The following is a 115,343-nucleotide window of genomic DNA, read 5'->3' on the forward strand; positions in this document are numbered from 1 at the left end:
CTATTTTACTTAAATCTGTTCCGTTTTGGAGCAGTTTAATATACACAAAACCAAAAATTGCTCCAGCCAAATGAGATACATGTCCGCCAGTATTATCTAATCTAAACTGCATTAAATCAAGCACCAGAATTACTGCTGTAATATGCCAAAGTTTAACATTACCAAAAAACATCAAACGCACACCCATCAAAGGCTGATATGTTGTTACAGCAACCAGAATTGCCATAATCGCTGCTGAAGCCCCAACAATTGGAGCCGAAATATTAAAAAAGTAAAAACTCAGGGCAAACGCAACACCCGCAAAGATGGCTCCTAAAATATACAATCCTAAATATTGCTTTTGAGTAAAAAAGGTAAGAAACAAATTGCTCGCAAAGTTTAAAACCATCATATTAAACAGCAAATGCAGAAATGACGCGTGAAAAAAAGCATAGGTTAAAAATGTCCACGGTTTAAACAAAAAAATGCTTGGATCTGATGACAAAGCCAACCAGGTTGGATAATTAAAACCTCCTCCTGAATATGAATAAAAGAACACTAAAGAGATCAGGAAACAAGCAATGTTCCAATAAATAACACGCATTGCTATACCACCCAATCTGTACTGTAATTTTAAATCATCAAGAATATTCATAAAAGCTTTTTTTAGTTTTTATTTACGATATTAAAGTTAAAAATTAATTCCAACGATTACTATTAAATTGATTTTTTTTCCAGTACCACATAATTAAAAATCCTGTCAAAGCGCCACCAACGTGAGCAAAATGCGCAATTCCTGTTCCTCCGCTTCCAAATAAAGAGCTTCCTCTAAATCCTAAAAACAAATCGACAGCCAAAATTCCCGGCACAAAATATTTCGCTTTAATAGGCACAGGAATAAACATAAGAGCCAACTCAGCATTAGGAAACATAAAAGCAAAAGCTGTTAGTAAACCATAAATAGCTCCAGAAGCCCCTACAACTGTACCGATATAAGAATCTGTAAAACTTGAAAACTGAGAAACAGAAACTAAATCCTGCCATCTTGTGTCTATTTTTCCTTCACTTAAAAGCTTCATGACCTCCGCTTTTTGATATCCGTTAGCCATTAAAACATTCATCGTATCCTGAAAAGAATAATAATTTACTGCCGTATGTAATAATGCAGCACCTAATCCGCAGGAAATATAAAAGAACAAAAACTTCTTTCCTCCCCAAAAATGTTCTAATGCCGATCCGAACGAAACCATTGCAATCATATTAAAAGCAATATGCATAATCCCGCCGTGCATAAACATATGCGTTATAGGTTGCCAAGCTCTGAAATTTGGATTTTCAGGAAAAAACATAGCAAAATATTCATAAGAAACTGGCACTAATTGAGAACCAATAAAAAAGATAATATTAATTATCAATAATTGTTTTACTACGGGAGTCATATTCATCATAAGGCAAACTTTTTATCTATATCTTCAACACGCATGGTAATGAAGGTAGGTTTTTGAAAAGGTGAAATATTTGGATCTTTACAAGCAAACAAACCGTTTACTAAATTATCTTGTTCTTTCTCGGTTAAATAAGATCCTGTTTTAACCGCTAAACTTTTAGCCATAGATTTGGCTATGGTATCATTCTGACTATAACTATTTGCCGGGATTCCGTCTTGCAAATCACTTAACAATTGCTCAATTACAAGAGAAACTTCACTTTCTGTAATATTTACCGGAATTCCGGAAATTACAATATGGTCCGTTTGCGCATCTTCAAAAACAAAACCAGTTGTTTCTAAGGAAGGTTTTAATTCTTCGATTAAGGTCATTTCATCAGAAGAATAAAACAAATTCAAAGGAAACAACAATTGCTGACTTGAGGCTTGATTCACAGTCATATTAAGCAAAAATTGCTCATATAAAATACGTTGGTGCGCACGTTGCTGATCAACGATTACCATTCCGGATTTTATTGGCGAAACAATGTATTTTTTATGAATTTGATACGTTCCCTGACTCGCCTGCTCTATTTCATTATCATTGAATAATGATGACGTTACTTCTTCATTTTCGAATGTAAAAGGAGAACTTTCTATAGTTTCAGGACTTCCTGTATCTAAACCAACATATAAACTTTCCCAAGTTGCTGTTGGCTCAACTCTTTTATTATATCCAGAGTACGATCCGGAACCTGATCCAGATCCTGAACTAAAACTCGAACCAGAACTATAACTTGACCCTGAACCAGATCCGGAATTTGCCTTAGAATAATGCTGATTGGTTTTATCATCCGTAAACGGATTAAAAGTTCCATCCACCTGAATTGTAGGCGTTTCTGCTTCTAAATCTTTATAATGATATGGTGTATCTAAATTGGCATCGCGATCAAAATCAAGAACAGGCGCAACATTAAATTGTCCTAAACTATGTTTTATCGACGCTCTTAAAATAGCATACAAAGCTTGTTCATCATCAAACTTAATTTCTGTTTTAGTAGGATGAATATTGATATCGATTGTATTGGGCGGAACTTGCAAAAACAAGAAATAACTTGGTTGCGAACCATCTTTCAAAAGTCCGTCATAAGCCGCCATTACTGCATGATGCAAATAACCACTTTTTATGAAACGATCGTTTACAAAAAAGAATTGTTCTCCCCTGTTTTTCTTCGCAAATTCAGGTTTACAAACAAATCCCTGAACGTTTATGATCTCTGTATCTTCGTTAACTGGAACCAGCTTTTCATTGGTTTTACCCGACATAATCCCCACAATACGCTGACGATAACCTGCAGCGGGCAAATTATACATTTCGCTGCCGTTATGATAAAACGTAAAATGAATATTAGGGTGCGCCAGAGCTACACGTTGAAACTCATCCATAACATGACGAAATTCAACCGTATCTGATTTTAAGAAATTACGACGCGCCGGAATATTAAAAAATAAATTTTTAACGGCAAATGAAGTCCCTTTTGGTAAAACAGCCACTTCCTGCGAAACAAATTTACTTCCTTCGATTATAATATGCGTTCCCAGTTCGTCCTGATCTTGCTTGGTTTTCATTTCCATATGAGCAATCGCGGCAATAGAAGCCAATGCTTCACCACGAAAACCTTTTGTACATAATGAAAATAAATCCTCTGCCTGACGAATTTTAGAAGTAGCATGACGCTCAAAACACAAACGAGCATCGGTCACACTCATTCCTGAACCATTATCAATAACCTGAACTAATGATTTTCCTGCATCTTTAATGATTAATTTAATGTCGGTTGCCTTAGCATCAACAGCATTTTCTAACAGCTCTTTTACGACTGAAGCAGGTCTTTGAACCACTTCTCCAGCGGCAATTTGGTTAGCAACGTGATCAGGAAGTAATTGAATGATACTCGACATTAAGAAAAAATAATTAAAAAGTTAAGGTTAAAATTTTTGAACCAAGAAGCACAAATTTAATGAATTTCTCTTGGCTTTTAGAATAAGTGCTGTCATAAAAAAAACAAAAAACCTGTACTATTTTACACAGCACAGGTTTTTAATATTTTAGAAGAAAAATATTGCTATTCTTTCTCGATTTTTATTGGAGTTTCTTCTATTTGTAGTGCTCCTGAAGACAACAATGGTTGGTTAAACGGGTGCGACATCGAAGCTTGTTGACGAATATATGCCATTTTGATTGCAGCAATTGCAGCTTCGGTTCCTTTGTTTCCGTGAATTCCTCCACTTCTATCAATCGACTGCTGAATATTGTTGTCTGTCAAAACGCAAAAAATAACCGGAATATCAGTTTGAACATTCAAATCTTTAATTCCCTGCGTTACTCCTTCGCATACAAAATCAAAATGTTTGGTTTGTCCCTGAATTACACATCCAATTACAATTACCGCATCTACATTTTGCGTCTGCAACATTTTTTTCGCACCATAAATCAACTCAAAACTTCCTGGAACATTCCAGCGAATAATTTGTTGAGCCGGAACTTCATTATCAATTAGCGCTTCAAAAGCACCATTGTAAAGCCCTTCGGTTATAGTTTCATTCCACTCAGAAACAACAATCCCAAATCGAAAATCTTTCGCATTTGGGATCGTGTTTTTATCGTATTCTGATAAGTTTTTATTTTCGGTAGCCATCTGTATATTTTAAATTTTTAAATTCTCAAATACAAATCTACAATCTTAAATCTTAAATCTAAAATTATTATTGTGCTAATCCAATCAATACATCTACAGAAGCTGCTTCCGGAGTTGCATCGTAATTCTCTTTAATATCTGTTAAATACTTCAAAGCGTCTTCTTTTTGACCTAAAGCCAATGCAGTTTTACCAGCTTTTAATAAGAAACGAGGAGTTGTAAAATCGTTTTTGTTAGACTCAGCAGCTTTTACATAATACTCTAAAGCTTCTTTTTGTTGGTTCTTTTGAGAATAAGCATCTCCAATTCCACCAATTGCCAGAGCATTAATGATAGCTTCTTTAGATTTAAAGTTACCTAAGTATTTAATAGCCTCATCAAATTTACCTGTATTCAAGTATGCCATACCAGCATAATAGTTCGCTAAATTTCCAGCATCAGTTCCAGAATATTCGTCAGCAATTTTTACGAATCCAAATTTACCTTCAGAACCGTTCAATGCTAATTTATATAATGAATCACTTGCAACACCATTAGTTGCTTTATCAAAATTTTGTTGAGCAACAAACATTTCGCTTGCAGCTTCGTCTTGTTTAGGAGCTTCGATGAATTTTTGGTAAGCCAAATATCCAATAGTAGCCACAGCAATACCGGCAACTAAACCAATAATGATTTTTTGATTTTTAGCAACCCAATCCTCAGTTTTTGAAGCAGTTTCATCTAATTTAGAAAAAACCTCAGCTGTTTTGCTGTTTTTTCCATCAAGAATTACTTGTTGTTCTTCATTGACAACTTCTTCTTTAACTTCCTTTTCTTTTGGTGCTTTATATCCTCTTTTATTGTAAGTAGCCATTTAAAATTAATTTAGTGAACGGCAAAAATAAAATTTTTATTGAAACTAACGTAAAAAAAAGTAAATTTATATCTATTTAAAAAAAATAATTCACTAAACAGCTTGTTCTTTCTGTTTATCACCGAAATAATCGGGCTTTAAATCCCTTAAAACCCTAATTATTTGGACATTTCTCAACAGTTCTCATCCGCTTATTTTCTTCATAACAGAAGTAAGCAATCTGCAAAAAGTAATTTTTAGTCACAGATTTTACAGATTCTCACAGATTAAGCATTTATTGAATTAAATTTGCAGAACAAAATCCTTTTTAATCATTTAATCAGTCGCAGAAAAACCTAATCTGCAGGATAAAGTCATAATCTGGAAACGTTAATTTTTATCATTACAGTTTCAAAAAAAATGTATTTAAACAAAATTTCATTATTCAATTATAAAAATTTCTCCGAAGTCAGTTTTGATTTTGACCGCAAGATCAATTGTTTTGTGGGCAAAAACGGAATTGGAAAAACAAATGTACTTGATGCCATTTATCATTTGGCTTACGGGAAAAGTTATTTTAATCCCCTGGCCGTACAAAACATCAAACACGGCGAAGAGTTTTTTGTTATTGATGCCGAACTGGAAAAGAATGACAGAACCGAACAAATCGTTTGCAGCTTAAAGAAAGGACAAAAGAAAATCTTAAAAAGAAACGGAAAAGCTTACGACAAATTCTCCGATCATATTGGGTTTATTCCGTTGGTAATTATTTCCCCGGCCGATCGTGATTTAATTGTCGAAGGAAGCGAAACGCGCCGTAAATTTATGGATAGTGTCATCTCGCAACTCGATTCGACTTATTTACATCAGCTTATTCAATATCAAAAAGTAATTGTACAACGAAACGCTTTATTAAAGTATTTTGCATTAAACCATACTTTCGACAACGATACCTTATCTATATATAATGAGCAACTAAATAGTTTTGGACAATCGATTTTCGAAAAACGAAAAGATTTCCTCGAACAATTTATACCTATATTTAATACACATCATCAAGCCATAACCGGATCTGAAGAAACCGTACAACTCGTTTACGAAAGCAATTTGTTCGAAAAAGATCTACTCACATTATTAAAGGAGAACATTAATAAAGACCGAGCGCTGCAATATACAAGCGTAGGAGTTCACAAAGACGATCTATCTTTCGAGATTGATTCTCATCCTATAAAGAAATTTGGATCGCAAGGTCAGCAAAAATCATTTTTGATTGCTTTGAAACTGGCTCAGTTCGAATTTCTAAAAAAACAAAGTGGCGTAAAACCATTATTGCTTTTTGATGATATTTTCGACAAGCTCGACGAAACCCGCGTTGGTAAAATCATCGAAATGGTCAATACCGAAACTTTCGGGCAGCTTTTTATTTCAGATACCCATCCGGAACGAACTGAAACCATTGTAAAATCGACACATCAGAGTTACAAGATATTTAATTTGTAAGGAGTTTTTTTTTTGCCACGAATTGCACGAATACCACTAATTCTTTGTCTAAAATAATTTAGCCACAGATTATAAGATTAAACAGATTCTGAAGTTTCGACAAGGTTTTAAAACAAAGTTACCACAATCATTGTCATCCCGAGGAACGAGGGATCTCCACAAGAAACTCCGCAATAAAAATCATCAATCTTTGTCGAGCTACTTATGGAGATCCCTCGTTCCTCGGGATGACAAAAATACGCAGACTAACCTTGAACTTTGTCAAAGCTAAGCGACTAAAAGATTTTTTTAATAATTCATGCTGATTCATAAAATTCGTGATCAACGTTTTTATTTCACTTTCTATTAAGAATTCAAAATCGAAAAATCACTATTTTAGCGATACCATTTTTAAAATTTAATCTCATGAAATTCCACAAAATTGTATTTCTAATTGTTTCAATTGTATTTATTTCCTGTAACGAAAAAAAAGCCAGTTCTTTTGAATCATTACATCCGAAAGAATTTGCAGAAAAAATTAAAACAACAGATCATCCTCAAATTTTAGACGTTCGAACTCCAGACGAATTCGAATCTGATCATATAGAAAATGCCAAAAATGTAAATTGGAATGCCGACGATTTTGAAACAAAAGCAGCAGCTTTCGACAAATCAAAACCTGTTTTTGTGTATTGCCTTAGCGGAGGAAGAAGTAAAAAAGCAGCAACAAAACTAAACGAATTAGGTTTTACCAATGTTTACGAACTAGATGGCGGTTTCCTGAACTGGAACGAAGAAGGATTTGGAATCCCTGCAGAAGTAGCAGCCGGAATGTCTATGAATGATTTTAATGATTTATTAAATTCAGACAAAAAAGTTTTGGTCGATTTTTATGCGGTTTGGTGCGGACCATGCAAGCAAATGGAACCATTTCTTTTAACCATGCAAAAAGAACTGGCAGACAAAGTAACTATTATTAGAATTGATGTTGACAAAAACAAAACATTGGCAACTCAGCTAAAAATTGATCAATTACCAACAATTGTATTATACGAAAACAAAGCCGTACAATGGAAAACAACCGGCTTTATCAGCGAAAAAGACTTAAGAAAACAACTGCAATAAAACAAAGAAGATTATGCTAACGAAAGAATCATTGCAATTTTTAGACGATTTAAAAAAGAACAATAACAGAGATTGGTTTCAGGACAATAAAAAACGATACGAGGTTTTCAAAAAAGATTATCACCAATTGGTCAGTGATTTTCTGGATGCAATGAAACCACTTGATCCGTCATTAGAATTATTAGAAGTTAAAAATTGTACCTTCAGAATCAATCGCGATATTCGATTCTCTAAAGATAAATCTCCTTATAAAGCACATCTTGGCGTTTGGCTTTCATCAGGCGCAAAAGGACAAAATCGTTCCGGATATTATGTGCACATCGAAAAAGGCGCCAGTTTTATTGCCGGAGGATTTTATTCGCCAGAACCTGATCAGTTAAAAAAAGTGCGTAAAGAAATTGCGTTTTTCCACGATGATCTTGAAGCTATTCTTAACGATAAAAACTTCAAAAAAGAATTTGGAAGTTTAGATACCAACGAAGGAAATTCACTTAAAAACCCGCCAAGAGGTTACGAAAAAGACCATCCTGCCATTGAGTTTTTAAAATTAAAAAGTTTTACAGCAACTCAAAAATATGATATTGCCGAAGTCACTCAAAAAGACTTCGTTGCTAAAATGAGTAAAAAACTTATCGCTTTAAAACCACTAAACGAGTTTATTAATCGCGCCTTAGAAACAGAGGAAGAATTTTAATAAATTAGATAATTTTTGCCACAGATTTCACAGATTAACACAGATTAAAAAAATCATTTTAAATCTTTTAATCTGTGGCAAAAAAAATAAATAGGTAAAAAAATTACCACGAAGTAATTAGTGAAAATTCGTGAAATTCGTGGCTAAAATTAAAACGAATGCTATTAATGCTTAAGCACAATGAATTAAAAGTTAGCTACAGATTTCGCAGATTCACACAGATTAGAAATCCTTTAAAATCTTTTAATCTGTGGCAAAAAAAATCAGACGAACTAATTAGTAAAAATTAGTGAATTCGTGGCTAAAATTAAAACCAATTCTATTAATGCTTAAGCATAATGAATTAAAAGTTAGCCACAAATTTCGCAGATTCACACAGATTAAAAATCTTTTAAAATCTTTTAATCTGTGGCAAAAAAAATAAACAGGTAAAAATTACCACGAACTAATTAGTGAAAATTCGTGAAATTCGTGGCAAAAAAACTACTCCCCACATGACAAAAAGAAAAATACTTTTTCTTGGAGAATCTTATCGCGCTGACGCCATAACCTGGATAAATGGTTTGAAAGAATTTGGAGATTTTGAAATTTGCACCTGGGAACTTCAAACACCAAACAATTCTAAACTCAACCGGTTCAGGCGTATTTTAGAATATGTCTTCTCTCCCATTTCTATTCGCAAAACAATCCGAAAAGAAAAACCGGATATGATTATTGCCGAAAGAACGACCAGTTACGGTTTTCTGGCAGCAATTTCAGGAATGCATCCTATTGCAATTGCGCAACAAGGCCGAACTGATTTATGGCCGGAAGGATCTGTTTTATTACCCTTAAAAAAAATCATTCAGAAACATGCTTTCAAAAAAGCCGATTTAATTCACGCCTGGGGTCCGGTTATGACCATTTCAATGAAAGCAATTGGCGTTGATATGAATAAAGTTTTGGTTATTCCAAAAGGAATCGATTTATCGCTTTTTTCTTCTTCTATCAATAATTCAAACAAAATTGAAGCTATTGTAACGCGGTCTTTACAACCCGAATATCGTCATGATTCCATATTGAAAGCGTTCGCTATTTTACATCAAAAAGGAATCGATTTTTCCCTGACGATTGTTGGCAACGGAACAAGATTGCAATTTTTAAAAGATTTAGCTCAGGATTTACAAATCGAAAATAAAGTAATTTTCACAGGAAGAATCCCAAATACTGAACTTCCTAAATTATTACAACAATCAAATCTATATATAAGTATGCCCATCACCGAGGGAGTTTCGGCTTCTTTATTCGAGGCAATGGCGTGCAGTTGCTACCCTGTAGTTTCGGATATTCCCGGAAATCAAAGCTGGATCAAACATCGCGAAAACGGACAATTGATAGCAATTGATAATATTGAAATGTTGGCCGAAGAACTCATTTGGTCTTTTGAGAATACAGAATCCCGAAATAATGTAATTATCCAGAATAGAAAATTTGTCGAAGAAAATGCAAATTATGATATTAACATGAAGATTATCGCAGATAAATATCATCAGTTACTGGATTCTCGAAAGTAGTTTAACCGCAATCCCGATAGCTATCGGGAGCTAAGATTTTATCTCACCAAACTAAAAAAAACACAAAGTTCGCAAATCTTTATCAATACAAAGCTTTGTGAACTTTGTGTTTTACAAAACTACTCTCACACAAACTTTGTGAACTTTGCGTAAATCCTTGCGAACTTTGCGGTTAAAAAAAAATTATAATCCTTACTTTTGAACTCAGATTATAAAAGCCTTTTATTTATGGAAATTCAATCCAATTTTTCTTTAAAAAACTACAATACATTTGGCATTGAAGCCAAAGCAAAACAATTCGTTGCCGTTCATTCTGTTGATGAATTAAAATCTGTTTTAGAAGAAAACAAAAACGAGAAAAAATTTATTCTAGGCGGAGGAAGCAATATGCTTTTAACCCAGGATATCGATGCTTTGGTAATTCATATTGATTTAAAAGGTAAAAAAATCATCAAAGAAGATGATGATTTTGTTTGGGTTGAAAGTCAGGCGGGAGAAACCTGGCACGATTTCGTTCTCTGGACAATCGACAACAATTTTGGAGGTTTAGAAAATATGTCGCTGATCCCGGGAAATGTAGGTACAACTCCGGTTCAGAACATTGGCGCTTACGGAACCGAAATAAAAGACACTTTTGTTTCGTGCGAAGCCATGAATATTGAAACTCAGGAAATAAAAACTTTCACTAATAACGAATGCAATTTTGGCTACCGAGAAAGCATCTTTAAAAATGAAGTGAAAGATCAATATATTATTACGTCTGTAATTTATAAACTCACTAAGCGCAATCATAAAATCAATATTTCTTACGGAGATATTACAGCCGAATTGGCTAAAAACAATATTACTACACCCACTTTAAAAGATGTAAGTAATGCTGTAATTGCGATTAGACAAAGTAAATTACCAGATCCGAAAGAATTAGGAAATAGCGGAAGTTTCTTCAAAAACCCTATTCTTTTAAAATCTGATTTCGAAAAAATTCATCAAAACTTCCCTGAAATGAAATTCTATGAAGTTTCTGAAACCGAAGTAAAAGTTCCGGCAGGCTGGCTAATTGAACAAGCAGGTTTTAAAGGAAAACGTTTTGGAGATGCCGGAGTTCATAAAAATCAGGCTTTGGTTTTAGTAAATTACGGAAACGCAACCGGACAGGAAATTTTAGCCGTTTCGCGAGACGTTCAAAAAACAGTTTTCGATAAATTCGGAATTCATATTGAAGCTGAAGTTAATGTGATCTAAAACACAAATTTCACTAATTGGCACAAATTTGAAATTATTGTCAGACTGAGCGAAGTCGAAGTCCTTTTTATATCGACATTCCTCCCGAAAACTCAGGATCTCACAATGTGGCAAATCGAACCTAAAAAAAAAAAATGTATACACCAGACTTATACAAAGACGAAGATCCGGAATCGATCAGAACTTTTTTGAAAGAAAATAGTTTTGGTATTCTGATCAATCAAACTCACGGAAAATTATGTGCAACACACATTCCGATAGAACTTGAAATTAATGCCGACGGAAAAGAAATTTTGCAGGGACATCTCTCAAAATTAAATCCGCAAGCAGAAGGTTTTGCAGAAAACGATCAGGTTTTAGCCGTATTTACAGGACCACATAGTTATATTTCTTCTTCATGGTATGATCACGAAAATGTACCCACATGGAATTATATAGCCGTACATGTTTATGGCCGAATTAAAATTGTAGACGAAGCCACCTCTATAGAACAACTAAAAAAATTGGTTGACAAATACGAAGCTGGTTCTGAAAATCCGATTCGTGTCGAGAATTTATCTACTAAAACAATGCGCGAAGCAAGAGGAATTTTTGGTTTTGAAATTGAAATTGATGAAATTCAGGCTACCAAAAAACTATCACAAAACCGAGATGATCACAATTATAAAAACATAATTTCAGAATTAGAAAAAACAGAAAACCCTCAGGCTATTGCTGTTGCGAAAGAAATGTTGAAATGCCGAAAGTAAATCGGCTTTAGCCATTGAAATCTAGGAATTCATAAGTACATTTGCACTCGCAAGATTCAGAAATTAAAAGACATTAAAATCAGATGCTTATAACTTTATTTTACTTCTTTATTGCTATCGTTTTTATCCAGATTTTCTATTACTTAGGAATTTTTGGAAAGTTCGCTTTTAGTAAACCACAAGAAATTACATCAAAAAAGTTACCTGTTTCGGTAATTGTGTGTGCTAAAAATGAAGAAGAAAACGTTAAAAAATTCATTCCGTTATTAGCAGAACAAGATTATCCTGATTTCGAAATTGTTTTAATAGATGATGCTTCAAGCGACGAAACCTTAGAAGTTTTTGAAGAATTTGAGCAACAATATCCTAATATTCGCTTAGTAAAAGTACAAAACAACGAAGCTTTCTGGGGAAACAAAAAATATGCTTTAACCTTAGGAATCAAAGCTTCTAAAAAAGAATATCTATTATTTACAGATGCTGATTGTTACCCAACATCAAAAAACTGGATTACAGCCATGACTTCTCAATTTACCATGAACAAAACGATTGTTTTAGGATATGGAGGATACGAGAAAATAGAGCGTTCTTTATTGAACAAAATTATTCGTTTTGAAACTGTTCTAACAGCTGTACAATATTTTTCTTGGGCAAAACTTGGAGTTCCGTACATGGGAGTTGGAAGAAATTTAGCCTATAAAAAAGAAGAGTTTTTTAATGTAAATGGTTTTATCGAACATATCCAGATTCGTTCTGGCGACGATGATTTATTTATCAATCAGGCAGCAAACAAAAACAATACGACCATTTCATACAATCCGGAAAGTTTTACATATTCTAAACCAAAGGAAACTTACAGAGAATGGTTTACTCAAAAAAGAAGACATATTTCGACTGCACAGTATTATAAATTCTTTGATAAAATGCAATTGGGTCTGTTTTTCATCTCACAATTATTCTTCTTTATATCAGTTATAGTATTATTGGCATTTCAATTTCAGTGGATTGCTGTGTTGGCTATTTTAGCGACTCGTTATACTATTGCCTGGATCGTAATTGGATTTTCGGCAGGAAAATTAAAAGAAAATGACTTAAAAGTTTGGTTTCCTATTGTAGAAATCATGCTTATATTCACGCAAATTAATATCTTTATAACTAATATCTTTTCAAAACCTGTATATTGGAAATAAATTCTAAAATAGAAAAAGCAAAAAAAGGCGATCAAATTGCCTTTACTTTTTTATTAGATTATTTCTGGAACGAAGTGTACGGCTTTATGCTAAAGCGTACTGAAAACGAAACTACTGCTGAAGATATCACTATTGAGACCTTCTCTAAAGCTTTTGACAAAATAGGATCATACAATCCTGAATTTCAATTCAACACCTGGTTAATTGCTATTGCAAAAAACGTTTATATAGATTTGTTACGTAAAAAGAAAACCAGTCTTTTTATAGAAATCACCGACAACGAAGACCAACAAGCCTACAATATTGCTGACCCTACTCCATCAGCAGAAGATGCTTTAATTAAGGAGCAAAATCTTTCCCGTCTATTACAATGCATCAAAGAACTGAAACCACACTATCAGGAGGTAATTCAGTTGCGTTATTTTCAGGAAATGACGTATCAGGAAATCGCACTTAAAATCGATGAACCTCTGAGCAATGTAAAAGTAAAATTACTTCGAGCTAAAAAATTATTGGCAGAAATCATCGAACGTAATAGATAATTTATTATCTTTAGGTAAAGAATAGAATATAATTCATTTTATTCTTAAAAAAGTAAATTATCCACACATTAAAACAACAACACTTTCGTTGTTTGCTAAACCCAAAACCTTACCGCTTATGATTTAAATGTTACTTAACCTTAAAATCCATAAATCATGTCTAAATCAAGTATCTACGAAGCAAGCTGGACCAATCTTGTTTTCGAAAACAAAAACAAAGAGTACGGTGCGTATCAATTACGCCAGGAGAATTCAAAAACCACTATTACTGCTCTTTTTATGGGTTTGCTTTTATTAGCCGCTTTGGGAAGTGTATCAGTGTTAATTAACAAATTCAGGACAGTAGAACCTGTAGAAGATCCAATTCCTTATGATCCTATTACACCTGTCGACCTGACTCCTATTCCTGTTCAACCAGTAGCACCGGAGCCTATTGCGCCTCCACAACAAAGCCCCGCTGCTTCGACCCCACCTGTTGGTGTTCAGTTGTCGCACCCAGTTGTAGCTACAGTCGATCAGTCAATTCCGGAAATTGCTACTAATGTAAATAATACTGTCGCAGTAGAAAATCCTGCTGGAACAGGACCTGCTGCTACTACTAATGTATTACCAACTACTGGCGGCGGCGGTGAAGTTGTGCCTGTTACCAACGAACCTGTTATTCCGGCGCTTTTAGACAAAATGCCAGAATTTCCGGGAGGAATGGCTAAGTTTTATACTTATGTAGGTAACAATTTCAACAGACCGGAAATAGATGCTGAAAGAGTATTAAAAGTATATGTTTCATTCGTAATCGAAAGAGATGGTTCTATTACTGATATTATGGTAAAAAACGATCCTGGTTACGGCATTGGTAAAGAAGCTGTAAGAGTTTTAAAATCAATAAAAACAAAATGGATTCCGGGAGTTTTAAACGGAAAACCAGTTCGTACTGCCTATAACCTTCCAATTACAATTAAGGGAGAATAATAATAATAAAAACAGAAAAGCAGAACTTAGGTTCTGCTTTTTTTTGCTTCTATAATTTATCATTAAGAGATTAGGGAAATTTAAGTACACTTCTTGACTTAATTTTTCTTAATCTCTTAATGATAGAAAATCAATATTATTTTTTATTTTAATTACTTTTGCTACACCTTAAAAGGAAAATCAAATCTATCAAAATTAAAAACTAAAAAATGGGAATATTTTCAGCTATTCTAGGCAACGCTGGTTCAGTAAGTCAGGAAGATTTACTTAAAAAATACGGACAACTTTTAACTGATAACGAAGAAATCGAAATGGGTTTTAAACTTATCCGTGATACTTTTATCTTTACCAACAAGCGATTAATTCTTGTAGATGTACAAGGAATTACCGGAAGCAAAACAGAATACAAATCTATCGCTTACAAAAGCATCACTCGTTTTAGCGTAGAAACTGCAGGAACTTTTGATCTTGATGCTGAGTTGAAAATTTGGGTTGCCAGCGAATTACAACCAAGTATTGTAAAACAATTCAACAAATCTGTAAACGTGTACGATGTACAAAAAGTATTAGCTTTTCACGTTTTAGGTTAATCTTAAAATAAAAAGCCCGATAAATTTCTAAGAAACTTATCGGGTTTTATTTTTCTATCAAAAAGTATTATTTCTTTTTAGCAGTTGTTTTTTTCGTAGTTGTAGCTTTTTTTGTTGTCGTTTTTGTCGCTACAGGTGCAGTATTTACAATTTTTTGTTGCACATACGGCTTATACAAACCATCTTTTTCTGCTCTTTTCTTAGCATCTTCAGCTCTTTGTTGAGAATCCGGGTGCGAACTCATCATCTGATCGATAAAGGACGCTTGTGATCCTTCACTCATTTTAGCCAAAATTCTAAAAGCAGATTCTTCAGCATTTACATCATAACCATTCTTTTTCAGAAAATTGTATGAATATAAATCAGCCTCAGCTTCTTGTTTACGGCTAAATTTACTATCAATAATAGAACTTCCTATTTTCCCTAACTGACTATCTGTAACAGCTGCAACCTTTGTAGATTGCGATGCCGCAGCATCCATTAAAGCTTCTTTTTTATAAGCCGCTTTTATTGCATCTCTTGAATCATTATTAGCAACGTGACCAATTTCGTGTCCGATTACCGCAAGAAGCTCATTATCATCCATAATATCCATTAAACCTGAATATACACGAACGCTTCCGTCAGCGGTTGCAAAAGCATTAACTTCTTTTAATTTATAAACTTTATAATTTAAAGTGTATCCGTCGCCAGCAGTATATTTTCCAAAAACTCTGTTTAATCTTAAAGTGTAAGGATCTGTTGCACTCGCTACTTCATTTTCAGTATCCATTTTATCTACTGCAGCTTTAGAAAGTGCAGCTGCATCGGCATTACTAAAAGTAAAACCAGTAACTCCTTTTTGAACAGCCCCAATCGCTTTATCGCCAAAATTAATCTGCGCATTCATTTTAGTAAAACCAAAAGTGGCAAACAAAACTCCCAATACAATAAATTTCTTTTTCATGTTTTATATTATTACAATTTAACAACAAATGTATTACAATGTTTAGGTTTTTCTATTTCAATTAAGCTCATTTTATAACAAATAAAGATATAAATATTAAACGATTAAAAATCAAGGTTGTGCTATAATTATTCTTCAAATTCAAATAAACAAACAAAAAGTAGTCAATTGTGTCAGCATCATGATTTAAACACAATAATTTAACATGGGCATGAAATTATCATCAAAATCAATTTTTCAAACTAAAAAAAGATCAATACCAAATTAAATCTTAAACGAATCATCAAATAAACTACATTCATTATCTTTGTACTTTGAATTTTGATATATGGAAACAGTCATTGAAAATATACCAACTGGAAAACCTAAGTGGTTAAAAGTAAAACTTCCAATTGGACAAAAATACACTGAACTTCGCGGTTTGGTAGATAAATACAGCTTAAACACCATTTGTACCTCAGGAAGTTGCCCAAATATGGGTGAATGCTGGGGCGAAGGAACAGCTACATTTATGATTTTAGGAAATGTTTGTACGCGTTCGTGCGGATTTTGCGGTGTAAAAACCGGAAGACCTGAAACGGTAGATTGGGATGAGCCTGAAAAAGTTGCCCGTTCTATAAAAATTATGAACATTAAACACGCCGTAATTACAAGTGTTGACAGAGATGATTTAAAAGATGGTGGTTCTATTATCTGGATTGAAACCGTAAAGGCCATTCGCAGAATGAACCCAAATACTACTCTGGAAACTTTAATTCCTGATTTTCAAGGAATGGAAAGAAACTTAGACCGAATTGTAGAAGCAAATCCTGAAGTGGTATCTCACAACGTTGAAACGGTTCGTCGTTTGACTCGTGAAGTACGTATTCAGGCAAAATACGATCGTAGTTTAGAAGTTTTACGTTACTTAAAAGAAAAGGGGATCAACAGAACCAAATCCGGAATCATGTTAGGTCTTGGTGAAACTGAAGAAGAAGTTTTTCAAACCATGACAGATTTACGCAATGCAAATGTTGATGTAGTTACAATTGGTCAGTATTTACAACCAAGTAAAAAACATTTACCTGTAAAAGAATTTATTACGCCTGAACAATTCGCACGATACGAAAAATTTGGTCTTGAATTAGGTTTCCGTCATGTAGAAAGCGGCCCCCTTGTTCGCTCTTCATACAAAGCACAAAAACATATTTTATAAAAAAAGATTATTCGTTTAACCGGTTAATCGTTTAATTATATCAATAAACTAAACGATTAACCGGTTAAACGATTAAACAAATAAACCAAAAGATTGAAAACAAGAATTGCTATTAATGGTTTCGGAAGAATTGGTAGAAATTTATTCCGTTTACTTTTAAACCATCCTGATATTGAAGTCGTTGCTATCAACGATATTGCTGATAACAAAACCATGTCTCATTTGATAAAATACGATAGTATTCATGGAGTTTTACCCTTTATCGTTAGTCATGACGAAACAGGAATAATCGTTAATGAAAAACATTATTTGTTTTTTCACGAAAAAAGCATTTCAAAATTAGACTGGAAAAGCCATAATATTGATTTCGTAATAGAATCTACAGGAAAATATAAAACTCACGAAGAGTTAAATGCTCATCTTGAAGCAGGAGCTAAAAAAGTAATACTATCGGCTCCGTCAGAAGTTGACACAATCAAAACTGTTGTTTTGGGTGTTAATGAAAATATTCTTGACGGAAGCGAAGATATTATTTCTAACGCAAGTTGTACTACAAATAACGCTGCCCCGATGATAAAAATCATCGACGAATTGTGCGGAATCGAGCAAGCGTACATCACAACGATACATTCTTACACTACAGATCAAAGTCTTCACGACCAGCCACATAAGGATTTACGCCGTGCGAGAGGCGCAAGTCAGTCAATTGTTCCAACAACTACAGGTGCAGCTAAGGCATTAACAAAAATTTTTCCTAAATTGCATGAAAAAATCGGAGGTTGTGGAATTCGCGTTCCCGTTCCCGATGGTTCATTGACCGATATTACGTTTAATGTAAAACGTGCTGTTACGATTGAAGAAATAAATAAAGCATTTCAAGAAGCCTCAAAAACAAATTTAAAAGGAATATTAGATTACACAGAAGATCCTATCGTTTCTGTTGATGTAATTGGCAACACACATTCGTGTTTATTTGATGCACAACTAACCTCTGTTATTGACAAAATGGTAAAGGTTGTGGGTTGGTATGATAACGAAATTGGCTATTCATCAAGATTAATTGATTTGATTTTGCGTACAAGAAAAATATAAGATTCATTGTAAAAGCATTGCATTACATGAAATACCACTTTTTTATTCTTTTTTGTTTTTTTAATTCATTTTTGTATTCTCAATCCAAAAAGAATACAGATAGTGTCTCCTATTACAACAACTTAGTAAATAAAAATCTGGGCAATAAAAAATACAAAGAAGCTGTTTTTTATACTCAAAAATCAATCAATTTCTGCGAATCGAATCACCAACACGAAGGTTTAGGCAATCAAACTTTTAAGCTTGGCAAAATTTACTACAAACAGCATCGATATGATGAAGCCTTAAAAAGCTTTCACAAAAGTGTCGCCTCATTTGACAGCGTAAAACCAACTTGTACCAAAGTTTTGGCGCTGCATTATATTGGCGTAGCGAATACTGCAAAAGGCGATTATGAAACTGCTGCTATTTATTACAAAAAAGCCGAATCGCTTTTGAATCAGTTAAAAATGACTGATCATGCCGAAGTTTTGAAGTATCAAAAGGCATTGGCATTAAAAGCAAACCAAAATCTGCCTTTAGCCGCAAAAATATTTCAGGAAATAACAAAAAAGCCTGACAATCCGCATATTCTAAAAACAAAGACGGATGCGTATTATCAACTTGGCTTAATCGAAACGCAGCTAAAACGAAATGATTCTGCTATAATTTATCTCGACAATGCTTTAGAATACAATTCAAAAAGCAATAATCTGGCTCAGAAATCAAAAATCATTTTAGCGATAAGCCAATATTATAAAAAGAACAAAAATTTTGACCTCGCCTATTCTTATCTGGACGAACATTATCAGTTAGAAAATTATATTTTAAAAATAAAAAATGCCAAACTTGATCTTAACGAGTTTGAGAAATTCAAAAAGAATCAATCATTAAACAATACAATTAAACGCGAAAGCGAAGAAAAAATTCAGCTAAAAACCTATCGTTATTCTAAATTGGTCAGTATTTTGGCCATTGCACTTATTTCGATTTTATCACTTTTAAGCCTTGCATTGTACAAAAACAATATCATAAGAAATCAGAATAATTTACTTTTAAGAGAAAAAAACAAAGAACTTATTTTAGCCAAAAACAAAGCTGAAAAAGCATCAAAGGCCAGATCTGAATTTTTATCAACGGTAAGTCACGAACTCCGGACGCCATTAAACGCCATTAACGGAATTACGCATTTACTTCTTGAAGACAATCCAAAAAAAACACAATTAAAATATTTAGAATCTTTAAAATTTTCAGGAAATTATCTCACGACATTTATCAATGAAATTCTGGAAATTAATAAAATCGATTCTACAAAAGTCGAAATAGAAAATATTAGTTTTAATTTAAAAGAACTGTTATTCAATATTCAAAGCTCATTAAAAGAACTGGCAACTGCCAATAAAAATTATTTCAACCTGGAAATAGACGAGGCTATTCCGGATAATTTAATTGGTGATCCTACTAAGATTTCTCAGATAATTTTAAACCTGATTAACAATGCTTTAAAATTTACGCAAAACGGTAATGTAAATGTAATTGCAAAATTATATACGAAAGACGAAGATAGCGCTACAGTTTATTTTGAAATTGTAGACACGGGAATTGGTATTCCTGAAGACAAGCTGCAAACTGTTTTTGAAAGCTTTTCGCAAGGTTCAATCGAAGTCAATCGCAAATATGGCGGCACTGGCTTAGGACTTACAATTGTTAAGAAACTGATTGAACTTTTAGGAGGTGAAATAAAACTAAAAAGCGAAGTTGGTAAAGGTTCTACTTTTACCTTTAAATTGAAATTTAAGATTAACAATGAACCTTTGGAAGTGGTAGAAGAAGCAAAACCTTATAACGACAAACAATTAAAACACAAGTCGATTTTATTGATTGAAGACAACAAAATCAATCAGATGATTACGCGAAAAATGCTTGAAAACAAAGCCATTACCTGCGAAATAATCGACAATGGTGAAGATGCCGTTGAACTTTTAAAAGTAAAACGATTCGATATGATTTTAATGGATGTGCATTTGCCTGGAATCAACGGAACAACAGCTACAAAATTAATCAGGGAATTTGACAAAACGACTCCAATTATTGCATTAACGGCTATTTCGCTTGACGAAAACAGAGACATGCTTTTATCTTTCGGAATGAACGATGTGATCACAAAACCTTTTGTTCCGGATGAGTTTTACAGTATTATTGCAAAGTTTTTTGATTAGTTTCTACTCTAAGATTCTAAGTTTATTTTGACATACTCTAAAATCGTTGCGTCAAAATTTTGCTGATGATTAATAAACGTACTTTTTATTGGTAAATAATACAATTGCAAAGCCAGTTTAGAATCTTTTAAGCGTACATAATCTTTTTCTGTTGTAATGATTCTTTTATTTTGAGCCTTAGACTGAATCAATTCTAAATCGGCATCAGAGAAATTATGATGATCCGGAAAAGTCAGGCATTCATCTTTTTCATTTTTTAAGTAATCAAAAAACGGCGTTGGTTTTGCAATTCCTGCGAGAAGTAATTTCGATTCTTCTTTAATTTCATTAACTGCAACTTTTTCATTTTCTCCATAAATACAATCATCGTAATCTATAAAAGTAAAATAAATTTGTTGTGAGCAAGTAAGTTTCAACTTCAAGCGAATTTCTGCTTGTTCTTTATCTGATAAATCTTTTGGACATTTCGTGATAATCACAACATTGGCTCTATTGGCTCCGCTTCTGCTTTCGCGCAAATTTCCGGCAGGCAGCATAAAATCATCTGCATATAAATCTCCGTAAGAACTCAATAAAATATAAAATCCCGCTTTTACTTTTCGGTGTTGATAGGCATCATCCAACAAAACAACCTGCGGCTTTTGATTCTGCGAAAGCAATTGTATAATTCCGTTTGTTCTGTCTGCATCAACCGCAACCTGAATGTTTGGAAATTTTTGATAAAACTGAAAAGGCTCATCTCCCAAAATTTCGGCATTAGAACCTGAACTTGCCAAAACAAAACCTTCAGATTTTCGTTTATAACCGCGGCTTAACGTAGCGACTTTATATCGATCCGATAATAACCGTATTAAATATTCGATTTGAGGAGTTTTTCCGGTTCCGCCCACGCTTAAATTTCCAACAGCAATAACAGGAATATCAAAAGATGTTGATTTCAGAATTCCTTTATCAAAAAGAAAATTCCTGATTGAAGTAATGAATCCGTATAGAATAGCAAACGGAAAAAGTATTTTTCGAAGTAAGTTCATTTTACGAAAGTATGATATTTAAATTTCCACCACAAAAGTACTGATTACTTCAATTTATCTAATGCTTTAGTATTAATAAGAGACTTCATTTGAACAATTGCAATTTCATTCAATTTCAACAATCTATCGACTTGCTTTATTTCCTGTTGTATAAACATAGCATTAATACTTTCAAGATTTGACAATACAACTAACTGTTCAATTGACGCAATATCTCTGATATTACCCTTTTGATCTGGATTTTCAGCTCGCCATTCTTTTGCAGTTTTTCCAAAAATAGCCACATTTAGCGTATCAGCTTCATCGGCATAAATAAAATTCTTTTGCGCAGCGGTTAAACTTAGTGGAATCAAATTTTCCTTTATCGCATCAGTATGTATTTTATAATTAATTTTAGAGATTGTCCTTTGCAAATTCCAATCTAGATTTTTTGTTTTGTTTTCATCTTCTTTTAAACGCTGAAACTCTTTAATGATATAGAGTTTAAATTCAATAGAAATCCAAGATGCAAATTCAAATGCAATATCTTTATGTGCATAAGTACCACCATACCTTCCTGATTTAGAAATTATACCAATAGCATTAGTTGCTTCAATCCATTTTTTTGCAGTCATAGTAAAACTATTCAAACCTGCCTGTTTTTTAAACCCGTCGAATTCGACGGGTTTAAAATCGGGATTATTTAAAATTTCCCAAAAACCCAAAAGTTCAATTGTGTTTCTATTTCGTAACCAGTTTTTTATAATATCATCAATATGCTCCGGATCTTTATAACGAGCAATATCCGTAATACAAATGTAATCTTGTTCTAAGTTTGAAAGTAATGAAATTGCATTCCCGTTTACCTCTATTTTATTCAATTTAGCCATATCTTCTGTTTGTTTTTTAATTCCATCTGATTCGATGGAATTAAATTATAGTCTTTAACCTCTTTCCTTAAAAGAAAATTACAATCTTGCAAAATATCGAAAACGGAAAAAAGCTTCGTAAAGTACATTCCTTTTATCAAAGTATAATATTTTTCGTTAATTTGTTTTATAAATTTATTTCAGGTGTCAAGTTTCAGGTTTTCCCCAACAACATGAAACCTGAGACAAATAAAACCTGAAATCTGAAACAAAAGAATAATGAAAATCAAAGAAATACTAGCAGTTCTCGAAGAAATGGCACCTTTGGCTTACGCCGAAGATTTTGACAATGTTGGCCTTTTGGTAGGTGATGCTGAAACAGAAAGTACAGGAGTTTTAGTTTGTCACGATGCGCTAGAAAATGTAATCGAAGAAGCTATTGCTAAAAACTGTAATCTGGTGGTTTGCTTTCACCCGATTTTATTCTCCGGAATTAAAAAAATTACAGGCAAAAATTATGTAGAACGTGCTATTCTAAAAGCCATTAAAAATGATATTGCGATTTATGCTGTTCATACTGCTCTGGACAATCATTCGGCTGGAGTGAATAAAATATTTTGCGATGCTTTAGGTTTAACGAATACCAAAGTTTTAATTCCGAAACAGAGTTTTATTAAAAAATTAGTGACTTATACCACTCCGGATAATTCGGAGAAAGTTCGAAATGCACTTTTTGAAGCCGGCGCAGGAACTATTGGCAACTATGACAATTGCAGTTTTAATACCGAAGGCTTTTTTACCTTTAAAGGAAACGAAGACAGTAATCCTGTTATAGGAGAAAAAGGAAAACTACATACCGGAACTGAAATAAAAATTGAAGTTGTTTTCGAAAAACATTTACAATCTAAAATCCTGAAAGCGCTTTTTGCGAATCATATTTACGAAGAAGTAGCTTATGAAGTTTACGATTTACAAAACTCACATCAGAATATTGGTTTAGGAATGATTGGTGAATTTGAAACTGAAATGAATGAGAAAGATTTTCTGTTTTTTGTAAAAGATAAAATGATCGCTGACGGAATTCGTCATTCAGCCTTTACAGGAAAAAAAATCAAGAAAGTTGCGGTTTTGGGCGGATCAGGAAGTTTTGCCATAAAAAATGCCATCATGGCTGGAGCCGATGCTTTTTTGACCGCAGATTTAAAATACCACCAATTTTATGAAGCCGAAAATCGACTACTTTTAGCCGATATTGGTCATTTTGAGAGCGAACGCTATACAAAAAACTATATTGTTGATTATCTTCGAAAAAAAATCCTTAATTTTGCCATCATTTTATCAGAAGAAAATACAAATCCAGTTAAGTACTTATAGAATATGGCGAATACGAAAGAATTAAGTGTTGAGGACAAGTTAAGAGCAATATACGATTTACAGCTTATTGACTCTAGAATTGACGAAATCAGAAACGTGAGAGGTGAACTTCCTTTAGAAGTGGAAGACTTAGAAGATGAAGTTGCAGGTTTAAGCACGCGTTCAGAGAAACTGAAAAGTGAACTTGAGGTTATTGAAGATCTTATCAAAGCAAAGAAAAATGCAATTGATGAGCACAAAGAGGTTATCAAAAAATACACAAAACAACAAGAATCAGTTCGCAATAACAGAGAATTTAATTCTTTGACTAAAGAGGTTGAATTTCAAGAATTAGAAATTCAATTAGCTGAAAAGCAAATCAAAGAAATGAAAGCTTCTATCGAGCATAAGAAAGAAGTTACTTCTAATCTAAAAGAAAAACTTGACGCTAAAAGTTCGCACTTAAAACATAAAAAATCTGAATTAGACGCTATCATGGCTGAAACTCAAAAAGAAGAAATCTTCTTGTCTGAGAAATCAGCTGAGTATTCTGCTCAGATCGAAGAAAGATTATTAGCTGCTTACACTAGAATCAGAACTAGTGTTCGTAACGGTTTAGCTGTTGTATCTATCGAAAGAGGTGCATCTGCAGGATCATTCTTTACAATTCCGCCTCAAACACAGGTAGAAATTGCTTCTAGAAAGAAAATCATTACTGATGAGCACTCTGGAAGAATTTTAGTTGACAGTGCATTAGCTGAAGAAGAAAAAGAAAAAATGGAACAATTGTTCTCTAAATTCTAAATACGAGTCCCGATTTTATCGGGACTTTTTTTTTGCATTTTTTTTCTGCCACAGATTAAAAGGATTAACACAGATTAAATTATTCTTACGCTGAATAAAATCTTTTTAATCCTTTTAATCTGTGGCAAAACATTTTTTACCTTTAGAAAAAATTTAAGTTTTGGGAATTAAAAAAGGAATTCGTTTCATTACATTAAAATCAGTTGGGTCATATATTAACCTTTTAAGCTATGTTCGCCCGCAAAAAGCTGTTGAACTTTCTTATGCTCTTTTTAGCCAGCCCAGAGTTGGTCGATTTCCAAAAGAAGGTTTACCCAAAATATTAAAAAATACTGAAACTGAAACGTTTCATCATAACGAACATCATTTTCAGACGTATATCTGGAAAGGGAATGAAACCAAAATTCTTCTTGTTCACGGTTGGGAAAGCAATGCTTCACGCTGGAAAAAAACATTACCACATCTTCAAAAATCCGGAAGTACTATTATTGCTATTGATGCTCCGGCTCACGGACAAAGCAGCGGTAAGGAATTTAATATTCCGCTTTATGCTGAATTCATCAACAAAGCGGTAGAAAAATACCAGCCTACTATTATTATTGGCCATTCGATTGGTGGCGCGGCTTGCGTATACCATCAATATTTATTCCCGAATACAAGTATTAATAAAATGGTGATTCTTGGAGCTCCATCAGATTTAAAAACCCTGATTGACAACTATATCGCCATGTTGAGTTTGAACACCAAAATGTTTTCTCTTCTTGAAACTAAATTCATTAATCGTTTCAATTTTAAAATTAGTGATTTCTCCGGACAAAAATTTGCCTCACAATTTAATGTTGCCGGCTTTATCGCTCACGATACTTCTGATAAGATAGTTGCTTTTGAAGAAGGTAAAAAAATTGCCAGTAACTGGAAAAATAGTCAGTTTATCGAAACCAAAGGTTTAGGCCACGGAATGCATGATGATGAATTGTATGAAAAGGTAATTGAGTTTTTGTTTTCTGAAGGTTCTGAGACGCTAAGTAGCTAAGGTACTAAGGCACTACGTTTTTTTCTTAAAAACGGTAGTATTGTCATTTCGACGAAGGAGAAATCTTCGCAAGTAACTCCTTAACGAAAACCCAATCTTTGTCGAGTTTCTCACGAAGATTTCTCCTTCGTCGAAATGACAAGATTGCGTGAAATCTATTAATCTGAAGTCTAAAATCTGCAATCTAAAATTACCTAAACAACAATCTTAAAATATTTTAATAATTCCTTTTCTCCTTGTCCTGTTATTATAATTGCTCTAGAATCTTTGGTTCTTCTGATCCAGTCTTGCTCCAGCATTTTATTCAATAATAAAGTCCCTACTGATCCTGCGATATGATTTCGTCTTTCGCTCCAGTCAAGGCAGGGTTTTAAGAATATTCGTTTTTGCTTTTGGGCTTCTTCTAAATTAATTCCGAAATCTGAAAACCATTTTTCTCCTTCAGGGCTAATTTCGAAAGAATTATTCTTTTCGATTATTATTTTTTGATCTACTAAACTATCGGCTAGAGCCACTCCTATTTTACCTGCCAAATGATCATAACAAGTTCGGCAATATTTTATTGGAGGATAATTTTCGGTTTTCTTTTTTAATGAAATCTCCGGCTTCGGAATAAGGTTTGCCATTGCTTCAACAACGTAAGCCACTTCTTTGCTAAAAAATCTGTAGTATTTATGTCGGCCTTGTTTTTCGACAGTCAGTAAATTTGCTTCAAGAAGTTTACCCAAATGCATACTCATATTTTGCGGCGATGTATTTACAGCAACCGAAAGTTCTGTGGCTGTAAAAGCCCTTCCGTCTAGCAATTTCCACATAATGGCTGCACGCGTGGCGTCTCCAATTAATCCTGCCGCTTTTATAAATTGATCTTCCATTTTAAGTTTTCATAGTTAAATACAGAATGAAGTATTCTTTTGTAAAGTTAAATAACTTTGCTTTATTCCATCAGCCTAGTAAAGTTTTATGATTTTTATTTCATGAATATAAAACAATCACGCTTTTAGAAAATAATATAAAATACGAACCCTTGATTAATACCAGATTACCAAAACATATCTGGATTTCGATAAAATAAAAAACAAAATATGATAGCTGTAATTTTCGAAGTAATCCCTAACGAAGGAAAAAAAGAAGAATATCTGAACATCGCTGCAAGCCTTCGACCAGAATTAGACCATATCGACGGATTTATTTCGATAGAACGTTTTCAGAGTTTTAGCGATCCTGACAAAGTTTTATCATTGTCTTTCTGGAGAGATGAAGAAAGTATCCAGCAATGGCGAAATCTCGAAATGCACCGTCACGCTCAGGCAAAAGGAAGAAATGAAGTTTTTAAAGATTATCATTTAAGGATTGCAACTGTGGTTCGCGACTACGGAATGTTTGAACGTAAAGAAACTCCAGAGGATAGTTCGGAATTTCATCAATAAAGGTTTTCTTTTTAGTTGCTAAGGTTCTGAGTCGCTAAGTTGCTAAGTTTTTATTTAAGAAGTTGATGTTTTCAAAATAATCCAACAATCTAAAATCAGAAATCTAAACTCTAAAATCGATTTTTTACCTACTTTTGCAGTATGGAAGAGAATTTAAAACGTCTGAATAAATTTATTGGTGAAACAGGTTATTGTTCTCGCCGTGAAGCTGATAAACTTATTGAAGAAGGACGCGTAACAATAAATGGTGTTGTGCCTGAAATGGGAACTAAAGTTTCGCCAAATGACGAAGTACGTATTGACGGAAAACTGATCGTTGAAAAACACGAGAAATTAGTTTACCTGGCTTTTAACAAACCGGTTGGAATTGAATGTACAACGAATCTTGAGGTACGTAATAATATTGTAGATTATATTAATTATCCTAAACGTATTTTCCCAATTGGAAGATTGGATAAGGCGAGTGAAGGATTAATTTTTATGACGAATGATGGTGATATCGTAAACAAGATTTTACGCGCCAGAAACAATCACGAAAAAGAATATACGGTTACGGTAAACAAACCTATCACAGAACGTTTTATACAACGTATGGGAAATGGGATTCCGATTCTGGATACTGTGACTAAAAAATGTAAAGTAGAGCAAATTAGCCAATTCACTTTTAAGATCATTTTAACGCAGGGTTTAAACCGCCAAATTCGTAGAATGACCGAATACCTGGGTTATGACGTAACGGCGCTTAAACGCATCAGAATCATCAATATTTCGCTTGATGTTCCGGTGGGTCGTTATCGTGATTTGACTGATGATGAAATTAAAGAATTAAATCTCTTAATTGAACCATCAAGTAAAACCGAAGAAGCAAGTTTACCAAAACCTGAAGCTCCAAGACGAAGAACTGATTTTTTATCTAAAGATGATGTTCCTAAACGACGAACAAACTTTATATCAAAGGATGATCCGAGATTTAAGAAAAAAGGAGACTATTAAACTGATCTTATAAAAAAATCCCCTTTCGCTGAAACGAAAGGGGATTTTTCTTTTATATAATGTTTTAAAAAATCATTTTATCAAAACCATCTTCTTCTTTTAAACAGAAAAACTCCAAAAGATGATAAGATAACGGACACTAAAAGAAGGATCCAAATTCCGTATTTACTTTCTTCTAAACCGTTTGGTACGTTCATTCCGTACAAACTGGCAATCAATGTCGGGATCATTAAAATAATAGAAATTGAAGTCATTTGCTTCATAATATTATTCATATTGTTTGAAATTACCGAAGCATACGCATCCATCATTCCGGTAAGGATGTTGCTGTAAATATTTGCGGTGTCTTGTGCCTGACTTAACTCGATATCAACGTCTTCTAATAAATCCTGATCAAAATGTTCTCTTTTTGCTTTTAAATTTTTTATTCTGTGAAACAAAACATCGTTTCCTTTTAAAGAGGTGATAAAGAATACAAGACATTTTTCTATTTGCAAAAGCGCTTGTAATTCTTCATTTTTGATTGATTTCTCTAAATTATCTTCGGCCAGTTTTATCTTTTGATTGATTTGTTTCAGATACTTTAAATACCAAACACTTGAGGACAATAATAATCGTAAAACGAGATCGAAATTGTCTTTTATATGAATGTTTTTTCGGTTGGTATATTGCACAAAATCAGAAATGATTTCTGTTTCGTAAAAACTAATGGTAACGCAAACATCTTCTTTAAATATTAATCCTAAAGGGATGGTTTGAAAAGGCAGTTTAACATCATTACTTTTTACAGGAATACGCATGATGAATAAAGTCCAGCCATCTTCAGATTCCATACGAGGTCTTTCGTCGATATCTTCAATATCATTATAAAAGGCTTCGGGAATATTAAGTTCTTCGAGTAAGTATTTTTTTTCTGTTTCTGAAGGAGATTCAATGTTGATCCAGCAGTTTGGAGTCCATTCCTGAGTCTCGATTAATCCGTTGTTGTTTTTGTAAAAGGCTTTCATTTCAAAATTGCAGGGTTTTATCATAGCATTTTGAAATAATTCAAAAGCTATTTTAATTTAATACTAACGAATAATAATCGTCCATTGGAGAAGTTTTTTTTAAGTGGTGCAAAAGTATCCTTTATTTTTTAGAACCAAAAGTTTAAAGGTATAATTAAATACTAAAAAACCGTCTTTACTATATTTCTAAGACGGTTTTTAAAATTGTTGTTATTTCTTTAAAAACTCATAATACAAAGCTTTTGATAAAAATCCTGCACTCTGATAATTCTGAATCATTTCTTCTCGTACAATTTCAGCATTTCCACCGTCTAAATTATTCTTAGAAAAATATTCTCTTCGGGCTTCATCATTAAAATTCAAACTACTCAAGAATATAGGCTCCGCACATTTATTTACTGAAATATTATAATTCGTTATCAAATTTCCCCAATTTACAAAACTGCACAATAAAACTGTTCCGTAAAAATACCATACCATCTGATTTGCCAAATACGCATTTGTTTTTTGTTTGGTAATTTTTAGAAAAACAAAAACTAACCCTATAATAGCTAAAATCAGAAAAGCATAAACCCCTAATCGTTTATAGGTTAATCCCTGAACTGCAATATACTCAGAGTTTTTAATGAATGTACTTACGATTAAAAGTCCGTTTAAGACGATCCAAATTTTGGCTAATTTTTTAAGATTAGCTGCATTTTTATCAAAATTGAATCCTCCTTTAAAATAGAATAATATCAAACCTACTGCCATAATAATCGAGAAGATTACTGAATTTACTCTTTCGTGGGTATCAGCACTTAAATTTGGGTTCTTTACGACTTCAAAAAATTGTTCGTAGTTGTAGGTTGCAATAAATACCAAAAGCATAATGTTTAATAATACCAGCGTAATCTCGCCGCTTTTTCGCTCGAAATCAATATCTAAAAACGAAAATGTACTTTGATTTTTGATTTCGGCTATATTATCGAAATCATTATCCAGCATTGCGTTTTTCTCGTATGAAAGATCCGGTACCCAATAATTCCAGAAACTAAAAGAAATATAGAATCCCAAAATACTTATTAATAACAATTGAACAATATCTATATCTAAAGTATAATCTGTAAATAAAGAAGAGAAATGGTTACTTCCAAAAGAATATACGATAAAAAATAACCCAATAAAAATTGCCGGAATAACAAAGAAGGCAACAAATTTTTTAGCAAAATCATTATGAATTTTCTTTTCCGGAAGCCATTGGTTAAACATAAAAATACGACCTACAGAAGCAAATGCATTCAAGAATACCAATGGAAACATCTGTATAATTTTAAGTTTAGATTCCTGGGTTTTAAACTGTAAAAAGAGAATTGACATTGCCAAAGCCAGAAAAGAAGCAAAATCTCCGTACCAGGCAAAGGCAAGACATGACAAAACCGAAGTTACGACCAAAATCAAATGTGATCTGTCTGTAAAGCGATCCTGAAAAAAATAGCAGATAAAACCAGTTAATACTAGTCCGAAAATAGCGAGGTTTACTCCTACTGACTCATTGTAAAAAAGCAGTGCAAATATCAAACTGCTGGCTAAAATAATTTGGTGTTTTTTCATGATTTTAATTTTTAAAAGTACTTTGTATTTCAAAGCGTTTAGGTAAAAAAATATAGTTATTACGATTTCATTAATTTTTCAAGGTAAGAAAGGTGTTCTTTGAAGGCCGCACGTCCTCTAGGAGTCACCTGATAAGAGGTTTTAGGCTTTTTGCCCACGAATTCTTTTTTTACTTCGATGTATTCTGATTTTTCAAGCGCTGAGGAATGACTCGCCAAATTACCATCGGTGATATTGAGAAGATTTTTCATCTCAGTAAAATCAACCCATTCATTGACCATCAGAATGGACATAATACCCAGTCTGACACGGCTTTCAAAATCTTTATTTAGTTTATCAATGATTCCCATTGCGTGGATTTATTTGTATTTTTTGAACATTATTAATCCGTACAAGATATGCAAAATACCAAATCCTACGATCCAAAAAACTAAACCATAACCGATATAAAAAAGAGAAATAAATCCTAAAATTAATTCACAGAATCCTAAGTACTTAACATCTGAAAATGTATATTTCTCAGCATTCACAAGTGCTAAACCGTAGAAAATTAAAGTAGCCGGAGCGACTAAACCATAAATTTCGTGGTATATAAGTGCCAGACAAAATAGGCCTCCTGCCAAAAGAGGAACGGCTAAATTGAAAAGCATATTTTTTGTGGCCGATGTCCAGATTGGGAGATCGTATTTTTTGCTTTTTCTGATTGTAAAAAATATGCCAAAAGCAAAAGCGCAAACTAAAATTGCAACTCCAACCCAGAATAATTCTGAAACCAAGTTACTTGTCAACAATATATGCTGGTCAGTAAAATATTCGATCCCGTTTACTTTGAACAATTGATAAACGTACAAGCCGCCAATTAAAGCAGACAAGCCCGCGAAAACTCCTGAGAGTCCGCTTAAGGATATAAATCTTGAAGAGCGCTCCATCATGGAACGAATGTGTGCTAAATCTTCTTGGTGCTTCTGATTCATAAATAAAGTACTTTGTACTGCAAAGTTATGTTTTATTTTGAATTGACAAGTATAAAAATTGGATTTTTTTATTGGGATTTTTTTTCGATGCGTTTAGATAGATTTACATTATCTAAAATGTGTAATCCCTACGGGATATTTGTGGGTTTCGAATGTTTTTTTTCTACCAACCATTAGCTACCAACCTGTAACTCCTAGCGGAGTTATTTTTGTTGATGAATAATTTATTTATTGTGTGCGATTTTTTTCAACCAACCATTGACTACCCACCTGTAACTCCTGGCGGAGTAAAATCTCGTCCCGTTGAGCAATTATTAATTTAAGTTTTTTTTAACGCAATCTTGTCAGGTCGAGCGGAGTCGAAGTCCCGTACGTAACTCGACACATAAAATTTTACCGCAAAGTTCGCAAAGGATTACGCAAAGTCCTCAAAGTTTTGTGAATTGCTCTCTGCTTTGAGATCGCAAAAGGATTGTGTTTAAGGCTTTACTTAATGACATTGCCCGCTGGGACTGCTGCATCACGCAAAGTTGCGTGAGGGATAGGAGCTGGCTACCGAAGTAGCGCGGATAGCCCGACTGTATCCCGACAAGAGGGCGAATAACCGTAAAGTAAGTTTGCCCTCTTGTCGGGATACGGTCACGCCCAAAGTATATAAAACAACAAAGCCTACTCAATTGAATAGGCTTTGTTTATACTTATTTGAAGTGAATTATTTTTTGGCACTTCTCATTTTTCTTGCTAAAAGTGTATTTTTAAGCAACATTGCAATTGTCATTGGTCCTACTCCACCAGGAACTGGCGTAATGAATGATGATTTTTTGCTTACACCGTCAAAATCTACGTCACCTTTGATAACGTATCCTTTTGGGTTTGATGCATCTTCTACACGAGTGATTCCAACATCTACGATTACAACTCCGTCTTTAACCATATCTGCTTTTAAGAATTCAGGAACTCCTAAAGCTGTGATAATAATATCTGCATTTTTAGTGAATTCGCCTAAGTTTTTAGTTCTGCTGTGCGTTAAAGTTACTGTAGAATCTCCAGGATTTCCTTTACGGCTCATTAAGATACTCATTGGGCGACCTACGATGTGGCTTCTACCAATAACAACGGTGTGTTTTCCGGCAGTTTCTACGTTGTAACGCTCTAATAACTGCATGATTCCGAATGGTGTCGCAGGAATGAAACTTTCCATTTCCAGAGCCATTCTACCAAAGTTTGTTGGGTGAAAACCATCGACATCTTTATCCGGATCGATTGCCAGTAAGATTTTTTGTTCGTCGATATGTTTTGGTAATGGTAACTGAACGATGAATCCGTCAAGATCGTCATCTTCGTTTAGTTCTTTGATTTTTGCCAGTAAAGCTTCTTCCGTAATATCTTCCGGTAAACTTACTAAAGTTGAATCAAAGCCAATTTGCTGGCAAGATTTTACTTTACTTCCTACGTAAGTTAAACTTGCTCCGTTTGTTCCTACGATTACGGCTGCCAAATGAGGTACTTTTCCTCCGGCATCTTTTATCGATTGAACTTCGGCTGCGATTTCGTTTTTAATGTCTTCAGCTGTTTTTTTACCGTCTAGTAGTTGCATTATTGTGTAGTTAAAATGTTTTAAGTTTAATTTTTTAGTTTCAGGTTTAAAGTTTCAGGTTCTTCCTTAAAACGAAACTATAATTTATTTAATCAAAAAAGTTTCAAGTTTTAGTCTCTGAACTTGAAACTTTAAACTTGAAACTTTTTGTATTTTATTATCTCGGCATTCCGCCTGGCATTCCTTTCATGCCTCCCATCATTTTCATCAGGTTTTTTCCGCCCGGACCTTGCATCATCTTCATCATTTTGCTCATTTGGTCGAATTGCTTCATTAACTGATTTACTTGCTCGACTTTGGTTCCGGAACCTTTAGCGATTCTGGCTTTCCTTTTTACGTCGATTATGGCAGGTTTGCTTCTTTCGATTGGCGTCATCGAGTGAATGATTGCTTCTATATGTTTAAAAGCATCATCTTCGATCTCTACATCTTTCATGGCTTTTGAAGCTCCCGGTATCATCCCAACCAGGTCTTTCATATTACCCATTTTCTTTACTTGTTGAATTTGAGTTAAGAAATCATCAAAACCAAATTCGTTTTTAGCGATTTTCTTTTGAAGTTTTCTTGCTTCTTCTTCGTCAAATTGTTCTTGTGCTCTTTCTACAAGAGACACAACGTCTCCCATACCTAAGATACGCTCAGCCATACGATCCGGATAGAAAACATCAATTGCTTCCATCTTCTCGCCTGTACCTACAAATTTGATTGGTTTGTTTACAACCGATTTAATCGAAATTGCAGCTCCACCACGTGTATCACCATCTAATTTCGTTAAAATAACTCCATCGAAGTTTAAGATATCGTTGAAGGCTTTTGCTGTATTTACAGCATCTTGTCCTGTCATGGCATCAACAACAAACAAAGTTTCTTGTGGTTGAATTGCTTTATGAACACGAGCAATTTCATCCATCATTTCCTGATCTACTGCAAGACGTCCGGCGGTATCGACAATAACTACATTGAAACCGTTTGCTTTTGCATGTTTGATTGCGTTTTGAGCAATCTCTACAGGGTTTTTGTTTTCCGGCTCTGAGTAAACCTCAACACCTATTTGATCTCCAACAACGTGCAACTGATTGATCGCCGCAGGACGGTAGATATCACACGCTACAAGAAGTGGTTTTTTATTTTTCTTAGTTTTTAAAAAGTTGGCAAGTTTTCCTGAGAATGTTGTTTTACCAGAACCTTGAAGTCCTGACATCAAAATAACACTAGGTGTTCCCGAAAGATTGATTCCTGCAACATCACCACCCATTAATTCTGTTAGTTCGTCTTTTACTAACTTCACCAATAATTGTCCCGGCTGAAGTGTTGTTAAAACGTCCTGACCAATTGCTTTTTCTTTTACTTTGGCAGTAAAATCTTTAGCAATTTTAAAGTTAACATCGGCATCAAGTAAGGCACGACGAACTTCTTTTAAGGTTTCGGCAACGTTTACTTCTGTAATTTTACCGTGCCCTTTTAATATATGGAAGGCTTTATCTAACTTATCACTTAAATTATCAAACATAATTTTTTCTTTATTTGAAGTGCAAAGATAATCTAATTAGATATTTCAGGCAATTTTTATTTAGCTACAAAGTGCGTTTTGATTTTACCGCAAAGTGCGCAAGGTTTTTTGCTCGCAAAGACGCAAAGTCGCAAAGTTTTTTTTTGTTTCACGCAGATTTAGCAGATTTTAAAAATCTTTTTAATCCTTTAATCTGTGGCTATAAATATGAAAGGCGCAAAAGAAAAACCTTTGCGCCTTTGTAACTTTGCTCCTTTGAACCTCTCTATTAAAATTGGAAATAAATAAAAGGCTGTGAACCAGCAACGGCTGTTGCGTACACTATCCAATATACGAAACCAAGGATAATTGCTTTTCCGATTAAAGGGGTTTTATCGAAAACGAATTTCATTTTTGATGTAATCGCTTCTGGTAAAAAGTGCCAAACGTATCCGAAAAGCATTAATCCAAACACATTTTTATATCCTAAAATAATGGCTTGCCAATGTTCTGGTTCGAAAGTTAACTGACCAATGTTGTTGATTACTTGCAGGGCTGTTTCGAAATCTCTGGCACGGAAAAAGATCCAGCAGAAAACTACGAAATGGAATGTTATTATAATAGAGAATAATGTCCATAAGAAATTTGAACCTTTGCCTTCTTTTTTGGAAGGAAAAAATTCCATGAAAATTTTATGAACGGCTAATGCTAATCCGTGTAATGCTCCCCACACGATAAATTGTGCTCCGGCTCCATGCCATAATCCTCCTAGAAGCATTGTGGTAAACAAATTGAAATTGGTTACCAATGTTTGATGCTTTTTCTTTGAAAGTAAAAATGTCAAAGAGAATAGTATGATGGCTCCAATTGCAATTCCTAACGGAATAAAACTCTCGTTTACATTTGAAATTCCCCAAAGCAATAATCCGAAGAAGAATAAACTTGGGAATAAAAATCCTGCGAATGTTCCTTCTCTGTTTCCTCCAATAGAGATATATAAGAAATCTTTTAACCAGGTTGATAATGAAATATGCCATCTTCTCCAGAAATCAGTAATCGATGTTGATTTATATGGTGTTCTAAAGTTGGCTGGCAATTTAAATCCTAACAACAATGCAATACCAATTGCCATATCTGAATATCCTGAAAAGTCGCAATAAATTTGAATGGCGTATCCGTAAGATGCCATTAAATTTTCAAACGAGGTATAATTCATTGGCGTATCAAAAACACGGTCAACGAAGTTTATTGAGATATAATTTGAGATTACGGTTTTCTTGATTAAACCTCCAATGATTAAAAACAAAGCGTTGTTTACATCTTGTTTTGTCAGGTTTAATTTTTGGTAAATCTGTGGCAAGAAGTCTTTTGCCCTAACGATTGGCCCGGCCACTAACTGCGGGAAAAACGACACGAAAAACAAATATTCGATGTAGTTTTTTGTTGGCTTAATTTCTTCACGATAAATCTCGATAATGTAGCTCATCGATTGAAAGGTGTAGAACGAAATACCAACAGGCAGAAAAATATCATGAAGCTTATAATTACCATGAAACATATCATTGAATGTTACGATCATGAAGTTCATGTATTTAAAATACCCCAATAATCCTAAATTCAGGATCACACTTATGACAAGGTAAATTTTCTTTCGGCTGTCTTTTGCTTCTTTATAGATAATTTGGCTTAAGCCATAATCTACCACCGAAGAAAGTAATAAGAGTAAGAAGTAAATTCCGCTCGACTTATAGTAAAAGAAAAGCGAGAAAAGAATCACGTACGTTAATCTCAAATAAAATGTCTTGCGTAAAAATGCGTACACAAAATAAAATACGAGAAACAATCCTAAGAATAAACCGGTATTGAATAGTAGTTTTTCTTCGGGATTGTATATAAACCAGCTTTTAGCCTGTTCTAAAGTAACTGGTCCAAAATTTTGAACAAACCAATTATTGATGCTATCTATTGTAATCAACTTAATTTTTTAATTTAAAATTATCGTATGCTTTTAAAAATGCCTCTGTAAACAAGTCTCCTTGTTTTTCGTATCCTTTTTTAGAATAATGAACCCAATCCGGGCCAATTAATCCTTGAGATTTTAATTGTTGGATTCCATGCATTCCACCAAACTCATCGTATAAATCCCAAACAGCAACATTGTCCGTTTCGGCCATTTTAATTATACTTCTCGCATAATCGAATATGTAAGTATTAGTTCTTCTTCCTTTAAGCAAAGAAGGTGCTGGCGTACTAATAATTATTGGGACATTTATATTCTGGTCTCTCACTTTTTTAATAAACAGACGAACCTGTTCAATATAAGCCGAAGCTTCCATGTGATCATAACTTTCATTTGTTCCTAAAGAAAGAACCAACATATCAGGATGTAAAGCTTTTAATTGCTCAAAGAACAAAGGATATTTATTATAATCTGAGAACTTTGCTCCGTTTACTCCTATCCCGCTATACATGATTCCGGGAGCATCTTTTTCGAGAACAATTCCGTTAAGTACGTATTTGTCTGCATTTTTATTCGGAATCAGGAAGATTTTATCTAATGGCTTATCAGAATGATACGAATGAGAAAATGAATCAGATTCAAGATCTAAAGAAACAAACTCAGAACTTGTAATGTTTTTAGGTTTTGTTTCATTCGTTAAAATTCTTAAGGTTCTGCCTGCACGAATATTATTTGATTTTAGATGATTTTCTCTTTTAATTTCGGCAATCGAGATATTATATTTATCTGCAATTGTAGAGATAGCTTCACCTTTTTTTATTTTATGAGTAATAACTTTTCGCTCCGTTGACTGAATTGTTTTGACTTGGGATGATGTTGCCAAATCAAACATTTTCTCATTTTTTGGCGTAATAACATGAATGGTATTAAACCTGAAATTGGCTTCTTTAATATTCAATTCGACTGCAAAACCTCCGTTATCTCTCCATAACGCAATTCCGCTTAAACCTACAGGAACATTTTTGAATGGATGAATGTTTCGATAACTTTCCCATGTTCTGTTCGAATGAAAACGCTCGTTATAAGAACCATTTGTTTTTGCCAATTGATAAGGAAAAACTAATCCTCTGCCGGCATTACCAAACTTTCGCTGAAGATTAAGTCTGATTTCATTGGTCATTAAATCACTCTGAATGTGAGAATCACCAATGTGCACAATACTTATCTTCTGATTATTATGAAGCTCGTTTTCCTTTAACTTCGCAAAAAAACGCTCTAATACTTTTGCATTATAGATTCTATCCTCTGAAAAAGAATCGACTGCTGCTGTATCTACTTTATGAATCATGTTTTTTGTTATTGGAATTGGATCTGGCTTTTGCATTCTATCGTTTGTTGAGAAAAAAAGACAACAAAGGAAAATCATTAGTCTAGTCATTTACGCTATCATTTTTTACAGAAACGGAATCTGTATTTGTTTTTCTGACGGCCTTCCGCTTATTAACGTCAGTTTCTCTATTTTCTCGCAATGCTTTATATTGCTCGTAACCTTTATTTAATTGATCGTATAATAATTTACCTATAGCTTTTGCTCCACGCTGGTTAAAGTGTGTATAATCTTTATTGGCTTTTGCCGGCGATTCGTCTACCCATTTTACCATCGATCCGTCACCTCCCATTAAAGTATACAGATTCACAAAACCGGATTCGGTTTCGAGAGCATATCTTTTTTGAGCTTTCATCAAAGGAACTACAGCAGAATCTGTTTTCATTTCCATATCATATTTGGTAGATTTATCAGCCGTTGAAATAATCAAAATAGAAACTCCCGGAAAAGATTCTTTGATTTTATTCACTGCTTTTGTCATTCCTCTTTGATACCATGAATAATTCTTGGTTCCGTAGTTTAAAACGTTGGTTCCGTAATGCAAAATTACCAAATCGTATTTTAAGCTATTATTGAATCCCTGCATTACACTGGCATTAAACATAGAAATTGGCAATCCTGAATTTCCTCTTTGCGAAAAATTATCAACATGAACTCCTATCCCGTTATCAAAATTAAAGCCATAAATAGGAATTGAATCGGCATGAATGAAATTAGCCTTAAATGCTTTTATACTTCCTGAACTTACTTTTAAAGTATTGATCAGGTTGTTAGGCACAAGACTTTTTCGTAAAGTATCTTTTCCGATAATAAAATTCACGTTTCCTTTTTTAGATGATCTTCCGTAAAACAATGTCGGGTTATCTAAAGTTGTAGCGTATTTATTTAATCCTGCTTCGTATTGAACCCAGGTTGTATTCGATTTATCATTTGCAAAAAACACGTGACCATTTACTCCAAAAGGACTAATTGGATTTTTGATATTTAAATACGATAATGTTTTCCAGTTTTTAGAATAGGTAGATTTTACAGATCCTCTTGAAGCTGCAGATTCTGAAGTAATAGAAACAAAACCTACACCATTACCACCAAAACGTTCCTGATAATTAGATCGAACATCCTGCACGATCAAATCACCATCTGTCATAGAATCTCCATAATAAGCGATCCTAACTTTGGCTTGCGGATTCTTTTCGAGCTGATATAATTTTTCATAAAAAGAAATCAGATATTGATATCCTTTATAATTATCAAAAGTTTCAGATGGAAATTCGATTCCTTCAGCAGCATTAAAAGTAATTTTCTCTCCTGCTTCCTTCTTTTCACTTTCAGAAATACTGTCGCCTTTTAGCGCCAAAGAGTCGTTCGCGACAGATTCCAGAAGCAAACTATCAATAAGGACATTTTTAGAATCTACTTTACTATCCGGAAAAATTTTATCAGGTAAGATTTGTTTAAATCCAATGAAAGCTACGAATGCCAATGCTACAATTGCAAAAGACTGAAAAAAATAAGATTTTGTGTTCACTAGTAATTATAAATTTGAAGAAAGGATATGTTAAAATTTCTATTCAAAATTCCTGTTAATTCCCTATAAAAAAGTATCTGCAAAGATAGAATTAAACATTAATTTACGAATTATTTTTAGCATTAAAATAAAAACAAAAAAAGAGGCTAGATTTATCTAACCTCTTTATCAAAAAAAAAATAAAAAAAACAAAGCTAATGATTCACTAATTTTAATGCTTTGGCATTTATTAGCAGGGTAAAACAATCTTTAATTTTTTTAGATTTATAAATCAATTATTTTAAGATCGCATACTCTAAAGTAACATAACCTCTTTCTCCAGCATCATTTGTCATGGTAAGGAATTTAACTTTATAGTAGTTTCCTGCTGCATCTTTTACTACATAAAAACGATCTGTTCTGATACTTGGTAATGAACCATTTTGTCCTCCACCATTTCTCCAGTTAGCACCAATCATTCTTTGATCAGTAAGAGAAGCTTTAAAACTATCCTCAACCACTTTTGCTTTAGTAAAATCTGCATAAGATCCTCCTGCAGAAACTAAAACCTGATACACTTGTGTTCCTCCTTTTGAATTTGAAGTAATAAAATCAGAGTAACCATATGTAACATCTCCACTCCCCATATTTAAATAATTTGTAAACACAGTAAAGTTAAGATCCCATTTTACTTTTGCTGGTTCAACTGAAACAGTATTTCCTGAAGTCAAACTAAAAAATGAAAAATTAAAATCGGCATCTTTTGCAACTATCTTTTCTGTAAAAGTTTTAGAATCTAAATCTGCATATTGAATTTTATATCCATTTCCACTTCTTAAAATTCTAACTTTTTTCCATCCTCTAGCAGCTCCATCAACTTCTACACCACCTACAGCTGGTTTTGCACTACTAACAGCAAATCCTAAGTTTACTAAATATACTTTGTTTTCAGCATCTGTTGCAGAAATTTCAGCAATTGCCGTTCCAACTCCTGCTCCAGCTCCAGCCAAAACACCTGTAGGATTGTCAACATATCCATTTGATGCTGCAGTTTCACCACCACCTGCTACAACTTTTATATCAATTACTTGTGGCAAAGTAATATCAGATGTTTCTAATTTCTTCACTGCCATCTTTACAGATCCATTGATGATTACTCTAAAATCTGTTGAGCTTGAGAAACCAAAATCCCAAGTAGCTCTATTAACTGATTTTGACTCTCCGGCACTTAAATCTAAATAAAGTTGATTAGGTTGGTTTGGACCTCCTACTGATGCTGATAAAGTTGCACCTACTGAAGGAACTTCAGGTTTTGGAGTATTGTCGTCATCACTTGAGCATGATGCTAGTGATAATAAGGCTATTGATAAGAATAATAGTTTTTTCATTGTATTTGTGTTTTTATATTAAAGATTAAGATTATATGCTAATTTTAAAAAGTACGAACGTCCGTAAGCAAGCATTACATCTCCTGACGAAGCGTGAACAGCATTTTGATTTGTTCCTGATTGAATCACATTTGTTACATCCAGTATATTTCTGGCTCCTATTGTAACTTCAAACTGATCTTTGAAAAAGTTTTTTCGGATAGAAACATCAAGCCAGTTACTAGGGTCAATTGTAGATAAAATATATGATGAAGAACCTTCAACAAACTGTTGTGTTCGCCCATTATATTTATAATAACCTGACACAATAGTTTTCCATTTCGGGATCATATAAGAAGCACTGGCATTTAAGTTGAACGAATAAAGAAATTTATCGTCTGAAGTAAATACCTGATTTTTTATTTCCTGAGAAATCCCAACTATTGCAGCACCAAAATTAACCGTTAGATTATCTTTTTTGAATTGGTTCATTGTTGAGAAATTCCACATTCTGTATTTGCTGATATTCACATATTGATATTCCGGATTTCCTGTATCGGGATTAAATCGTGAAAGTGCCATATCTATTCTATCATTAACATCTAAGTAACTTCCTGAGAATGTATTTGAAAGTTGTGCCCCAGAAGAAAAAGTAGTCGATTTTTTAAGACTGCCTTCATAAGAAGTACTTGTTTCAGGAATAAGATTTTCATTTCCAACGAAAAAGTGTCCATCAAAAATTTGTTTTGAGTATAATTCCTCAAAAGTTGGTGTTCTAAAAGAGTTCCCATAAGAACCTCGAAGTTCAACTCCCTTATCAAATAAATATCTTAACCCAAGCGATGAAGCATATTGATTATCGAACTGAGATTGAGCAGAAAATCTAATTCCTGGTCGGATCGAAAATCTATCACTTGCCATAATTTCTGAAGCAGCAAAGAAATCGTAATTTTCAAGCGTTTTACGAACAGGTGCCATAATATTACTTGCTTCCTGAACTAGCGAATAGCCACGATTATTTACAAATTCATAACCTAATTGCAAATCGACCGTTTTACTTGAAAAAAAGTTATTCAGGGTTCCTGTAGAATAAAGTACTTCCATCGACTGATCTTTTACAGTAACATTGTTTGCTTCATTTTTAGTAAACAAATAATATCTGAAACTTTCGATATCACGTGCTTGTCTCTGATGAGAAAGTGAAACATTATAGTTTAGTTGAGAAAACAACTTACCGGTAGCATTTAAATTATGAAAATATCTGTTTGTTAAATATCTTTTGTCATCTGCATAACGATATGATCCTAAAGTAGTATTAAAACCAGATTGCACGGTACTATTATAATAATCTACATTTTCATCTAAGTATTCGAACTTATAGAAAAAGCGAAAATTATCTTTGTGGTATGCAATTAATGCTGTTGCATTTAACTGATCTTTTGGCAACCATCGGTAACCACGCGTACCGTCATTTTCAATATAATCAGGTCCATTTTTATCGCTTAGAAACCCTTGAAAATCATTTCGGCTTGCGCCAAGTGAAACAAACCAATTTTTATTAAATGTATGAGAAACTTTTAAAGACTGAATATGGCGTCCCTGATCAAAAAGTGAATATTCTTTGCTTACTGTTTCTTCCTGAACTGATGCTGTAATGCCCCATTTATATTGCGAAGATTTTTTTGTAATTATATTCAAGACACCACTTACAGCGTTTGCTCCGTAACTAACTCCCATCGAACCCTCGACAATTTCGATATGATCAACATCATTAAGGTTTATCTGTGATAGATCAATATTATTTCCCAAACCTGCTTCATTAATTAAAGGAACATTATCAACCAGAATTTTAAAATATTGCGCATCTAATCCAAATAATGAAACTGTAGATCGCCCACTTGTTCCGCTGGGTCTAACTGTAATATTTAAATATTGATTTAAAACATCTGATAAATTATTTGCTGCTAAATTTTGAATATCCTGATTTGAAATCACACGAACATTAAAAACCGATTTCTTGATTGACTGTGGTTCAAACTGTCCAGTAACAACCACTTCAGAAAGTTTATTTACAGCTGTTGTATCCTTTTGTTGTGCAAAAGAAATTTGACAAAAAAGGAAAGCTGTAAAAAGGATAAATTTTATTTTCATTATTTTTATTGAGTCTTAATAATGGCGCAAATATATAAACTATTTTTATTTGTTCTAAATAAAATACATATATTTGCGAAAATTTAAAAAACAAAAAAATAAGTTATGATTTCAAAAAGCCTCTATTTTTCAGCCGTTATGGCTTTGACTTGTAGCCTTGGTTTCAGTCAGGATAAAAAACAACAAGACATAAAATCAATCAAATCTATGTGCGGTTGTTACGAAGTGAAATTTAATTTTACAGAAACTTTTCAATATCCTAAAGATTCTCTTACTTACAAACCTTCAGAAACTAAACATGAATCTGCTTTAGAATGGGTAGAATTATTAGAAGACACTCCTAACAAAATTGTAATGCAACACTTACTTATAGTGAGTGACGATATGATCATCAAACACTGGAGACAAGATTGGTTATTTGAAAACACAGACTTATATTCATTTGATAAAGGAACTTCTTGGAAATATAAAAAACTAGACAAAAAAGCCGTAAAAGGACAATGGACTCAAAAAGTATATCAGGTAGATGATAGCCCTAGATACGAAGGATCATCGACTTGGGTACATGTAGACGGACAAGACTACTGGGCAAACGTTGCTGATGCTCCTTTACCAAGAAGAGAGCAAACGAAACGTAATGACTACAATGTTTTGAAAAGAAGAAACATTCATGAAATTACTGCTACAGGATGGAATCATGAGCAAGACAATGACAAATTAATTCGCGATGACAGCGGAAAAGATGTTTTGTTAGCACAAGAAAAAGGTATGGATGTTTACACTAAAGTTGCAGACATTAAATGTATCGCAGGACAAAAATGGTGGAAAGAAAATAATGCTCTTTGGAAAAATGTTCGCGACAAATGGCAAACTCTTTTTGACAGACATAAAGATTTAAATCTTGAGGCTAAAGTTGACAGAAAAGCGCTTTATTCTCTTTTATTTGATTTAAAACCAACTGCTACAAAAGCAGAATCAGATGCTATTATTGACAAATTTGTAAAATAAAAATATTTGTGTTAGTTATTAAAAAAGCCGGTAGTTTTAAAACTATCGGCTTTTTTTGTTTTTATAATGGATTTTGAACCATTAAAGGATTTGCGTCCATCTCTGCTTGAGGCATTTGAAAAATGAATTCATTGCTTCCCGCAGGTATATTAAATTTTCCAAAATCACTATGATTCGATCCTGGATAATCTCTTGTAAGTGAAAATCCTAAGCGTTTCATATCATACCAGGCACAACCTTCACCCCATAGTTCAATTCTTTTTTGAAGAATAATTTCATTTATTAAGGTAGTTCCTGAATTTGTTGATAATGTATAAGCAGGATCTCTTGTCACGGTTATTTCGTAAAGCACTTGTTTAGCTGCTGTTTCGTTTCCGGATCTAGCAAGAGACTCAGCCTCGACATAATACATTTCAGAAGATCTTAAATAGATATAATGCCCTGATGTAATTGTAGGATCCCTAAATTTTATATTTGCATACGCTGGTAATCCAGGATATATTAGACTCCCTGCTGGTGCAACAAATGCCTTCTTTCTAAAATCGGTATCAGAAATGCTATTATACAAATTTTTGTCTATATTTTTATAGATTCCCATACCACCAGCATAACCGTCTTCATTCGTATTGTCAAAATGTGCAAAAAAACTAGCTACAAATGTGGTTGTCCCAGAAGTTATTGTCGCTCCCCACATAGTTTCTTTAGATTTAATATCGTAAAAACCAGTCAACCATTCCTTTTCAGTAAGTAACTCATAAGATTCTCTCGCTGAATGAGCAAGAGTAGCTGCTTCAGCATATCTACCCATCTCCAGATAAACTTCTGCTAAAAATGCTTCTGCTACGTTTTGATTAATTGCATCATTATTTTTACGCTCAAATCCACTTAACAATTCAATAGATTCTTTTAAATCATTCTCTATTAATGTATAAACCTCATTCGAAGTAGATCTTGCTTTACCAACAACCGTTATTTCAGTATAAATAGGTACACATAGTTTAGTTTCGTTACCAATATAAGTTGGACCATAAGTACGAGCTAACATAAAGTAAAAGTAACCTCTAAGAGCTAAAGCCTGTCCTCTAACTGCTTTTAGTTTTTCATCGGTTATATTAGATGGAATTGCAGCAAGTACAAGATTTGCAGATTTAATTTGTGGATAATAAGTATTCCAAACCAATCTCGATCTAACACTTGTTTGTTGTCGTCCTAAATAATTATAAAAAGATCCGTACCAACTTGACTTTGTAGTTAACATATCATTAGACATCATATCCATTGCTGAAAGCACTGACTTATGACCATAATCTTCGTGATTTCCTCCAATTGCTAATCCATAAGATCGTAATGCCGTATAGATTCCATTTATAAGTGCCTCATTTGAGGATGCAGATTTCGCAAGTTGATCAGTATTAATTGTTGATTGTGGATCAGTATCTAAAAATTCTTTATCACAGCTTACACATACTTTTAAGACAAATATTAATATTATTATTTTTTTCATTTTTCTAGAAATTTACTGTTAAACCAAATGATACTGATTTCATTACACCATAGACATTTAAGGACTGACCATTATTAGTTCTTGAACCTAAATTACTTAATCTTGGATCCAGACCTTTTCTTTCAGACCATAATGCCAGGTTAGATCCCATTAAACTGAATTTCGTTGATTGAATTCCAAGATCTACAAGCTTACTATTTTTAAAATCATAAGATATAGAAACATCTTGCAGACTTATATAATCAGATTTTATTAAAAAGTAATCAGAGGCACCCATTTGATAAGTAGAAACATGATCAATTCTTGGAATATCTGAATTTGGATTATCAACTGACCATGCTTTTGTTACATCTTTATGATAATTTTGACCTATATTATCTGATCCGGAATACATCTCTTTTTGATAGACTCCATCATATATATAACCTCCAAATTGATAAGCAAAACTCGCCTGAAATGTAATATCTTTAAATCTAAAAACTGTTCCAAATCCACCATAGACATCAGGATTTGCATTTTTCTTACTTAGATATTGAGTAGCATTTCCATAAACATTTGTTGTCACTTTATTTCCTGTTAAGTTTCCTGCGGCATCTTTTTCATTCATGTACCATAAAGCATCTCCATTAGTTTTATCAATACCTGCATATTCTCTCAAAAAATAAGAATAAGCTGGAGCTCCTACTTCAAATCTGTAAATATCATTTGTAAAAGCTATAGGCAATGATGTTATTTCATTTTTATAATGTGTTGCATTAGCCCATAAATTAAAATCGATATCTTTTGACTTAACAATATCAACTCCTAAGTTTATTTCTATCCCTTTATTCCCCATATCTCCTATATTTTTAGAAACAAACGATGTACCTGTAGACAATGCAATAGGGAAATTGTAAATCAAATCACTTACATTTCTTTCAAAATATTCAGCTTCAATAGAAATTCGATCAAATAAAACAATATCAAAACCAATATTTAAGTTTTTAGATTTTTCCCACTTAACATTTCTATCTGCTTCAAAAACATTCAAAGCACTTGCTTCTTCCTCTGAATTTGGCAAAATTTCATATTGGGTTTGATATGCGTAATAATTCCTATCACTTCCAAAATAGTTACGATGATTTATTTGTGAACTTGTTGGATAATAAATATTATCATTTCCCTGCTCTCCGTAGCTTCCTTTAATTCTTAGATCAGTAATCCATTTTGTTTTAGGAAAAAAAGATTCTTTTGCTACAGACCATGCTCCTCCAAAACCATAAAAGTTACCCCATCTATTTTCTGGCGCAAATACAGAGGAACCATCTCTCCTAAAACTACCATTAAAAAAATATTTGTTTTTGTAATTATAATTTAATCTCGAAAAATACCCTTCAACTTTATACAAATCGTTATAACCATCTACATAACTATATCTGGTAGCATTACTAAGATTTGTTAGATCAGGAATTACAATATTACTTTTTTGTCCAGCTAACATTTTTGAAGTAAAATCAGATGATTCATGACCAATAAGTATGTCTAAAGAATGATTTTCAAATGTTTTCTTCCACGATAATAATTGTTGATTAGTTAACGTATATTCATTTTTTGTAGCGGTACCAATTCTTCCTTTTACCCCCATAGCATCGCCACCAAGTCCTGTCGCTGTATTTAAATAATAGCCTGATAATAAATCATAACCTAAATTGTATCTAAAATTGAAGTCTTTTAAAAAATCTATAGAAACATATCCTCTCGCACCAAATTTATTTTCTTCACTTAAATTTGTATTCAATAATGTAGTTGCATATGGATTCAGATTTGAACCATACGGACGTTCTCCCGATTGGTTAAAATCATAAGATTTAGTACCATCTTCATTATTAATTAAAGCACCACTAGCATCTCTTTGCCAAATTGGATAAATTGGCGCTATACTTCTTGCCCAATTAAATAAATTACTATACGTTGAAGATGTTACCTGAGATGTAGGTGCGTTTTTGTTTGAATGTGCGTAATTTAAATTTGTCCCAACTTTAATTTTACTAGAAACTGTGTAATCTACATTTGCTCTAACACTTACACGTTCAAAACTAGAGTTAATAGTGTAACCATCATCTGATAAATATCCCATAGATAAATAAGAACTTAGATTATCTGTACTACTAGACAAGCTTAAATAATGTTCTTGTCTAATAGCGTCTCTAAAAAGAGCTTTCGACCAATCATCATGATATAATAATTTTACATCAGCATTTATTTCTCCGGTTGTCGGATTTATAACCTGATTATTTGGAACATTATAGTTATTATACCCTAATGAATATGTGCCTCCATTAATTAAATTCTGAGCAGCGGTGTTTGCTGCATTTATTGGTGTTTGTCCTTTATAAATTAAACCGTTTTTTATCCTATTATAAACTGCTTTATAATAGTCTCCCGGATCTGTAATAATATCATATTCAGGAACGGCTCTTGAATTTACCCCAATTTTAGTTTCATAGGTAACTTTCAATTGTCCTTTCTTTCCTTTTTTCGTTGTAACAATGATTACTCCATTTGCACCTCTACTACCGTACAAAGCATTAGATGAAGCATCTTTCAAAAAACTTATTGATTCTATATCCTGAGTAGCAATAGCATTTATATCTCCATTATACGGAATTCCATCGATAACATACAAAGGAGAATTTGAAGAAGAAATAGAACCAATACCTCTAAACCTTACCTGAGGAGCTTCTCCTGGCTGACCTGAATTTGCACTAATTTGAACTCCTGCAACCTTACCTGTCAAGGATTGAACAGCATTAGAAGCTTGAGTATTTTCGAGCATTTTTGAATCTACTTTTGCAACTGCTCCTGTAATTTCTTGTTTCTTTTGTGTACCAAAAGCCACCACTACAACTTCATCCAACTCTTTTCCTACTTCTTTCATTTTTGCATTTACTACTGAAGACGCACCAACAGTAATCGTAACATCCTGCATCCCTACGTAAGAAAATAAAAGTACATCTCCTGTTTTTGCTTTGATAGAATATTTACCATCAAAATCAGTTTGCACCCCATTCTTTGTCCCTTTAACAATAACATTTATTCCTGGTATTGGTCCCGTTGCGTCAGACACTGTTCCCGAAACTACTCGTTCTTGCGCATAAAAAAACTGAGAACTCATTACGAAAATCAGTAACAACAACCCTTTAATTTTTTGTTTCATTGTATAAATTTTGAATTATTTTGGCGCAACTTATCAAATTAATACAACTTTAACAAGATTTTTATTTCTTTTAACATTAATAAATGTAATCTGTTTACTACTTTTAACAAATACAGCATCTATTAATCGACTGATTTTAGATGATTTAACACAGAAAATACATGAAATTGTAAGAATAATTACAAAAATCATAAATCCTCTAAAATTTTCAGAAAATTAAGTTTCTTACAAAAAAGAAAGTTGAGATGGTTCTGAAAAACAACCTCATTATTATGCATAAAAAAAACCGTCTATAATCAAGACGGTTTTTATCCTTTTACAATTTTTTCTAAAAGCTTACTAATTCAAAATAGATAAAAATAAATATAAGGTGATGTTTTTTTTTAGAAGTTTTAGCAATTGTTATTCCATCTTTTTCACTTTATCATAAAATAAGAAAAGCTTAACAATATTTTATTCCTGCAAAAATATTCGGGAATTAGAAAATAACTTACAGCAATCAGACTAGATAGTAATAAAAAAAGCCAATAGTTATAAAACTATTGGCTTTTAAAAATTTCTAATCTATTTTTTACATTCTTTCCGGAACTTCTATTCCTAATAATGTAAAAGCTGATTTTATAACTTCGGCCACTTTCTGCGAAAGCTGCACTCTGAATACTTTTTTAGTTAAATCTACTTCTCCTAATATATGTACTGACTGATAGAAAGAATTGTACTCTTTTACCAAATCATACGTATAATTTGCAATTAATGCCGGGCTGTGATTTTGAGCTGCATTTTGAATTACTTCCGGGAAAAGCTCGATTTGTTTTACCAATTCTTTTTCTTTTTCGTGTAATTCTTCTGTATTGGTTGTAGCAGAAAAATCAAAATCGGCTTTACGAATGATTGACTGAATTCTCGCGTATGTGTATTGAATAAACGGTCCTGTATTTCCGGCAAAATCAACAGATTCTTCAGGATTAAACAAAATACGTTTTTTAGGATCGACTTTTAAGATGTAATATTTTAAAGCACCAAGACCAATTGTTTTGTACAACTTCGCTTTTTCATCAGCAGAATAACTGTCTAATTTTCCTAAATCTTCTGAAATTTGCTGTGCGGTATCTGTCATATCCTGCATCAAATCATCAGCATCTACAACAGTTCCTTCACGGCTTTTCATTTTTCCAGATGGTAAATCAACCATTCCGTATGATAAATGATATAAACTTGAAGCCCAGTCAAATCCTAATTTTTTAAGAATTAAGAATAAAACTTTAAAGTGATAATCCTGTTCGTTACCAACAGTATAAACCATTCCGCCAACATCCGGCATATCTTTTACACGCTGAATCGCTGTACCAATATCTTGTGTCATATAAACAGCAGTTCCGTCAGAACGTAAAACAATTTTACGATCCAGACCTTCATCAGTCAAATCAATCCAAACTGAACCATCAGGATCTTTTTCGAAAACACCTCTGTCAAGCCCAACCTGAACTACATCTTTACCTAATAAATACGTATTACTTTCATAATAATATTTATCAAAATTAACTCCAAGATTGGTATAAGTTGTAGCAAAACCTTCGTAAACCCACTCGTTCATTTTTTTCCAAAGCGAAATAACAGCCTCATCTCCAGACTCCCATTTTTTAAGCATTTCTTGCGCTTCAATAATAATTGGAGCTTGTTTTTTAGCTTCTTCTTCGGTTTTACCAGTTTCCATCAATTGATTGATTTCTGCTTTATACGCTTTATCAAACTCAACATAATACTTACCAACTAATTTATCACCTTTTAAACCTGAACTTTGCGGAGTTTCTCCATTTCCAAATCTTTCCCATGCGAGCATAGATTTACAAATATGAATTCCACGATCGTTGATGATTTGCGTTTTGTATACTTTTTTACCAGAAGCCTTAATAATTTCGGCTACAGAATATCCTAACAAATTGTTACGAACGTGACCTAAGTGCAATGGTTTATTGGTATTTGGCGAAGAATATTCGACCATAATAGCTTTATCCTCCGGATTTGGAGTTACGTATCCAAATTTGTGATTGTCTCTTATTTCATTAAAGAAATTCAAATAATAACTATCGGCAATTACTATATTCAAAAATCCCGAAACAACATTAAAACGTGCTACTTCCGGAAGATTTTCTACTAAATAATTTCCTATTTTATTTCCTAATTCTACAGGATTGCTTTTGATAACTTTTAGCAAAGGAAAAATTACCATCGTAATATCGCCCTCAAACTCTTTTCTGGTAGTTTGAAATTCGATTTTATCAACAGTAACATCAAATAATGCTTGTATTGCTTTTTGTATAGAAGGAGTAAGAATTTGTGATAATGACATGTAAACTTATTTTTAAAGTGAGCAAATATACTGCTTATTCATCAATTACAGAAAATGAAAAACATATAAAATAGAACAAAACACTTAGAATTTCTTAAAAACGATTTTATTCTGATTGTTAAAATTATCAAAAAATTAAAATGCTAATCTATTAAAAAACAGCACCTCTTAAAAAAAAACAAAATCTTTTTTAATTTTTCCTGTAACATATCGATGATAAAAGAGTCTTAATAGGGACTTTGAATTCGTTTGAAGGAAAAAAATCTAAACAAAAACAAAAAACAAATCATCATCATCATCAATCAAATCAAAATAATCACAACAACATTATGAAATTAAAATTCTTTCTGCTTGCATTACTGGGGGTAATTGCAACAACCCAAGCCCAGAACACGGGAATTGTTTCCGGGAAAATTACTGAAAAATCGAATAATGCGCCTATTTCTTACGCCACAGTCTCAATCAAAGATAACGGAAAAGTAGTTACAGGAGTAAACACAGATGATAATGGTGCTTTTTCTATCAAAAATTTAGCTTTAAAAAGTTATACTATCGAAATTCAATACATTGGATTCAGAAAATATGTTGGGTCAGTAATTTTGAGCGACAGTAAAAAATCAGCAACACTTAATGTGTCTCTTGAAGAAGAAGCAACGCAACTTAAAGGTGTAAATATTGTAAGCGATCGTTCGACAATAGAGCAAAAAATCGACCGAAAAGTAATTACTGTCGGGAAAGATTTAACTACTGCCGGAGCTTCTGCATCTGACATTATGAACAATATTCCATCTGTAAATGTGGATCAGGACGGAAAACTTTCACTTCGTGGAAACGATAACGTTCGTGTATTAATCGACGGTAGACCATCGAATATCGATCCTGCTCAATTGTTAAAACAAATTCCATCAACTTCTATCAAAAAAATTGAATTAATCACCAATCCAAGTGCGAAGTACAATCCTGAAGGAATGTCTGGAATCATTAATATCGTTTTGCATAAAAACGCCAATACTGGTTTTAACGGAAGTTATAGCGGCGGAATCACTTTTGGAGAAACAGCTAAATACAACCAATCTTTAAACCTGAATTACAAAACCGGAAAAGTAAATTTCTTTGGAAACGTAGGTCAGAATTTTGGAACTTATTTTAATGAAGGTTATATCAAAAGATTAGATCAGGATATTACTCAAAATTTAGATATTAAGAATGATAACGATTCTTACTTGTATAAAATTGGAATGGATTATTTAATCGATGATCACAATACTCTATCTTTCTACACTAACCAAAATAAATCTAACGGAAAAGGATTTGTAGACACAAACATTGATTACAATAATGTAGCCGATTCTGATTTATTGAATGTTTTTCAAAAATCTAAATATACCGGACCTGATCAGGTTGGAACTTACAATTTAGCATACAAACACATCTTTAAAAAAGAAGGTCATACTTTAGATGTTGAAGGAAACTATAGCGATAATAAAGAAACACAATACGCTTCTTTTGATACTCAGTCAACAAAACTTGACAATACTAAAAACAGTGTAATTTATGATGATTACATTAGAGGTACTCGTAAATTAAGCACTTTGAATGTTGATTATGTGAATCCGTTAAACGAGAAAACTACTCTTGAAGCAGGTGCTGAAGCAAGAATCACTAAAACAGATAACGATTATACTACAGGAAATCCATTTGCAGAAATGCCGGTTTCTAATTATACTTATGACACTGATATTTATTCAGCTTACGTAACTTTTGGACAAAAATTTAAAAAATTCAGTTATCAGTTAGGAACACGTTTTGAAAGTTATAAAGTGGCCGCTAATTTAAACCATGGTTTCAAAAAATTTGATGATGATTATATCACTTTATATCCATCAGCTTATTTTACTTATAACCTAAGCGAAAAAAATACGTTCCAATTTAGCTATAGCCGTCGTGTAGACCGTCCGAGTTTAGAACAAACAAAACCTATTCGTGAATTTTCTACTCCGTTAGTAACTTCATTAGGAAATCCTGAATTAAGACCTCAATTTACAAACTCTGTAGAGGTAAATTATACCAGAACTTTCGAAAAAGGAAGTCTTACTACGGGAGTATTTTACAGAAGTATCAACGATCAGATCAGTAGAATTTTATATCCGGACGACACAGATCCAAGCGGTAACAAACAGATCATGACATTTACAAATTATGATCATAATACTTCTTTTGGTTTTGAAGTTTCGTTTAATTACAAAATCACAAAATGGTGGGACATCTCTCCATCTATTGATTTCTCAAGTATCAATCAGCAAGGAGTTGTGTTTTTATATGATCCGGCAACAAAGCTTAGTAATCCGCTTGAAAGAAAAGTTACAGTTGCTGCATTCAATGGTCGTATGAACTCAAACTTTAAACTAAACAAACGTTTAAGCTTCTTATTATTCGGATTTTACAGAGGTGCTGTTGATGGACTTCAAAATAATAGCCATGAAATGTACAAAATGGACATAGGTTCGCGTTATACATTATTAGACAACAAGATGAACATTAGTTTACGTTTTAATGACGTCTTTAATACTATGAAATATGCTTTTGATTCTATGTATCCTTATCCTCAAAGAGGACAATTTACATGGGAAAGCCAAACCGTTTATTTAGGATTAACCTATAATTTTGGTGGAGCAAAAATCAAAAACCTTGAACGTAAACAAAGAGAAGACAACACTAATAAAGGTGGTGGCGGAATGTTTTAATCCCACTTTTACTAGTAGATTTTAATAGTTCTTGTAGAAAAGAAAAGCCTGGAGTTTGCCAACTCCAGGCTTTTCTTATTTTATTTCATACCTATAAAAAATTTCGCAATTCTTTTATCTCCTCAGGATTTGCTGTTTCAGTACCATCTGTAATCGCCGACGAATGATAAAAAGTAGGTTCTAATTTTTCCTGTAATAATTTAATATTCGAAGATCGCAAACCTCCGCCGGGCATAATTTCGATTCGGCCTTTGGCAAGTTTCTGAATCATTTCCAGATAGTCAATTCCCTCTTCCACATTTTTTCCGCGGCCAGAAGTTAAAATGGTCGAAAAACCACAATCAATAACATCTTTAAGACTTTGTTCTATTGCATTAACATGATCAAAAGCACGGTGAAATGTACAAGAAAGCGGACTCGCTAAATTAACTAATTCCTTATTTTGTTTTTTATTGACACTTCCGTCAGTATTTAAAATTCCAAAAACAAAACCATCAACACCCAATTTTTTTAAGTGCTTAATATCTTGCTTCATTTCTACAAACTCTTCATCTGCATAAACAAAATCTCCTCCGCGTGGCCTGATAATAACATGCATTTTAATCGATAATTTTTCACGAACTTTTACTACCAAAACAGCATTAGGCGTTGTTCCGCCAAGTTGCATATTTTCGCACAACTCGATTCTATCTGCACCACTTTCCTGCGCAATCAATGCCGATTCGTAATTGAAACATGCTATTTCTAGTTGATTTTTTTTCATTTTGATTCAAGTATTTTTTTCAGGAGCTAATCCCGCTATTCGTTCCAATCTTTTGTGGCGAACACCGCCACAAAAGGATTTCCTCTTCTATCGGGGCTAGGACAATCATTCTCATAACAATGTTTTCGTTTAATCTGTCATTACTACAAGAGAAGAACTGACAAAAGACAAACACTAAAGTATAAAAAAACCTGCTCCAAAAAAGAGCAGGTTTTAAAATATAATGCAAGATGAATTAATTACCATTTAATAATTGCGCTTGCCCAGGTAAAACCACTACCAAAAGCAGCCAAAACAACTGTATCTCCTGATTTGATTTTTCCTTGTTCCCAAGCTTCTGTCAAAGCAATCGGAATTGACGCTGCAGTTGTATTACCATATTTCTGGATATTATTATGCACCTGATCATCCGTCAATTTGAATTTATTTTGAATGAATTGTGAAATTCTCAAATTAGCCTGATGCGGAATCAACATATCAATATCTGAAACCTGTAAACCGTTTGCTTCTAAACCTTCGTTGATTACTTCTGCAAAACGAACTACTGCATTTTTAAATACAAATTGCCCGTTCATATAAGGATAATAACTTTCGTCGTTCGGGTCATTATCTGCTAAAATATCCGTTACCCAACGTGCTCCCATTCCCGGTGCCTGCAAAGCTAATTCTTCTGCATGTTGTCCTTCTGAATGTAAATGCGTCGATAAAATTCCTTTTGTTAAATCTTCTTCACGGCTTAAAACCGCTGCTCCTGCTCCATCTCCAAAAATTACCGAAACTCCACGACCACGAGTCGTCATATCTAATCCTGTAGAATGTACCTCAGAACCAATTACCAAAATATTTTTATACATTCCGGTTTTAATATATTGATCCGCAACCGAAATAGCATACACAAAACCAGAACATTGATTTCTAACATCTAAAGCCCCAACTGTTCTTAATCCTAAATCACGTTGTACTAAAACTCCAGGTCCTGGAAAATAGTAATCCGGACTTAATGTAGCAAAAACTACAAAATCAATATCTTCTTTGGCTACGCCAGAACGTTCTATAGCAATTTTAGCTGCTTTTACTCCCATTGTAGTTGTGGTATCTTCTCCACGAATAATATGTCTGCGCTCCTGAATTCCCGTGCGCTCCTGAATCCATTCATCATTGGTATCAATAATCTTAGACAAATCATCGTTGGTCACAACATTTGAAGGAACATAATATCCTAAGCCCGCTATTTTTGAATGATACATATTCTTTTATTATTTGTTAAAAAATTCGATTGCAAATTTAAGTATACTTTAAATCATTAGCGTACAAATTAGTGTTTTTTTCGTAATTAGCAATTTAATATACTTCAATTATAAACTCAATTGAAGCAATTTACATCACGAAAAACCAGTTTTCATACCAAAACATTGAAAAGTATGAAAAATAACGCATAAAATGTAACAAGTTTAAAGTACTTTAGTCAAACATTATAGAAAGCATTTTTTTAAACTCCTAAAATTCAAATTATGAAATTAAAGGTTACTCTCCTCTTATTTCTAAACATGGGCTTTTTTGCCTTTGCTCAGGAAAACCTAACCTATCAAAAACCGTCTAAATCTATCTTAGATTTAGCCGATTATCAAAGAGCTCCAACAGTATCTATGGATACCAAAAAGGAGAATATGTTACTACTTTATAGAAATACATACAAAACACTTGACGATTTAAATCAGGATGAACTTCGTTTGGGCGGATTGAGAATTAATCCTGTAACCAATATCTCAAGCAGCGTAACGTATACCATTAATCTTAAATTAAGAAAGATTAGCGGAAAGAACGAAACGCAAGTTACAGGTTTGCCTGATAATCCTAAAATAAGCAATATTTCATGGTCTCCAAATGACAAGAAAATTTTGTTTTCCCATACTACAAATTCAGGTGTAGAACTTTGGGTTATCGATGTGGCAACAGCAAAAGCTACAAAACTTACTGATGCCAATGTAAATGCAAATCTTGGAAATCCGTTTAGCTGGTTTTTAGATAATGAGACCATTTTGGTAAAAATGCTGCCTAAAAACAGAAAGCCGTTATTAGATTCTAAAAAAGATTTACCAACAGGTCCAATCATTTCGAGTACTGCCGGAGCTAAATCTCAAAACAGAACTTATCCTGATATGTTGAAAAACCAAAATGACGAAATTAATTTTGAGAACATCATCACTTCAGAATTGTACAAAGTTAACCTTGACGGAAAAGCTACTTTATTTAAAGAAGCAGCAATGTATGCCGGAGAAAGAATTTCGCCAGATGGTAATTTTATTATGATTACAACCATCCAGAAACCATTTTCATATGTTGTTCCTTTAAACAGATTTCCGTCTAAAACAATTGTTTATGATGCAAGAGGAAAAGAAATCAAAACGGTTAATGAAGTTCCTTTAAACGAAATAATACCAAAAGGTTTTATGGCAGTTAGAAAAGGAAAAAGAGAAATGACCTGGAGAAATGACAAACCAGCAACATTATCTTATGTTGTTGCTTTAGACGAAGGAGATCCTGCCAACAAAGTTGATTTTAGAGACGAAGTTTTTCTTTGGGATGCACCTTTTACAAACAATGCTACTACATTAGTAAAAGTACCTCAACGTTACAACGACATTGTTTGGGGTAATGACAATACTGCATTCCTTACTGACGAATGGTACGATACCAGAAATACAAAAACGTATTTGATCAACCCGTCAAATCCTGCTCAGCAACCAAAAGTAATTACAGATAGAAACCAACAAGATGTTTACTCAGATCCGGGAACTTTTGAAACCAGAAAAAATGAGTACAACAAATATGTTTTAGCAATCGAAAAAGATAACGCTTACCGTATTGGTGAAGGATATACAAAAGAAGGTCAATTTCCTTTTATTGATGAATTCAATTTAAAAACATTACAGGCAAAACGTATTTACACTTCTTCTTATAAAGACAAAAAAGAAGATTTATTAGAAATTGAAGATTTTAAATCAGGTAAAGTTTTAGTTCAGATTCAGTCTAAAAGTGAATATCCTAATTACTATTTTAGAAATATCAAGAAGCAAAATAGCCTGACACCAATTACTACTTTTCAAAATCCGTTTGAAAGTATTAAAAACGTGAGCAAAGAAGTTATTAAATACAAACGTAAAGATGGTGTTGAACTTTCAGGAACTTTATACTTACCTGCAGGGTACGATAAAGTAAAAAAAGAGAAATTACCTTTATTAATCTGGGCTTATCCAGCGGAATACAAAGACAAAAATAGTGCGGGACAATCGACTCAAAATTCAAACGAATTCACGTTTCCTTACTACGGATCATTTGTTTATTGGGTAACCAAAGGATATGTGGTACTTGACGATGCTGCTTTCCCTATTATCGGAGAAGGAACTACAGAGCCTAACGACAACTTTATTCCTCAATTAGTAGACAATGCCGAGGCTGCAATCGATGCTGTTGATGCTTTAGGATATATTAACCGTAAAAAAGTAGCTGTTGGAGGACATTCTTATGGAGCTTTTATGACGGCAAATTTATTGACACATTCTAATCTTTTTGCATGCGGAATTGCCAGAAGTGGTGCTTACAACAGAACATTAACTCCATTTGGTTTCCAGAGCGAACAACGTAATTATTGGGAAGCTCCGGATGTTTACACAGCAATGTCTCCATTTATGAATGCAGACAAAATGAAAACACCGCTTTTATTAGTGCATGGTGAAGCAGATAATAATCCTGGAACTTTTACTTTGCAAACAGAACGTTATTATCAAGCTTTAAAAGGTTTAGGAGCCACTACAAGAATGGTAATTTTACCTAAAGAAGCGCACAGTTATGTTGCCAAAGAAAACATTTTGCACCTGCTTTGGGAGCAAGATCAATTCTTAGAAAAATATTTAAAAAACTAATTTACACAAGTAAACCCGACAGGTTTTAAAAACCTGTCGGGTTTAATAAAACAAGAAACCCGATAGTTGTTAGACTATCGGGTTTCTTGTTTTTATACCATTAAAAAAAATTATCTAATTTTCTAATGGACAAATTATCTAATTAAAGATAATTTAAGCCTAAAAATATTTCCTGTTCAAGAGGCAAATCTATTTCGCTTTCAAAAAATATTAATTGTCTTTTATAAACGGTTTCTATCAGAAAATGATTTCCTCTAAAATAAGTTTTTCTGATTTTTACAGGTAAATTCGACTCTGAAACCATTTTAAATTGATGCGGATACACCAAAGTTTTATGCATCTGATCTTCGTAAGAAATCAATAAATGAGTAGGAACTTCATTTACTTCTCCAAAAAGTGAAGCCACATATTTAGTTTCCGGATCTTCATATATTTTTACAGGATTATCCTTTACTATAACTTCTCCGTTTCGCATTACGATTGCCTCATCTGCAAATGATAAAGCGTCAGTACTATCATGTGTTGCAATAATGCAAGTAATGCCTTTTTGCTTTAAATATTTAAATAAATTTCGGCGTAAAGCATTTTTACGAAAAGCATCTATTTGGCTAAAAGGTTCGTCTAGCAAGATTACTTCCGGCTCTAAGGCCAAAACTCTTACCAGCGCCACTCTTTGTTGCTGTCCTCCACTTAAAAATTTCGCTTTCACATTCGAAAATTGCTCCATTTCTACCATTTCTAATAATTCCTGAACACGAAGTTTCTTCATGTTCGCAAAACCATTCGAAAGAAACTTACCAACATTTTCAGCTACAGTTTCAAAAGGAGACAAATCAAAATCCTGAGCCAGATATTTCATATAAGGCATTCCAGGAATCAAATTGTATTTAGGACCTAAAATAGGCTTTTCATTATAAAAAATCTTGCCTTCATTTAAATCATATAATCCATACATTAATTTAAGAAGTGTACTTTTTCCGCAGCCACTTTCACCAATAATAGCGATATTTTCTCCTTTATTTATAGTAAAGGAAACGTTTTTTATAACAGGATTTTCGGTATACGAAAAAGAGATATTTTGAATGTCGAGCATGGGTTATATTTGAAAGCACAAATTTACAATGTTTAATTTCTAAAGTCAAAAAAAAGCTGCTTCAATTATGAAACAGCTTTTAAGAAATTTTATTGCGTTCGAAACTTATTTTCCAGCTTCAGATTTTGCATCATTTACCATTTTGTCGTTTGCAGTAATAGAAAACTCTACACGACGGTTTTGAGCTCTTCCTTCAGGAGAATCATTTGTTGCAATAGGATCAGCAATTCCTAAACCTGAAGTTTTAAAACGGCTTGATTTTAATCCTTTAGAAACTAAATAAGCTTGCACAGAAGCAGCTCTTTGTCCTGAAAGAGTCAAATTGTATTCTGGTTTTCCTGTATTATCAGTATAACCAAAAATTTGAATATCAGTATCTCCGTACTCATTAAACACAGGAACTAATTTATCTAAATTTGCTTTAGCCTGAGGAGTCAAAGTTGATTTGTTAGTATCAAAACGAACAGAATTTTCATTTAACGTTAAATGAATCCCCTCACCTACTCTTTCTACAGAAGCACCTGGCAAAGCCTGATCGATTTCACGAGCCTGTTTGTCCATTTTGTTTCCAATAAGAGCACCAGTTCCACCACCTACAGCAGCTCCAATTGCAGCTCCTAAAGCAGCGTTTCCGCCACGACCTAAATTATTTCCTAAAATACCACCAATAAGACCACCGGCTACTACTCCAATTCCGGCTCCTTTTTGTGTGTTATTTGCGTTTTTTACTGAATCGCAACTTGTAAAGAAACTTACTAATACAAGCAAAGTGCTCAAACCTAAAACTGTTATCTTTTTCATATTATATATTTTTTAATTTTAATTAGCTCTTTGAAATTGGTAAACAACATCTTTTACTTGTCCTCCAACATTGATATTATCCACTAATTGGAATGAGTTATCAGTTAAACCTGCAACCTTTAGTAAATATCCGTCTCTTACTTTTTTTGCTTTGATACCAGCATCAAGAATTTTAAGCACAAACATTCCCTGGTTGTTAATACTCCAAACAATTGGTGAAGTAAAACCAGTACAGCTTGGCGCAGTTAATGCCATAGTACCTTTATTGTTATTTGAAATAAAACTCCATGTACTTCCAATAAAACATTTAGAATCAGCAAGATCAAACGAATTTACTTTAATGTACTCAGAACCAGGATAAGATACATTGGTTAGAACCCAATTTCCTTTAATAGCTACTTGAGATGGTCTGTCAAGTTTAGTCGATAGCGTAGTGGCTTCAGTTGAAGCAGTTGTAGACGAAGCTGATTTACACGCGAATAACATCGTGGCGATCATGCAAATGAAAATAATTTTCTTCATTTTGTACATTTATTTAAGTTAATACTTACTTATTTAACAATTATTATACCACAAAGATACAATTCATAAGAATATCTTTTGTTTTAGAATCTAATTATTTTCTTTCAAAATTAACACTTACGCCATTTTGTCACCTAAAAAGCAATTGGTATTCTATTTGAAGAAATGAGAATCATCACATTAAACTAAAAAATTAAAAAAATATGACAACAGGTAAAATTAATGTTTCTGTAGAAAACATCTTTCCCTTAATCAAAAAGTTCTTGTATAGCGATCACGAAATTTTCTTGCGTGAGCTTATTTCGAACGGAACCGATGCAACTTTAAAACTAAAACATTTAATTAGTATTGGAGAAGCAAAAGTTGAATACGGAAATCCTTTTATCGAAGTAAAAATCGATAAAGAAGGTAAAAAAATTCACATTATCGACCAAGGTTTAGGTATGACAGCTGACGAAGTTGAAAAATACATTAACCAGGTTGCTTTTTCAGGAGCTGAAGAGTTCCTTGACAAATACAAAGATTCTGCTAAAGATTCTGGAATTATTGGTCATTTTGGTCTTGGGTTCTACTCTGCATTTATGGTTGCAGAAAAAGTAGAAATCATTACTAAATCATACAAAGACGAACCAGCTGCACACTGGACTTGTGACGGAAGCCCTGAATTTACTTTAGAGCCGGCTGACAAAACTTCACGTGGTACAGAAATCATCCTGCACATTGCTGAAGATTCTCTTGAATTTTTAGAAGATTCTAAAATCAGCGGATTATTAAACAAATACAATAAGTTTATGCCTATTCCGATTAAATTCGGAACAAGAACAGAAACACTTCCAAAACCGGAAGATGCTCCTGAGGATTACGTAAACGAAACACTGGAAGTTGACAATATCATCAATAACCCTAATCCGGCATGGACAAAACAGCCAACTGAATTATCTGATGAAGATTACAAAAACTTCTACAGAGAATTGTATCCAATGCAATTTGAAGATCCGTTGTTTCACATTCACTTAAATGTAGATTATCCGTTTAACCTGACAGGAATTTTGTATTTCCCAAAATTAGGTTCAGATATGCAAATTCAGAAAGATAAAATTCAACTGTACCAAAACCAGGTTTACGTAACAGATAACGTAGAAGGAATTGTACCTGAATTTTTAACAATGCTTAAAGGTGTTATCGATTCACCGGATATCCCATTAAACGTTTCTCGTTCAGGATTACAAGCTGATGGTGCGGTTAAGAAAATCTCGAACTACATTACTCGTAAAGTAGCCGATAAACTTAAAGCTTTATTCAACGAAAACCGTGCTGATTTTGAAGCTAAATGGAACGACATCAAAATCGTTTTAGAGTACGGAATGCTTTCTGAAGATAAATTCTACGAAAAAGCAGGTGCATTTGTTTTATACCCAACCGTAGACGACACTTACTTTACTCTTGAAGAATTAAAAGAGAAACTAAAAGAAAACCAAACCGATAAAGACGGAAAATTGGTAGTTCTTTACGCTGGAAACAAAGAAGCACAACACTCTTATATCGAAACAGCAAAAGAAAAAGGATACGAAGTATTGCTTTTAGATTCTCCGATTATCTCTCACCTGATTCAAAAAATCGAAGGAGACAATAAAGATCTAACTTTTGTTCGTGTAGACTCTGATCATATTGATAACCTGATCAAAAAAGACGAAAACACGATTTCTAAATTATCTGATGAAGAAAAAGAAACATTAAAAACTTCATTAGAAGCGTATATTCCTAAAGCGTATAGTGTACAACTAGAAGCTATGGATAGCCAAGCTGCTCCTTTTATCATCACGCAACCTGAATTTATGCGTAGAATGAAAGAAATGAGTCAGTCTGGTGGTGGCGGAATGTTCGGAATGGGTAATATGCCGGAAATGTACAATCTGGTTGTAAACACCAACTCTGATCTAGCTTCAAGCATTTTGAATACTGAAGACAAAACACATCAGGAACACTTGGTAAAACAAGCTTTAGACTTAGCTAAATTATCGCAAAACTTATTAAAAGGAGAAGCTTTAACTGCTTTTGTAAAAAGAAGTTTTGAAATGATTAAATAATATTTCTCACGAAATAAACGTTTTAAAATCCTGTAGGCCAAGCTTACAGGATTTTTTTATTGCCGTAACTTTTTTTATTACATTTGAATGCCTTATCAATCTAACAACAAACAAAACCACTATGAAAAAAACCGCTATTTTATTACTGGCTATTTGCACAACAGGACTTATTTACACTTCTTGTTCCAGCAATGACGAAAACAAAACAAATCAGCCTGATGTCTCAACAATTGGGGCTTCAATTGCAATTGACGCTACTACCGAAATGGATATCAAAACCGGATTATTGGTTTCCACAAAAACTTCTCCTACAGGCAAAGTAGCCGAAAACGCACCCGGACTTTGCGCAACTGTTACCGTAACACAACAAAATGCCGACTCTTACCCAAAAGTATTTACAGTAGATTACGGAACTTCAGGTTGCACAGATAATCAAATTATAAAAAAAGGAAAACTAAAAATTACGCTTTCAGGACCAATTACTACAACAGGAAGCAAAATGACTATTGAAAGAATCGATTATTCTATTAACGGAATAAAACTTGAAGGAACAATTGAATATATTAACAGCACAACGGTTGCAACTGTACCGCAGTTTACCAGAACAGTAACAAATGGAAAATTTACTGATTTAGCAGGAAGAGTTTTTCTTAATACAGGAACGGTTACCGTAAAACAAACTGCAGGCGTAGATACTCCATTTGTTTTAACGGATAATATTTACGAAATGCCTGAGGGAACTCATACTGTAACAGCTCCAAACGGAGAAAAACTAATCCTTACCGTTCAGGAAACACTAATAAAAAAATACTCCTGCGAATTTATTTCTAAAGGAAGTCTGAAAGTTCAGGGTGGAATATTAAATGGAATTATAGATTACGGCAACAATGAATGTGATAGCAAATACACTTACACAAACGAAAACGGGACTTCATTTAACCTGACAATGTAACCCGGTAATTTTAATAAAATTCAAGAATCCCAATTTAGAAATAGATTGGGATTTATTTTTTTGCAAAATTTAAACACTACATCATTACATTCAAACTATTTTCTTTATTTTGCAGCAAAATCTAAAAAACCAATGAAAAAATCAATTATTGCTTTTGTTACACTCGCAGTACTAGCCTCTTGTAGCAAAAAAGAATCTACTGACAATTTGCACCTTACGGGAAATATAAAAGGATTAAAAAACGGAACTTTATACATTCAAAGAATCGTTGACACCTCTCTTGTAGCCATAGACAGTATTAAAATAGATGGCGATTCTTCTTTTGAAAGAGACATAAAACTAGAATCTCCTGAGGTTCTTTATTTATACCTGGATCGTGGAGTGACAAATTCATTAGACAATAATATTTTATTTTTTGCTGAACCAGGCAACATCAATATCGATACCAACTTAGACAACTTTATTTTTAATGCAAAAATTACGGGATCTAAAAACCAAGAGCTTTATGATGAGTACAAAAAAATAAACTCTCGTTTTACTGATGAAAACCTTTCTATGGTTGAATCAAGATTTAAAGCTATAAAAAGACAAGATCAAAAGGCAATTGACAGTATCGACATCAAACAAGAATCTAATATCAAAAGAAAATACTTGTACGCTACAAACTTTGCTCTAAACAATAAAGATCACGAAATAGCCCCTTATATTGCTTTATCTGAGATTTACGACATCAATATCAAATTCCTTGATACAATTCAAAAATCGATGACTCCAAAAGTAGCACAATCACTTTACGGAAAGAAACTAACTAAATATGTTGCTGACATTAAAAAAGAGCAACAGAAGTAATATTACATTACACAAATAAAAAAGTCCTGAGAATCATCTCAGGACTTTTTTTGTTTTATAGCAAATTCCAAATTTTTAAACTCCAATTAAGTAAATAATATTGTTTGGAATTTGGAATTTTAAAAATTTGAAAATTATTTTTTAATCTTATCTTCCCAACAAAGCTCCGAACATTGAAAGGATGAATATTAATCCGTACAACACTAAAATAGCAAGTGTAAAAATTCCAAGAAATTTGTAATGAGATTTTAAATACCCAAAAGAACTGGTCAACGCTTCAGTATTATTATCTCTAAAAGCTTTTTTAGCATTAGAAGCAAATTTAAATAGGTAATAAACCGGGAAGAAATAAATAGCGCCAATAATAAAATATACTATTCCTATTACTACTCCAAAAGAACCGCCCATAGCATTCGCTCCCGGGATCATAGTCCCCATTGCCGCGAAAAAGGTTCCTGCAAAAACTGCAATTAACATGATAAGCCCAATACCAACAAATCCTACTATCGATAAAAAGTAAGCCCATTTTGCGGTTTCCTTTAAAAAGTCTTTTGCAGATTGGTCGAGCTGCAACTCAAATTTTTCAAAAACTGAATTTTCTTCCATTTGGATTATATTTTTGGTTAAGAAACAAACATAAGAAAAATATTGTTACAATTTTTATAAAAGTAAATTCCAAAAATTTAAAATCCAATATTTGAAAATTCCAAATTCCAAACAATAGCGAATCTCTGTGCAATTGGAATTTGAGAGTTAAAAAATTGGCAGTTATTTCACTTTAGAGCAAAAAAAAAACCACCACTAAAAAGTGATGGTTTTCCGTTGAGCCGGCGGAGGGACTCGAACCCACGACCTGCTGATTACAAATCAGCTGCTCTAGCCAACTGAGCTACGCTGGCGACTCATTATGGGTGCAAATATAAAATGGATTTTTGACTTTTCCAAAATAAATTTACTGCTTATTTTATTAAAAAACCACCACTAAAAGTGATGGTTTTATTGAGCCGGCGGAGGGACTCGAACCCACGACCTGCTGATTACAAATCAGCTGCTCTAGCCAACTGAGCTACGCTGGCGACTCATTACGGGTGCAAATATAAAGCGGTTTTTCGTTTTACCAAAATAAATTTGCACTTTTTTATACTTTTTTTTGCTTACAATTCGTTGATTTTAGCAATCAATTGATTAGCAGTTTCTTCCAATTCAACATTGATTTGTTTAAAGTGCGCTTTTTTGTTTTCAACGTTCTTAGCATTCACTTTTGTGATCAAAGTATCAAAAGCAAGGATAGCCTGATCGATCAAAGCATTCGTTTCTGGAGTAGGATTTCCTGTAGTAGACATTTCAAATAAGTAAATTGCCTCAATAATATCTCCTAATACGAAGTTGATGTCTTTCTTTAAATTTTTAACGTTTGCCATTTTATTTTAATTTTAATTTGCGACTGCAAAAGTACACATTATCTTTAGATTAAGTGCTATGAAATGTAAATTTCTAAAATTGAAGCTTTTCCGCTCAAAATAAATGCATTTATCTCAGCCGGAACCAAAACTGTATCACCTTTTATATACGATTGTTTGAATCCATTATATTCGATTTCAAAACTTCCTTCGATACACATATAAACCGTAAAAGTTTCACCTGATTTAGAAACTTCGACTTTATTTTCTAACGGAATAAAATTCGTGGTAAAATAAGGACAATCTACTACTACATTAGATGTATTCGCTTTTGTCTCATATTTCTTTTGTGTATCTACCTTATTATAATTTATAGCATCAAGTGCCAAATCTACATGAAGCTCTCTTGTATTTCCCTGAGCGTCTTTACGATCAAAGTCGTATAAACGATAGGTAATATCAGATGTTTGCTGAATCTCAGCCACTACTAAACCTGCTCCAATAGCATGAACGGTTCCGGTTTCTAAAAAGAAAACATCTCCGGCTTTTGCTTTTACATCATCTAAAATCGAAACTAATGTTTTATCATTTAAATGTTTCAGGTATTCTTCTTTACTTGAATCCTCTTTAAAACCAACAATGATTCTCGCATCAGCATCTGCTTGTGTTACATACCACATTTCGGTTTTACCAAAAGAGTTATGACGTTCTTTTGCTAATTTATCATTTGGATGAACTTGTATCGAAAGATCTTCGCGAGCATCTAAATATTTAAAAAGCAACGGAAATTGTTTTCCAAAACGCTCATACACTTTCGTTCCCAGAATTTCATTTGGCATTTCGTCGATAAGTTCCATAAGGGATTTTCCTTTCAAAACTCCATTAGAAACCACACTAACATCACCTTCTACAGTTGACAATTCCCAGCTTTCACCGGTAATTTTAGAAACAATTGGTTTGTTCAGAATCGTTTTTAATTTTTCTCCTCCCCAGATTCTGTCTTTTAAAATGGGCTCAAATTGTAAAGGGTATGATTTTAGGTTCATTTTTTTAGGTTAATCTTTATTAAATCAATATCAAATTGATATTCTTTTTTATTTCTATAATACTAATTCTTTGACTGTTTCAAGTGCTTTCGGAATATGTTTTCCGGCATTCATACTATCAAAAATTAAAATAACCACACCATTTCTATCAATAACATAGGTTACTCTTCCTGGCAAAAGACCAAATAAACTATCGCGAACACCAAAAAGGTGTCGCAATTTTTTATCCTGATCTGATAACAATATAAAAGGCAACTGATGTTTGTTGGCAAATTTATGGTGCGACTTTACACTATCGCTGCTTATACCAATAACTTCAGCTCCTAAGTCTTTAAAATCTTCGTATTGATCTCTAAAACTACAGGCTTCAGTTGTACATCCGGGCGTATTATCTTTTGGGTAAAAATAAATCACTAGAGGTTTTCGTCCCAAAACACTTTGGCTTTCAAAAACTTCTCCATGACTATCCTTTGCAGTAAAATTCGGAACTATATCTCCTATTTTTAATGACATTTTTTATTCTCCTTTATAAGTTACAAAATTACGGTCCGTTTCATTCAGCACGATTTCTAAATCAAAATCAGGCTGAATTCTTTTTCTAATTTTATTCCATATCACAACGGCAATGTTTTCTGCAGTTGGATTCAAATCCTGAAATTCCGGAACATCCAGGTTCAGGTTTTTGTGATCAAACGGAATTTCTACTTCTTCCAGTATAATATCCGCTAATACTTTCACATCTAAAACAAAACCAGTTTCGGGGTCAACTTTTCCTGTAACACTTACTGTTAAACCATAATTATGACCATGAAAATTGGGATTATTGCATTTTCCAAAAACGGCATTGTTTTTTTCAGATGTCCAATCTTTTCTGTGCAATCGATGTGCAGCATTAAAATGTGCTTTTCTTGATATGGTTACTCTCATTGTGGCGGTTGGTTAGTCTGGGTTAAAGCTTGTGATCTTCTAAATAATGATCAAATTCATCAAAAATTATTTTAAACCAAACGGTATAAATTTCAGGTTGTTTCTCAATATCCGCTTTTACGTCTTCGATCTTCATCCATTTCCAGTCTTCGACTTCTTCAGGATTTATCGCCGGAGCATCATTATAATATCCAATCATAACATGATCCAGTTCGTGTTCTGTTAAACCGTTATCGAAAGGTGCTTTATAAATAAAATGAAAAAGTTCTTTCAATTCGGCTTTAAAACCCATTTCTTCAAACAACCTTCGACTTCCGGCTTCGACATTCGTTTCTCCTTCACGCTGATGGCTACAACATGTATTGGTCCAGAGTAAAGGTGAGTGATATTTGTGATGAGCACGTTGCTGCAACATAATTTCGTTTTTATCATTTAAAATAAAAACCGAAAAAGCACGGTGTAAGACCGCTTTTTCATGTGCTTCTAATTTTGGCATTAGGCCAATTTGCTCATCGTTTTCGTTTACTAATATTACGTTTTCTTCTATCATAGGGCTTATTGATCAAACAAAAATACGAAAAAAGAAATGGCTTGAAAATCCTACGAGAGATTGTGAAAAGTTTAACGAGCGATGCATTATACAAAAAGCTGATTCAGAACAGAATACAAACCATTTAATTTAAAAAATCCTTTAAAAATAAGCCCTAAAAACTAAAACGGAATGTTTTACGTACATAATAAAAGTTAAAACATACTTAAAAAAATCTCAATTGTAAAGTACACGACATTTCAAGGCGAAATCTCGTCGTATCTTTGAAATCACAGAATTAAAGGACTCAAAAACAATGAAAACAAAAACCCAAATCTTCAGCCTTTGCTTTTTAATTCCGCTTTTTATTTTACAGGCCTGCGGACAAAGCGCAAAAAAAACAAATACCAAAACAGTCGTTATGGAAAACAAGATCAGCAAACCCGGAAATCCTTATTACTCGAATACAGACACCACAAAACTTAATGTAACAAATGCGGAGTGGAAAAAAGTATTACCAGATGATGTTTACGCTGTAATGCGCGAAGCAGATACTGAAAGACCTTTTACCGGAAAATACTGGAATACTGACGAAAAAGGAACTTACTATTGTGCTTCATGCGGAAATTTACTTTTTCGTTCCGGAGCAAAATTTGCCAGTAGCTGCGGATGGCCCAGCTTTTTTGAACAAGACAACAAAAAAAGCGTAGTGTATAAAAATGATAATTCTTTAGGAATGGAAAGGATAGAAGCGCTTTGCGGTCGCTGCGGCGGACATTTAGGCCATCTATTCGATGACGGACCTGCACCAACCGGAAAACGTTACTGTATGAACTCGATCGCACTTGACTTTGTTCCTGATTCTAAATAAAACAACGATGAAAAATATATTTTTAATTGCCATTTTCGCATTATCCCTGAATGGATTTGCACAAAATACTAAAACAAAAAACGCTTCGAACCTTGAAACTATTACACTAGGCGGAGGTTGTTACTGGTGCGTTGAAGCTGTTTACGAAAATTTAGACGGAGTAAAATCTGTAGTTTCGGGTTTCTCAGGAGGAAAAGTAGCCAACCCTACTTATGAAGAAGTTTGCACAGGAACAACAGGTCATGCCGAAGTAGTGCAAATAACGTACGACAAAACAAAAACAGATATTAATGAAATTTTTCAGGTTTTCTTTACCGTTCACGATCCAACAACATTAAACCGTCAGGGTGCCGATGTTGGAACTCAATATCGATCTGTAATTTTTTATAAAAACGTCGAACAAAAAAATGCCGCCGAAAGTATTATTGCCGAGTTAAACAAAGCAAAAGTATACAACAGTCCGATTGTAACGAAAGTCGAACCGTTTAAAGCATTCTATAAAGCCGAAGATTATCATCAAAATTATTATGCAAACAACAAAAATCAGCCGTATTGCAAAATGGTAATTCAGCCTAAAATCGAAAAATTCGAAAAAGTCTTTAAAGACAAATTAAAAAAGAAATAATTTCTCATTTATATTGGTTAATAATAGTTGCCGCTCATGAAAATGGGCGGTTTTTTTTTGTTTTTTTTTGCCACAGATTAGAAGATTTTCTCAGATTATAATTAAGCTGAGCCAAGTGTTAAAAATCATTTTAATCCATTTAATCTGTGGCAATAAGAATGATTTTTACTTTACTTTGTATTCTAAAAATACCTAAAAAATGAAAGCACTTACCTTCTCTTCTTTTGGAAATTCTGATGTTTTAGAATATATCGAAATTCCGAATCCTGAATTAAAAACCGATGAGATTTTAGTCGAAATGAAAGCCATTGGATTAAATTTTGCCGATGTTTACAGACGAAAAGGAAATTATCACCTAAAAGGAAATCCGCCTTTTATTGCCGGTTACGAAGGTTCTGGAATTGTCGTAGATAACAACAATCATCCCGAATATAAAATTGGAGATCGCGTGGCTTTCGCCGATGTTCCTTTTGCGAATGCAGAACTGGTTGCTGTAAATACCAATCACGTTTTGCCACTGCCCGAAGCCATTTCTTTCGAAACCGCAGCCGCTATTTTACTACAAGGTTTAACCGCACAATATCTCGCAACCGACAGTCATAAAACTACCAAAGGCGAAACCGTATTAATTCACGCCGTTGCTGGCGGAGTTGGTCAATTTCTTACTCAAATTAGTAAATCTTTAGGCGCCAATGTTATTGGCTTAACCTCATCTCCAGACAAAGCAAAAGTGGCGCTCGAACAAGGTGCCGATCATGTTTTTCTGTATAATGAAGATTGGAAATCAGCTATTTTTAAAGTAATTCCAAATGGCGTTGATGTCGTTTATGACAGTATCGGAAGCACTTTAACCGATAGTTTTGAAGTTACCAAAGAATGCGGACAAGTCGTTTTCTTCGGTATGGCGGGTGGAGATCCTGAACCCGTAAATCCGAGAATGCTCATGGATACTTCAAAAACTTTAACCGGAGGAGATTTATGGAGCTATTTAAACTCAAAAGAAGAAAGAATCAAAAGATCTGGTCAATTATTCAACTGGATCATCGAAGGAAAAATAAAGCTTTCAGAACCAACTTCTTTCAAATTATCCGAAGGAAAACAAGCACATGATTATCTCGAAAGCCGAAAAAGTACCGGAAAGATTATTTTGATTCCGTAAATGATTAGGGCGTGTGTATGCAGTTTTCAGTCTCAGTCTCAGACTCAGACTCAGACTTACGCTTCAGCACAATCTTGTCATCCCGAGGAAGGAGGGATCACACTCGGAACTCAATAAGGATTTTCGATATACTTTGCGGAATTTCTAGTGTGATCCCTCCTTCCTCGGGATGACAAACTAAACAAAATAATATTATGAAAATGGTGCTCCTAGCCCCGATAGAAGTGGAAATCCTTTTGTGGCGTCCCGATAGCTATCGGGAGCCACAAAAGATTGGAACGGATTGCTTCGCCAATTCGCACTTTCAGGCTCGGGTGCGGGATTAGCTCCTAAAAAAAATACATTTATCACAGAAATCAGGATAACAGATAAAACTGATAATTTAATTTATAAACTATCTACCTCAATTTTCGTCAATTCAGACAATTCTAAAATTCTCGCAACATCACTTTTATTTGCTACAAAAAACAAGTAATTATCTCCGTGCGTATCGTAACTCATTAATTCAAAACCTCTTTTTTCTAAAGCCGATTGTATATAAGGAAACAAATCATGACTATAGGTTTCTTCCGGATAATCGAAATTAAGATCTTCGCCTATCATTTCTGAGATAAAGGCTTCTGCATCTTCAGGATCAAATTTCCAGTCGCTGTTCCAGGCATCGATAATTTCAAAAAAAGCCCAATGACCTTGCACTATTTCATGATATTCTGTATGACCTTTTTTAAAATTCTTTAATAGCTTTTTTGACTGCTTCTGAACTAATTTCTCATCGATACTTCCTCTCGAAACTAATTTTATAAATTCTTCAAAAGTTTCCTGGGTAATCTCAACTTTTTCTGGCAATAAATTTTCCTGCGAAAGAAGCTGAACACTTTCAGGTAATGTAATATTAAGATACTGACAAATACCTTGTAAAATCTTTTCAAATTCTTTAAATCCTATTTTCTGAGTTTCATTTTTAGGATCATTTATATCAATAGACTCAGCTTCTAATATTCCCTTTGTATAATCCAGAAAATAACTATTATTATAGATCATTCTAAAATCATTCGTTTCTAAGCTATTGGTACAACAAAAAAAGATCATGAAATTATGCAAAACATGTTTCAGATACTTTTTAGCTTCGGGCGATGGCTCGCTATAAAACTGAATATGAATATAATCGTATTCTAATTCCTGAAGCATTTGTTCTTCAGAAACGGGACCAATATTAATCTTTTTATATATTTCGTTCAAAACTTCGTAAGCGTTTTTAAATCCGCTTTTCTTAATTTCAGCCCTACCTTCTTCATGATCGAAAGAACTTGGAAACGAATATAAACTTACAGAAATCGTATCATGAACTCCTTTCATTTTAAATTCAAAATTATTATTTCCATTATATAATTCTGAATAAATAAGATCCATAACATCAAAAGAAACAATCGATTTTGGATCATTATTTCTACCAAAGAAATTAGAAAAGAAGTTCTTCATAATACTATATTATTTTAAAGTTTCGGCAATCATCAAAGCACATTTTTCGCCATCAATCGCAGCAGATATAATTCCGCCGGCATAACCTGCTCCTTCTCCACAAGGATACAAACCTTTTATTTGCAAATGCTCATACGTTATTGGATCTCTCGGGATACGAACCGGAGACGAAGTTCTGCTTTCGGGCGCATGCAAAATAGCTTCATTGGTCAAATAACCGCGCATTGATTTTCCGAATTCCTTGAAACCTTTGCGTAAAATTTGTGATAAAAATCCAGGGAAAACCTGTCCCATTTCTACCGAAGTTGTTCCGGGAACGTAAGAAGTTTTAGGAATATCAGCAGAAACTTTATTTTGGGTAAAATCGACCATTCGCTGTGCAGGAACTTTTTGGGTTTCTCCGGCCAAATGCCACGCTTTTTGTTCGATACTTTTTTGAAATTCCATTCCGGCCAAAGCACCAAATTTTGCAAAAGGTTTAAAATCTTCTGATTTTAATTCGATCACAATTCCGGAATTTGCCGTAACCTGATCACGTTTAGACGGCGACCAACCATTTGTAACCACTTCACCCGGACTTGTAGCACAAGGCGCAATAACACCTCCCGGACACATACAAAACGAGTACATTCCGCGACCGTTAACTTGTTTTACAATAGAATATGGCGCCGGTGGCAAATGCTCACCACGATAATCGCAGCTATATTGAATACTATCTATTAATTCCTGCGAATGTTCTGCACGAACTCCCAAAGCAAAAGGTTTTGCTTCGATAAATATTTTCTTTTTATCTAATAATTCAAAAATATCACGCGCTGAGTGTCCGGTTGCCAAGATTAATTTATTAGCCAGAATCTTATCTCCTTTTTGAGTTACAATTCCTTCAACCTCATTATTCTTCACCAAAATATCAGTTACACGGGTATCAAACAAAACCTGACCACCAAACTCGATAATTTTGTTTCGGATATCTTCAATAATTTTAGGTAATTTATTTGTCCCAATATGCGGATGTGCTTCAACCAAAATATCTTCTGAAGCTCCAAAAGCAACTAAAAGTTCTAATATTCTAGTCACATCACCACGTTTTTTAGAACGCGTATATAATTTTCCGTCAGAATAAGTTCCTGCTCCTCCTTCGCCAAAACAATAATTCGAATCTTCGTTTACGATATGATCTACGTTTATTGCTTTTAAGTCACGACGGCGGCCACGAACATCTTTTCCGCGTTCGATTACAATTGGCTTTAAGCCTAATTCTATTAATTGCAAAGCAGCAAAAAGTCCAGCCGGACCTGCTCCAACCACAATTACTTCCTGAGCCGAAGAAACGTCCTTATATATAGGTAGCTCGATTTTAGTTTCCTGAAAAGATTCTCCTTGTAAATAAATGATCACTTTCAGGTTGATTTTTATCGCTTTTTGTCGCGCATCAATAGATCGCTTTAAAATAGAAACATGTTGAATTTCCTTAGGAGAAACCTTTATTTGTTTAGACAAATAGTCTTTTAGCAACAATTCGTTTGCAGCTATTTCTGGAGTTACCTGAAGTAAAAGTTCTCTTGGCATTTTATTTTATTTATTCAATTAGCTTTTCTATTTATGAAAAGAACATGCAAAAATACTATTTTGAACTGACTTTATATAATTAACCGCGAAGTGCACTAAGTTTTATTTTTTAATCTCGCAAAGTCGCGAAGATGCAAAGTTTTTTATTTTCTTAGCAACTCTGCGTTTCTAAAGAAAAAAAACTTAGTCCCGATAGCTATCGGGATAGTATCTCAGAACCTCAGTACCTTTTTTCAAAATAGACTTTGTACCTTTGCCACTCTGAACCTTTGCACCTTAAAAAAAAATGTCTAGAAAAATAAAATTGATTTGGGATTTTCGTGGTCCGGCTTCGGCAAAAACAGCCGAACATCATGAAATTCATTTAAAAGAATATATCGCAATAGAAAAATTGCCTTTGAATATTACAGGATTTAAAATCATAAACGATATGCACGCTACCGCTTTTATGGTAGTAACAGATGAAAATATGATTGCCGTACGTGATGCTTTGAAGCCTCATCGCGGGGAAGTATATGAAGGGTGAGAAAGTCTCAGTCTCAGTGGCAGTTTACAGTTATGTACTGAGAATAAATTTAAGCCACAGTCTCAGTTTTCGGTCACAGTTTACAGTTCTGACTGTAACTGTAAACTGTGACTGTAAACTTTTTTAATTCGCTACTTCGCTAATAAATTTTATTCGCATTAAGCGCAATTCATCAATATCATAATCGCCATCGAATTCTTTAAGAGCGTCTTCGATTTTATCTGATTCTGATTCCATGAAATAATCATGAATTTCTTCTTGCTGATCTTCATCAAGCATATCATCTACCCAATACTTAATATTCAATTTAGTTCCTGAATAAACAATCTGTTCCATTTCTTTGATCAGAGCATCCATCGAAAGTCCTTTTGCAGAAGCGATATCACTTAACGGCAACTTTCGATCTATATTTTGAATAATATATAATTTGTTTGCCGAATTTACTCCGGTAGATTTCACAACCAAATCGTCTGGACGAATAATATCATTATCTTCTACATAACGACTAATTAAGGTCACAAAATCATTACCGTATTTTTTAGCTTTTCCTTCACCAACACCATGTATATTATACAATTCGGTTAAAGTGATTGGATATTTTAAAGCCATATCTTCAAGAGAAGGATCCTGAAAAACAACAAACGGAGGAACTCCTAGTTTTTTGGCTACTTTTTTACGTAGTTCTCGCAACATTCCCATCAGAACTTCATCAGCAGTTCCTGATGATTTTGCTGCGGTTACGATTGCTTCATCTTCAGATTCATTATACTCATGATCTTCAGACATCATAAATGAAACTGGCTTTTTAATAAAATTCAAACCTTCTTTAGTGATTTTTACCACACCATAAGTTTCAATATCTTTCGATAAATAACCAGCAACTAAAACTTGTCGCAATAATGCCATCCAATATTTCTCGTCATGATCTGATCCTGAACCAAAAAAGGATTGCGTATCTGTTTTATGCGCTTTAATTACAGCATTTACTCTACCTATTAAAGTAAAGACAATTTCTTTTGACTTATATATATGTTTGGTATCGCGAACAATTTCAAGCAATTTAACGGCCTGATCTTTCGCCTCAACTTTAGTTTTAGGATTACGAACATTGTCATCCATGTCTGCACCTTCTCCGGTTTCGCTGTCAAATTCTTCACCAAAATAGTGCAACAAGAATTTTCTACGTGACATCGAGGTCTCAGCGTAAGCCACAACTTCCTGCAATAAAGCAAAACCAATTTCTTGTTCTGCTACTGGTTTACCGGACATAAATTTCTCCAGCTTTTCTACATCTTTATAAGAGTAATAAGCCAGACAATGTCCTTCACCTCCATCACGACCGGCACGACCCGTTTCCTGATAGTAACTTTCTAGTGATTTTGGAATATCATGATGAATTACAAAACGAACGTCTGGTTTATCAATTCCCATTCCGAAGGCAATTGTTGCTACAACCACATCTACATCCTCCATCAGGAACATATCCTGATGTTTGGCTCGTGTTTTAGCATCTAAACCTGCGTGATAAGGCACCGCGCTGATTCCGTTTACTTGTAAAACTTCGGCAATCGATTCTACTTTTTTACGGCTTAAGCAGTAAATAATTCCTGATTTGCCTTTATGTTGTTTGATAAATCGAATAATATCCGATTCAATATTTTTAGTTTTTGTCCGAACTTCGTAATATAAGTTTGGTCTGTTGAAAGATGCTTTAAAAGTATTTGCATCAGACATGTCCAGGTTTTTAAGAATGTCTTCCTGAACTTTTGGGGTTGCAGTTGCCGTTAATCCAATGATTGGCACTTGCCCTAATTGTTTAATAATGTTTTTCAGATTTCGATATTCAGGCCTAAAATCATGACCCCATTCTGAGATACAATGTGCTTCATCAATAGCAACAAATGAAATAGGAACACTTTGTAAAAAAGCTACATATTCTTCTTTTGTCAAAGATTCCGGTGCCACATATAAAAGTTTGGTCAAGCCAGAAGTAATGTCTTTTTTTACTTGTGCGATTTCTGTTTTGGTAAGAGAGGAATTTAAGACATGCGCAATTCCGTTTTCTGAGGAAAGGCTTCTGATGGCATCAACCTGATTTTTCATCAAAGCAATTAAAGGAGAAACAACAATTGCTGTTCCGTCCTGAATTAAAGCGGGTAATTGATAACAAAGAGACTTTCCACCGCCAGTAGGCATGATTACGAAGGTATTCTTTTTGTTTAAGATACTCGTAATGACTTGCTCCTGCAAACCCTTAAATTGGCTAAAGCCGAAATACTTCTTTAATTCCTTGTGTATTTCAATTTCGTTTGAATTCATTATTTATATTAATGGTATTTTGTATAAATTTGCAACACATAAAGATACAACTTTCTTTTATACATACAAATTTAAAATATCCTGTTTTGATTACAAAGGAAAATATATTGGCGATTGCCAAAAAAACAATACTCTCTGAAAGTGAAGCAATTACAAAGCTAATTGATTTTTTAGACGAAAATTTCTACGAAGCTGTCCAACGTATTTACGAAACCAAAGGCAGATTAATCGTTACAGGCATCGGAAAAAGCGCTATCATAGCTCAAAAAATGGTAGCCACTTTTAACTCAACTGGCACACCATCTATGTTCCTGCATGCTTCAGAAGCAATTCACGGAGATTTGGGAATGATACAAAACGAAGATATCATTATTTGTATTTCTAAAAGTGGAAACAGTCCTGAAATTAAAGTTTTGGTTCCGCTATTAAAACGCTTTGGAAACACATTGATTGCAATAACAGGAAACGTTACTTCATTTTTAGCAAAAGGTTCTGACTATGTTTTGAACACCACAGTGGAGATGGAAGCCTGCCCTATAAATCTGGCACCAACAAACAGCACAACAGCACAACTTGTTATGGGCGATGCTCTTGCGGTTTGTTTGATGGAAATGCGCGATTTTAAACCCGAAGATTTTGCAGTTTATCATCCAGGCGGAGCTTTAGGAAAAAAATTACTGCTTCGTGTAAAAGATATGATCGAGCATTCATTAAAACCGGCTGTTACTCCGGATACTTCAGTTAAAAAGGTAATTTTTGAAATTTCAGAAAAAAGATTAGGCGTAACGGCTGTTATCGAAAATGATAAAATTATCGGAATTATTACTGACGGAGACATCCGAAGAATGCTAAACGACGTAGATACTATTGCTGACTTAACTGCAAAAGATATTATGTCAAAAAATCCTAAATCAGTATCATCAGAAACTATGGCAGTTGATGCTTTAAACATATTAGAAGATTTTTCTATAACACAGCTTATCGTTTCAGATAACGGAGAGTACAAAGGAGTATTACATTTACATGACATTTTAAAAGAAGGAATCGTATAATGGCAAAAAAGAACCTTGGCGAGATGTCATTTTTAGACCATCTTGAAGAACTTAGATGGTTATTAGTTAGAAGCACAATTGCAATATGCATCATGGCTTTTTTTACTTATTTTATAAGTGATTATTTATTTGATCAGATTATTTTAGGCCCCATAAGACCTACTTTTTTTACTTATGTTTGGTTTTGCGATTTATCTCATTCACTAGGTTTCGCTGACAGCATTTGTATTACCGAGTTGAATTTTATTATTCAGAATACCGAAATGGAAGGACAGGTAAACATTTTTGTATGGATGTGTCTTTTAGCCGGTTTCATACTAAGTTTTCCTTTTATTTTATGGGAACTTTGGAAATTTATCAGCCCTGCATTATATGAAAAAGAAAGAAAAAATGCCAAAGTATTTATCTTCACTTCTTCATTACTTTTCTTTTTAGGAGTATTGTTCGGTTACTTTGTTGTAATACCAATGTCTGTCAATTTCGTGGCTACTTTCTCTGTAAGTGATGTTGTAAAAAATCAATTTACACTAGAATCGTATATGGGAATGGTAAAAACGAGTATTCTTGCGAGTGGTTTGTTTTTTGAATTGCCAATCATTATTTATTTCTTAACCAAATTAGGATTAGTAACTCCTGATTTCTTAAGAAAATATTGGAAATATGCTGTTGTAATTATCTTAATTGTAGCTGCAATTGTAACTCCTCCAGATGTAGTAAGTCAAACTATTGTAGCAATACCAATGTTGATTATTTACGAAGTGAGTATCCTGATTTCGAGGATTGTTTATAAAAATAAATTAAAAGAAAATGTCTGATATCGTACAGGAATTTAATGACTATCGTTCTAAAATGAACGAAAAGTTACTAGCTGATAATAACAAAATTGTAAAGAGAATTTTTAATCTTGATACGAATGCATATGCAGCCGGAGCTCTTGATGTAAAAACAAAAGAGCTTTTAGGATTAGTAGCATCGGCGGTTTTACGCTGTGATGATTGTGTAAAATATCACTTAGAAACCAGCCATAAAGAAGGGGTAACAAAAGAAGAAATGATGGAAGCAATGGGAATCGCAACTTTGGTTGGAGGAACTATTGTAGTACCTCATTTACGAAGAGCCTACGAATTTTGGGAAGCTTTGGAAGAGCAAGGGAATTAGAACAATGAGAAAATTTGATAATTAGATAATTTCTTGGAATTCTTTAATTATCAAATTTGAAAATACCCAATTAGATAATTTTGAAAACGCAATAATTTGTTAATTGATTTATCTGATTGATTATTTTACTTTTAATTTGTCCCTTCTAATAAATTTTAAAATTGAATTTGAGTTAATTATCTCATTTTCTAATTATCTAATTATCTAATTAAAAATGAAGCTAAGAGCCGATAATTTAATCAAAACCTATAAAGGTCGTAGTGTTGTAAAAGGAATTTCTGTTGAAGTTAATCAAGGAGAAATTGTTGGGCTTTTGGGACCAAATGGTGCAGGAAAAACGACTTCGTTTTATATGATTGTAGGATTGGTAAAGCCAAATCAGGGTAACATTTATCTTGATGATTTGAACATTACTGATTATCCAATGTACAAACGTGCACAGCAAGGAATTGGCTATTTGGCACAGGAAGCTTCTGTTTTTAGAAAATTAAGTATTGAAGATAATATCTTAAGTGTTTTACAATTGACTAAACTTTCAAAAGAGGCACAAATTGCAAAAATGGAAAGTTTAATCGAAGAATTCAGCTTAGAGCATATTCGTACTAACCGAGGGGATTTACTTTCAGGAGGAGAGCGTCGTCGTACTGAAATTGCACGTGCCCTTGCAACTGACCCTAAGTTTATTTTACTAGATGAACCTTTTGCAGGAGTTGACCCCGTTGCGGTTGAAGATATCCAAAGAATTGTTGCTCAGTTAAAAAATAAAAATATCGGAATCTTAATCACTGATCACAACGTTCAGGAAACATTAGCGATTACAGATAAAACATACTTAATGTTTGAAGGTGGGATTTTGAAAGCCGGAGTTCCGGAAGAACTAGTAGAAGACGAAATGGTTCGTCGCGTTTACCTTGGTCAAAACTTCGAACTTCGTAAAAAGAAACTTGAATTCTAGAAAAAAGTATTCAGTCGCAGTTTTTAGTTTCAGTAAACAACTGTAAACTAAAAACTGCGACTGAAAGCTTATTCAACAGTAATAAACTGCAACTGTTGTAAATCTCCATTATAGATATTCACATCTACTCTGTGTTTAATTCCAGGTAAAGAAGCTTTTTCTGTAAATTGCCAAAAAAGCCAATCATCTTCGATTTTTTCTCTATAGAAATTATAGTTGGCTATCCAGAATAAATATTGCCCAAATTCCTCTTTTAAAAAATCATCGTAATAACTTTCGCCTGTGTAAATTATAGGGCGCACCTGATAATGTGCCTCAACTTTATTCAACCAACGTTTTAGACCTTTTTTCAAACTATCCAATGGTTGATTCTTAGGTAATCTTTCGATATCTAAAACCGGAGGTAAATCTCCTTTTTGCAATTTTACTGTTTTAATAAAAAGATTAGCCTGCTCGATAGAGTTCTCATTTGGACGGTAATAATGATATGCTCCGCGTATGATTTTATGTTCTTTTGCTCCTTCCCAGTTTTTTTTAAACTGTCGATCAACTCTGTCATTGCCCGCAGTTGCACGAACAAACACAAATTGTACAGGATATTTTTCTTCTAAAACCTCAACTTCATCCCATTGTACTTTTCCCTGAAATTCAGATACGTCAATACCAATCACTTTTCCTTTATGATTTTCTAAAACTCTAATATTTCGAACGTCAGACAAGTGCTTATCAACAGCATCTTCGTCTAAAACTTTGTCTGATTTAAAGCCAAGATAATACTTCAGCCCATCACGATAATGATACACTGCAGCAAAGAAAAGTAATATAAAAAAAGTACAAATAATGAAACGAATTGCTTTTGCAAAAATCGATTTTTGAGGTTTCGAATTCCTGGAATAAGAAGTTCGCCTTGTCGTTTTTCTTGCCATTCAAATAAAACTACTTTTTCAAAAATATATTATTCACTACTGATAACAACACATAGAAAATAATAATTAACGGAATTGCCATGTATTGAAGCGTTATTACCAATAACAACGAGATCAATAAAAACACTATTTGAAGCACATTATCTTTTACCGTAAATTTCTTAATTTTTAAAGCAAACAAAGGAATTTCGGCATTCAAAATATAAGCACTACATAATGTTATTGCCAATAAAACCCAACGATTACTTAGGATTTCGAATACAATTAATGAATCTGAATATTCTAAAACCAAAGGAAGACTTAAAATAAAAAGTGCATTTGCCGGCGTTGGTAAACCAATAAAAGAATCTGTCTGACGTGTATCAATATTAAAATTAGCCAGTCTGTAGCAAGAACCCAAAGTTACTATAAATCCTAAAAAAGGAATAAAAACAGAACCAATAACTTCATGAGGATTGGCGCTTTTCGCAAACATAGTATACATGATATAACCTGGTACTACTCCGCTGGTTACCATATCAGCCAAAGAATCTAATTGCAAACCTAATGGGCTTGAAACTTTGAATAATCTGGCAAAAAAACCATCAAAAAAATCAAAAAATATTCCTAAACAAACAAAATAAAAAGCCATTAAATAATCGCCTTGCGAAACAAAAACAACGGCTATACAACCACAAAATAAATTGATTAATGTAATTAAGTTAGGAATGTGCTTTTTGATATTCATGATTTATAAATTTTGATAAATAGTGAACAGCAAATTTAGCATAATAACTCTATGTAAAATGCGTTTTTGCAAGAGTTTTTAATGTGAAATTCTGACTTTCGTAATATTTATCAATTGGAATAAATTTGCTGAGTAAAATATTATATTTTTGGTAAAAATTAAAACAGACTAAGATCTGCAAAAAAATATCCGTTGAAGAAAAACCTACTGCTTTTATTTTGTTTCAATTGCACATTACAATATGCACAAACTGTTCGAAAATATTCGAATGAATTTATGAATATTGGTGTCGACGCAGCTGCTTTAGGAATGTCGAGTGCAGTAACGGCTTCTACAAATGATGTAAATTCGGTTTATTGGAATCCTGCTGGTTTAACCAATCTCGAAGATCATCAAATTTCGTTAATGCACGCCAATTATTTTGCCAATATTGCCCAATACGATTATATAGGATACGCAAGCCCAATTGACGACAGAAGTGCTTGGGGAATCTCGATGATTCGTTTTGGTGTCGATGATATTATGGACACAACGCAATTAATCGACAATCAGGGAAATATTGATTATAATAGAATTCGACTCTTTTCGACTGCTGATTATGGTTTTACTTTTTCTTATGCAAGAAAGCTGCCTGTGGACGGATTTCAATATGGAGTAAATGCAAAAATTATACGAAGAATTATCGGGAAGTTTGCAAATTCCTGGGGATTTGGTTTTGATGTTGGACTGCAATTTGAGCGAAACAACTGGAAATTCGGGTTAATGCTTCGCGATATTACAACAACTTATAATGTTTGGAATATTGATGAGCAAGAATATGCGAAAATTGCCAATGCAATTCCGGGCGAAAACAACGAATTGCCTGAAAGCACCGAAATTACTTTGCCAAAAGCTCAATTAGGAGTTTCGAGAACATTCGATTTTCACAATGATTACAGCCTTTTGGTAGCCACTAACCTGAATATGCGTTTTGAGCAAACAAACGATATTATTTCATCCAGAATAGTAAGTATTGATCCTGCCGTTGGGTTTGAGTTTGGATATACTGATCTTGTTTTTTTGAGAGCCGGAGCAGGAAATTTTCAGAACGTAACACAATTAGATAATACTGAAAAATTAAATTTTCAACCTAATATTGGTCTGGGTTTCAAATATAAAGGCATTCAGATTGACTATGCCCTGACTGACTTAGGAAACCAAAGTACCGCTTTGTACTCAAATATTTTTTCTTTAAAAGTAGATTTAGGTATCTTTAGATAAAATTTACAAACCATAAACTTCTTAAAATTTTAAATCATGAAAAATGTCATTTTCAAAAAAGCACTTTTTAGTTTACTATTATTACTAAGTTTTATTGGTTTCAGTCAAAATTTACCCTTATCCAAAGATGCCAAAATAAGTGTCATCACTTGCGGATTAGGCAATGAAACCTATTCTTACTTTGGTCATACTGCTATACGAGTTGCTGATCCCGGAAATAATATTGATGTTGTTTTTAATTACGGTGCCTTTGATTTTAGAACTCCAAACTTTGTTGCCAAATTTGCAAAAGGAGATTTACAATATTTTGTAATTGTACATTCCTTCCCGGAATTTATTGACGAATATAATAATGAAAAAAGAAGTGTATTCGAACAAGAATTGCTTGTTTCTCAAGATATAAAACAAAAACTTTTTGATAATCTAAATACGACATTGGCTTCTGAAGATCGTTTTTACACTTATAAATTTATTGATAAAAACTGCACTTCGATGGTAGTAGATATTATCAATAAAAGTTTGAACGGTGAGGTTATTACGAAAAAAGGAGATACGGATATAACGTACAGATCGATTTTATTCCCTTATTTTAACGGTCATTTTTATGATCAATTAGGAACAAGTATCATTTTTGGAACCAAAGTAGATCAATTAGGAACTAAAATATTTTTGCCTTTTGAACTGAAAAATAGTTTAGAAAAAACCACTTATCAAAATCAACCTCTAGTTACTCAAAGTAAAACATTGCTTAGTTTTGAGAAAGAAACTCCGAGTTCATGGTGGAATAATGTTTATACTTATCTTTTTATTCTTGCTTTTGTTGTTTTAGCACACAATAAAATAGTAGACAAAATTTATCTTTTAATTTTATCATTTATAGGAATCTTTTTTGTTTTTATGGGATTTTATTCTTTTCACCAAGAACTGGCGATGAATTATAATGTGCTTTTATTTAGTCCATTATTATTGATTTTGATTTTCTTGTCTATTCTAAAAAATAAGAGATGGACGTATCGATTTGCAGTTTTACACCTGATATTTTTAATAGTTTACGCTATTTTCCTGATCAACAAAGCTCATTTTCTTATTGTTTTACCAATGATCATCACAAGCGGATTTGTTTTAGTAAGAGTCGCTATTCGAAACAAAAAACGTATTCCGATTATTATCTAAATTACTGTCCGCGATAGAATAAAACTGTAGTAATTGTTTTGAATGTAATACTAATATCAAGAAAAATACTGCGGTGTTTGATGTAGTATAAATCGTACTGCAATTTTATCAAACTTTCTTCTATAGATTCGCCATAAGAATAATTAACCTGAGCCCAACCTGTAAGCCCTGGCTTTATCACATGTCGGGTTTCATAAAAAGGCATTACATTAGCGATTTCTTCAACAAAAAACGGTCTTTCTGGTCTTGGCCCAATAACAGCCATATCGCCTTTTAAAACATTAAAAAACTGCGGTAATTCGTCTACTCTTGATTTACGCATCATTTTCCCGAAAGGTGTTATGCGCCTATCGTTTGAAGTGGCAAAAACAACTCCGTTCGATTCAGAATTTTCAACCATTGTTCTAAACTTATAAATTTCAAAAACAACTCCATTTTTACCAATGCGCTCTTGAGTATAAAATAATGGGCCTTTATTTGCAAAAAGATTTACAATATAAATTAAAGGAATAAAAATAATACAAAGCGATAAACCAATAAAGGAAAACAGAAATTCCATAAAACGAACCAAAGACAGGTAAAGCCTATTGGTGTTACTTCTGCTAAAAGGAAAAAATCTGTAAAAATCTCTCGCAATATAATGCACTGGAATACGTTGCGTCTTACTTTCATAAACCTGAGTATATTCGCGAATAACATTTCCTGATTCTAGCAAGTGAAGTAATTGTTGGTATAAATCGGGAGTAATTCCGTCTGTTTTTTGAGAAGCAATTATAATCTCAGAAACTTGATTTTTAGACACAAAAGCTTCCAAATCATTTTTCTTCACTTCTTTTACGTAATGAAAATTTGAATTTTCTTCAGATATAGAATCAGAATTAACAAAACCTATGATTTTATAATGAGGGTCGACGCTTTCTAATCCTAAAACCAACTCCTCAACTTGATTTTGATCACATATCAAAACAACACTTTGAGAAAATCGTTGCGACGCTAAAAAATAAACATAAAACAAGCGCCATATCAAAAGCGTAAAAAGTACTGTTGAATAAAAAATTAAGATGATTAATCGCTGCTTTGGTAATTCTGGAGATAAAAAAGGCGTAAACAAATATGCCAGACTTGAAGCTGTTGCTGTAAAAATTACACTTTGAAGAATTTGCAATTGATTACTTGCTACCTGCAGATTATAGATTTCGAATATAAATCCAAAAATGTATACATAACTTAGAAGTAAAACAATACTAAAAAAATTACTTGTATTAAAAACAAAGTAATTATAATCAAATATTAAACTTAATATGTACAATGCCGATAAAACAAAAACAGCATCAAAGAAAAGAAGTAATATTCTTCTTTCCGAAATTTCAAAATGCATTTTATTATTCGAGAACATTTATTCAGTTTGTTAGGGGCTTAAACTTGAGGCAAATGTATTATAAAAAAATAGATATTAGTCTACCGAATTTTCTCTTTTTCAGGAATCTTTACCTGAACAAAAAGAAGCGACATTGCATATACAAAAGCCGGGGCGGCAGTTCGCATCGCAGCATGATTTATAGTCAATAACCAAAAGACAAAAAAAGATAAAAAATACAAATGTTGCCTGTTATTTATATAAACAACAAAAGGAGTTACAATAAGTATCAGTAGTCCAAAAATACCAAATAAACCATGTTCACTAAGCATACGAGTAATTTCGTTATGTGAAGCAACTTCTTCACCAAATGCTTCTTTTCTAATTTGTTTTCCCATTCCCGCTCCAACTCCCAAAATTGGATTATCCATAAAAAGTTTAAATTCTTCACCCATAATTTGCTCCCTTCCTCCTAAACGGTCTTTTTTCTCTCTTCCTCTTGCATCCTGATTCGCATATCGTTTTTCGATAAGACCATTAGTCTGAAAAGAAGAATAAGTCCAAACTCCCACTGCCATAAAACCTGTTAAAACAAAAACTAATATGAATTTGCTTTTGCCTCTTGGAGAGGAATAAACATATAATAAAAATAAAACGCAAACAACCATTACTACTGCTGTAATAACCCCACCTCTGGAAAAAGTAACAATACCTCTATAAGTGATAAATAATACTAAAATACCATTTAAAGTAATTGCTAACTTTGATTTTGAAAACAATATGAATTGTGTGAAAAAAATAAAAACTCCTAAACCTAATGCTGTCGAAACCTGATTAGGTCCAAAACCTCCAGAAGTTTCAAAATTAGACTGTGTTCCAGTTACAACATCTCTAACACTAGGATTAAATAAAAACAAATACACTGTTGTACTAACTATAGGTAATCCCATTGCAACCAATACATTCTGCAAATCAGAAAATAAAATTCTTCTTTTAAACATGTAGATAGATGATAGAGCCAAACATATGGGACCCGATAAATTAAAGACTAATGATTTTTTAATATCTATAGCGGGATTAAAAATAGTAGATGTAACTAAAATTCCTGGAATTAATAAAATTAAGAAAAACCAGTATAGAAATGCATTTATTGAAAAATTATTATATATCATACCTAAAAGCATGAAAAAAATCACATTTACTTTTACAAATTCATTATTAAAATTACCTCCTGTCATTCGTAAAAAAACCTCGACTCCAACTAGATAAGCGGCAACATATAGTACTTCATTATTTGCGTTTTTAGCTTGATAAACGATAAAAAAACCAACTATTGGAATCAAAAGAGCATATAATTTCGATAAAAAAGGGATTATAAAAACAACTAAAGCAATAACTACATGAATCACAAGCAAAAAACTGTACGACAATTTTATGTTTCTCATTTTTTATCTATCTATTTTGAGTTGCAAAAGTACTTAAAGATTTTATCCATAAAATATAATTCAAAAGAATAATCTTTTCACTAAAATCCTGTTGAATCTTATTATACAAATTCAACCCTATTTCATTCCTACATTTTTCCGATTCAATCAATTTTTCGATGGCACTAACAAAAGTAGTGAGATCATTAGATTCTACAATTATCCCTTCCTTTTCAGAAGTTATAATCTTGGATATTTCACCAACATTTGTTGCAATTACAGGTAATTTATTCAAGCCGTACTCCAAAATTGCTAATGGGAGACCTTCAGAAAGAGAAGGCAAAATTGCGATCTGACATTGTAATAATGAAGAACTAACATTATCTATTGCTCCATAAAAATATACTGTATTTTGAAGTTTTAAATTTTTAATTCTTTCTTTTAATTCATCAGAATAAGAATCTTGAAAGTCTTTTCCAAATAAATGAAAAGTCCAATCCGGAAATTTCTCTTTTATTGAATTAGCAGCATCAATTAATAATTTATGATTTTTTTGTGGACGAAGATTAGCTACGCAAATAATTCTTTTATTATCAAATCCACTTAGCTTTATCTTTTCAATTGTAGCAGAAGAATCCAATATAAAATTAGGTAAATAAATAACATTGGAGCACATTAAATAAGACTTGGCCCAAACTCTCAATTTTGAATTTACTGAAATAATCCCAGTGAAAAATAGTGATCCCAGTTTTAAATTTATATTTTTTCTTGAAGATAAATCCTGTGAAATTCCATAATGATCATGCCATATGATTCCAATTTTTGGCAAAGTCAATTTTACTAAAACGGCAATAAAAAAAGAAGAACTGTGGGCATGAACAAGCTCAACTCTATTATTTTTTAAATATTTATGTAATCTAAAAACAGCCTGAATATCAATCTTTTTAGTTTTCTTTAAAAACAAATAAGATACATTTTTATCTATTTGATTTAGCAACAAACCTTCTTTTCTAGAGACAATTAATCCTGAAAACTCTATTTTTTCAGACAATGCATTGGCATAATTAACAGCCATGCGCTCTGCACCTCCAGCTTCTAAAGAATCTATTATTTGTACAATTCTCATTTCGCTAATAATTTTTCAATTTCTGTTTCAAAAAATTTGGTTGTGTACTTTTGCGACCAATTAGTCGCCAAAGCACTTTTATTAACAAAATCATTTTGATTAACAATTACACTTTCAATTTGGTGTAAATCTTTGTTTAAATTCATTTCTAACAAAATGCCTCTTTTACCATAATCAAGCATAAAAGGAACACACGAAACTTTACTGGCAATAGGGATACACCCCCAAAACATTCCTTCAGTAATTGCTTTTGGCCAACCTTCACTTTTAGAGGGTAAAATAACAAAATGGCTTTTTTTATATGCTTTTTTTATTTCTTTTTTATTTTGATTCCCGTGTAATATAATCGCAGTTTCTAAATTATTCTTTAAAATATAATTTTCTAAAAAAACTCTTTCCAAGCCTTCACCATATATATTCAAAGTCACCTTATAATTTTTTCTTATCAATTTTTGAATTAGTTCAATAGCATATAATGGATTTTTGCCAGAAACCAAGCTCCCAACAAAAATGAATTCTATTACATCATTAAAACTTGTCTTTTGGATAATTTCTTTTTCTGACTCTGAATAAGTAGCCGTAAAAAAAGATTTAATATTTTTTGATTGTTTTTTCCAATCTCCATAAACCAAAACTTTCATATTATGAGTCAAAAAAGTATTGCTCAAAATCCATTTTTGTAATTTATATGTATATGGCTGTTTACTTTTAGGATCCCAATTTCCAGCATATTTTGCAGTTTTATTTTTTTTTGGAAACAAAATCTGAACCAAACAACCTACTAAACCCATATTTCCTGGACAACGTAAATGAATATGATCAGCATTTTTCATTCCCAAAAATACTTTCCAGAAAATAATTGGTAATTTGAAAACTGAACTTAAGATATTTATAAAACTTGTAAAACTAAAATTAGGTACTTTTTTAAAAACTATTTTATTATGATCATACGGAAGATCTATCGCTGTTGGCTTGTTATTATTGCTTAAAGGTGCAACAATAATAACCTCATCGACATACTTAAACCAAATATTCATTTCCTGAACATAAGGCGCATAACCAAAAAACAAATCTTTTTTAGCAATATGTTTAACATGAGTAATTATTACAAATTTCATTTACTTCTATAATGCATTATTTTTTTGAACGATAAATTATAAAACAATTCTTGCTTTCAAATTTTTAGTTTTCATTCAAACAAGACTCTTCATTTTAATTACTTTGGTTTACTATAAATCAAACTCCACCATCCTATCATTCGCCCAATTGCTTCTGTACAAGCTTTTTTTCTATGAGCATTAGTAATCGAATTAGTAAATCGAATTAAAATCAACAAAATAGTAATAGCATTCCATTTGAAGCGATCTGAAAATTTTGGATTTGGGTTTTTAACGCGCCATACATACCAACCATTTCTCACTACCATCTTACCATATTTATATTGGTTTGGCCTGCCAGAAGCATTGTGTAAATGAGATAAATGAACATTTGTATTTATTACATTTTTTCCAAATTGCAAAGCTCTTAAACTAAAATCCGCATCTTCATATAAGCCATAACCTTCAAAAAATTTAGAAAACTTAATATTTTCTACAACAAGTTTTCTAAATGACATTGACATACCAATAAGTAAATCGACTTCATATATTTTTCCGGTTATCGGAAATCCAGAAGTTCTTCCATGTGAGAAATTCGGCATTTTTCCAGAACTCAAATTAGAAGCTAGACCTAAATAATTTCTGGCCACATTTCGTATTCCTTCTTTATAGAAATATCCCTCAAATAGATAGTATTTCTTCTCATTATACAAACAATCCTGATTTTGTAGTTTCCAATTGTACTCATTAATTGCTATTCCTCCTACCCCCGTTATATCTAAATTATTTTGAAATGTTTTTACAGTCTCAAAAAAATAATTGGATTGTAAAACTGTATCATCATCTAAAAAACAAACTATTTCTGCATCTTTACTTACTTTAGATATTCCAAAATTTCTTTGTCTCGTTAAACCTCTATTTTCCTCTGAAACTAAAAAATATTTTAAATTCTGAAATTGATTTTGTTCTAAAATAATTTTAGTTTCGCTAGAAATTGAGCCATCAACTATTATAATTTCATTGGGATATAATGTTTGCTTTTGAACTGATTGCAATAAAGCCAGCAAAGGTTCGGGACGCATGTACGTACAAACAATTAAAGAAAAGGGCAAAGGTATATTCATTACATTTTATACTTTTAAAATCAAAAAGATATTCCCCGCAGTTAATTCTTCATCAAGATATTTTTTATAATCTTCATGAAGTTGAACTTTTTTAAACAATTCATACTTTTTTGTTTCCTGATTTAAAATTTCATAATCAAGATGAATGATTTCATAATCATATTTTTTAAATATTTCCAGAAACTGAGGTAATCTTAAACGATTATGATAATCATATTTAGTATGAATTTTATCCCACTCGTTCTTACTATATTTTAAGAAATCCTGAGTGGATAAACTACTGTCATTATGTTGTCTTAAATCACTTGGCGAAATAAAATGAATAACAAGTGTACCTTTTTTTAATTGAGATTTTATCTTTTTATGTAACGCATCAACATCATCTTCATTCATGTGAGAAAGTACATAACGCGAAAAAACAATATCTACATCAGGTAAATCTTCTTTAATAATATTATAATTTGGAAAGTATTCTACTCCATCCGGAAGTTTATATTTACTATCTGGATTAAACAACACATTACAATTATATCTTTTAGAAAAAAGTGTATTTAATTCTAAAACCTTTTCTTTTTTAAAATGATGATTAATATCAAAAGTAAGTACTTTTTTTACTGCCAATTTATATTTAAAAAAATAGGGCATACTGGGAAACCAGCCTGAACCGAACTCAAAAATCACCTTATCTTTAAAGTCCAAATTTAAATCATTCATAACTCTTAAAAGTCTAAAATAAGTAAATTCGACGCTTTTTAAACGATCCTCCAAAGTTAATTTATCAAAAAAACTTTGAATCTTATGATAATAATAATCATCAACTTTATTGGGTAATAAAGAAAGTGATTTAAATAATATCGTTTTTAATTTATAATTCATGTATAACTAAATTGTTTTTCGACTTTGTAAATTTGTCGTACTTTTTTCAAACATATTCCCTTGTAAATCAATATCAAAAATTACTTTTTCAAAATCTTTCCAATATTCAATCAATTCGGTAAGAGTTGGATTCCAGATTTGATCATTTTTGATTTTAACTCCTAAATATTTAAAATTTTCAGAAACATTCTTATCTATTGTTGTGGGTGTTGAAAATAATTTACCATTATGATATTCCATTGGAACGGAAAAATAAGTATGAGCAATAAAAACACCTTTTTCATTTATTAATAAATCTATATTTTCTTGAGATAGTGATTTCTTAAAATCAAGCATTTCCAGAGTTTGAAAAATATAAAATTCATTATCAATAATAGTATGTTTAAATAAAATTGGAGAGTACTTGGCTAGTTTATATGGCTCTTTTTTCTTTGTTTTCCAAAATATTAAAACAGAAAAAACGGAAACTCCGAGTATAAATAAATCTTTCATTAATGGAAAAAATGATTTCACATCTCTTTGAAAAAACACTTTTTTAAAACGTGATGCCGTATACTTATATCTCAAAATTAAATCCTCTTCATTGTAATAATGAAAAACTATATTCTTAATAAGAAGTTGTGTTTTCTTTATCAAGGATAAATCGTTATTTCCTTTTAAAAAACTAGATAATGTAAAATGATTTGAATTAAATTGATTGATTACCCCATTAGTCGCAGTTCCCGAATCGATATAATTCCAAAGAGTATTAATATTTTTTTTATAAAAAATCTCTTCAAATTTTTTCTCATTAATTTTCTTATTCCTTAAAAGCGAAAAATTATATGGCTGAAATCCGTGATCTATCCAAACCTTTATCTCAGATAATGGAGGCGCAAATTGCTCAAAATCAGCAAAACTTTCATCATCTGTTTTTATAGATTGAGAAAGTGAATGATAACATAATTCATGTCCATCATTATTCCATTTTAAAAGTTCTTCTTTTTGATTTTGAAATGATGCATTATTTTCACGTTTTGAGAAATGATTTAGAAAAAAACCTTTCGTTACTTTTATTCGATGCTCTTTGAAAAATTCTCTCTGCAAAATCAAATTTTCGGCAGTATCAAAATCGCAATGATCTGTAAAACAAGCTATCGCTGTAAATGGATTTTTGGATCGACTTAATTCAATTCCTTCATTTTTAGGAAATAACAAAGCGGGGATTTCAACAAAACCAAACTTTTGTTTTGCCGTAAATATCACCTTTTTATTTTCATTTCCGAAATAATTTGCGATTGGCTTTGCACAATTCGGATTAAAGCGCCAAAGCAAGATATTTTTTTTTGAGGGATCAATCTCCCAAATACCTGCTGCTATATTAGACTGAACAATTTGTCCACTTTTTAATTTTATTATTTTTGGACTAAATTCATTTGCGATATAATATTCCTTTCCTTTCTTCCACGTATAATCCTGATCTCTAAATTCAGTAATTGATTCTTTAAATGTAATTTCTATTTCAAATGAATTAGCATTTGAGGGGCTGAATAAAGATAAATCTATCGTTTTTTTATATGGATGATTTATATCAAATAAAACTTTATGCCTCTCTAAAGAAGTTATTATTTCTATGGATTGTATCAAAATTATACTCTATCTTTTAATTTATTTGCCCAATATAAACTTTGATTCCACTGTTTTTTAAAATAAAAAAAATATCGAATTGGGTTTTTTATTGATTGCAATTTATAAAACTTAATAAACAAAATTGTCTTATAACCATTAATTTCTTCTTTACTTACATGTAATTTTTTATACAACATTACTGTTGGAGATGGTTTCGGCTGAATGAGTTCATTTTGCCATTCTAAAACTGGTTTAGTTCTAAAACCACCAACTGGAGCTTTGAGATGTAAAATTTCAGGCTGTGGAAAATATAGAATATCTACACCTTCATTTCGAAGTTGCATTCCAAAATCTGAATCTTCACCATAACCAAATTCAAAACCTGCTCTGTATCTAATATCTTTTATAGGCTTACGTTTTACTATACTACAACCTGATCCAAAAGTTTCCCATTGCATTTCTTTACTATATTTTTTGTTAGGTGCGTAATGACTATCATAACATCCAAACGTAATCTCATTAGTTCCGAACCTAACTATTTGAGTGAAGCTTTCTTCCAAAAACGAATCTTTTAGTCGTATATCATCATCAGCCATAAAAACCCATTCGCTTTTTGCTTGAGCCATCGCCAAATTTCGAGCATTACAAGCTCCCGTCTGATGTGTAAAAACATGTTTAATTTCAAAAGGCCATTTCTCTATTTGAAGATATTCAAGTTCTGAAACACTTTTTAAGTCTGGATTTTGTTCAACGATAATAACACTTATTGGTAAATATGTCTGTGCTGATAAATCTTTTAAAACATCATACAAATATCGTTTTCTACCAATCGTAGGAATTATAACATCAACAGTTCCAGAATTGACCACTTTGTTTGTGGATTGAACCTGAATATTTTCTAAGCAATTCTCTTTTAATTTTCTTTTGCTGTAGAACAAGCAAAAAAGCAACGGAAAAAACGAAAGCTTTTTTTCATATAAAAGTAAATTCAAAAACAATAAAAATACCCAACGCATTTTATAATGTTGTTTCACAAACCTAAACAAAACAAAACTACTCCCTCCTTTACTGCTTTTTCCATTCAAAAAGCTAGTTAATAAAAACGGTTCAGAATAACAGAGAAGCCCATTATTCATAGCTAATTTAGCTATTGAATTTAAAAAATATTCAAAATTATCATTTACAAAAACATATTTTTTTAATTCTAATAATACAGAAGCATTAATTCCTCCAACGCAACTACTCATTTGCCAGGTTGGATAGGTAACTTTTTTATTTATATTTATAAAAGGAGATTCTTCAACATAACCAATTGCACCGGATATCAGCGAATTTGAGAGCGGATTATAAGAAGACATTATTTTTTTATGGTGAAAAATATCATGAAAACCAGAAAAATTCAAACTTGATTTTAAGTCAAATTGGCACCAAATCAATAAATCATCCGGAAATGAAATTGCCATTTCGTACAGGTTTTTAGTAATTTCTTTTTCAAAATAAACAACGCTCTTTCCATCTACTTCAACCTCAACAACTTTATTGTTTTTATGATAAATTATTATCATTATTGTTTTGTATTTTGGCTGATTATGTCTTTGTAAAATTCGACATTTTCAATAACCACTTTACTAATATCAAATTTATCTACTACTCTGCTTCTTGCTTCCTTTCCTATTTCTGAACAAAGCAATTCATTTTCTAATAGACTTATTATTGTATCAGCAAATAGATTATGATTTTGAGGATCTACTAAAAATCCATTTTCATTATTCATAATAATCTCATCTGCCCATCCAATATTTGAAGCGACGATAGCTTTTTCTAAAGCCATAGCTTCAAGCCATGAAACAGGCAATGCTTCTGCATATGACGGAAAAATACAAACTGTTGAATATTCTATATGTTTTTTTATTTCCTGATAAGGTACACTCCCTAAAAATTTTACTTTAAGTCTTCCTAGATTAGAAAAAATAGGTTCAATCATCGAAAAAGTAGAAATATTTCCTGTAAGATTGTCTTTCATATCTTTACCTATTAAAATTAATTGAGCATCCGGAATTAACTGATTTATTTTGTTAAAATAATGTGGAATTTCTAACAAGCCTTTTTTTCTAATAATTCCTCCAAAATATAAAATTGTTTTTTCTTTAAAGATATTTCTATCTCCTAAATTTAACGACTCATTTCTTTTAAAAATAGTTGTATTAATTCCGTTAGGAATTATAGTATAGTCAATATTTAGATCTAAAAGTTCATTAGTGACATCAGCAGTATATTTACTTACAGACAAATAAGCATTTGCTTTTTTTATGGCTCTTTTTTCATGAAATTTATTTATCCATTTAACTTTGCGCTGATCTAAATGGCAAAAATAAGTGTCTGAACCGTGCAATCTAACTACTACTGGAAATGGTAAGTTTATAAACGATGTTATTCCTTCCCAATCAGGTGTTTCGATTATATCTATTTTAGATTTTTTGTGCACTGCTAAAATTACTTTCTGAATTTTTTTTCTTGTAAAAAACCATGAAAGTCCTTTAACCTTTACATTTTTAATTTTAACAACATTGATACCATTATCTATAGTTTTTTCATCTGTATCCTGCTCGTGCACAAAGACAGTAACTATATGCCCTAAAGAAACTAATTCGTCACTTAAATTTTTTATACTTGTCCCAATTCCTCCCACGCTTTTCGAATCTTGAAATGGAAAATGTGATGTTATAAAACTTATGTGCATAGTATTATTTTTTTTTAGTTCTAATGATATTCTTAATTTTAGTTTTAACGAAAACTTTTACTCTTCTGGCCTGAACTTTAAAATAATACTGGCACTCAGGAAATCCTTTAATTTTGCCAGCAAAAGAATAGAAAACGACGAAAGATAATTTTTCAAAATCTAAACTTTTTAAATCTTGATTTTTAATCAATGATTTTATCTGTTTCTGATTTTTAGCAATTAGAATAAATCCTATTTTTTTTTTGTGTTTTTGATTATTGCTTTTATTTAAAATTTTAACAAATAAACCAAAATCAAATTGTTTTCGAAAAAGTATTATATCGAGATATTTTGAGATATTGATGAAATTCCCTTTTGTAAAACCAACAGAATTTTTATCTTTTTTTGTTGCTTCATACATCAAAAAAGGTGGCAAAATACAATCATTAATCACCAATGTTTTTCTGTTTTCATCAATATTAGAAATACCTTTTATATTTGATTTCAATATTGACTCTTCATTTCTAAAATTAAAATTATGATGCAAATAAGTTTCTAGAATTGGATTTTCTTTTGTTAATGCAAAATCAATATCTCGTAAATCTAATTTCAAATTTAAATGATTAAAAACTGACCATCTTTCAGGAAAATAATCTTTGTCATCGTCTATTTTTCTTTTAGATTCTGTAAAATAATGTAATGGCCTAATTATCTTGCTATTTTTTTTTTCACCTAACCAAGCGCACCACCATGAAAAAGTTGAATTACTGATAATAAAATCATCACATATGCTACTTAAAGCTAATTGCTCTATTGGAGATAAATCATTTGCAAAAAACACATTTTTAAGAAAAGAGAAATGATATTTACAATATTCAATATCATCGCTTAATATAATTAAACTAGAATTGTTCCAGTCTGGAAAATTAGAAATTAAGGCCTGAATATAATATTGTATTGGTAATTGAAAATAATCCGGATGGTCTACAAAATCTCCTCTTCGAATTGATATTAAAATAGTTTTTTTAGCAAAAGCATTTTTATATTTAATTTTTAAATTATTAAGTAGACTACTTTTAAACTGAAAATAACTTTTGACCGAATCGATATTAAAATATTCCTCAGATTGAAACCATCCTTCTAAATCATAATTTTTAGAATCAAGTTCTATATTATCATAATAAAAGTGTTTTTCTTTGTAAAGAATCCACTCTGAATTTGGCAATAAAGGCAAAGACCTGATAAAAGAATTTTCATAACTCCATCTAGGAAAAAAAAAATCATGATCATTTCTAATTGCAATACCTATTGTAGATGCAATTTGAAACAATTGATTTCCTAAGTTTCCTTTCTTTTCAAGCTTTGAAAAAGTTATCATCTTTAAATTTTATATCATTATTCAGAATCGATTTCAAAAAAAAAAATCACTTACCAAAAAAGTCTTTTAGAATTCGAGCGGTAAACAATCTTGCCCCACTATCTGTCATATGCCCACAAGAAGAGAAATACTTATCTTGTACAACAACATTTTCATAATTGTGAATCTCAGGATATGCTTTTTTTACTTTATCGAAATAATTCATTCCTATTACATTCTCGCACATTGGGGTCATTACAGCAATAAAATTTATATTGTTGACTTTGCAGATATTTTTTATTTCTTCGTAGTATTTATTATGAGGCAAAGGATTGAGATTGATAATATTATTCTTCATATTCCCATTTTTATGCTTTTCTAAAGGATAATATCCTAAATTATCTAAAGCATTAGTTTTTTTTTGAATGGCTGAAAAAAACATTTCACGAAATCCTATTACTGCTCCAAATTTTACATATCTATAAAATGGAATATAATATAATTCATTAAAATATGTCTTGCACTCAAAATGATTTTTTATAATTTCTGAATTATGAATAAAAGGCAAAAACATAGCTGAAATTGCTTCTGATTCGTTATCGTTGGCAAGGTTTAAATCAGCCTCAAGAATTATATTTTTTATAACATATTTTCTTTCGATCATTAATTTTAACATCAATGAGGCTTCAAATAAATGCCCTCCACTCATACCATAATTAAATGTTTTTAAACCTTTATCCTGAAACATTTGCGCAACAAAATGATTGTTCGCTCTTGATGAACCTAAAACAACAACATCGTATTTTTGTTGTTGTGAGTTAAAAACGGCTTCTGCTTTTCCTCTATTTTTAGATTGATAAAAAACATAGGTATAAATTCCGTCAAGTACAACAGCAATTAAGATAAGTAGAAATAAAACTTTTGACAAATAAATTAAAAAACGTTTCATTTAAAATTGAAAATATATAAATTCTTTGTAATCTGAAAAGGTTCCGAAAGCAATTATTGCCGCTATGGCAAGAGCTAATTTTAAAAAATTTCTTTTTCCTGAAATTGGTTCTATTTTAGTTCTGTTATTCCATTCTACAAGAACAAATACTCCAATCATAAGAAGTAACTCATAATTATAACGGTCATTTTCTAAATATTGAAATTCAAAATGTTTATTTGTAATTATACGTTTCAAATATAACATTGCATCTGTTATGGTTTTAGCTCTAAAAAATACCCAGGCAATACAAGTGATAGCAAAAGTAAATAGTATATTAAATATCACTTTTACAGAATCTAAATTCCAGGATACGTTTACTATATCAATATTGTTTCGATTACTATTAGACAAAAGAAGTGGTAAAAAGTAAACCGCATTTATAAATCCCCATGCCAAATAAGTCCAATTTGCTCCGTGCCAAAAACCACTTACAACAAAAATGATAAACGTATTTCTAATTTTCATCCAGATTCCACCTTTACTTCCACCTAATGGAATGTATAAATAATCCCGAAACCACGACGAAAGTGAAATGTGCCAGCGGCGCCAAAACTCTGCAATATCTCTTGAAAAATAAGGATAATTAAAGTTTCTTAATAAATCTAGACCAAAAAGTTTCGAAACTCCCAAAGCAATATCTGAATATCCTGAAAAATCACCATAAATTTGAAATGCAAAGTATACTGCTCCCAAAATAAGTGAGAAAGAATTCATCGAAGTATAATTATCAAAAATAGCATTGGCATAAGTTGCACAAGTATCAGCAATTACAACTTTCTTAACTAAACCCCAAATGATTTGGCAAACACCTTCTTTGGCTTTTTCAAAATCAAATTCTCTTTTTACTTTTACCTGAGGTAATAAATGTGTGGCTCTTTCTATAGGACCCGCAACTAAAAGCGGAAAATAACTCACAAAAAGCGAATAATCTACAAAATTATATTCGGCTTTGATTCTTTTGTAATAAATATCAATAACATAAGACAATCCGTGAAAAGTGTAAAAAGAGATTCCGACCGGAAGAATTACATTTAATAAAACTGGACTTGCTTTTACTCCAACTGAATTTAATAATTCTGAAAATGAAGAAGCGAAAAAGTTGTAATATTTAAAAATTCCCAAAAATCCTAAATTAACCAAAATACTGAGCCAGAACCAAAACTTTCTATTTCGTTCTGATTTTCCTTTTTCAATTTGAATTCCAGTGTAATAATCTAAAAAAGTAGAAAAGACAAGTAAAAACAAGAATCGCCAATCCCAACAAGAATAAAAATAATAGCTTGCAACAATTAGTAAAGCATTTTGAGTGCTTTTGTTTTTATTAAAAACAAACCAATACAGAAAAAAAACGATTGGTAAAAAAACAGCAAATGCTAAGGAATTAAAAAACATGTTTTATTTATTGTACTTTTTAAATTTAATTCTGTTTTTGGAGCAGCTTAAAATGATTTTCTACCATTTTCGGCAAAGAAAAGGAATTAGCAATTAATTCTCTTGTATTACCAGATATCTTTTTCTTTCCTAAATAAATATCTTCAAGAATTTCAGTTAGACTTTTTATATCTTTTGGTTTAAAAATATATCCATTTTCACCTGAAGTAATCGCTTCCGTATTACCTCCAACATCAGTTGTAACTACAGGAACATTTGCTGCAAGACTTTCTAAAATTGACAAACTAAAGCATTCCATGTGTGTAGGTTGCAACATATAATCGTACTGTGAAAAAATCTCATTTAAATTAGACTTGCTTCCCATAAAAATGAAACAATCTTTTAAATTGTATTTTTCAATTTTCTCAAATAAATGATTTTTATATGGTCCGTCACCATATATCGAAATATTAATTTGATCCTTAATTTCTAAAGGAAGTTGATTTACAGCTTCGATTAAATCCTGAATTCCTTTTGATTCTCTGAGATGAGAAGCCACTAAAAAACTTGGTTTCGTAATTGCTCTAGTTTCTTTTACCAAAATTGTATCTAAAATAACACCATTGTATATGGTAACAGTTTTAAATTTTAAGTTTGAACCAAAATCTTTTAAAATTTCATTAACCGTATAATTCGATACACCAACAAAAACATCAATATATCTTGAGAACAAAATTCCTTTTAATTTTTTATTGATTCTCTTTTTGAATGAATATCCGCTTAAAGGTCTGGGATTATGATCAACAGCAATTATTTTAGCTTTTGATGTTTTCTTTACATTAAAGAAAAAAGGTGTACATAATTCTACAAAATGAGTGATTACATGAGTGTATTCAGATCTGTTTTTACTGCAAAAATTAAGGAAATAGTTTTCTACATTATTAGTTTTACTACTATTAATATTTAACTTTGAATAGTGTCCGTGATCTGATTGATTTGGAAAAAACCAATCTACTTCAATACCATTTTCTTTACATTTTTTATCAAAATCCCAAAAAAAGTAATCCATTCCTCCCACTCTTTCCGGCAATAATTCATAATTACAGAGAACTGCTATTTTATTTCGATTTAAGCCCATTTTAAAAGTTTCTCAGCAATTCTTTTTCCTGTTTGTTGCAACGGCTTACTAACTTGCAATTGTAATAATTGTTTTCTATTCTCTGAATCCAATGTATGATTTTCCAGATATAGATTTATTGCAATAATTAATTCTTCTTTGTTTTTTACAATTTTTGTTGCCTTACTATTAACAACATTTTCGATGTGAGCGTAATTCAAAAATCTCTGATCATCGTATAATCCGTTTTTTGAGTTGCCAAAAACAGTATTTATTACAGGTTTATCAAACTGAATAAAATCCAGGCTCATTGTAGATAACATATTGATATTAAGATCTGAATATTCTAAAAGACTTCTTAGATCTTTTACATCTTCAACCGAAGGAATTCTTTGCGACCATGATTCCTGATGATTTTCTCTTGATAAATTCCATTTTGGATAATTCCATTTTATGAAAGGAAATTTTTCTACATATTTAGAAAAACGAATAGGGTCTTCTGCGGGTGAAGTTCTAATAATAAGATTCAAATCTTTAATTTCTCCTTCTTTTATAGCATTTGCAATCGTTTCAATATACAATTCATCATTTTTACTAGTTGCAATATCTCCACAACTAAAACAAATTGTTTTAAAATCGGGGTTCAATTGAAATTTTGAAAAGAATTCTTCATGAGAAACTTTATATCTATCTAATACATAAGGTTCAAACTGAGGAGTTCCAACAACCTCAACATCTTTACTTTTTACTGATGCATAAAACTGTTGCAATTCTGTTTTCATTAAATCACTCCAAACCAAATAGTAATCAAAATTAGCTGCCATTCTGCCTTTTGACGCTAAATTATCCCAACTAAAAATAAACGAAGCTGTTTTTATTTTCAATTGTTCTGCCTGATAAACCAAAGGCGCTACAAAAGGTGGTCGCTGATGCGTAAAAAATAAGATATTGAAATTTTCTTTTTCTAAAACTGTTTTATAACCAATTGTTCTTGGATCATTTTTAAAAGAAATTTGTTGCATCGAATTGAACTTCTGAATCCATTTTTCTGAATATAAAATAGATGTTAGTTTAAAGATAAAACGTGTTGCATGACCTCTATTGCTTTTTGAGGTTGATGTGTTTGTTTTTAAATTATCCTGAATCCCAAAGTTATTTTTTTGGTGTAATTTAAGATGTGCCACTTCTTTGGCTTTTCTAAAAAACCAGGTTGTAAATTTTTCTTCAAAAACCTCTAATTCAATAATTTTTGAATTGATTACAAATCCAGAATATACTGTAGCAGGTAAACAAGAAAGAATCACAACTTCATCAAATGTTTTTTCAGCTTCTGCCAAAAAATCACTTAAAATAAAGTTTCTAAAACCAACACCATCTGTAATTACTATTCCTATTTTTTTCATTTATACTTTATAATCTTCTTAATTCTTTTTTTAATTTCTTTAGTTACTTTTCTAGTATTACTTTTAAAAAAATAATCTATTTTAGTACATATTATATTAAATGAACCATATAGCTTTAACTTTATAAATTTATTAGAAAGGGAGAATTGTTTTTCGTCATGCTTAGTCCAACGATTTGGATAAAAATCAACTTCATTATAAATCTTTAAATACTCGTTATCAAAAACCTGAATTGGTCTGATTATTTTAGTTTCCTTTTTTTCTCCTAGCCAAGCCATCCACCATGAAAAAGTAGAATTGCTAATAATGTAATTATCAAACTTACTTCCTAAACACAATTGCTCAATTGCACTTAAATTTTCTAAGAAAAAAACATTTGGCAAAAATGAAAAATGATTTTTACAATAGTTGATATTGTCACTTGTAAAAATAATATTGTACTGATCTAAACTTTCAAAGTGGGACAATAATGCTGTTAGATAATACTTATATGACAATTGAAAAAAAAGGGGATTATTAACAAAATCACCTCTTCTAACTGAGACCAAAATAGTCTTTTTTATAAATAGATATTTAAACTTTTCCAAAAGGTTTTCTTCAAATTCCATTTTAAATTTAAAAATTTCTTTAATATTGGAGTTTAGAAAATACTTTTCTGTTTGTAACCAACCACTTAAATTAGACTTTTCATCAGTAATATTCCATTCATAAAAATTGTAATGCTCCTCATTGATTTTAGTCCAATGATCATTTTCATTAGCAATTTCAAAATTAGATTGAAAATAACTGGTATAATACCATTTTGGAAAAACATATTCATGCTTATTTGCTTGAGCTATACCAATTGTTGAAGCGATTTGAAACAATTGATTTCCTAAATTTCCCCTTTTACCTAGATTTAAAAATGTAATCATTTTAAATATCCCTAAATTGTTTTTGATGATTAAGTTGCCAAATATCTATTTTTTGAAGACACTCGAGAAATAATTCATTACTATTACCTTGTCCAAAATCATCCTCAACACTTTTTACCTGATGTGAATTAATGATAGAAAGGGCTTTTTTTATACCAGTTTCAGAATAATCTGTATTGATAATATCAGCGTGAACAGCTCTGTTTTGTTGGCGTGTTCCTATATTAATAATTGGAATTCCGTAATATGGCGCTTCTCTAATTCCGGCACTACTATTACCAATAATAAATTGGCTATTTTTTAATAAAGTCAAAAAATATTCAAAACGAAGAGAAGGAAAAATTCTAAATCTGGAATTGTTTTTTAATCTTTCGTAAGCTTCAAGAATAAACTGGCTTCCTAAATCATTGTTTGGAAAAATAACAACGTAATTATGATTGTCTTCTAATAATGAATTGATAAAATTCTCTACATATAGTTCCATCTCTTTAATTTCGGTTGTAACCGGATGAAACATGACAATAGCATACTTTTCAAAGTCTATTTTATAATATTCTTTAGCAGTATTTAAATCTGGTAATTGATTTGAAAACATAATATCTACATCTGGAGAACCTATAGTAAATATTGATTCTTTTATTTCTCCCATTTGCATCAATCGCTTCTTCGCTTGCTTATTAGACACAAAATGGATGTGACTCAATTTACTTACGCTATGACGAATCAATTCATCAACAGTTCCTGAAACTTCCCCGCCTTCAATATGTGCAACTAAAATGTTATTAAGTGATCCAACAATTGCTCCTGCTAAAGTTTCTACTCTATCACCATGTACAACAATCATATCCGGATTTACCTCTTTACAATAAGCCGAAAGTCCTTCGATAGTTTTAGCAAGAGTTAAATCCATTGTAGTCTCATGTGTATGGTTTTTGAAAGTATGAATATTTTTAAAATTACATCTTTCAATTTCAATTAAAGTGTAGCCATATACTTCTTGCAAATGCATACCGGTAACAAAAACATATACTTCAAAATCTTGTTGTTTTTCAAGAGCCTGAATTAATGATTTTATTTTACTGAAATCGGCACGAGTACCTGTAAGGAAAAGGATTTTTTTCACTGAATTACTAAAATTTTTCAGGTTTATTAGATACAAATTTCAATAAGAAAAAGAATCTTTTAAATGCATAATAAAATTCGATTGCAAAGACTTTGGTTAATTTTAAAATTGAACCCAACAAACCTTTAGTAGCACTTTTGTAACTATAAGACGTATTCCATAATTGATATCCTCCTATAGTTTCGTTTTTAAATCTAAAAAAGTTTTGCTTATGATTTCTAACAATATCATAACAAAAAATAGAAGGAGAAAATTCAATATCAAAACCATTTATTAAAACTCTTACTGACCATTCTTTATCCTCCATTGTCGTTATATCATCTTTAAACCTATATGTTTCCCAGACTTTTTTACTGAATGCTGAACCACAAAATATTAAACCCGACTTATTTGGATCTGTTTTTGAAGAAATCGCATTAATATAGTTTTTATAATCATTTTTGTTGTGTAAACATCGTAATCCTGCTAAATTATTATTTTCGTCAAATTTCTGTTTTATCAATTTAAAAAAATCATGACTAACCGGATAAGCATGAGCACTAAAAATAACCACAATATCATTTAATGCACTTTGTGCAGCTAAATTTGCACTACCTCCGTAACTGAAATTTTGAATTTCTACTAGTTTTGAATTGTATTTATCTACAATTTTTTTACTATCATCATCAGACATATTATCGATGACTATTATTTCATCTATATCTTCCTGATAACGCTCTGTTAAATTTTTAAGTAAAAATTCTAAAGCTTCAGCTTGGTTCTTATTTCTAATTACGACAGATATTTTATTCAAAATGTGATTTTGTTAATTGTTCATCATTTGCAATATCTTTTAAAGCTACTTTGCCTATCAAATCATTAAAATGTTCTGCCAAAATTTCACCTGTACCCGGACGTTTCACCCAAATATTATCTTTAGTAAAGACATCTCCTTTTTTTATGTCTCTTATTGTGCAAACAGTTGCAAAGGCAAAATCAATAGTAACTTGCTCTTCTAATGCAGGTTTTTTTGTTCCGCCTCGCATCTGTGCAATTTCTGCAGATGAAATAATTAATTCCTGACAATTTTTTTCATCCATACTACAAACAATATCCGGACCTGTGCGTTGCATATGATCTGTAAAGTGTCTTTCTAAAATACTTGCTCCAAGTGCAACAGATCCTAAACAGGCATTATTATTTAAAGTATGATCGCTTAACCCAAAAACTTTACCTGGAAAAGCATTGTGCAATTCTATCATTGCACCAAATCTAACTAAGTGAATTGGGGTCGGATATAAATTTGTAGTATGCAAAAGTGCGACTGGAATATTGTGTTTATCAAAAATAGCTACTGCTTTTTGAACACTTTCAATGGTATTCATTCCGGTACTTAAAATTACTGGTTTTCCAAATGAAGCTATATGCTCTAAAAGTGGGTAATTATTACATTCGCCTGAACCAATTTTATAAGCCGGAATATCAAATTTCTTTAATCGATCTGCGGCTGCGCGAGAAAATGGTGTAGAAATAAAAATCATGCCTTTACTTTCTACATAATTTTTAAGTTCTAATTCGTCTATCTCATTCAACGAACAACGCTCCATAATTTCGTAAATAGAAACATCTGCATTACCGGGAATAACTTTTTTAGCGGCACCGCTCATTTCATCTTCAACAATATGAGTTTGATGTTTTACTACCTCAATTCCAGCTCTATGTGCGGCATCAACCATTTCTTTGGCAACTTGCAACGAACCTTCGTGATTAATACCAATTTCGGCAATTACTAAGGGATCAAAATCTTGCCCAATTTTTCTTCCTGCTATTTCTATGTATGGATTCATAAAGTAGGTTTGGTATTTAGGGTTTTATATGTGTATGATATAGATATTTGGCATAATCAAAGTCTTGCTGAGTATCTATATCTACATTGGCAAAAATATGATCTATTTCGAAAGGAAATGCATCTTCAGCAATAATTATATCTTGCAATATTAATGACGCTTTTGTAATATAAAGTAATCCGTTTTCGAAATAAAGAGGCTCAAGATCCTGACTTCTCTGTCCAATTTTATAGTTGTAAGGAATAAATTTCTGGTCTATAATTTTTCCGAATTTTTTATGATTTCTCGATACAGTAAATAAGCTACTGCAGTTTTGTTTTTGATAAATTTCAAAAGTATCTTTCAACAAATTTTCCGGACGAATAGGATTGGTAGCCTGAAGCAAAATAACATTTTCTATCTCTGAATCTATACTTTGCAAAACATGTTTTAATGCTGATACGGTTGGTTCAAGATCTCCTGAAATGTCTATAGGTCTATCAATAACTTTTGCACCATATTGAAGCGCAATATTTTTAATATCCTCATCATCTGTTGAGACATATATTTCATCTATAATAGCACTATTCGCTTTAGCAAATAATATACTAAATACCATTAAAGGAAGTCCATCTAGTAGTTTTATATTTTTTTTAGGCAATCGTTTAGATCCGCCACGGGCTGGTATTATCGCAATATTTTTCATTTAATGTTTTGAGTAGATAAATTTCTCATTTTTTCAATTACACTTTTATCAATCGGGTTCCTATATTTTAAAATTTTCGGAATATGAATGAACACAACAATAATTGTTTTAAAATATATTTTGAAATATTTACTATCACTTAAAGCATATTTATTAAAATTATGCCAATACAATTTTAAGATATTTAATAAAGGCAAACGATAATAAACTAAGAAAAAATAGGTTGAATTTTTTAGTTGCTTTTCAAATCTAAAGTAATTCTGTTTATCTAATTTTCTTTGTTCTCTATTAACTCTATGATTTACTTTAATTTTATTAGAATATAGAATATCATATCCTTTTGCTAAAACTTCGATAGATACACAAGATTCTTCGCCATAAATATCAATCCAGACAGGAAAGCCATTTGTTTGTGTATAAACTGACTTTCGAATTGCAAAACCGCAACCAATAAATTCAGAAAAAAGAAATTCTTTATTTTGATTTTCCGATTCCTTTAATGCCTCAACATCTGATTCAAAAATACCTTTTATTTCTTCAAAAGCAATAATAGCAACATTAGGATTACTTGCAAACAATAACTCAATTTGCGTTATAAAATTTTCATTTAATGGATGTGCATCATCATCTAAACCAATTAAAATTTCAGCATTTGCAAGTGGATAAATCTGGTGTCTAGCTGCAGATGCGCCAATTGATATGGGAGAAACAAACCATTTTATCCAAGTCAATTCATTTTTAAGATCCAATGAATTATCAGTACAACCATCTAAAAAAACTAAAACCTCAACTTCAGATTTATTAATTAAGGATTCAAGAATCAATAATGTTTTGAGTAAATCTTGTTTACGATTTTTGGAAACTATCAGAATTGAAGCTCGCATTTAATATTTTTTTATCATGCTATATGGAAGTTTTTTCCATTTTAAAAATAATTTGACAGTCCATTTTATTGATATGAATTTTACAAACAACCTGTTTTTTATAAAATAAAATGCTTTATTTAATTCATTCTTTTTCAGGAAACCATGTTGAAAATCAACATCTTCTCTCTCAATGTGATTTAATTTTCCGGGCATCCAATCCTCAAGAACATTTCCCATATGATAAGCATAGTTATCTTCCGTAGTCAAGCGCCAATAATCTTTTTCTAAAGGTATTCTATCTAGATAACCTTCACTTTCTCCGCCCATTTTATAATTAAAATAAGATGGAATTTCTCTAAATATATCTCTTTTATATGTTGCTACAAAATGACCGGAACCAATTAAAACATTCATATCTGAATTAATTTCTAGTCCGAGATTAAATTCAAGATAATCCTGGTTATAACTTCGGTCCCAACCGATACTATCATAAAAACGAATTAGATCAAATTTATTTTTTACCGGAATAAATTTTAGTTTTTTACTGCAAAAATTATCAAAAAGTACATTTCCGCAATAGCTTTCATACATTTTAAACTGAGGCACAATACCCACTACTCCTGCATTTGGAACTTGAGTAAAAACTTTTACGGTTTCAGTTTGCCAGTTTGGTAAAAACATAACGTCAGAATCTGATATCGTAACGAGTTCAATATTATTTCCTGCTAAACCTTTTACAACAGCATTAAGTTTTCCAATGTTTTGGGTATGAATTAATTCTTGTATTTTATTTTGATTTAAAAGTTCATCCAGATAATCTGCAACAATACGATCACTTCCATTATTTGCAATGGTTATAAAAGTTTTTTTGTGGATTGTAGCAAGCAAAGATTCTAAGCATAATTTTAAAATCGCAAAGCTATCTTTAAAATATCCTTCATGATTCGGAATGTAAACGGGTATAACTATCTGATGAATATATTCAGACTCATCATTTTTTTGATCTTTGTATGGATTATAACCTACTCGCATTACCAATTAAATTATAAATTTTATTAACTTTTTTCTTATTTACTAGGTAATTTAGCCGTTCAACAGCAATTTTTTGATTTGTCAAAAAAGCATCTTCTAAAATATCTTTTTTATTAATAATATTCAAAATGAGTCCTTTAATTTCAATAATTGATTCAGCATCACTAATCAATAATCCATTTTTACCATTTACTATAATTTCTGCAGTAACATTTCCGGGATTTGACTGTATTGGAAATGCGCCCATTATTATCGCTTCTAAAAGTGTATTAGGCATACCATCAGAAATACTATTACCTATATATATCAATGATTTCCCCATCAACTTCATTATTTCTAAGTGAGAAAGTGCATTTCTGTCAAAAACTTTAAAATCAAGATTATTAATTTTTATATAATCTACCACACTTGAATGTGCAGCAAAAATTACTACCTCAAAATTCTGTATTTCATTTTTTAAAGAATCAAGTACTTTTATAATATTTAATCCCCTTCCTAGAGTATGCTCATAACCTTTTACCAAAATCACAACTCTGTCTGAAATAGGCATTTTATATGACTCAAGTTCTTCTAATTTGTAACCTGTTCCTCCCGGAATAACTCCTACATGCTTTCCTAAAAAACCGAATTGTTTTGCCAAAACATAATCTCGCTGACAATCCGTGTGCAAAAAATTAATACGTTTTAAAATCTCTTTAATTTTTTCTAAATGAAAAGGAAATCGTTGATAATAATATAAATCATTTCCCCAACATGAATATAACCACATTATTTTAGGTTGACTTTTCATAGTGGCTAAAATAGGATATGAGCAACTTTGCATTTCAAAACTATGAATAACATCAGGTTGAATTTCTAAAATTATATTTTCTAAAGCTTCATTTACTGTTGTTTCACAAAATGGAATAATCCTGCGATATAGGGCAGGTAATTTTTTACTTAAAAAATATTCTCCTTTTATATAAGGTATTTTCCTTTTTTTCCATCCGATAAACTGTTGCACAGAATCTAAAGTTTCTAATTTTCCTCTATCTAAAATATCAAACCAATACAATTCATGATTTGTATCTTTCAAGTTCTCTATCCAGCGAATAACATGAATAGATGGCATTGAAACAAAAAGAATTTTCATTTTACAAAATAGGTTTTACTACAGTTCCAGATAATCCAACAATCATTGTAGACTTTTTAAAATTAGCTGGAGCTTTATCATTTTTATATAGATAGGCAATAATTGGTTTTGCTATTACTCTCATAATCTTCTTTTTTTTACCCCATAAATACATATTTACCCATAACCCCAACATTTGCGCCATTGCAGCATGATAACCACCCATTGCTTTTATTTTTATATCAGCAAAGCCATTTCTTTTAAAAATCATTTCTAACGCAAAAGGTGTATATCTGTAATAATCATGCGGAACTTCATGCAGAGACATTAAAAAAGGGACTGTAAAAAAAAACATTCCTCCGGGTTTTAAAACTCTTTTTACTTCTGCCAAATAGGCGTCAGGATCTGAAACATGTTCGAGAACCTCGGTAGAAATTACAACATCAAAACTAGCATCAATAAAAGGCATTATTTTTCCATCCCACAAATAATCAGGTTGAATATCTTCATAATTCAAACTGGAATCAATATCCAGACCTGTATAACTAGTTACTGCTGAATTAGATAAAATTAGCTCTTTATAAGGCATGCTTCCGCATCCTGAATCTAATAATGTTCCAGAAAAAAAAGATGCTGTATTTGCAACAGCCTTAAATATTTCGCTTCGAACAATATAACTTTCAAGGTTATTTTTTGAAAGGCGCAGATTTGTAAAAGAATTAGACATATGTTGATTAATTTAGACCATTACAAGAGTTTATAACCTTTTTTAAAAATACTGTAAATAATAAATCCGACTATGCTTTTAGTCATTTCTAAAAATTTGAAAAGCTGAAGTTCTAAAATTAAAAGTTCTTTTAAATAGTAAAATTTATGCATATCATTTTCAACCAATGCTTCTCTTAATATAGATTTATGACGATTTTTTAGATATAGTTTTATTTTTTTTGAGTTTGCTTTCTTATTTTCTCTAATCAATAATAAGTGTTTTCTAATCGCTTTGAATTCTGATTGTATTTCCTCAAAATTAAGTTTACCTATTTCGTTTGATAATGATGCTTCATGTACGCGATATTGAATAAGTGGTTCTTCTAGATAAATAATAGAAGGCTCCTGATACAACATTCGAAGGTTAAAATCCCAATCATCTAAATTTTTGATAGTTTCGTCAAATAATTCTTTTTGTTTGTTTATGAAACTTCTTTTCCAAAGTGGTCCGGAAATATAAAAAGCAATTTTGCCTACTAAATAATCCTCTATTAAATTATCAGAATAAATTTTATTTTCTTTTAAAAATTTATCATTTTGAAAATCATAATGTACAACCTTACAGACAATACATTCTGTAATATCATTTATTACCTTTATTTGATTTTCAAGTAAATTAATATGCATCAAATCATCACTGTCAAACCATTTTAAATATTCACCTTTGCTTATTTCAAAACCAAAATTTCTACTGGAATTTGGTCCTTTGGGTCTCTCTTTCGGTCTCTTATAATATTGAAATCGGTCATCCTTTTTAGTATAGTTATCTAATAAAAAATCAGTATCATCAGTCGAACCATCATCGATAATAATACATTCCCAATTTTTATAAGTCTGTAACAAAATACTATCAAGAGTTTCACTTATCAAGTGAGCTCTATTATAGGTTGGGATTATTATGGATATTAATGGCAAATTCAATTTAAATATTTTTCAATAAAAACTTAGTCATTTTATGATACCCTTTTTTGTTGAAATAATATAAGTTTAAAGTTGAAATAATTTTTAAAATTGTGATTTCTTTAGATGTTAACTTTAACTCTTTATTAAATAAAACCAACGTTTTATTTAAAATTTCAGTATTAGAATTTGGCAACAAATGAAATCGGATTTGATTAAATAATTTTACAATTATTTTCTTTTTTAAATCTTTTTTTTGGTCTACACTAAAAGTATTTAAAATCGTCCCATAATAATCAAAAAGCGAATCTATTATATTTTGCTGACCTCGTGGAGTTTCGTATTTATTTAAACTTTTAAGATCTACTCTATAGAAACAATCTGTTAAATCAATTACTTTATAGTTAGGCTTTAATTTATGAAGTAAATTGATATGAAACTCATCATCTTGAAAATTTTGAATATTTTCATTAAATTTCAGATTACCATTAAAAACAGAATGCTTTCTATAAATTGGTCGGGTAATATTCCATGGAAGTTTTCTTCCAAAAATAAATTCCAGAATTGTATCTCCGTTATTTCCCTCAAAAATTTTTCTAGCTCCATCAATAAAACAGTTATTAAGATTTGTAAAATGTCCCATTGAAAAAACTAGTATATCGTATTTAGGATATTTACTAAAAGCATTGATTCTTTTTTCTAAACAATCTATTATTAACAAATCATCACTATCTAAAAACATAATATAATCTCCCTTTGATTTTTCTATACCGTAATTCCTGCAGGCATTTGCTCCTTTTAAGGTATCAAGAGGTCTACTATAATACTGAAAACGAGAATCTTTTAATATATATTTTGCAACTAAATCGCCTGTATTATCCGTAGATTGATCGTCGATTATAATACATTCCCAATTTTGATAAGTTTGCACTAAAACGCTATCTAATGATTCTCCAATGACATGAGAGCGATTAAATGTTGGGATTACTATAGAAACTAACGGATCTTTCAATTTATTTTATTATAATAAATCATTGATTTTATAAATAACTTTACTTCATGAAATCGTATTAATTTGGATTTCCATTCTCTTTTAATTTTCAAGTATTGAAAATAAACTTTAGGTGAGTACTTTTCTCTATTTAGAAAGTAGTCTTTAAATACGTTATTCGTAATATTTGATAGATATTTTTCAAAACCTTTTTCCTCAAAAAAAGAAATTTTATTCGCAAGAATTAATTTATTCTTTAAATCAGGAAATTGCTGCATTTCCTCAAAAAAAAGAACATCCCGTTGAATAATCTTCTTTAAAATATTTTGACTCTCTCTGTTTTTTTTAAAATTCAAATAATTTAACAAGTTTACTTTGATTACTACCGCTGCCTTTTTTTGCTCATTGTTCCTTTTTTTAGAAACTTGTAAATTGTGCATTCGATAATTTAACAAAACTTCTTGTAAATTGTGTAATTTCCCTAACACTGATAATCTTGTCCAGAGATCATAATCTTCTGCAGGTTCCTTACTAACATCATATATTAAATCATATTTTTGGAAAATTTCTTTTCTCATCATTACTGTTGGATGTCCTATAGGACATTCTTGCAGCATGGCAAGTTTAATCTCTTCATGATTTTCACAAACGGCATATATTTTATCAGTCTCAATTATTTTAAAAAAACTTCCACAAACAACTACATCTGGATTTTTGTCTAAAAAATTAATTTGCTTTTCAAACCTTTCTGGAAAACTTATATCATCTCCATCCATTCTGGCAATATATTCTCCTTTAGCTATACTTAATCCGTAATTTAGACTATTAGTATACCCTGTATTTAATGGTTTTTCAATTAATTTAATTCTATTATCATCGTAGCTTCTTATAATTGGTAATGTTTCATCTGTAGAAGCGTCATCAATTATTATAAATTCAAAATCTGAAAAAGTTTGATTTAAAATACTGTCAATTGCTTCTTTTATATACAGTTCGCAATTGTAAACAGGCATTAAAACTGTAATTCTTGGGTGATTAGAAACATTCATTATTCTAAAAGTATTTTTTCAATATTTTCAATATTTTTAAATATATCTCTATTATTAAAGACATCATGAAATTGTTTATATGAAAGAAAATCAGCAACTTTATGATCATATAGAACTTTTTTGCTAGCTTCAACAAATGCTAATAAATCTTTATAGTGCGGATAAACAACATCTAATCTATTTATTTGTATGTTTTCACCAATAAAAAAATCCCAAAAAATTTGTGGAGTTCCTGTTAAACAAACTTCTAATGCTGCGAAACCTGCAGGTAAATTATTATATCCTTGAAACCAAACCAAATCTAATTTTTCTTCCAGAATAGTTTTTTTCATATCTGCCTGATGCCCTCTAAAGTGGACTTTGTCATTCAAATCTAAATTATTAATATAACGATCGTATTCGGCATATTTATAATTTCCAACTCCAAAAATATGTAATTCTATATTATAACCTTGACTTAATAAAACCTGATAAGCATATAAAAAAGGGTCTAAAGGTTTGTCTTTATGTAATCTTGTAAATATTCCTATCTTTTTAGTTTTACATCTCTCATTAAATTGCCATTTATTATACTCATTTGTAACTGTTAAACACAAAGGCATAAATTCATATTTGTAATTACTAAAACCTTCAAATTCATATTCAATCTGTCTTGTATTATCAAATCCTCCCATAAATACAAATTGCTTATTCTTTTCAAAATTTCTATAGTTTTCGGATTGAAATCTTGAACACATAATAAAGATGAAAATTTTTTTAAAATAATCTACTTGAATACTATTTGATAGTGATTGATAAACATATTCTCCCATAAATATCACTTTGTCATAATTATCGAATAAAGTAATTAAATTTCGAATATTGTTATCTCTAACCTTTAGATTCAATGAATTTCTTAATATTTTATTTAATATTGTAGAAACTAATCCTTTTTTATTTTTTTTAATAAAATCTTTTAAGAAAAGAATTTTTGTACCCAAACAAAGGTGTTTTTCGTAAAAATAATCAGGTAAATCTAATCTTGTATTTAACTCTACTAAACTTAGTATAGTCAATTCAAACTTATCCTTATTCAATGCACTATCAAATTCATACATTTCTCGCTGCGCACCATTATGATAAAAATCAGAAACAATAAATAATATCTTTTTCTTACTCATTTCTTATTGTATCTATAATTAATTTAATATCATCATCTGATAGTTCATAATAAAATGGCAATCGCAATAATGTATCAGAATACAAATCACTAAAAATTAAATCTTTTCCCGAATATTGATTTGAATAAAATGGACTTTTATGCAGACTCAAATAATGGAATACAGGATAAATTTCTTTGTTTTTTAAACGAGAAATACATTCATTTCTTTTTTCTAATGATTCAAAAATCAAATAAAACATATGCGCATTATTCGTAGCATAATCTGGTAATTGTGGCAATTTAAAATCTCCATCCTCCTCATTTTTTTTTAAACCTTCATTATACTGACTCCAAATTTGTTTTCTCCTTTTTTGGATTTTATCTAAATATTCAATTTGTGCCCAAAGAAAAGCAGCAATAACTTCTGATGGCAAAAAAGAAGAACCTATATCAATCCATCCATATTTATCAACTTCACCTCTAAAAAAAGCAGATCTATTTGTTCCTTTTTCCCAAATAATTTCTGCTCTACTTGCAAATCGTTTATCGTTTATTACAAGCATACCTCCCTCTCCCGAGATTATATTTTTAGTTTCATGAAACGAAAAAGCTGACAAATGCCCTATGGAACCTAATGCTCTTTTTATTCCGTCCTTTCCAGTATAAAAGCTATCTATAGCTTGGGCAGCATCTTCAACGACAAACAAATTATATTTTTTAGCAATTTCCATAATAGAATCCATATCACATGCGATACCTGCATAATGAACTGGAACAATCACTTTAGTCTTCGATGTAATTAATGATTCTAGTAAATTGCTATCAATATTTGGATTTTCAGAATTAGAAT

At 32.0% G+C, this 115,343-nt stretch carries 101 protein-coding genes and 2 tRNA genes (2 of these 103 running past the window's edge); 34 read left to right on the forward strand and 69 right to left on the reverse strand.

Annotation, left to right across the window (positions count from 1 at the left end):
• The 5 genes from L0669_RS01105 to L0669_RS01125 all read right to left on the reverse strand — a co-directional run.
• Positions 1 to 634, reverse strand: the 5' portion of a protein-coding gene (locus tag L0669_RS01105; RefSeq protein ID WP_263760690.1) for a rhomboid family intramembrane serine protease. Its footprint begins 230 nt before the window's first position; the window shows 634 of its 864 coding nt (coding positions 1–634); its start codon is at positions 632 to 634; its stop codon lies beyond the left edge, outside the window.
• Positions 635 to 677: 43 nt separating this feature from the next.
• The gene (locus L0669_RS01110; RefSeq protein WP_263760692.1) at positions 678 to 1,427 is read right to left on the reverse strand and encodes a rhomboid family intramembrane serine protease; all 750 of its coding nucleotides are present in this window, start codon (positions 1,425 to 1,427) and stop codon (positions 678 to 680) included.
• Complete coding sequence (mutL, locus tag L0669_RS01115) at positions 1,424 to 3,367, reverse strand: DNA mismatch repair endonuclease MutL (protein ID WP_263760694.1); 1,944 nt, start codon at positions 3,365 to 3,367, stop codon at positions 1,424 to 1,426. The genes L0669_RS01110 and mutL overlap by 4 nt, the downstream gene beginning before the upstream one ends.
• A 164-nt stretch (positions 3,368 to 3,531) precedes the next feature.
• Positions 3,532 to 4,104, reverse strand: a complete 573-nt coding sequence (ribH, locus tag L0669_RS01120; protein ID WP_173972130.1) for a 6,7-dimethyl-8-ribityllumazine synthase — start codon at positions 4,102 to 4,104, stop codon at positions 3,532 to 3,534.
• A gap of 67 nt (positions 4,105 to 4,171) precedes the next feature.
• Positions 4,172 to 4,957 carry a tetratricopeptide repeat protein gene (locus L0669_RS01125; RefSeq protein ID WP_173972131.1) on the reverse strand — a complete coding sequence of 262 codons (786 nt, stop codon included), beginning with the start codon at positions 4,955 to 4,957 and terminating at the stop codon, positions 4,172 to 4,174.
• A 399-nt stretch (positions 4,958 to 5,356) separates the two neighbouring features.
• Between L0669_RS01125 and recF the strand changes: the two genes are divergently transcribed.
• The 10 genes from recF to L0669_RS01175 all read left to right on the forward strand — a co-directional run bounded on the left by recF (position 5,357) and on the right by L0669_RS01175 (position 15,069).
• A complete protein-coding gene (gene recF / locus L0669_RS01130) occupies positions 5,357 to 6,436 on the forward strand; it encodes a DNA replication/repair protein RecF (RefSeq protein ID WP_173972132.1) in 1,080 nt (359 codons plus the stop codon).
• 405 nt (positions 6,437 to 6,841) lie between these two features.
• Entirely contained in the window at positions 6,842 to 7,540 is a 699-nt protein-coding gene (locus L0669_RS01135; protein WP_263760696.1) for a thioredoxin domain-containing protein, read from the forward strand.
• 13 nt (positions 7,541 to 7,553) lie between these two features.
• Positions 7,554 to 8,234: a DUF2461 domain-containing protein gene (locus L0669_RS01140; RefSeq protein ID WP_263760698.1), complete on the forward strand. Its 681-nt coding sequence runs from the start codon at positions 7,554 to 7,556 to the stop codon at positions 8,232 to 8,234.
• Between the two features lie 494 nt (positions 8,235 to 8,728).
• Positions 8,729 to 9,787 carry a glycosyltransferase gene (locus L0669_RS01145; RefSeq protein ID WP_263760700.1) on the forward strand — a complete coding sequence of 353 codons (1,059 nt, stop codon included), beginning with the start codon at positions 8,729 to 8,731 and terminating at the stop codon, positions 9,785 to 9,787.
• Between the two features lie 228 nt (positions 9,788 to 10,015).
• Complete coding sequence (gene murB, locus L0669_RS01150) at positions 10,016 to 11,029, forward strand: UDP-N-acetylmuramate dehydrogenase (RefSeq protein ID WP_263760702.1); 1,014 nt, start codon at positions 10,016 to 10,018, stop codon at positions 11,027 to 11,029.
• Between the two features lie 134 nt (positions 11,030 to 11,163).
• Positions 11,164 to 11,778, forward strand: a complete 615-nt coding sequence (locus tag L0669_RS01155) for an FMN-binding negative transcriptional regulator (protein WP_263760704.1) — start codon at positions 11,164 to 11,166, stop codon at positions 11,776 to 11,778.
• An 83-nt stretch (positions 11,779 to 11,861) separates the two neighbouring features.
• Positions 11,862 to 12,968: a glycosyltransferase gene (locus tag L0669_RS01160; RefSeq protein ID WP_173972138.1), complete on the forward strand. Its 1,107-nt coding sequence runs from the start codon at positions 11,862 to 11,864 to the stop codon at positions 12,966 to 12,968.
• A complete protein-coding gene (locus L0669_RS01165) occupies positions 12,959 to 13,510 on the forward strand; it encodes an RNA polymerase sigma factor (RefSeq protein ID WP_173972139.1) in 552 nt (183 codons plus the stop codon). The genes L0669_RS01160 and L0669_RS01165 overlap by 10 nt, the downstream gene beginning before the upstream one ends.
• A gap of 156 nt (positions 13,511 to 13,666) precedes the next feature.
• Complete coding sequence (locus L0669_RS01170; RefSeq protein WP_263760706.1) at positions 13,667 to 14,479, forward strand: energy transducer TonB; 813 nt, start codon at positions 13,667 to 13,669, stop codon at positions 14,477 to 14,479.
• A gap of 209 nt (positions 14,480 to 14,688) precedes the next feature.
• Entirely contained in the window at positions 14,689 to 15,069 is a 381-nt protein-coding gene (locus tag L0669_RS01175) for a PH domain-containing protein (RefSeq protein WP_121328953.1), read from the forward strand.
• Between the two features lie 67 nt (positions 15,070 to 15,136).
• On the opposite strand, the gene L0669_RS01180 is transcribed toward L0669_RS01175, so the two are convergent.
• Positions 15,137 to 16,015 (reverse strand): M48 family metalloprotease, encoded by an 879-nt coding sequence (locus L0669_RS01180; protein ID WP_173972142.1) that lies wholly within the window; start codon positions 16,013 to 16,015, stop codon positions 15,137 to 15,139.
• A gap of 328 nt (positions 16,016 to 16,343) precedes the next feature.
• Between L0669_RS01180 and lipA the strand changes: the two genes are divergently transcribed.
• The 3 genes from lipA (at position 16,344) to L0669_RS01195 (ending at position 20,500) form a co-directional block, all read left to right on the forward strand.
• A complete protein-coding gene (lipA, locus tag L0669_RS01185; protein ID WP_173972143.1) occupies positions 16,344 to 17,210 on the forward strand; it encodes a lipoyl synthase in 867 nt (288 codons plus the stop codon).
• 93 nt (positions 17,211 to 17,303) lie between these two features.
• Entirely contained in the window at positions 17,304 to 18,302 is a 999-nt protein-coding gene (gene gap, locus L0669_RS01190; RefSeq protein WP_173972144.1) for a type I glyceraldehyde-3-phosphate dehydrogenase, read from the forward strand.
• 26 nt (positions 18,303 to 18,328) lie between these two features.
• Complete coding sequence (locus tag L0669_RS01195) at positions 18,329 to 20,500, forward strand: tetratricopeptide repeat-containing hybrid sensor histidine kinase/response regulator (RefSeq protein ID WP_263760708.1); 2,172 nt, start codon at positions 18,329 to 18,331, stop codon at positions 20,498 to 20,500.
• An 8-nt stretch (positions 20,501 to 20,508) separates the two neighbouring features.
• Here the strand turns inward: L0669_RS01195 and lpxK are convergent, their stop codons facing one another.
• Together lpxK and L0669_RS01205 are read right to left on the reverse strand one after the other, a co-directional pair.
• Positions 20,509 to 21,531, reverse strand: coding sequence for a tetraacyldisaccharide 4'-kinase (gene lpxK / locus L0669_RS01200; RefSeq protein ID WP_263760711.1), 1,023 nt, complete (start codon positions 21,529 to 21,531; stop codon positions 20,509 to 20,511).
• A gap of 44 nt (positions 21,532 to 21,575) precedes the next feature.
• Positions 21,576 to 22,400 (reverse strand): KilA-N domain-containing protein, encoded by an 825-nt coding sequence (locus L0669_RS01205; RefSeq protein ID WP_482168790.1) that lies wholly within the window; start codon positions 22,398 to 22,400, stop codon positions 21,576 to 21,578.
• 258 nt (positions 22,401 to 22,658) lie between these two features.
• Here L0669_RS01205 and L0669_RS01210 point away from each other — a divergent pair, with 258 nt between their 5' ends.
• From L0669_RS01210 to L0669_RS01220, 3 genes are all read left to right on the forward strand, one after another.
• The gene (locus L0669_RS01210; RefSeq protein ID WP_263760713.1) at positions 22,659 to 23,753 is read left to right on the forward strand and encodes a Nif3-like dinuclear metal center hexameric protein; all 1,095 of its coding nucleotides are present in this window, start codon (positions 22,659 to 22,661) and stop codon (positions 23,751 to 23,753) included.
• A gap of 3 nt (positions 23,754 to 23,756) precedes the next feature.
• Positions 23,757 to 24,536, forward strand: a complete 780-nt coding sequence (locus tag L0669_RS01215) for a zinc ribbon domain-containing protein (protein ID WP_173972150.1) — start codon at positions 23,757 to 23,759, stop codon at positions 24,534 to 24,536.
• Between the two features lie 160 nt (positions 24,537 to 24,696).
• The gene (locus L0669_RS01220) at positions 24,697 to 25,569 is read left to right on the forward strand and encodes an alpha/beta fold hydrolase (RefSeq protein ID WP_263760715.1); all 873 of its coding nucleotides are present in this window, start codon (positions 24,697 to 24,699) and stop codon (positions 25,567 to 25,569) included.
• 194 nt (positions 25,570 to 25,763) lie between these two features.
• Here L0669_RS01220 and L0669_RS01225 read toward each other — a convergent pair whose 3' ends face one another.
• Positions 25,764 to 26,444, reverse strand: coding sequence for an ArsR/SmtB family transcription factor (locus L0669_RS01225; protein ID WP_263760717.1), 681 nt, complete (start codon positions 26,442 to 26,444; stop codon positions 25,764 to 25,766).
• A gap of 210 nt (positions 26,445 to 26,654) precedes the next feature.
• Here L0669_RS01225 and L0669_RS01230 point away from each other — a divergent pair, with 210 nt between their 5' ends.
• Together L0669_RS01230 and rluF are read left to right on the forward strand one after the other, a co-directional pair.
• On the forward strand, positions 26,655 to 26,999 hold the full coding sequence (locus L0669_RS01230; protein ID WP_263760719.1) for an antibiotic biosynthesis monooxygenase family protein: 345 nt from the start codon (positions 26,655 to 26,657) through the stop codon (positions 26,997 to 26,999).
• Between the two features lie 141 nt (positions 27,000 to 27,140).
• On the forward strand, positions 27,141 to 27,992 hold the full coding sequence (rluF, locus tag L0669_RS01235) for a 23S rRNA pseudouridine(2604) synthase RluF (protein ID WP_263760721.1): 852 nt from the start codon (positions 27,141 to 27,143) through the stop codon (positions 27,990 to 27,992).
• Positions 27,993 to 28,072: 80 nt separating this feature from the next.
• Here rluF and L0669_RS01240 read toward each other — a convergent pair whose 3' ends face one another.
• From L0669_RS01240 to L0669_RS01290, 11 genes are all read right to left on the reverse strand, one after another.
• Positions 28,073 to 28,999, reverse strand: a complete 927-nt coding sequence (locus tag L0669_RS01240; protein ID WP_173972156.1) for a magnesium transporter CorA family protein — start codon at positions 28,997 to 28,999, stop codon at positions 28,073 to 28,075.
• 210 nt (positions 29,000 to 29,209) lie between these two features.
• Positions 29,210 to 30,592 (reverse strand): DUF4153 domain-containing protein, encoded by a 1,383-nt coding sequence (locus L0669_RS01245; protein ID WP_263760723.1) that lies wholly within the window; start codon positions 30,590 to 30,592, stop codon positions 29,210 to 29,212.
• Between the two features lie 59 nt (positions 30,593 to 30,651).
• The gene (locus L0669_RS01250) at positions 30,652 to 30,942 is read right to left on the reverse strand and encodes a winged helix-turn-helix domain-containing protein (protein ID WP_065450961.1); all 291 of its coding nucleotides are present in this window, start codon (positions 30,940 to 30,942) and stop codon (positions 30,652 to 30,654) included.
• A gap of 9 nt (positions 30,943 to 30,951) precedes the next feature.
• The gene (locus tag L0669_RS01255; protein ID WP_173972159.1) at positions 30,952 to 31,566 is read right to left on the reverse strand and encodes a hypothetical protein; all 615 of its coding nucleotides are present in this window, start codon (positions 31,564 to 31,566) and stop codon (positions 30,952 to 30,954) included.
• Between the two features lie 712 nt (positions 31,567 to 32,278).
• Positions 32,279 to 33,163 carry a bifunctional 5,10-methylenetetrahydrofolate dehydrogenase/5,10-methenyltetrahydrofolate cyclohydrolase gene (locus L0669_RS01260; RefSeq protein ID WP_263760725.1) on the reverse strand — a complete coding sequence of 295 codons (885 nt, stop codon included), beginning with the start codon at positions 33,161 to 33,163 and terminating at the stop codon, positions 32,279 to 32,281.
• A gap of 157 nt (positions 33,164 to 33,320) precedes the next feature.
• Entirely contained in the window at positions 33,321 to 34,673 is a 1,353-nt protein-coding gene (gene ffh / locus L0669_RS01265; protein ID WP_083694162.1) for a signal recognition particle protein, read from the reverse strand.
• A gap of 268 nt (positions 34,674 to 34,941) precedes the next feature.
• Positions 34,942 to 36,627: an MBOAT family O-acyltransferase gene (locus tag L0669_RS01270; protein ID WP_263760727.1), complete on the reverse strand. Its 1,686-nt coding sequence runs from the start codon at positions 36,625 to 36,627 to the stop codon at positions 34,942 to 34,944.
• A 1-nt stretch (position 36,628) separates the two neighbouring features.
• On the reverse strand, positions 36,629 to 37,996 hold the full coding sequence (locus L0669_RS01275) for a GDSL-type esterase/lipase family protein (protein ID WP_263760729.1): 1,368 nt from the start codon (positions 37,994 to 37,996) through the stop codon (positions 36,629 to 36,631).
• Between the two features lie 46 nt (positions 37,997 to 38,042).
• The gene (locus tag L0669_RS01280) at positions 38,043 to 39,527 is read right to left on the reverse strand and encodes an SGNH/GDSL hydrolase family protein (protein ID WP_263760731.1); all 1,485 of its coding nucleotides are present in this window, start codon (positions 39,525 to 39,527) and stop codon (positions 38,043 to 38,045) included.
• Between the two features lie 275 nt (positions 39,528 to 39,802).
• Positions 39,803 to 40,894, reverse strand: a complete 1,092-nt coding sequence (locus L0669_RS01285) for an HmuY family protein (protein ID WP_263760733.1) — start codon at positions 40,892 to 40,894, stop codon at positions 39,803 to 39,805.
• Between the two features lie 18 nt (positions 40,895 to 40,912).
• Positions 40,913 to 43,024, reverse strand: coding sequence for a TonB-dependent receptor plug domain-containing protein (locus tag L0669_RS01290; RefSeq protein WP_263760735.1), 2,112 nt, complete (start codon positions 43,022 to 43,024; stop codon positions 40,913 to 40,915).
• A gap of 105 nt (positions 43,025 to 43,129) precedes the next feature.
• Between L0669_RS01290 and L0669_RS01295 the strand changes: the two genes are divergently transcribed.
• Positions 43,130 to 44,032, forward strand: a complete 903-nt coding sequence (locus tag L0669_RS01295; RefSeq protein WP_263760737.1) for a DUF6607 family protein — start codon at positions 43,130 to 43,132, stop codon at positions 44,030 to 44,032.
• A 61-nt stretch (positions 44,033 to 44,093) separates the two neighbouring features.
• Here the strand turns inward: L0669_RS01295 and L0669_RS01300 are convergent, their stop codons facing one another.
• From L0669_RS01300 to argS, 3 genes are all read right to left on the reverse strand, one after another.
• Positions 44,094 to 45,536 carry a RagB/SusD family nutrient uptake outer membrane protein gene (locus tag L0669_RS01300; protein ID WP_263760739.1) on the reverse strand — a complete coding sequence of 481 codons (1,443 nt, stop codon included), beginning with the start codon at positions 45,534 to 45,536 and terminating at the stop codon, positions 44,094 to 44,096.
• A 4-nt stretch (positions 45,537 to 45,540) separates the two neighbouring features.
• Positions 45,541 to 48,732 carry a SusC/RagA family TonB-linked outer membrane protein gene (locus L0669_RS01305; protein WP_263760741.1) on the reverse strand — a complete coding sequence of 1,064 codons (3,192 nt, stop codon included), beginning with the start codon at positions 48,730 to 48,732 and terminating at the stop codon, positions 45,541 to 45,543.
• A 571-nt stretch (positions 48,733 to 49,303) separates the two neighbouring features.
• Positions 49,304 to 51,082 (reverse strand): arginine--tRNA ligase, encoded by a 1,779-nt coding sequence (gene argS, locus L0669_RS01310; protein WP_263760743.1) that lies wholly within the window; start codon positions 51,080 to 51,082, stop codon positions 49,304 to 49,306.
• 329 nt (positions 51,083 to 51,411) lie between these two features.
• On the opposite strand from argS, the gene L0669_RS01315 reads away from it, so the two are divergent.
• On the forward strand, positions 51,412 to 53,826 hold the full coding sequence (locus L0669_RS01315; protein ID WP_263760745.1) for a TonB-dependent receptor: 2,415 nt from the start codon (positions 51,412 to 51,414) through the stop codon (positions 53,824 to 53,826).
• Between the two features lie 91 nt (positions 53,827 to 53,917).
• Here L0669_RS01315 and L0669_RS01320 read toward each other — a convergent pair whose 3' ends face one another.
• Positions 53,918 to 54,589, reverse strand: a complete 672-nt coding sequence (locus L0669_RS01320; RefSeq protein ID WP_263760747.1) for a copper homeostasis protein CutC — start codon at positions 54,587 to 54,589, stop codon at positions 53,918 to 53,920.
• Positions 54,590 to 54,828: 239 nt separating this feature from the next.
• Positions 54,829 to 55,836: a 3-oxoacyl-ACP synthase III family protein gene (locus tag L0669_RS01325; protein ID WP_055093260.1), complete on the reverse strand. Its 1,008-nt coding sequence runs from the start codon at positions 55,834 to 55,836 to the stop codon at positions 54,829 to 54,831.
• 264 nt (positions 55,837 to 56,100) lie between these two features.
• Here L0669_RS01325 and L0669_RS01330 point away from each other — a divergent pair, with 264 nt between their 5' ends.
• The gene (locus tag L0669_RS01330; RefSeq protein ID WP_263760749.1) at positions 56,101 to 58,512 is read left to right on the forward strand and encodes a S9 family peptidase; all 2,412 of its coding nucleotides are present in this window, start codon (positions 56,101 to 56,103) and stop codon (positions 58,510 to 58,512) included.
• Positions 58,513 to 58,654: 142 nt separating this feature from the next.
• On the opposite strand, the gene L0669_RS01335 is transcribed toward L0669_RS01330, so the two are convergent.
• From L0669_RS01335 to L0669_RS01345, 3 genes are all read right to left on the reverse strand, one after another.
• Positions 58,655 to 59,605 (reverse strand): ABC transporter ATP-binding protein, encoded by a 951-nt coding sequence (locus tag L0669_RS01335; protein ID WP_263760750.1) that lies wholly within the window; start codon positions 59,603 to 59,605, stop codon positions 58,655 to 58,657.
• 105 nt (positions 59,606 to 59,710) lie between these two features.
• Positions 59,711 to 60,406 (reverse strand): YiaD family glycine zipper/OmpA-like lipoprotein, encoded by a 696-nt coding sequence (locus L0669_RS01340; protein ID WP_173972520.1) that lies wholly within the window; start codon positions 60,404 to 60,406, stop codon positions 59,711 to 59,713.
• A gap of 18 nt (positions 60,407 to 60,424) precedes the next feature.
• Positions 60,425 to 60,928, reverse strand: a complete 504-nt coding sequence (locus tag L0669_RS01345) for a lipocalin family protein (RefSeq protein WP_173972521.1) — start codon at positions 60,926 to 60,928, stop codon at positions 60,425 to 60,427.
• A 203-nt stretch (positions 60,929 to 61,131) separates the two neighbouring features.
• Here L0669_RS01345 and htpG point away from each other — a divergent pair, with 203 nt between their 5' ends.
• The 3 genes from htpG (at position 61,132) to L0669_RS01360 (ending at position 64,816) form a co-directional block, all read left to right on the forward strand.
• Positions 61,132 to 63,015, forward strand: a complete 1,884-nt coding sequence (gene htpG, locus L0669_RS01350; protein ID WP_263760752.1) for a molecular chaperone HtpG — start codon at positions 61,132 to 61,134, stop codon at positions 63,013 to 63,015.
• Between the two features lie 121 nt (positions 63,016 to 63,136).
• The gene (locus L0669_RS01355) at positions 63,137 to 63,967 is read left to right on the forward strand and encodes a hypothetical protein (protein ID WP_263760754.1); all 831 of its coding nucleotides are present in this window, start codon (positions 63,137 to 63,139) and stop codon (positions 63,965 to 63,967) included.
• Between the two features lie 132 nt (positions 63,968 to 64,099).
• The gene (locus L0669_RS01360) at positions 64,100 to 64,816 is read left to right on the forward strand and encodes a DUF4369 domain-containing protein (protein ID WP_173972524.1); all 717 of its coding nucleotides are present in this window, start codon (positions 64,100 to 64,102) and stop codon (positions 64,814 to 64,816) included.
• A gap of 147 nt (positions 64,817 to 64,963) precedes the next feature.
• Here the strand turns inward: L0669_RS01360 and L0669_RS01365 are convergent, their stop codons facing one another.
• The 8 genes from L0669_RS01365 to idi form a co-directional block, all read right to left on the reverse strand.
• Positions 64,964 to 65,422: a DUF5362 family protein gene (locus L0669_RS01365; protein WP_173972525.1), complete on the reverse strand. Its 459-nt coding sequence runs from the start codon at positions 65,420 to 65,422 to the stop codon at positions 64,964 to 64,966.
• Positions 65,423 to 65,641: 219 nt separating this feature from the next.
• Positions 65,642 to 65,715, reverse strand: a tRNA-Thr gene (locus tag L0669_RS01370).
• A 103-nt stretch (positions 65,716 to 65,818) separates the two neighbouring features.
• A tRNA-Thr gene (locus L0669_RS01375) sits at positions 65,819 to 65,892 on the reverse strand.
• Between the two features lie 78 nt (positions 65,893 to 65,970).
• On the reverse strand, positions 65,971 to 66,237 hold the full coding sequence (locus L0669_RS01380; protein WP_173972526.1) for a hypothetical protein: 267 nt from the start codon (positions 66,235 to 66,237) through the stop codon (positions 65,971 to 65,973).
• 56 nt (positions 66,238 to 66,293) lie between these two features.
• The gene (locus L0669_RS01385; protein WP_263760756.1) at positions 66,294 to 67,262 is read right to left on the reverse strand and encodes a type I phosphomannose isomerase catalytic subunit; all 969 of its coding nucleotides are present in this window, start codon (positions 67,260 to 67,262) and stop codon (positions 66,294 to 66,296) included.
• Positions 67,263 to 67,316: 54 nt separating this feature from the next.
• A complete protein-coding gene (locus L0669_RS01390; protein ID WP_173972528.1) occupies positions 67,317 to 67,775 on the reverse strand; it encodes a peroxiredoxin in 459 nt (152 codons plus the stop codon).
• Positions 67,776 to 67,778: 3 nt separating this feature from the next.
• On the reverse strand, positions 67,779 to 68,189 hold the full coding sequence (locus L0669_RS01395; RefSeq protein ID WP_173972529.1) for a 6-carboxytetrahydropterin synthase: 411 nt from the start codon (positions 68,187 to 68,189) through the stop codon (positions 67,779 to 67,781).
• A 22-nt stretch (positions 68,190 to 68,211) separates the two neighbouring features.
• A complete protein-coding gene (idi, locus tag L0669_RS01400) occupies positions 68,212 to 68,739 on the reverse strand; it encodes an isopentenyl-diphosphate Delta-isomerase (protein WP_263760759.1) in 528 nt (175 codons plus the stop codon).
• Between the two features lie 295 nt (positions 68,740 to 69,034).
• Here idi and msrB point away from each other — a divergent pair, with 295 nt between their 5' ends.
• From msrB to L0669_RS01415, 3 genes are all read left to right on the forward strand, one after another.
• Positions 69,035 to 69,589 carry a peptide-methionine (R)-S-oxide reductase MsrB gene (gene msrB, locus L0669_RS01405; RefSeq protein WP_173972531.1) on the forward strand — a complete coding sequence of 185 codons (555 nt, stop codon included), beginning with the start codon at positions 69,035 to 69,037 and terminating at the stop codon, positions 69,587 to 69,589.
• Between the two features lie 7 nt (positions 69,590 to 69,596).
• Positions 69,597 to 70,214, forward strand: coding sequence for a peptide-methionine (S)-S-oxide reductase MsrA (gene msrA, locus L0669_RS01410; RefSeq protein ID WP_263760761.1), 618 nt, complete (start codon positions 69,597 to 69,599; stop codon positions 70,212 to 70,214).
• 199 nt (positions 70,215 to 70,413) lie between these two features.
• Complete coding sequence (locus L0669_RS01415) at positions 70,414 to 71,373, forward strand: quinone oxidoreductase family protein (protein WP_263760763.1); 960 nt, start codon at positions 70,414 to 70,416, stop codon at positions 71,371 to 71,373.
• 387 nt (positions 71,374 to 71,760) lie between these two features.
• On the opposite strand, the gene L0669_RS01420 is transcribed toward L0669_RS01415, so the two are convergent.
• On the reverse strand, positions 71,761 to 72,852 hold the full coding sequence (locus tag L0669_RS01420; protein ID WP_263760765.1) for a DUF6630 family protein: 1,092 nt from the start codon (positions 72,850 to 72,852) through the stop codon (positions 71,761 to 71,763).
• A 9-nt stretch (positions 72,853 to 72,861) separates the two neighbouring features.
• Positions 72,862 to 74,421, reverse strand: a complete 1,560-nt coding sequence (locus tag L0669_RS01425; protein ID WP_263760767.1) for an NAD(P)/FAD-dependent oxidoreductase — start codon at positions 74,419 to 74,421, stop codon at positions 72,862 to 72,864.
• Between the two features lie 286 nt (positions 74,422 to 74,707).
• On the opposite strand from L0669_RS01425, the gene L0669_RS01430 reads away from it, so the two are divergent.
• Positions 74,708 to 74,947, forward strand: coding sequence for a hypothetical protein (locus L0669_RS01430; RefSeq protein WP_263760769.1), 240 nt, complete (start codon positions 74,708 to 74,710; stop codon positions 74,945 to 74,947).
• Between the two features lie 123 nt (positions 74,948 to 75,070).
• Here L0669_RS01430 and recQ read toward each other — a convergent pair whose 3' ends face one another.
• On the reverse strand, positions 75,071 to 77,266 hold the full coding sequence (gene recQ, locus L0669_RS01435; RefSeq protein ID WP_173972536.1) for a DNA helicase RecQ: 2,196 nt from the start codon (positions 77,264 to 77,266) through the stop codon (positions 75,071 to 75,073).
• Positions 77,267 to 77,352: 86 nt separating this feature from the next.
• Here recQ and L0669_RS01440 point away from each other — a divergent pair, with 86 nt between their 5' ends.
• The 4 genes from L0669_RS01440 (at position 77,353) to lptB (ending at position 80,431) form a co-directional block, all read left to right on the forward strand.
• Entirely contained in the window at positions 77,353 to 78,318 is a 966-nt protein-coding gene (locus L0669_RS01440; RefSeq protein WP_173972537.1) for a KpsF/GutQ family sugar-phosphate isomerase, read from the forward strand.
• Positions 78,318 to 79,133, forward strand: a complete 816-nt coding sequence (tatC, locus tag L0669_RS01445) for a twin-arginine translocase subunit TatC (protein WP_173972538.1) — start codon at positions 78,318 to 78,320, stop codon at positions 79,131 to 79,133. Before L0669_RS01440 ends, tatC begins: the two co-directional genes overlap by 1 nt.
• Positions 79,126 to 79,476, forward strand: coding sequence for a carboxymuconolactone decarboxylase family protein (locus L0669_RS01450; protein ID WP_173972539.1), 351 nt, complete (start codon positions 79,126 to 79,128; stop codon positions 79,474 to 79,476). The genes tatC and L0669_RS01450 overlap by 8 nt, the downstream gene beginning before the upstream one ends.
• A gap of 214 nt (positions 79,477 to 79,690) precedes the next feature.
• On the forward strand, positions 79,691 to 80,431 hold the full coding sequence (gene lptB / locus L0669_RS01455) for an LPS export ABC transporter ATP-binding protein (RefSeq protein ID WP_012022391.1): 741 nt from the start codon (positions 79,691 to 79,693) through the stop codon (positions 80,429 to 80,431).
• Between the two features lie 68 nt (positions 80,432 to 80,499).
• Here lptB and L0669_RS01460 read toward each other — a convergent pair whose 3' ends face one another.
• Both L0669_RS01460 and L0669_RS01465 read right to left on the reverse strand, forming a co-directional pair.
• Entirely contained in the window at positions 80,500 to 81,357 is an 858-nt protein-coding gene (locus tag L0669_RS01460; RefSeq protein ID WP_173972540.1) for a glycoside hydrolase family 25 protein, read from the reverse strand.
• Between the two features lie 10 nt (positions 81,358 to 81,367).
• On the reverse strand, positions 81,368 to 82,084 hold the full coding sequence (locus L0669_RS01465) for a CDP-alcohol phosphatidyltransferase family protein (RefSeq protein ID WP_263760771.1): 717 nt from the start codon (positions 82,082 to 82,084) through the stop codon (positions 81,368 to 81,370).
• 192 nt (positions 82,085 to 82,276) lie between these two features.
• Between L0669_RS01465 and L0669_RS01470 the strand changes: the two genes are divergently transcribed.
• Both L0669_RS01470 and L0669_RS01475 read left to right on the forward strand, forming a co-directional pair.
• Positions 82,277 to 83,344: a putative type IX sorting system protein PorV2 gene (locus tag L0669_RS01470; protein WP_482168791.1), complete on the forward strand. Its 1,068-nt coding sequence runs from the start codon at positions 82,277 to 82,279 to the stop codon at positions 83,342 to 83,344.
• A 36-nt stretch (positions 83,345 to 83,380) separates the two neighbouring features.
• Positions 83,381 to 84,517: a DUF4105 domain-containing protein gene (locus L0669_RS01475; protein WP_263760773.1), complete on the forward strand. Its 1,137-nt coding sequence runs from the start codon at positions 83,381 to 83,383 to the stop codon at positions 84,515 to 84,517.
• Between the two features lies 1 nt (position 84,518).
• Here the strand turns inward: L0669_RS01475 and L0669_RS01480 are convergent, their stop codons facing one another.
• From L0669_RS01480 to rffA, 28 genes are all read right to left on the reverse strand, one after another.
• On the reverse strand, positions 84,519 to 85,913 hold the full coding sequence (locus tag L0669_RS01480) for a sugar transferase (protein WP_263760775.1): 1,395 nt from the start codon (positions 85,911 to 85,913) through the stop codon (positions 84,519 to 84,521).
• Between the two features lie 62 nt (positions 85,914 to 85,975).
• Entirely contained in the window at positions 85,976 to 87,319 is a 1,344-nt protein-coding gene (locus L0669_RS01485; protein ID WP_263760777.1) for an O-antigen ligase family protein, read from the reverse strand.
• A gap of 7 nt (positions 87,320 to 87,326) precedes the next feature.
• Positions 87,327 to 88,424 carry a glycosyltransferase gene (locus L0669_RS01490; protein ID WP_263760779.1) on the reverse strand — a complete coding sequence of 366 codons (1,098 nt, stop codon included), beginning with the start codon at positions 88,422 to 88,424 and terminating at the stop codon, positions 87,327 to 87,329.
• Positions 88,421 to 89,542, reverse strand: a complete 1,122-nt coding sequence (locus tag L0669_RS01495; RefSeq protein WP_263760781.1) for a glycosyltransferase — start codon at positions 89,540 to 89,542, stop codon at positions 88,421 to 88,423. Before L0669_RS01495 ends, L0669_RS01490 begins: the two co-directional genes overlap by 4 nt.
• Positions 89,543 to 89,640: 98 nt before the next feature.
• Positions 89,641 to 90,645 carry a glycosyltransferase family 2 protein gene (locus tag L0669_RS01500; RefSeq protein WP_263760783.1) on the reverse strand — a complete coding sequence of 335 codons (1,005 nt, stop codon included), beginning with the start codon at positions 90,643 to 90,645 and terminating at the stop codon, positions 89,641 to 89,643.
• A gap of 6 nt (positions 90,646 to 90,651) precedes the next feature.
• Entirely contained in the window at positions 90,652 to 91,521 is an 870-nt protein-coding gene (locus L0669_RS01505; protein ID WP_263760785.1) for a class I SAM-dependent methyltransferase, read from the reverse strand.
• A 6-nt stretch (positions 91,522 to 91,527) separates the two neighbouring features.
• A complete protein-coding gene (locus L0669_RS01510) occupies positions 91,528 to 93,147 on the reverse strand; it encodes a hypothetical protein (RefSeq protein WP_263760787.1) in 1,620 nt (539 codons plus the stop codon).
• 2 nt (positions 93,148 to 93,149) lie between these two features.
• Positions 93,150 to 94,694: a glycosyltransferase family 2 protein gene (locus tag L0669_RS01515; RefSeq protein ID WP_263760789.1), complete on the reverse strand. Its 1,545-nt coding sequence runs from the start codon at positions 94,692 to 94,694 to the stop codon at positions 93,150 to 93,152.
• Positions 94,694 to 95,869, reverse strand: a complete 1,176-nt coding sequence (locus L0669_RS01520; RefSeq protein WP_263760792.1) for a glycosyltransferase family 4 protein — start codon at positions 95,867 to 95,869, stop codon at positions 94,694 to 94,696. The genes L0669_RS01515 and L0669_RS01520 overlap by 1 nt, the downstream gene beginning before the upstream one ends.
• A gap of 4 nt (positions 95,870 to 95,873) precedes the next feature.
• The gene (locus L0669_RS01525; protein ID WP_263760794.1) at positions 95,874 to 97,178 is read right to left on the reverse strand and encodes an alpha-1,2-fucosyltransferase; all 1,305 of its coding nucleotides are present in this window, start codon (positions 97,176 to 97,178) and stop codon (positions 95,874 to 95,876) included.
• A 94-nt stretch (positions 97,179 to 97,272) separates the two neighbouring features.
• Positions 97,273 to 98,154: a hypothetical protein gene (locus L0669_RS01530; protein ID WP_263760796.1), complete on the reverse strand. Its 882-nt coding sequence runs from the start codon at positions 98,152 to 98,154 to the stop codon at positions 97,273 to 97,275.
• The gene (locus tag L0669_RS01535; protein WP_263760798.1) at positions 98,155 to 99,588 is read right to left on the reverse strand and encodes an MBOAT family O-acyltransferase; all 1,434 of its coding nucleotides are present in this window, start codon (positions 99,586 to 99,588) and stop codon (positions 98,155 to 98,157) included.
• 25 nt (positions 99,589 to 99,613) lie between these two features.
• Entirely contained in the window at positions 99,614 to 100,705 is a 1,092-nt protein-coding gene (locus L0669_RS01540; RefSeq protein ID WP_263760800.1) for a glycosyltransferase family 4 protein, read from the reverse strand.
• The gene (locus L0669_RS01545) at positions 100,696 to 102,087 is read right to left on the reverse strand and encodes a hypothetical protein (protein ID WP_263760802.1); all 1,392 of its coding nucleotides are present in this window, start codon (positions 102,085 to 102,087) and stop codon (positions 100,696 to 100,698) included. The genes L0669_RS01540 and L0669_RS01545 overlap by 10 nt, the downstream gene beginning before the upstream one ends.
• The gene (locus L0669_RS01550) at positions 102,084 to 103,001 is read right to left on the reverse strand and encodes an alpha-1,2-fucosyltransferase (protein WP_263760804.1); all 918 of its coding nucleotides are present in this window, start codon (positions 102,999 to 103,001) and stop codon (positions 102,084 to 102,086) included. The genes L0669_RS01545 and L0669_RS01550 overlap by 4 nt, the downstream gene beginning before the upstream one ends.
• Before the next feature lies 1 nt (position 103,002).
• A complete protein-coding gene (neuC, locus tag L0669_RS01555) occupies positions 103,003 to 104,124 on the reverse strand; it encodes a UDP-N-acetylglucosamine 2-epimerase (protein WP_263760807.1) in 1,122 nt (373 codons plus the stop codon).
• A gap of 7 nt (positions 104,125 to 104,131) precedes the next feature.
• On the reverse strand, positions 104,132 to 104,917 hold the full coding sequence (locus tag L0669_RS01560) for a glycosyltransferase family 2 protein (protein WP_263760809.1): 786 nt from the start codon (positions 104,915 to 104,917) through the stop codon (positions 104,132 to 104,134).
• Positions 104,910 to 105,950 (reverse strand): N-acetylneuraminate synthase family protein, encoded by a 1,041-nt coding sequence (locus tag L0669_RS01565; protein ID WP_263760811.1) that lies wholly within the window; start codon positions 105,948 to 105,950, stop codon positions 104,910 to 104,912. Before L0669_RS01565 ends, L0669_RS01560 begins: the two co-directional genes overlap by 8 nt.
• A 16-nt stretch (positions 105,951 to 105,966) precedes the next feature.
• Positions 105,967 to 106,635: an acylneuraminate cytidylyltransferase family protein gene (locus tag L0669_RS01570; RefSeq protein ID WP_263760813.1), complete on the reverse strand. Its 669-nt coding sequence runs from the start codon at positions 106,633 to 106,635 to the stop codon at positions 105,967 to 105,969.
• Positions 106,632 to 107,519, reverse strand: coding sequence for a glycosyltransferase family 2 protein (locus L0669_RS01575; RefSeq protein ID WP_263760815.1), 888 nt, complete (start codon positions 107,517 to 107,519; stop codon positions 106,632 to 106,634). Before L0669_RS01575 ends, L0669_RS01570 begins: the two co-directional genes overlap by 4 nt.
• A complete protein-coding gene (locus L0669_RS01580; RefSeq protein WP_263760817.1) occupies positions 107,520 to 108,533 on the reverse strand; it encodes a glycosyltransferase family A protein in 1,014 nt (337 codons plus the stop codon). It lies immediately after the preceding gene.
• Positions 108,517 to 109,665, reverse strand: coding sequence for a glycosyltransferase (locus L0669_RS01585; RefSeq protein ID WP_263760819.1), 1,149 nt, complete (start codon positions 109,663 to 109,665; stop codon positions 108,517 to 108,519). Before L0669_RS01585 ends, L0669_RS01580 begins: the two co-directional genes overlap by 17 nt.
• Before the next feature lies 1 nt (position 109,666).
• Positions 109,667 to 110,371 carry a class I SAM-dependent methyltransferase gene (locus L0669_RS01590; RefSeq protein ID WP_263760821.1) on the reverse strand — a complete coding sequence of 235 codons (705 nt, stop codon included), beginning with the start codon at positions 110,369 to 110,371 and terminating at the stop codon, positions 109,667 to 109,669.
• Positions 110,372 to 110,391: 20 nt separating this feature from the next.
• Complete coding sequence (locus L0669_RS01595) at positions 110,392 to 111,333, reverse strand: glycosyltransferase family 2 protein (RefSeq protein WP_425250470.1); 942 nt, start codon at positions 111,331 to 111,333, stop codon at positions 110,392 to 110,394.
• A 1-nt stretch (position 111,334) separates the two neighbouring features.
• A complete protein-coding gene (locus tag L0669_RS01600) occupies positions 111,335 to 112,324 on the reverse strand; it encodes a glycosyltransferase family 2 protein (RefSeq protein WP_263760824.1) in 990 nt (329 codons plus the stop codon).
• Positions 112,321 to 113,352: a glycosyltransferase family 2 protein gene (locus tag L0669_RS01605; RefSeq protein ID WP_263760826.1), complete on the reverse strand. Its 1,032-nt coding sequence runs from the start codon at positions 113,350 to 113,352 to the stop codon at positions 112,321 to 112,323. The genes L0669_RS01600 and L0669_RS01605 overlap by 4 nt, the downstream gene beginning before the upstream one ends.
• Positions 113,352 to 114,512, reverse strand: a complete 1,161-nt coding sequence (locus tag L0669_RS01610) for a glycosyltransferase (protein ID WP_263760828.1) — start codon at positions 114,510 to 114,512, stop codon at positions 113,352 to 113,354. The genes L0669_RS01605 and L0669_RS01610 overlap by 1 nt, the downstream gene beginning before the upstream one ends.
• Positions 114,505 to 115,343: the 3' portion of a dTDP-4-amino-4,6-dideoxygalactose transaminase gene (gene rffA, locus L0669_RS01615; protein ID WP_263760830.1), read on the reverse strand. Its footprint extends 295 nt past the window's final position; 839 of the gene's 1,134 nt are visible here — the last part of the coding sequence; the start codon falls outside the window, past its right edge; it ends in the stop codon at positions 114,505 to 114,507. Before rffA ends, L0669_RS01610 begins: the two co-directional genes overlap by 8 nt.

This window comes from Flavobacterium bizetiae (genome assembly GCF_024271895.1).
GTDB classification, from domain to species: Bacteria; Bacteroidota; Bacteroidia; order Flavobacteriales; family Flavobacteriaceae; genus Flavobacterium; species Flavobacterium bizetiae.

What these genes read in the sequence shown, in the direction of transcription:
- L0669_RS01175 (WP_121328953.1), top strand. Translation starts at nt 14,689, where the DNA reads ATGGGAATATTTTCAGCTATTCTAGGCAACGCTGGTTCAGTAAGTCAG.
- L0669_RS01110 (WP_263760692.1), bottom strand. Translation starts at nt 1,427, where the DNA reads ATGATGAATATGACTCCCGTAGTAAAACAATTATTGATAATTAATATT.
- L0669_RS01290 (WP_263760735.1), bottom strand. Translation starts at nt 43,024, where the DNA reads ATGAAAATAAAATTTATCCTTTTTACAGCTTTCCTTTTTTGTCAAATT.
- L0669_RS01485 (WP_263760777.1), bottom strand. Translation starts at nt 87,319, where the DNA reads ATGAGAAACATAAAATTGTCGTACAGTTTTTTGCTTGTGATTCATGTA.
- L0669_RS01305 (WP_263760741.1), bottom strand. Translation starts at nt 48,732, where the DNA reads ATGAAACAAAAAATTAAAGGGTTGTTGTTACTGATTTTCGTAATGAGT.
- L0669_RS01590 (WP_263760821.1), bottom strand. Translation starts at nt 110,371, where the DNA reads ATGTCTAATTCTTTTACAAATCTGCGCCTTTCAAAAAATAACCTTGAA.
- ffh (WP_083694162.1), bottom strand. Translation starts at nt 34,673, where the DNA reads ATGTTTGATAATTTAAGTGATAAGTTAGATAAAGCCTTCCATATATTA.
- ribH (WP_173972130.1), bottom strand. Translation starts at nt 4,104, where the DNA reads ATGGCTACCGAAAATAAAAACTTATCAGAATACGATAAAAACACGATC.
- L0669_RS01520 (WP_263760792.1), bottom strand. Translation starts at nt 95,869, where the DNA reads ATGCACATAAGTTTTATAACATCACATTTTCCATTTCAAGATTCGAAA.
- L0669_RS01495 (WP_263760781.1), bottom strand. Translation starts at nt 89,542, where the DNA reads ATGAAATTTGTAATAATTACTCATGTTAAACATATTGCTAAAAAAGAT.
- L0669_RS01475 (WP_263760773.1), top strand. Translation starts at nt 83,381, where the DNA reads ATGAAAAATGTCATTTTCAAAAAAGCACTTTTTAGTTTACTATTATTA.
- L0669_RS01500 (WP_263760783.1), bottom strand. Translation starts at nt 90,645, where the DNA reads ATGAATATACCTTTGCCCTTTTCTTTAATTGTTTGTACGTACATGCGT.
- lptB (WP_012022391.1), top strand. Translation starts at nt 79,691, where the DNA reads ATGAAGCTAAGAGCCGATAATTTAATCAAAACCTATAAAGGTCGTAGT.
- L0669_RS01515 (WP_263760789.1), bottom strand. Translation starts at nt 94,694, where the DNA reads ATGATAATAATTTATCATAAAAACAATAAAGTTGTTGAGGTTGAAGTA.
- L0669_RS01255 (WP_173972159.1), bottom strand. Translation starts at nt 31,566, where the DNA reads ATGAATCAGAAGCACCAAGAAGATTTAGCACACATTCGTTCCATGATG.
- L0669_RS01335 (WP_263760750.1), bottom strand. Translation starts at nt 59,605, where the DNA reads ATGCTCGACATTCAAAATATCTCTTTTTCGTATACCGAAAATCCTGTT.
- L0669_RS01145 (WP_263760700.1), top strand. Translation starts at nt 8,729, where the DNA reads ATGACAAAAAGAAAAATACTTTTTCTTGGAGAATCTTATCGCGCTGAC.
- L0669_RS01415 (WP_263760763.1), top strand. Translation starts at nt 70,414, where the DNA reads ATGAAAGCACTTACCTTCTCTTCTTTTGGAAATTCTGATGTTTTAGAA.
- L0669_RS01575 (WP_263760815.1), bottom strand. Translation starts at nt 107,519, where the DNA reads ATGCGAGCTTCAATTCTGATAGTTTCCAAAAATCGTAAACAAGATTTA.
- L0669_RS01570 (WP_263760813.1), bottom strand. Translation starts at nt 106,635, where the DNA reads ATGAAAAATATTGCGATAATACCAGCCCGTGGCGGATCTAAACGATTG.
- L0669_RS01225 (WP_263760717.1), bottom strand. Translation starts at nt 26,444, where the DNA reads ATGGAAGATCAATTTATAAAAGCGGCAGGATTAATTGGAGACGCCACG.
- L0669_RS01545 (WP_263760802.1), bottom strand. Translation starts at nt 102,087, where the DNA reads ATGAAAAAAATAGGAATAGTAATTACAGATGGTGTTGGTTTTAGAAAC.
- L0669_RS01390 (WP_173972528.1), bottom strand. Translation starts at nt 67,775, where the DNA reads ATGTCATTAAAAATAGGAGATATAGTTCCGAATTTTACTGCAAAGGAT.
- L0669_RS01505 (WP_263760785.1), bottom strand. Translation starts at nt 91,521, where the DNA reads ATGAATTATAAATTAAAAACGATATTATTTAAATCACTTTCTTTATTA.
- L0669_RS01300 (WP_263760739.1), bottom strand. Translation starts at nt 45,536, where the DNA reads ATGAAAAAAATAATAATATTAATATTTGTCTTAAAAGTATGTGTAAGC.
- L0669_RS01245 (WP_263760723.1), bottom strand. Translation starts at nt 30,592, where the DNA reads ATGAAAAAACACCAAATTATTTTAGCCAGCAGTTTGATATTTGCACTG.
- L0669_RS01465 (WP_263760771.1), bottom strand. Translation starts at nt 82,084, where the DNA reads ATGAATATCAAAAAGCACATTCCTAACTTAATTACATTAATCAATTTA.
- L0669_RS01155 (WP_263760704.1), top strand. Translation starts at nt 11,164, where the DNA reads ATGTATACACCAGACTTATACAAAGACGAAGATCCGGAATCGATCAGA.
- argS (WP_263760743.1), bottom strand. Translation starts at nt 51,082, where the DNA reads ATGTCATTATCACAAATTCTTACTCCTTCTATACAAAAAGCAATACAA.
- L0669_RS01380 (WP_173972526.1), bottom strand. Translation starts at nt 66,237, where the DNA reads ATGGCAAACGTTAAAAATTTAAAGAAAGACATCAACTTCGTATTAGGA.
- L0669_RS01480 (WP_263760775.1), bottom strand. Translation starts at nt 85,913, where the DNA reads ATGTTCTCGAATAATAAAATGCATTTTGAAATTTCGGAAAGAAGAATA.
- L0669_RS01605 (WP_263760826.1), bottom strand. Translation starts at nt 113,352, where the DNA reads ATGAATGTTTCTAATCACCCAAGAATTACAGTTTTAATGCCTGTTTAC.
- L0669_RS01240 (WP_173972156.1), bottom strand. Translation starts at nt 28,999, where the DNA reads ATGAAAGCCTTTTACAAAAACAACAACGGATTAATCGAGACTCAGGAA.
- L0669_RS01420 (WP_263760765.1), bottom strand. Translation starts at nt 72,852, where the DNA reads ATGAAGAACTTCTTTTCTAATTTCTTTGGTAGAAATAATGATCCAAAA.
- L0669_RS01295 (WP_263760737.1), top strand. Translation starts at nt 43,130, where the DNA reads ATGATTTCAAAAAGCCTCTATTTTTCAGCCGTTATGGCTTTGACTTGT.
- recF (WP_173972132.1), top strand. Translation starts at nt 5,357, where the DNA reads ATGTATTTAAACAAAATTTCATTATTCAATTATAAAAATTTCTCCGAA.
- L0669_RS01140 (WP_263760698.1), top strand. Translation starts at nt 7,554, where the DNA reads ATGCTAACGAAAGAATCATTGCAATTTTTAGACGATTTAAAAAAGAAC.
- rluF (WP_263760721.1), top strand. Translation starts at nt 27,141, where the DNA reads ATGGAAGAGAATTTAAAACGTCTGAATAAATTTATTGGTGAAACAGGT.
- L0669_RS01320 (WP_263760747.1), bottom strand. Translation starts at nt 54,589, where the DNA reads ATGAAAAAAAATCAACTAGAAATAGCATGTTTCAATTACGAATCGGCA.
- L0669_RS01565 (WP_263760811.1), bottom strand. Translation starts at nt 105,950, where the DNA reads ATGAATCCATACATAGAAATAGCAGGAAGAAAAATTGGGCAAGATTTT.
- L0669_RS01550 (WP_263760804.1), bottom strand. Translation starts at nt 103,001, where the DNA reads ATGATTACATTTTTAAATCTAGGTAAAAGGGGAAATTTAGGAAATCAA.
- L0669_RS01340 (WP_173972520.1), bottom strand. Translation starts at nt 60,406, where the DNA reads ATGAAAAAGATAACAGTTTTAGGTTTGAGCACTTTGCTTGTATTAGTA.
- L0669_RS01585 (WP_263760819.1), bottom strand. Translation starts at nt 109,665, where the DNA reads ATGAAAATTCTTTTTGTTTCAATGCCATCTATTCATGTTATTCGCTGG.
- L0669_RS01540 (WP_263760800.1), bottom strand. Translation starts at nt 100,705, where the DNA reads ATGGGCTTAAATCGAAATAAAATAGCAGTTCTCTGTAATTATGAATTA.
- L0669_RS01125 (WP_173972131.1), bottom strand. Translation starts at nt 4,957, where the DNA reads ATGGCTACTTACAATAAAAGAGGATATAAAGCACCAAAAGAAAAGGAA.
- L0669_RS01430 (WP_263760769.1), top strand. Translation starts at nt 74,708, where the DNA reads ATGTCTAGAAAAATAAAATTGATTTGGGATTTTCGTGGTCCGGCTTCG.
- L0669_RS01395 (WP_173972529.1), bottom strand. Translation starts at nt 68,189, where the DNA reads ATGAGAGTAACCATATCAAGAAAAGCACATTTTAATGCTGCACATCGA.
- lpxK (WP_263760711.1), bottom strand. Translation starts at nt 21,531, where the DNA reads ATGAACTTACTTCGAAAAATACTTTTTCCGTTTGCTATTCTATACGGA.
- L0669_RS01490 (WP_263760779.1), bottom strand. Translation starts at nt 88,424, where the DNA reads ATGAGAATTGTACAAATAATAGATTCTTTAGAAGCTGGAGGTGCAGAG.
- L0669_RS01580 (WP_263760817.1), bottom strand. Translation starts at nt 108,533, where the DNA reads ATGCGAGTAGGTTATAATCCATACAAAGATCAAAAAAATGATGAGTCT.
- L0669_RS01230 (WP_263760719.1), top strand. Translation starts at nt 26,655, where the DNA reads ATGATAGCTGTAATTTTCGAAGTAATCCCTAACGAAGGAAAAAAAGAA.
- L0669_RS01535 (WP_263760798.1), bottom strand. Translation starts at nt 99,588, where the DNA reads ATGTTTTTTAATTCCTTAGCATTTGCTGTTTTTTTACCAATCGTTTTT.
- L0669_RS01315 (WP_263760745.1), top strand. Translation starts at nt 51,412, where the DNA reads ATGAAATTAAAATTCTTTCTGCTTGCATTACTGGGGGTAATTGCAACA.
- L0669_RS01205 (WP_482168790.1), bottom strand. Translation starts at nt 22,400, where the DNA reads ATGGCTAAATTGAATAAAATAGAGGTAAACGGGAATGCAATTTCATTA.
- L0669_RS01325 (WP_055093260.1), bottom strand. Translation starts at nt 55,836, where the DNA reads ATGTATCATTCAAAAATAGCGGGCTTAGGATATTATGTTCCTTCAAAT.
- L0669_RS01345 (WP_173972521.1), bottom strand. Translation starts at nt 60,928, where the DNA reads ATGAAGAAAATTATTTTCATTTGCATGATCGCCACGATGTTATTCGCG.
- L0669_RS01460 (WP_173972540.1), bottom strand. Translation starts at nt 81,357, where the DNA reads ATGGCAAGAAAAACGACAAGGCGAACTTCTTATTCCAGGAATTCGAAA.
- mutL (WP_263760694.1), bottom strand. Translation starts at nt 3,367, where the DNA reads ATGTCGAGTATCATTCAATTACTTCCTGATCACGTTGCTAACCAAATT.
- L0669_RS01135 (WP_263760696.1), top strand. Translation starts at nt 6,842, where the DNA reads ATGAAATTCCACAAAATTGTATTTCTAATTGTTTCAATTGTATTTATT.
- idi (WP_263760759.1), bottom strand. Translation starts at nt 68,739, where the DNA reads ATGATAGAAGAAAACGTAATATTAGTAAACGAAAACGATGAGCAAATT.
- L0669_RS01425 (WP_263760767.1), bottom strand. Translation starts at nt 74,421, where the DNA reads ATGCCAAGAGAACTTTTACTTCAGGTAACTCCAGAAATAGCTGCAAAC.
- L0669_RS01275 (WP_263760729.1), bottom strand. Translation starts at nt 37,996, where the DNA reads ATGCAAAAGCCAGATCCAATTCCAATAACAAAAAACATGATTCATAAA.
- L0669_RS01360 (WP_173972524.1), top strand. Translation starts at nt 64,100, where the DNA reads ATGAAAAAATCAATTATTGCTTTTGTTACACTCGCAGTACTAGCCTCT.
- L0669_RS01160 (WP_173972138.1), top strand. Translation starts at nt 11,862, where the DNA reads ATGCTTATAACTTTATTTTACTTCTTTATTGCTATCGTTTTTATCCAG.
- L0669_RS01530 (WP_263760796.1), bottom strand. Translation starts at nt 98,154, where the DNA reads ATGAAACGTTTTTTAATTTATTTGTCAAAAGTTTTATTTCTACTTATC.
- L0669_RS01450 (WP_173972539.1), top strand. Translation starts at nt 79,126, where the DNA reads ATGTCTGATATCGTACAGGAATTTAATGACTATCGTTCTAAAATGAAC.
- L0669_RS01215 (WP_173972150.1), top strand. Translation starts at nt 23,757, where the DNA reads ATGGCGAATACGAAAGAATTAAGTGTTGAGGACAAGTTAAGAGCAATA.
- lipA (WP_173972143.1), top strand. Translation starts at nt 16,344, where the DNA reads ATGGAAACAGTCATTGAAAATATACCAACTGGAAAACCTAAGTGGTTA.
- murB (WP_263760702.1), top strand. Translation starts at nt 10,016, where the DNA reads ATGGAAATTCAATCCAATTTTTCTTTAAAAAACTACAATACATTTGGC.
- L0669_RS01170 (WP_263760706.1), top strand. Translation starts at nt 13,667, where the DNA reads ATGTCTAAATCAAGTATCTACGAAGCAAGCTGGACCAATCTTGTTTTC.
- L0669_RS01260 (WP_263760725.1), bottom strand. Translation starts at nt 33,163, where the DNA reads ATGCAACTACTAGACGGTAAAAAAACAGCTGAAGACATTAAAAACGAA.
- L0669_RS01610 (WP_263760828.1), bottom strand. Translation starts at nt 114,512, where the DNA reads ATGAGTAAGAAAAAGATATTATTTATTGTTTCTGATTTTTATCATAAT.
- L0669_RS01195 (WP_263760708.1), top strand. Translation starts at nt 18,329, where the DNA reads ATGAAATACCACTTTTTTATTCTTTTTTGTTTTTTTAATTCATTTTTG.
- L0669_RS01330 (WP_263760749.1), top strand. Translation starts at nt 56,101, where the DNA reads ATGAAATTAAAGGTTACTCTCCTCTTATTTCTAAACATGGGCTTTTTT.
- recQ (WP_173972536.1), bottom strand. Translation starts at nt 77,266, where the DNA reads ATGAATTCAAACGAAATTGAAATACACAAGGAATTAAAGAAGTATTTC.
- msrB (WP_173972531.1), top strand. Translation starts at nt 69,035, where the DNA reads ATGAAAACAAAAACCCAAATCTTCAGCCTTTGCTTTTTAATTCCGCTT.
- L0669_RS01180 (WP_173972142.1), bottom strand. Translation starts at nt 16,015, where the DNA reads ATGAAAAAGAAATTTATTGTATTGGGAGTTTTGTTTGCCACTTTTGGT.
- L0669_RS01385 (WP_263760756.1), bottom strand. Translation starts at nt 67,262, where the DNA reads ATGAACCTAAAATCATACCCTTTACAATTTGAGCCCATTTTAAAAGAC.
- L0669_RS01250 (WP_065450961.1), bottom strand. Translation starts at nt 30,942, where the DNA reads ATGGGAATCATTGATAAACTAAATAAAGATTTTGAAAGCCGTGTCAGA.
- htpG (WP_263760752.1), top strand. Translation starts at nt 61,132, where the DNA reads ATGACAACAGGTAAAATTAATGTTTCTGTAGAAAACATCTTTCCCTTA.
- msrA (WP_263760761.1), top strand. Translation starts at nt 69,597, where the DNA reads ATGAAAAATATATTTTTAATTGCCATTTTCGCATTATCCCTGAATGGA.
- L0669_RS01365 (WP_173972525.1), bottom strand. Translation starts at nt 65,422, where the DNA reads ATGGAAGAAAATTCAGTTTTTGAAAAATTTGAGTTGCAGCTCGACCAA.
- L0669_RS01355 (WP_263760754.1), top strand. Translation starts at nt 63,137, where the DNA reads ATGAAAAAAACCGCTATTTTATTACTGGCTATTTGCACAACAGGACTT.
- tatC (WP_173972538.1), top strand. Translation starts at nt 78,318, where the DNA reads ATGGCAAAAAAGAACCTTGGCGAGATGTCATTTTTAGACCATCTTGAA.
- L0669_RS01210 (WP_263760713.1), top strand. Translation starts at nt 22,659, where the DNA reads ATGAAAATCAAAGAAATACTAGCAGTTCTCGAAGAAATGGCACCTTTG.
- L0669_RS01285 (WP_263760733.1), bottom strand. Translation starts at nt 40,894, where the DNA reads ATGAAAAAACTATTATTCTTATCAATAGCCTTATTATCACTAGCATCA.